93 protein-coding genes, 2 tRNA genes, 1 other RNA gene and 1 pseudogene are annotated in these 115,343 nt (G+C 72.3%); 42 read left to right on the top strand and 55 right to left on the bottom strand.

Annotation, left to right across the window (positions count from 1 at the left end; genetic code table 11):
- Positions 1–18: 18 nt before the first annotated feature.
- Positions 19–339, bottom strand: a complete 321-nt coding sequence (locus tag ACIGQF_RS18325) for a DUF3618 domain-containing protein (protein ID WP_399711168.1) — start codon at positions 337–339, stop codon at positions 19–21.
- 280 nt (positions 340–619) lie between these two features.
- On the opposite strand from ACIGQF_RS18325, the gene bcp reads away from it, so the two are divergent.
- From bcp to ACIGQF_RS18305, 4 genes are all read left to right on the top strand, one after another.
- Positions 620–1,087 carry a thioredoxin-dependent thiol peroxidase gene (gene bcp / locus ACIGQF_RS18320; RefSeq protein ID WP_361562686.1) on the top strand — a complete coding sequence of 156 codons (468 nt, stop codon included), beginning with the start codon at positions 620–622 and terminating at the stop codon, positions 1,085–1,087.
- Between the two features lie 390 nt (positions 1,088–1,477).
- On the top strand, positions 1,478–2,977 hold the full coding sequence (locus ACIGQF_RS18315; RefSeq protein WP_399711665.1) for an MFS transporter: 1,500 nt from the start codon (positions 1,478–1,480) through the stop codon (positions 2,975–2,977).
- Between the two features lie 18 nt (positions 2,978–2,995).
- The gene (locus ACIGQF_RS18310) at positions 2,996–4,021 is read left to right on the top strand and encodes an HNH endonuclease (protein WP_399711166.1); all 1,026 of its coding nucleotides are present in this window, start codon (positions 2,996–2,998) and stop codon (positions 4,019–4,021) included.
- A 56-nt stretch (positions 4,022–4,077) separates the two neighbouring features.
- Positions 4,078–4,160, top strand: a tRNA-Leu gene (locus ACIGQF_RS18305).
- A gap of 79 nt (positions 4,161–4,239) precedes the next feature.
- Here ACIGQF_RS18305 and ACIGQF_RS18300 read toward each other — a convergent pair.
- The 5 genes from ACIGQF_RS18300 to ACIGQF_RS18280 form a co-directional block, all read right to left on the bottom strand.
- Positions 4,240–4,848 (bottom strand): XTP/dITP diphosphatase, encoded by a 609-nt coding sequence (locus tag ACIGQF_RS18300; protein WP_399711164.1) that lies wholly within the window; start codon positions 4,846–4,848, stop codon positions 4,240–4,242.
- 94 nt (positions 4,849–4,942) lie between these two features.
- Positions 4,943–5,392 (bottom strand): hypothetical protein, encoded by a 450-nt coding sequence (locus tag ACIGQF_RS18295; protein ID WP_399711162.1) that lies wholly within the window; start codon positions 5,390–5,392, stop codon positions 4,943–4,945.
- 92 nt (positions 5,393–5,484) lie between these two features.
- Positions 5,485–5,652 (bottom strand): SCO1431 family membrane protein, encoded by a 168-nt coding sequence (locus ACIGQF_RS18290; protein ID WP_399711160.1) that lies wholly within the window; start codon positions 5,650–5,652, stop codon positions 5,485–5,487.
- A gap of 287 nt (positions 5,653–5,939) precedes the next feature.
- Positions 5,940–6,671: a ribonuclease PH gene (gene rph, locus ACIGQF_RS18285; RefSeq protein WP_361562676.1), complete on the bottom strand. Its 732-nt coding sequence runs from the start codon at positions 6,669–6,671 to the stop codon at positions 5,940–5,942.
- Between the two features lie 88 nt (positions 6,672–6,759).
- Positions 6,760–6,993, bottom strand: coding sequence for a glucose PTS transporter subunit EIIB (locus tag ACIGQF_RS18280; protein ID WP_030250235.1), 234 nt, complete (start codon positions 6,991–6,993; stop codon positions 6,760–6,762).
- Positions 6,994–7,220: 227 nt separating this feature from the next.
- Here ACIGQF_RS18280 and ACIGQF_RS18275 point away from each other — a divergent pair, with 227 nt between their 5' ends.
- From ACIGQF_RS18275 to ACIGQF_RS18255, 5 genes are all read left to right on the top strand, one after another.
- Positions 7,221–8,531: a PTS transporter subunit EIIC gene (locus ACIGQF_RS18275; RefSeq protein WP_399711157.1), complete on the top strand. Its 1,311-nt coding sequence runs from the start codon at positions 7,221–7,223 to the stop codon at positions 8,529–8,531.
- A gap of 232 nt (positions 8,532–8,763) precedes the next feature.
- The gene (locus ACIGQF_RS18270) at positions 8,764–10,029 is read left to right on the top strand and encodes a PTS transporter subunit EIIC (RefSeq protein ID WP_399711155.1); all 1,266 of its coding nucleotides are present in this window, start codon (positions 8,764–8,766) and stop codon (positions 10,027–10,029) included.
- A gap of 255 nt (positions 10,030–10,284) precedes the next feature.
- Complete coding sequence (locus ACIGQF_RS18265) at positions 10,285–10,494, top strand: hypothetical protein (RefSeq protein ID WP_399711153.1); 210 nt, start codon at positions 10,285–10,287, stop codon at positions 10,492–10,494.
- Positions 10,495–10,562: 68 nt separating this feature from the next.
- Positions 10,563–12,698, top strand: a complete 2,136-nt coding sequence (locus ACIGQF_RS18260) for a peptidase domain-containing ABC transporter (RefSeq protein WP_399711151.1) — start codon at positions 10,563–10,565, stop codon at positions 12,696–12,698.
- The gene (locus ACIGQF_RS18255) at positions 12,695–13,984 is read left to right on the top strand and encodes a glycosyltransferase (protein WP_399711148.1); all 1,290 of its coding nucleotides are present in this window, start codon (positions 12,695–12,697) and stop codon (positions 13,982–13,984) included. Before ACIGQF_RS18260 ends, ACIGQF_RS18255 begins: the two co-directional genes overlap by 4 nt.
- Here ACIGQF_RS18255 and ACIGQF_RS18250 read toward each other — a convergent pair.
- Positions 13,981–14,733 (bottom strand): MBL fold metallo-hydrolase, encoded by a 753-nt coding sequence (locus ACIGQF_RS18250; RefSeq protein WP_399711147.1) that lies wholly within the window; start codon positions 14,731–14,733, stop codon positions 13,981–13,983. The two genes, ACIGQF_RS18255 and ACIGQF_RS18250, sit on opposite strands and share 4 nt — an antisense overlap.
- 309 nt (positions 14,734–15,042) lie before the next feature.
- On the opposite strand from ACIGQF_RS18250, the gene ACIGQF_RS18245 reads away from it, so the two are divergent.
- Complete coding sequence (locus ACIGQF_RS18245) at positions 15,043–15,615, top strand: type II toxin-antitoxin system PemK/MazF family toxin (protein ID WP_399711145.1); 573 nt, start codon at positions 15,043–15,045, stop codon at positions 15,613–15,615.
- 97 nt (positions 15,616–15,712) lie between these two features.
- Here ACIGQF_RS18245 and ACIGQF_RS18240 read toward each other — a convergent pair whose 3' ends face one another.
- The 7 genes from ACIGQF_RS18240 to clpS form a co-directional block, all read right to left on the bottom strand.
- Positions 15,713–16,663, bottom strand: a complete 951-nt coding sequence (locus ACIGQF_RS18240; protein WP_361562667.1) for a cysteine synthase — start codon at positions 16,661–16,663, stop codon at positions 15,713–15,715.
- The gene (locus tag ACIGQF_RS18235; RefSeq protein ID WP_399711142.1) at positions 16,663–16,995 is read right to left on the bottom strand and encodes a MoaD/ThiS family protein; all 333 of its coding nucleotides are present in this window, start codon (positions 16,993–16,995) and stop codon (positions 16,663–16,665) included. The genes ACIGQF_RS18240 and ACIGQF_RS18235 overlap by 1 nt, the downstream gene beginning before the upstream one ends.
- A 174-nt stretch (positions 16,996–17,169) precedes the next feature.
- Entirely contained in the window at positions 17,170–17,283 is a 114-nt protein-coding gene (locus tag ACIGQF_RS18230; RefSeq protein ID WP_361562663.1) for a putative leader peptide, read from the bottom strand.
- Between the two features lie 156 nt (positions 17,284–17,439).
- The gene (locus tag ACIGQF_RS18225) at positions 17,440–17,874 is read right to left on the bottom strand and encodes a Mov34/MPN/PAD-1 family protein (protein ID WP_399711139.1); all 435 of its coding nucleotides are present in this window, start codon (positions 17,872–17,874) and stop codon (positions 17,440–17,442) included.
- A gap of 94 nt (positions 17,875–17,968) precedes the next feature.
- Positions 17,969–19,420 carry an amino acid permease gene (locus ACIGQF_RS18220; protein WP_399711137.1) on the bottom strand — a complete coding sequence of 484 codons (1,452 nt, stop codon included), beginning with the start codon at positions 19,418–19,420 and terminating at the stop codon, positions 17,969–17,971.
- Between the two features lie 334 nt (positions 19,421–19,754).
- Complete coding sequence (locus ACIGQF_RS18215) at positions 19,755–20,354, bottom strand: DUF2017 domain-containing protein (RefSeq protein ID WP_399711135.1); 600 nt, start codon at positions 20,352–20,354, stop codon at positions 19,755–19,757.
- A complete protein-coding gene (gene clpS / locus ACIGQF_RS18210) occupies positions 20,354–20,665 on the bottom strand; it encodes an ATP-dependent Clp protease adapter ClpS (RefSeq protein WP_361562657.1) in 312 nt (103 codons plus the stop codon). Before clpS ends, ACIGQF_RS18215 begins: the two co-directional genes overlap by 1 nt.
- Before the next feature lie 165 nt (positions 20,666–20,830).
- Here clpS and ACIGQF_RS18205 point away from each other — a divergent pair, with 165 nt between their 5' ends.
- Both ACIGQF_RS18205 and ACIGQF_RS18200 read left to right on the top strand, forming a co-directional pair.
- Positions 20,831–22,159: a nicotinate phosphoribosyltransferase gene (locus ACIGQF_RS18205; protein WP_399711132.1), complete on the top strand. Its 1,329-nt coding sequence runs from the start codon at positions 20,831–20,833 to the stop codon at positions 22,157–22,159.
- A gap of 251 nt (positions 22,160–22,410) precedes the next feature.
- Positions 22,411–23,007 carry an isochorismatase family protein gene (locus tag ACIGQF_RS18200; protein ID WP_399711130.1) on the top strand — a complete coding sequence of 199 codons (597 nt, stop codon included), beginning with the start codon at positions 22,411–22,413 and terminating at the stop codon, positions 23,005–23,007.
- A 20-nt stretch (positions 23,008–23,027) separates the two neighbouring features.
- Here the strand turns inward: ACIGQF_RS18200 and ACIGQF_RS18195 are convergent, their stop codons facing one another.
- Positions 23,028–23,363: a hypothetical protein gene (locus ACIGQF_RS18195; protein ID WP_361562652.1), complete on the bottom strand. Its 336-nt coding sequence runs from the start codon at positions 23,361–23,363 to the stop codon at positions 23,028–23,030.
- Positions 23,364–23,555: 192 nt separating this feature from the next.
- Positions 23,556–25,949, bottom strand: a complete 2,394-nt coding sequence (locus tag ACIGQF_RS18190; RefSeq protein WP_399711127.1) for an immune inhibitor A domain-containing protein — start codon at positions 25,947–25,949, stop codon at positions 23,556–23,558.
- 334 nt (positions 25,950–26,283) lie between these two features.
- On the opposite strand from ACIGQF_RS18190, the gene ACIGQF_RS18185 reads away from it, so the two are divergent.
- On the top strand, positions 26,284–26,574 hold the full coding sequence (locus ACIGQF_RS18185; RefSeq protein WP_361562649.1) for a hypothetical protein: 291 nt from the start codon (positions 26,284–26,286) through the stop codon (positions 26,572–26,574).
- A gap of 13 nt (positions 26,575–26,587) precedes the next feature.
- On the opposite strand, the gene ACIGQF_RS18180 is transcribed toward ACIGQF_RS18185, so the two are convergent.
- Entirely contained in the window at positions 26,588–27,325 is a 738-nt protein-coding gene (locus tag ACIGQF_RS18180; RefSeq protein WP_399711125.1) for an RDD family protein, read from the bottom strand.
- 202 nt (positions 27,326–27,527) lie between these two features.
- Complete coding sequence (locus tag ACIGQF_RS18175) at positions 27,528–29,144, bottom strand: RDD family protein (RefSeq protein ID WP_399711122.1); 1,617 nt, start codon at positions 29,142–29,144, stop codon at positions 27,528–27,530.
- 249 nt (positions 29,145–29,393) lie between these two features.
- On the opposite strand from ACIGQF_RS18175, the gene ACIGQF_RS18170 reads away from it, so the two are divergent.
- Positions 29,394–29,870 (top strand): SsgA family sporulation/cell division regulator, encoded by a 477-nt coding sequence (locus tag ACIGQF_RS18170; RefSeq protein ID WP_399711120.1) that lies wholly within the window; start codon positions 29,394–29,396, stop codon positions 29,868–29,870.
- 62 nt (positions 29,871–29,932) lie between these two features.
- Positions 29,933–30,280 carry a tetratricopeptide repeat protein gene (locus ACIGQF_RS18165; protein ID WP_399711118.1) on the top strand — a complete coding sequence of 116 codons (348 nt, stop codon included), beginning with the start codon at positions 29,933–29,935 and terminating at the stop codon, positions 30,278–30,280.
- Positions 30,281–30,539: 259 nt separating this feature from the next.
- Here the strand turns inward: ACIGQF_RS18165 and ACIGQF_RS18160 are convergent, their stop codons facing one another.
- The 4 genes from ACIGQF_RS18160 to hppD form a co-directional block, all read right to left on the bottom strand.
- A complete protein-coding gene (locus ACIGQF_RS18160) occupies positions 30,540–31,985 on the bottom strand; it encodes a dihydrolipoyl dehydrogenase family protein (RefSeq protein WP_399711116.1) in 1,446 nt (481 codons plus the stop codon).
- 96 nt (positions 31,986–32,081) lie between these two features.
- Positions 32,082–32,369, bottom strand: coding sequence for a ribosomal protein L7/L12 (locus ACIGQF_RS18155; RefSeq protein ID WP_399711114.1), 288 nt, complete (start codon positions 32,367–32,369; stop codon positions 32,082–32,084).
- A gap of 49 nt (positions 32,370–32,418) precedes the next feature.
- On the bottom strand, positions 32,419–33,783 hold the full coding sequence (locus tag ACIGQF_RS18150) for an FAD-binding oxidoreductase (protein WP_399711112.1): 1,365 nt from the start codon (positions 33,781–33,783) through the stop codon (positions 32,419–32,421).
- Between the two features lie 110 nt (positions 33,784–33,893).
- The gene (gene hppD, locus ACIGQF_RS18145) at positions 33,894–35,039 is read right to left on the bottom strand and encodes a 4-hydroxyphenylpyruvate dioxygenase (RefSeq protein ID WP_399711110.1); all 1,146 of its coding nucleotides are present in this window, start codon (positions 35,037–35,039) and stop codon (positions 33,894–33,896) included.
- A gap of 134 nt (positions 35,040–35,173) precedes the next feature.
- Here hppD and ACIGQF_RS18140 point away from each other — a divergent pair, with 134 nt between their 5' ends.
- Genes ACIGQF_RS18140 through ACIGQF_RS18120 form a run of 5 tightly spaced genes read left to right on the top strand, consistent with a single transcriptional unit; the run spans position 35,174 to position 39,408 of the window.
- Positions 35,174–35,641 carry an Lrp/AsnC family transcriptional regulator gene (locus ACIGQF_RS18140; protein ID WP_030614406.1) on the top strand — a complete coding sequence of 156 codons (468 nt, stop codon included), beginning with the start codon at positions 35,174–35,176 and terminating at the stop codon, positions 35,639–35,641.
- A gap of 15 nt (positions 35,642–35,656) precedes the next feature.
- Positions 35,657–36,304, top strand: a complete 648-nt coding sequence (locus tag ACIGQF_RS18135; RefSeq protein WP_361562639.1) for an ABC transporter permease — start codon at positions 35,657–35,659, stop codon at positions 36,302–36,304.
- Positions 36,297–37,538, top strand: a complete 1,242-nt coding sequence (locus tag ACIGQF_RS18130) for an ABC transporter ATP-binding protein (RefSeq protein ID WP_399711108.1) — start codon at positions 36,297–36,299, stop codon at positions 37,536–37,538. Before ACIGQF_RS18135 ends, ACIGQF_RS18130 begins: the two co-directional genes overlap by 8 nt.
- Positions 37,535–38,407 carry an ABC transporter permease gene (locus tag ACIGQF_RS18125; RefSeq protein WP_399711105.1) on the top strand — a complete coding sequence of 291 codons (873 nt, stop codon included), beginning with the start codon at positions 37,535–37,537 and terminating at the stop codon, positions 38,405–38,407. The genes ACIGQF_RS18130 and ACIGQF_RS18125 overlap by 4 nt, the downstream gene beginning before the upstream one ends.
- The gene (locus ACIGQF_RS18120; protein WP_399711103.1) at positions 38,407–39,408 is read left to right on the top strand and encodes a glycine betaine ABC transporter substrate-binding protein; all 1,002 of its coding nucleotides are present in this window, start codon (positions 38,407–38,409) and stop codon (positions 39,406–39,408) included. The genes ACIGQF_RS18125 and ACIGQF_RS18120 overlap by 1 nt, the downstream gene beginning before the upstream one ends.
- A 66-nt stretch (positions 39,409–39,474) precedes the next feature.
- On the opposite strand, the gene ACIGQF_RS18115 is transcribed toward ACIGQF_RS18120, so the two are convergent.
- The 4 genes from ACIGQF_RS18115 to ACIGQF_RS18100 form a co-directional block, all read right to left on the bottom strand.
- Positions 39,475–40,254, bottom strand: a complete 780-nt coding sequence (locus ACIGQF_RS18115; protein ID WP_399711101.1) for a PDZ domain-containing protein — start codon at positions 40,252–40,254, stop codon at positions 39,475–39,477.
- Positions 40,255–40,367: 113 nt separating this feature from the next.
- Positions 40,368–41,009 carry a helix-turn-helix domain-containing protein gene (locus ACIGQF_RS18110; RefSeq protein ID WP_361562631.1) on the bottom strand — a complete coding sequence of 214 codons (642 nt, stop codon included), beginning with the start codon at positions 41,007–41,009 and terminating at the stop codon, positions 40,368–40,370.
- Positions 41,010–41,319: 310 nt separating this feature from the next.
- Positions 41,320–43,095, bottom strand: a complete 1,776-nt coding sequence (locus ACIGQF_RS18105) for a DEAD/DEAH box helicase (protein ID WP_399711662.1) — start codon at positions 43,093–43,095, stop codon at positions 41,320–41,322.
- Between the two features lie 125 nt (positions 43,096–43,220).
- On the bottom strand, positions 43,221–44,756 hold the full coding sequence (locus tag ACIGQF_RS18100; RefSeq protein WP_399711098.1) for an MFS transporter: 1,536 nt from the start codon (positions 44,754–44,756) through the stop codon (positions 43,221–43,223).
- A 183-nt stretch (positions 44,757–44,939) separates the two neighbouring features.
- Here ACIGQF_RS18100 and ACIGQF_RS18095 point away from each other — a divergent pair, with 183 nt between their 5' ends.
- The 3 genes from ACIGQF_RS18095 (at position 44,940) to ACIGQF_RS18085 (ending at position 46,378) form a co-directional block, all read left to right on the top strand.
- Positions 44,940–45,839: an alpha/beta fold hydrolase gene (locus tag ACIGQF_RS18095; RefSeq protein ID WP_399711096.1), complete on the top strand. Its 900-nt coding sequence runs from the start codon at positions 44,940–44,942 to the stop codon at positions 45,837–45,839.
- A gap of 110 nt (positions 45,840–45,949) precedes the next feature.
- A tRNA-Cys gene (locus ACIGQF_RS18090) sits at positions 45,950–46,021 on the top strand.
- A 162-nt stretch (positions 46,022–46,183) separates the two neighbouring features.
- On the top strand, positions 46,184–46,378 hold the full coding sequence (locus tag ACIGQF_RS18085; protein ID WP_399711094.1) for a hypothetical protein: 195 nt from the start codon (positions 46,184–46,186) through the stop codon (positions 46,376–46,378).
- Between the two features lie 42 nt (positions 46,379–46,420).
- On the opposite strand, the gene ACIGQF_RS18080 is transcribed toward ACIGQF_RS18085, so the two are convergent.
- The 3 genes from ACIGQF_RS18080 to ACIGQF_RS18070 form a co-directional block, all read right to left on the bottom strand.
- Positions 46,421–48,754, bottom strand: a complete 2,334-nt coding sequence (locus ACIGQF_RS18080) for a xanthine dehydrogenase family protein molybdopterin-binding subunit (RefSeq protein ID WP_399711092.1) — start codon at positions 48,752–48,754, stop codon at positions 46,421–46,423.
- Entirely contained in the window at positions 48,751–52,557 is a 3,807-nt protein-coding gene (locus tag ACIGQF_RS18075) for a (2Fe-2S)-binding protein (protein WP_399711090.1), read from the bottom strand. The genes ACIGQF_RS18080 and ACIGQF_RS18075 overlap by 4 nt, the downstream gene beginning before the upstream one ends.
- Before the next feature lie 91 nt (positions 52,558–52,648).
- Positions 52,649–53,545 carry an FAD binding domain-containing protein gene (locus ACIGQF_RS18070; protein ID WP_399711088.1) on the bottom strand — a complete coding sequence of 299 codons (897 nt, stop codon included), beginning with the start codon at positions 53,543–53,545 and terminating at the stop codon, positions 52,649–52,651.
- Positions 53,546–54,344: 799 nt separating this feature from the next.
- On the opposite strand from ACIGQF_RS18070, the gene ACIGQF_RS18065 reads away from it, so the two are divergent.
- The gene (locus tag ACIGQF_RS18065) at positions 54,345–54,797 is read left to right on the top strand and encodes an SSI family serine proteinase inhibitor (RefSeq protein ID WP_399711086.1); all 453 of its coding nucleotides are present in this window, start codon (positions 54,345–54,347) and stop codon (positions 54,795–54,797) included.
- Positions 54,798–54,882: 85 nt separating this feature from the next.
- Here the strand turns inward: ACIGQF_RS18065 and ACIGQF_RS18060 are convergent, their stop codons facing one another.
- A complete protein-coding gene (locus ACIGQF_RS18060) occupies positions 54,883–55,176 on the bottom strand; it encodes a DUF3039 domain-containing protein (protein ID WP_361562617.1) in 294 nt (97 codons plus the stop codon).
- A 100-nt stretch (positions 55,177–55,276) separates the two neighbouring features.
- Positions 55,277–55,882, bottom strand: coding sequence for a YqgE/AlgH family protein (locus ACIGQF_RS18055; RefSeq protein WP_399711083.1), 606 nt, complete (start codon positions 55,880–55,882; stop codon positions 55,277–55,279).
- A gap of 264 nt (positions 55,883–56,146) precedes the next feature.
- On the opposite strand from ACIGQF_RS18055, the gene murA reads away from it, so the two are divergent.
- A complete protein-coding gene (gene murA / locus ACIGQF_RS18050) occupies positions 56,147–57,484 on the top strand; it encodes a UDP-N-acetylglucosamine 1-carboxyvinyltransferase (protein ID WP_399711081.1) in 1,338 nt (445 codons plus the stop codon).
- A gap of 386 nt (positions 57,485–57,870) precedes the next feature.
- Here the strand turns inward: murA and ACIGQF_RS18045 are convergent, their stop codons facing one another.
- Positions 57,871–58,152 (bottom strand): HU family DNA-binding protein, encoded by a 282-nt coding sequence (locus tag ACIGQF_RS18045; protein WP_103834809.1) that lies wholly within the window; start codon positions 58,150–58,152, stop codon positions 57,871–57,873.
- A gap of 341 nt (positions 58,153–58,493) precedes the next feature.
- Positions 58,494–59,927 (bottom strand): NAD-dependent malic enzyme, encoded by a 1,434-nt coding sequence (locus tag ACIGQF_RS18040; protein WP_399711079.1) that lies wholly within the window; start codon positions 59,925–59,927, stop codon positions 58,494–58,496.
- A 269-nt stretch (positions 59,928–60,196) separates the two neighbouring features.
- Here ACIGQF_RS18040 and ACIGQF_RS18035 point away from each other — a divergent pair, with 269 nt between their 5' ends.
- Positions 60,197–60,403, top strand: coding sequence for a cold-shock protein (locus ACIGQF_RS18035; RefSeq protein ID WP_030250355.1), 207 nt, complete (start codon positions 60,197–60,199; stop codon positions 60,401–60,403).
- A gap of 244 nt (positions 60,404–60,647) precedes the next feature.
- Here the strand turns inward: ACIGQF_RS18035 and ACIGQF_RS18030 are convergent, their stop codons facing one another.
- The 7 genes from ACIGQF_RS18030 to ACIGQF_RS18000 form a co-directional block, all read right to left on the bottom strand.
- Complete coding sequence (locus ACIGQF_RS18030) at positions 60,648–63,071, bottom strand: HelD family protein (RefSeq protein ID WP_399711076.1); 2,424 nt, start codon at positions 63,069–63,071, stop codon at positions 60,648–60,650.
- 89 nt (positions 63,072–63,160) lie between these two features.
- Complete coding sequence (locus ACIGQF_RS18025; RefSeq protein ID WP_399711074.1) at positions 63,161–63,919, bottom strand: zf-HC2 domain-containing protein; 759 nt, start codon at positions 63,917–63,919, stop codon at positions 63,161–63,163.
- Positions 63,916–64,455, bottom strand: a complete 540-nt coding sequence (locus ACIGQF_RS18020) for a sigma-70 family RNA polymerase sigma factor (RefSeq protein ID WP_361562603.1) — start codon at positions 64,453–64,455, stop codon at positions 63,916–63,918. Before ACIGQF_RS18020 ends, ACIGQF_RS18025 begins: the two co-directional genes overlap by 4 nt.
- Before the next feature lie 147 nt (positions 64,456–64,602).
- Positions 64,603–65,193 (bottom strand): CGNR zinc finger domain-containing protein, encoded by a 591-nt coding sequence (locus tag ACIGQF_RS18015; protein ID WP_399711072.1) that lies wholly within the window; start codon positions 65,191–65,193, stop codon positions 64,603–64,605.
- Between the two features lie 114 nt (positions 65,194–65,307).
- Positions 65,308–66,501: a uroporphyrinogen-III synthase gene (locus tag ACIGQF_RS18010; protein WP_399711070.1), complete on the bottom strand. Its 1,194-nt coding sequence runs from the start codon at positions 66,499–66,501 to the stop codon at positions 65,308–65,310.
- Between the two features lie 212 nt (positions 66,502–66,713).
- Entirely contained in the window at positions 66,714–68,075 is a 1,362-nt protein-coding gene (locus tag ACIGQF_RS18005; RefSeq protein WP_399711068.1) for a nitrate/nitrite transporter, read from the bottom strand.
- A 138-nt stretch (positions 68,076–68,213) separates the two neighbouring features.
- Positions 68,214–69,182, bottom strand: a complete 969-nt coding sequence (locus ACIGQF_RS18000) for a LysR family transcriptional regulator (RefSeq protein WP_399711066.1) — start codon at positions 69,180–69,182, stop codon at positions 68,214–68,216.
- A gap of 128 nt (positions 69,183–69,310) precedes the next feature.
- On the opposite strand from ACIGQF_RS18000, the gene ACIGQF_RS17995 reads away from it, so the two are divergent.
- Together ACIGQF_RS17995 and ACIGQF_RS17990 are read left to right on the top strand one after the other, a co-directional pair.
- Positions 69,311–70,615, top strand: coding sequence for an MFS transporter (locus ACIGQF_RS17995; RefSeq protein WP_399711064.1), 1,305 nt, complete (start codon positions 69,311–69,313; stop codon positions 70,613–70,615).
- Between the two features lie 133 nt (positions 70,616–70,748).
- Positions 70,749–71,927, top strand: coding sequence for an epoxide hydrolase family protein (locus ACIGQF_RS17990; RefSeq protein WP_399711062.1), 1,179 nt, complete (start codon positions 70,749–70,751; stop codon positions 71,925–71,927).
- 28 nt (positions 71,928–71,955) lie between these two features.
- On the opposite strand, the gene ACIGQF_RS17985 is transcribed toward ACIGQF_RS17990, so the two are convergent.
- The 6 genes from ACIGQF_RS17985 to ftsE form a co-directional block, all read right to left on the bottom strand.
- Positions 71,956–72,927, bottom strand: coding sequence for an alpha/beta hydrolase family esterase (locus tag ACIGQF_RS17985; protein ID WP_399711060.1), 972 nt, complete (start codon positions 72,925–72,927; stop codon positions 71,956–71,958).
- A 173-nt stretch (positions 72,928–73,100) separates the two neighbouring features.
- Positions 73,101–73,471: a transfer-messenger RNA gene (gene ssrA, locus ACIGQF_RS17980) on the bottom strand.
- A 145-nt stretch (positions 73,472–73,616) separates the two neighbouring features.
- Entirely contained in the window at positions 73,617–74,132 is a 516-nt protein-coding gene (smpB, locus tag ACIGQF_RS17975; protein WP_030250378.1) for an SsrA-binding protein SmpB, read from the bottom strand.
- A gap of 18 nt (positions 74,133–74,150) precedes the next feature.
- The gene (locus tag ACIGQF_RS17970) at positions 74,151–75,374 is read right to left on the bottom strand and encodes a S41 family peptidase (protein ID WP_399711057.1); all 1,224 of its coding nucleotides are present in this window, start codon (positions 75,372–75,374) and stop codon (positions 74,151–74,153) included.
- 67 nt (positions 75,375–75,441) lie between these two features.
- Positions 75,442–76,353, bottom strand: a complete 912-nt coding sequence (gene ftsX, locus ACIGQF_RS17965; protein WP_399711055.1) for a permease-like cell division protein FtsX — start codon at positions 76,351–76,353, stop codon at positions 75,442–75,444.
- 32 nt (positions 76,354–76,385) lie between these two features.
- Entirely contained in the window at positions 76,386–77,075 is a 690-nt protein-coding gene (gene ftsE / locus ACIGQF_RS17960) for a cell division ATP-binding protein FtsE (protein WP_361562588.1), read from the bottom strand.
- A 306-nt stretch (positions 77,076–77,381) separates the two neighbouring features.
- Here ftsE and ACIGQF_RS17955 point away from each other — a divergent pair, with 306 nt between their 5' ends.
- A complete protein-coding gene (locus tag ACIGQF_RS17955) occupies positions 77,382–77,582 on the top strand; it encodes a hypothetical protein (RefSeq protein WP_399711052.1) in 201 nt (66 codons plus the stop codon).
- Between the two features lie 99 nt (positions 77,583–77,681).
- Here the strand turns inward: ACIGQF_RS17955 and ACIGQF_RS17950 are convergent, their stop codons facing one another.
- From ACIGQF_RS17950 to ACIGQF_RS17935, 4 genes are all read right to left on the bottom strand, one after another.
- Positions 77,682–78,557 carry a hypothetical protein gene (locus ACIGQF_RS17950; protein ID WP_399711050.1) on the bottom strand — a complete coding sequence of 292 codons (876 nt, stop codon included), beginning with the start codon at positions 78,555–78,557 and terminating at the stop codon, positions 77,682–77,684.
- Between the two features lie 310 nt (positions 78,558–78,867).
- Complete coding sequence (gene prfB / locus ACIGQF_RS17945) at positions 78,868–79,980, bottom strand: peptide chain release factor 2 (protein WP_399711048.1); 1,113 nt, start codon at positions 79,978–79,980, stop codon at positions 78,868–78,870.
- A gap of 163 nt (positions 79,981–80,143) precedes the next feature.
- Complete coding sequence (locus ACIGQF_RS17940) at positions 80,144–81,403, bottom strand: serine/threonine-protein kinase (RefSeq protein WP_399711046.1); 1,260 nt, start codon at positions 81,401–81,403, stop codon at positions 80,144–80,146.
- Between the two features lie 249 nt (positions 81,404–81,652).
- The gene (locus ACIGQF_RS17935) at positions 81,653–83,371 is read right to left on the bottom strand and encodes a serine/threonine-protein kinase (RefSeq protein ID WP_399711044.1); all 1,719 of its coding nucleotides are present in this window, start codon (positions 83,369–83,371) and stop codon (positions 81,653–81,655) included.
- Positions 83,372–83,910: 539 nt separating this feature from the next.
- Here ACIGQF_RS17935 and ACIGQF_RS17930 point away from each other — a divergent pair.
- The 6 genes from ACIGQF_RS17930 (at position 83,911) to ACIGQF_RS17905 (ending at position 95,166) form a co-directional block, all read left to right on the top strand.
- On the top strand, positions 83,911–88,017 hold the full coding sequence (locus ACIGQF_RS17930; RefSeq protein ID WP_399711042.1) for an FHA domain-containing protein: 4,107 nt from the start codon (positions 83,911–83,913) through the stop codon (positions 88,015–88,017).
- A 161-nt stretch (positions 88,018–88,178) separates the two neighbouring features.
- On the top strand, positions 88,179–89,519 hold the full coding sequence (locus ACIGQF_RS17925; RefSeq protein WP_399711040.1) for an ABC transporter substrate-binding protein: 1,341 nt from the start codon (positions 88,179–88,181) through the stop codon (positions 89,517–89,519).
- A gap of 4 nt (positions 89,520–89,523) precedes the next feature.
- Complete coding sequence (locus ACIGQF_RS17920; RefSeq protein ID WP_399711037.1) at positions 89,524–90,873, top strand: carbohydrate ABC transporter permease; 1,350 nt, start codon at positions 89,524–89,526, stop codon at positions 90,871–90,873.
- Complete coding sequence (locus ACIGQF_RS17915) at positions 90,870–91,754, top strand: carbohydrate ABC transporter permease (protein WP_399711035.1); 885 nt, start codon at positions 90,870–90,872, stop codon at positions 91,752–91,754. Before ACIGQF_RS17920 ends, ACIGQF_RS17915 begins: the two co-directional genes overlap by 4 nt.
- A 152-nt stretch (positions 91,755–91,906) precedes the next feature.
- Complete coding sequence (locus ACIGQF_RS17910; protein ID WP_399711033.1) at positions 91,907–94,249, top strand: CDP-glycerol glycerophosphotransferase family protein; 2,343 nt, start codon at positions 91,907–91,909, stop codon at positions 94,247–94,249.
- The gene (locus ACIGQF_RS17905; RefSeq protein ID WP_399711031.1) at positions 94,246–95,166 is read left to right on the top strand and encodes a class I SAM-dependent methyltransferase; all 921 of its coding nucleotides are present in this window, start codon (positions 94,246–94,248) and stop codon (positions 95,164–95,166) included. Before ACIGQF_RS17910 ends, ACIGQF_RS17905 begins: the two co-directional genes overlap by 4 nt.
- 64 nt (positions 95,167–95,230) lie before the next feature.
- Here the strand turns inward: ACIGQF_RS17905 and ACIGQF_RS17900 are convergent, their stop codons facing one another.
- Positions 95,231–97,477, bottom strand: a complete 2,247-nt coding sequence (locus ACIGQF_RS17900) for a CDP-glycerol glycerophosphotransferase family protein (protein WP_399711029.1) — start codon at positions 97,475–97,477, stop codon at positions 95,231–95,233.
- Positions 97,478–97,647: 170 nt separating this feature from the next.
- Between ACIGQF_RS17900 and ACIGQF_RS17895 the strand changes: the two genes are divergently transcribed.
- Positions 97,648–101,205, top strand: a complete 3,558-nt coding sequence (locus ACIGQF_RS17895) for a CDP-glycerol glycerophosphotransferase family protein (RefSeq protein WP_399711026.1) — start codon at positions 97,648–97,650, stop codon at positions 101,203–101,205.
- 67 nt (positions 101,206–101,272) lie between these two features.
- On the opposite strand, the gene ACIGQF_RS17890 is transcribed toward ACIGQF_RS17895, so the two are convergent.
- The 3 genes from ACIGQF_RS17890 to ACIGQF_RS17880 form a co-directional block, all read right to left on the bottom strand.
- A complete protein-coding gene (locus tag ACIGQF_RS17890; protein ID WP_399711024.1) occupies positions 101,273–102,274 on the bottom strand; it encodes a class I SAM-dependent methyltransferase in 1,002 nt (333 codons plus the stop codon).
- Positions 102,275–102,389: 115 nt separating this feature from the next.
- Entirely contained in the window at positions 102,390–103,985 is a 1,596-nt protein-coding gene (locus ACIGQF_RS17885; protein WP_399711022.1) for a glycosyltransferase family 39 protein, read from the bottom strand.
- Positions 103,982–105,808 carry a stealth family protein gene (locus tag ACIGQF_RS17880; RefSeq protein WP_399711660.1) on the bottom strand — a complete coding sequence of 609 codons (1,827 nt, stop codon included), beginning with the start codon at positions 105,806–105,808 and terminating at the stop codon, positions 103,982–103,984. The genes ACIGQF_RS17885 and ACIGQF_RS17880 overlap by 4 nt, the downstream gene beginning before the upstream one ends.
- A gap of 252 nt (positions 105,809–106,060) precedes the next feature.
- Between ACIGQF_RS17880 and ACIGQF_RS17875 the strand changes: the two genes are divergently transcribed.
- The 4 genes from ACIGQF_RS17875 (at position 106,061) to ACIGQF_RS17860 (ending at position 113,389) form a co-directional block, all read left to right on the top strand.
- Positions 106,061–107,077 carry a hypothetical protein gene (locus ACIGQF_RS17875; protein ID WP_399711020.1) on the top strand — a complete coding sequence of 339 codons (1,017 nt, stop codon included), beginning with the start codon at positions 106,061–106,063 and terminating at the stop codon, positions 107,075–107,077.
- Positions 107,074–109,917, top strand: coding sequence for a stealth conserved region 3 domain-containing protein (locus tag ACIGQF_RS17870; RefSeq protein WP_399711018.1), 2,844 nt, complete (start codon positions 107,074–107,076; stop codon positions 109,915–109,917). Before ACIGQF_RS17875 ends, ACIGQF_RS17870 begins: the two co-directional genes overlap by 4 nt.
- Positions 109,914–110,900 (top strand): UDP-glucose 4-epimerase GalE, encoded by a 987-nt coding sequence (gene galE, locus ACIGQF_RS17865; RefSeq protein WP_399711016.1) that lies wholly within the window; start codon positions 109,914–109,916, stop codon positions 110,898–110,900. The genes ACIGQF_RS17870 and galE overlap by 4 nt, the downstream gene beginning before the upstream one ends.
- A 134-nt stretch (positions 110,901–111,034) precedes the next feature.
- Complete coding sequence (locus ACIGQF_RS17860; protein ID WP_399711014.1) at positions 111,035–113,389, top strand: CDP-glycerol glycerophosphotransferase family protein; 2,355 nt, start codon at positions 111,035–111,037, stop codon at positions 113,387–113,389.
- 83 nt (positions 113,390–113,472) lie between these two features.
- On the opposite strand, the gene ACIGQF_RS17855 is transcribed toward ACIGQF_RS17860, so the two are convergent.
- Positions 113,473–114,132 (bottom strand): TetR/AcrR family transcriptional regulator, encoded by a 660-nt coding sequence (locus tag ACIGQF_RS17855; protein WP_399711012.1) that lies wholly within the window; start codon positions 114,130–114,132, stop codon positions 113,473–113,475.
- Positions 114,133–114,288: 156 nt separating this feature from the next.
- On the opposite strand from ACIGQF_RS17855, the gene ACIGQF_RS17850 reads away from it, so the two are divergent.
- Positions 114,289–115,200: an ABC transporter permease gene (locus ACIGQF_RS17850; protein WP_399711010.1), complete on the top strand. Its 912-nt coding sequence runs from the start codon at positions 114,289–114,291 to the stop codon at positions 115,198–115,200.
- Positions 115,106–115,343, top strand: a pseudogene (locus tag ACIGQF_RS17845) (hypothetical protein); the annotation flags it as partial. The gene ACIGQF_RS17850 and the pseudogene ACIGQF_RS17845, both read left to right, overlap by 95 nt.

Here is a 115,343-nt window from a genome sequence, read left to right as displayed (position 1 = left end):
GACGGCGCCACGACGGCCCTACGACCGGCGCTTGCGCGCACCCACCGCCAGCAGCCCCACCAGGCCGACCGCCACCAGCGCGACCGGAACGATCCGCTCCATGCGCGGCGCGCCGTCCTCCGACACCAGCTGCGAGCGGACGTCGGAGACCGCCCGGTTGGCGAGCACGTACGCCCGCCCGGCCGTACGGTCCACGGCCGCAGCCGCCTTCGCCTTCGCGTCGCCGACGATCGTCTTGGGGTGCAGCCGCACGCCGATCTCGTCGAGCGTCACGGCGAGCTCCTGCCGCCGGCGGACGATGTCCGCCTCGATCTGCGCAGGGGTCCTGGCATCCGACACCGCGCTGCCTCCGTCGTCTCGGCCGGTGAATACAGATCCTCAATGATTCCTGATGGACAGTCTGTCAGCTCACCCACCGAACCGCCCCACGGCACCCCCGATCAACGCGCCCACGCGGCGTACAAAGAGGCGAACCGGCCGAGGGCATGAGGGGCTGTCGGCGGACCTCAGTAACCTCAAGACAGCACAAGCGACCACCGAGGTCGGCACGGTCACCGGCCCACTTCGGCACCGTCACCGACCCACCCTTACGGTCACCGAACCACTCCTGAGGAGAGCCATGAGCGAGCGACTGCAGCCCGGCGACACCGCCCCCGCCTTCACCCTCCCCGACGCGGACGGCAAGCAGGTCTCGCTCGCCGACCACAAGGGCCGCAAGGTCATCGTGTACTTCTACCCCGCGGCCCTGACCCCCGGCTGCACCAAGCAGGCCTGCGACTTCACCGACAACCTCGACTTCCTGGCCGGCCACGGCTACGACGTCATCGGCATCTCCCCCGACAAGCCCGAGAAGCTCGCGAAGTTCCGCGAGAAGGAGGAGCTGAAGGTCACCCTCCTCGGCGACCCCGACAAGAGCGTCCTGGAGGCGTACGGCGCCTTCGGCGAGAAGAAGCTCTACGGCAAGGTCGTCACCGGCGTCATCCGCTCCACCGTCATCATCGACGAGGAGGGCAAGGTCGAGCGCGCCCTCTACAACGTCAAGGCCACCGGCCACGTCGCCAAGATCATCAAGGACCTGGGGCTGTAACCCCCGCAGCGCCCATCCGGCCCCCGAGGCCCGGCACGCGGCACGGCCTCCCCCGAACGGCCTCCCTCCGGCCCCTCGTCCCGGCGGGAGGCCGTTCGGCCCCGCGGCCGGGCACGGCGGCCCGGCATCGCGGCCCGGCGGCCGCCCGCTTCCCCCTCCCCCGGCCTCCACACCCCCACCCGTTCGACCGGCACAACCACCTCACACACGCCCTAAACGGCCCACACCGAGTGACGAATATCGCGTTCTGCCGCCAAAGTGGTTTGACCGGCTCCGTAACCGCGCAGACGCCCCTTTCGAAGCGAGCCCACCGCGCAGCGCGCGGACCGACCGACCGAGAGGACCGCACTCGTGACGACCGGCAGCACCGATGCCACGTCCGGGACCGACATGGACCCCGAGGCGGTCCGGCGCCACCGCATGCTCTTCCGCGCCATCGCCCGCCGCAAGAACCCCAAGCTCCGCCGCACCGACATCACGATCACCGACGAACGGGTCGTGAAGCGCGCCGTGAAGGCCGCCGCCGTCGGTAACGCGATGGAGTGGTTCGACTTCGGCATCTACAGCTACCTCGCCGTCACGATCGGCCACGTCTTCTTCCCCAGCGGCAGCGACACCGCGAGCCTGCTGTCCTCGTTCGCGACGTTCGCGGTGGCCTTCCTCGTACGGCCCATCGGCGGCGCGTACTTCGGCCCGCTCGGCGACCGCATCGGCCGCAAGAAGGTCCTCGCGCTCACCATGATCATGATGGCCGTGGGCACCTTCTGCATCGGCCTGATCCCGTCGTACGCCACCATCGGCTTCTGGGCACCGGTACTGCTCATCCTCTTCCGCCTGGTCCAGGGCTTCTCCACCGGCGGTGAGTACGGCGGCGCCTCGACCTTCATCGCCGAGTACGCCCCCGACAAGAAGCGCGGCTTCTTCGGCAGCTTCCTGGAGATGGGCACCCTCGCCGGCTACACCGGCGCCGCGGGCCTCGTCCTGATCCTCAACACCTTCCTCGGCTCCGACGCCATGGAGAGCTGGGGCTGGCGCCTGCCCTTCCTCGTCGCGGGCCCGCTCGGCCTCGTCGGTCTCTACCTGCGGATGAAGCTCGACGAGACCCCCGCCTTCCAGAAGCTGGAAGCCAGCCAGACGCACTCCGCGACGGGCTCGGCCACCGAGGAGGAGGCGGAGTTCTCCCACCTCTCCGAGAACCAGCCCAAGCGGAAGATCGGCGAGATCTTCTCCCAGCAGTGGCCCGCCCTCATCCTCTGCATCTGCCTGGTCGGCGCGTACAACATCACCGACTACATGCTGCTGTCGTACATGCCGACGTACCTGACCGACACGCTCCACTACAAGGAGTCGCACGGCCTGCTGGTGCTGCTCGGCACCATGATCGTCCTGATGCTGGTCATCAACTTCGTCGGCCGCCTCAACGACCGCTTCGGCCGCAAGCCGCTGCTCATGGCCGGCATGCTCGGCTTCTTCGTCCTCTCCGTCCCCTCCTTCCTGCTGGTCAGGGACGGCAGCCTGCTGTTCGTCATCATCGGCATGCTGCTGATGGGCTTCTCCCTGGTCTGCCTCCTCGGCACGATGTCGGCGGCCCTCCCGGCCCTCTTCCCGACCAACGTCCGGTACGGCTCCCTCTCCATCGGCTACAACCTCTCCACCTCGCTCTTCGGTGGCACGACCCCCCTGGTCATCGAGGCCCTGATGGCGGGCTTCAACGGCAACCAGATGATCCCGGCGTACTACGCCATGGGTGCGGCCCTGGTCGGCGTCATCGCCGTCCTCTGCATGAAGGAAACCGCCCAGCAGCCCCTCGAAGGCTCCCCGCCCTCGGTAGCCACCCACGAGGAGGCCGTCGAAATGGTCAGCTCCCAGAGCCCGGATCCGCGCTTCTGAGATACCGCGCTCCCTGAAATGCCCCGGCCTCCTCGGCCGGGGCATTTTTCGCCTCCTCCGACAACTCTCCGTAACCGGATGCCCTGTTCGTCGTCAACCCATTCGAGAAAGGAACAACCGGCCGCCGCTACGAAGTCGACGGCCGCCGAACGGGGGAACTCCATGCCACCCAGCCCGTACACCCACGCCCGCCTTTCCGGGGCCGTGGCCGCCTCGACGAGCATGTGCGAGGTCCTCCGCCACCTTGGCCTCGACGTAGTCGGCGGCCATCACCCCCACATCAGCCGCCGCACACGGGCGTTGGGGATCGATACGTCGCACTTCGGAAACGAGTCCGGCGCGGATGCACGGCAACGACGTACGCGGCAGGACCTGCCGAGGAAGCAGGACCCCGCCCACGCAAGCCGTGTCCCGGCGCGGCGGCTGAGGCACTGCCGCTGGAGGTCGATCACATCAACAGCGACTGGCGCGGCAACCGCCCGGAGAACCTGCGCTTCCCGTGCCCGAACTGCCACTCCACCACCGACACCAACCGGGTCCGGAACAAGAGCCGCCGGGCCACGGGCCGCAAGGGCTCGGCATGAGCGGCGGAATCAAGTGCACCCGAGAGCGGCTGACCGGAGCGGCCGAGTCCTGCGCAGACTCGACATACCCAACAGCGCTACCACCCGGAGGTTGCTCCACCGCTGGATCTCCGAAGGCGTCCTCGATACGTCGCACTTCCTCGGGCAAGCTCATCAGCGAGGCAAGCCAGGACCGACGCCCGTGAGGTCTGCCGAGGACATCCTCATGAAGCACGACGGTCGACGGCGCACGCAGTCGGCGATGCTTCGCCGGGCTCTGCGGCAGATCGGGGTGGCGGAACTGTGCGTCCGGTGCGGCACGTCTCCCTCGTGGCACGGACGCCCCATGACGCTGGAAGTCGACCACATCAGCGGCGACCGGAGCGACGACCGGGCCGAGAATCTGCGGCTGCTCTGCCCCAACTGCCATGCGATCACCAGTACCTGGTGCAGGGGAGGTGCTCGGCGCCGAACCGCATAGTGACCCAGGTAGTGACATCACTGTCAGCCGCCAGCCGGTACCATGGCTGGCGGCCAGCGGCCGTGATGGAACTGGAATACATGCTGGTTTTAGGTACCAGTGGGTAATACCCATGTGGGTTCGAATCCCACCGGCCGCACTGCTCGTTGACCATGGTTTCAAAGGCCCGGCTCGCGCACCCCGCGAGCCGGGCCTTCGGCATTGCTGCGCGGCGGCGCTCAGCCCAGCAGTTCCCGGACCACTGGGGCCAGCGCGCGGAATGCCTTGCCTCGGTGGCTGATGGCGTTTTTTTCGGCTGCTGTGAGTTCGGCGCAGGTGCGGGTGTCGCCTTCGACCTGGAGGATCGGGTCGTAGCCGAAGCCGCCGTTGCCCGCGGGGGCGTGGCGGAGGGTGCCCTCCAGCTTGCCCTCGACGACGCGTTCGGTGCCGTCCGGGAGGGCGAGGGCCGCGGCGCAGGCGAAGTGGGCCGCGCGGTGTTCGTCGGCGATGTCGGAGAGCTGGGCGAGGAGCAGGTCGAGGTTGGCCCGGTCGTCGCCGTGCCGGCCGGCCCAGCGGGCGGAGAAGATGCCGGGGGCGCCGTTCAGTACGTCCACGCAGAGGCCGGAGTCGTCGGCGACGGCGGGGTGGCCGGTGGCCTGGGCGAGGGCGTGGGCCTTCAGCAGGGCGTTCTCGGCGAAGGTGACGCCGGTTTCCTTGACGTCGGGGACGTCCGGGTACGCGTCGGCGCCGACCAGCTCGATGTCGAGGTCGGCCTCGGTGAGGATGGCGCGGAGTTCGGTGATCTTGCCGGCGTTACGGGTCGCGAGGATCAGGCGCTGGTGCTTCATGGTGAGCGATTATCCCGGTGCGTCGCACTCGACCGGCCCGGCGGGGCGGGCCGCCCTGCCCCGCCCTGCCCCGCCCCGCGTGTCACGCGGCCCGTCAGCCCGGAGTGCAGATCTTGGTGAGTTCCGAGGCGGCGGATTCGATGGGGGTGGTGTCGGGGGTCTTGCCCTGGTCGAGGGACTGCTGTGCGTCCTTGACGCCGCGGGAGAGGTCGTCGACGGCCTTGCCGATGTCGGCGTTGTCGCTCTTGTCGCCGAGCTCGTCGAGGTTCTTGTCGATCTTGTCGAGGGCCTGCTGCGCCTCCGCCGGGTTGTCGGCGCCGTTGGAGAAGGCCTGCTGGAGCTCGTCGACGTTCTTGCCGACGGCGGTGGCGGTCTGCGCGCAGTCCATGGCCGTCTCCACCGCTCCGCACCCGGTCAGCACGGGGACGGCGAGGGCGATGGCCGCCACGGCGGAGGCGGCGGTCACGGCCGTACGACGGGCGGGCCGCACGGCGGCGCCCGATCCGGGGGAACGGCGACGGCGGGCGAAGCGGTACGCGGACATGGGCGGGGCCCTCCCTAAGCAATGAACAGGTAAAGGAAGGAACGCCTGGCGCGCGCTTTTGGTTGCCGACGTCGCCGGTATGCGGCGGAAGGTCAGGTAAGTCCGGTGATGAGGCCGGTCTGGGTCAGGAACATGGCCAGGACGACCACGAGTGTCCAGCCGAGGAGGTGCTCCATCCACGGCGAGTCGTCCTTGGGTCCCCCGGTGCGGGCGGCGGGCGCGTCGAGGGCGGCGGCGCTGGCGGCGGCTTCAGCAGGCATGACGGTGATGTTCCTCGTCGTCGGGTGCTGGGGAGATGCGCCCCGCCCGCACGAGCCGCAGGAGTCCGTACGGGCCCTGATGGCCGCACGAGCCCGCATGAGCCGTACGAGGCGTACGAGCAACCGCACGAAACGTGCCGTACGGGAAGCGGAGGGCGCGCTTCCCACAGTGCGCCCGTACCGCAGCCATTCCTAGAGATACAGCTCCCACGAGGGGAACGTCACAGATCACCGAATGCCGGACAGCCCGCGTCCCGCACCGGTGTCCCGCGCCGGTACGCCGCAGGTCACAGCGTCCGTTCCAGCGCCTCCCGCTGCGCCTTGTCCAGGTCGGCGCAGCCCGCGACGGCGAGGTCGAGGAGGGCGTTGAGCTCGTCGCGGGCGAAGGGCTCGGCCTCGGCGGTGCCCTGGACCTCGACGAAGCGGCCGTCGCCGGTGCAGACGACGTTCATGTCGGTCTCGGCGCGGACGTCCTCCTCGTAGCAGAGGTCGAGGAGCGGCTTGCCGTCGACGATGCCGACGGAGACGGCGGAGACCGTGCCGGTCAGCGGCTTGCGGCCGGCCTTGATGAGCTTCTTGCCCTGGGCCCAGGCGACGGCGTCGGCGAGGGCGACGTACGCGCCGGTGATGGCGGCGGTGCGGGTGCCGCCGTCGGCCTGGAGGACGTCGCAGTCCAGGACGATGGTGTTCTCGCCGAGCGCCTTGTAGTCGATCACGGCGCGCAGCGAGCGGCCGATGAGGCGGGAGATCTCGTGGGTGCGGCCGCCGATCTTGCCGCGGACGGATTCGCGGTCGCCGCGGGTGTTGGTGGAGCGGGGCAGCATGGAGTATTCGGCGGTGACCCAGCCCTCGCCGCTGCCCTTGCGCCAGCGGGGCACGCCTTCGGTGACGGAGGCGGTGCAGAAGACCTTGGTGTCGCCGAAGGAGATGAGGACGGAGCCCTCGGCGTGCTTGCTCCATCCGCGTTCGATGGTGACGGGGCGGAGCTGTTCGGGGGTGCGGCCGTCGATGCGAGACATGGGGACGACCCTATCGGGAATGCCGAAGGCCCCGTTCCGGTGCGTACGCGCGCACGAAAGGGGCCTCGGTGGGAGCCGGGGGCTCAGCTCACATCATGTCTTCGATGTCGGCCGCGATGGGGTCGGCGTCGGTGCCGATGACGACCTGGATGGCGGTGCCCATCTTCACGACGCCGTGCGCGCCGGCGGCCTTGAGGGCGGCCTCGTCGACGAGGGACGGGTCGACGACCTCGGTGCGGAGGCGGGTGATGCAGCCTTCGACCTCTTCGATGTTGTCGAGGCCACCGAGCCCGGCGACGATCTTCTCAGCCTTGCTGGCCATGTCCACTCCTGCTTGTCTCGGCCGTCGGCGATGGTGCCGAAGGATTCCACACGGTAACGCACGTTCAGCCCTGTTGGACGGGCGTATGTCCGCTGCCTGGCGAATGATGGCGACCACCCGGTGGTGCGTCCGGGAGGTCCCGGCAGCGCCACTACGAATGGTCTACACCACCAGTATGCGGCAAGCACGAGTCGGCCGTCGCGGGGCCGACGGCCGGGAGGATGCGGATGAGTTCGGACGCGGCGGCGCCGAGGAAGAAGAAGTGGGGCGGCGGGCTGTTCCAGGGCCTGCAGAAGATGGGGCGCAGCCTCCAGCTGCCGATCGCGGTGCTGCCGGCGGCGGGCATCCTGAACCGGCTCGGCCAGCCCGATGTCTTCGGCGCCGAGGGGCTGGGCTGGGACGACGTGGCGAAGGTGTTCGCGGGCGCGGGCAGCGCGCTGCTGGACTCCTCGCTCGGGCTGCCGATGCTGTTCTGCGTCGGTGTCGCGATCGGCATGGCGAAGAAGGCGGACGGGTCGACGGCGCTGGCGGCGGTCGCGGGGTTCCTCGTGTACTTCTTCGTGCTGCACCAGTTCCCGGAGGACTGCGCGGGCGGCACGACGTTCGTGAGCGGCGGTCCGCTGGGCGGCGCGTGCGTGGCGAAGGACGGGACGGGAGCGCCGGCGTCGTACCAGAACCCGGGCGTCTTCGGCGGCATCGTGATCGGGCTGCTGTCGGCGTGGTTCTGGCAGCGGTACCACCGTACGAAGCTGGTGGACTGGCTGGGCTTCTTCAACGGGCGGCGGCTGGTGCCGATCATCATGTCGTTCGTGGCGCTGGCCTTCGCGGTGATCTGCCTGTTCGTGTGGCCGCCGATCGGCGACGCGCTGACGAGTTTCAGCAAGTGGATGGTGGACCTGGGGTCGACGGGCTCCGGAATCTTCGGCGTGGCGAACCGGGCGCTGCTGGTCGTGGGCCTGCACCAGTTCCTCAACGTGTTTCTCTGGTTCCAGTTCGGCGACTACACCAAGCCGGACGGCACGCAGGTGCATGGCGATATCAACCGCTTCCTCGCCGGCGACCCCACTGCGGGCCAGTTCACAACCGGGTTCTTCCCGATCATGATGTTCGCGCTGCCTGCCGCCTGTCTCGCGATCACCCACTGCGCCCGCCCGGAACGCCGCAAGGTCGTCGGCGGAATGATGCTCTCGGTCGGACTGACATCGTTCGTCACCGGTATCACCGAGCCGATCGAGTACTCCTTCCTGTTCATCGCGCCGGCGCTGTACGCAATTCACGCAGTGCTGACCGGTGTATCCATGGCCGTGAGCTGGGCACTGGGCGTGAAGGACGGCTTCAGCTTCTCGGCGGGCCTGATCGACTACGTCATCAACTGGGGGTTGGCGACCAAGCCCTGGATGATCATTCCGATCGGGCTGTGCTTCGCGGTGGTGTACTACGTACTGTTCCGCATCGTGATCACCAAGTTTGACCTGCCGACTCCGGGGCGCGAGCCCGAGGAATTGGAAGAGGAGATGGACAGGGAGAACGTGAAGTAGGGCGACACCCTGCTCGGTCTCCGGACGCTGCGGTTGAACGGCTTTGAGAACCCTTACGTCACTATTACCTGCTCACCCTTCGCAGCAGGTTCCTCAGGGCGCCCCCACCGTGCTACAACAGGTCTACACCAGTCAAAGTGGTGTAGACCACGCGGCCTCCCCTGGCTGCGCCCCCGGAGACGCCGCCCCCTTCCTTCCGACAAGGCGGCGCCTTTGCTCACTGGAGGAAGTTGTGTCCACGGCCACCGCCGCCCCCGCGGCCGACAAGAAGAAGGGCCCCGGCGTGATGGCTGTCCTGCAGCGCATCGGCCGAAGCCTCATGCTGCCGGTCGCCGTACTGCCTGCAGCCGCCCTGCTTGTCCGCCTCGGCAACGATGACATGCTGGGCCGGGAGTCCTTCCCGACCGTCATCACCAAGATCGCCAGCTACATGGCCGCCGGCGGCGGCGCGATCCTCGACAACATGCCCCTGCTGTTCGCCGTGGGCATCGCTATCGGCTACGCCAAGAAGTCGGATGGCTCCACGGCCCTGGCCGCGGTGACCGGCTACCTCGTATTTCAGAAGGTTCTCGCCACTTTCACCGACAAGAACCTTCCCAAGGTCGCCTCGGTCGTCGACGGAAAGATCGTCATGAATGAGGCGCCGGTCAACGCCGGCGTACTCGGCGGCGTGGTGATGGGCCTCGTCGTGGCGCTGCTCTACCAGCGCTTCTATCGCACCAAGCTGCCCGACTGGGCGGGCTTCTTCGGTGGCCGCCGCCTCGTCCCGATCCTGTCGGCCTTCGCGGGCCTCGTCATAGGCATCGTCTTCGGTCTCATCTGGCCGGTACTCGGCACGGGACTGCACAACTTCAGTGAATGGCTCGTCGGTTCGGGCGCCGTGGGCGCCGGCATCTACGGCGTCGCCAACCGCGCCCTGATTCCCGTCGGCATGCACCACCTGCTGAACTCCTTCCCCTGGCTCCAGGCAGGCGAGTACGAGGGCAAGCACGGCGACATCGCGCGCTTCCTCGCCGGCGACCCGACCGCCGGGCAGTTCATGACCGGCTTCTTTCCGATCATGATGTTTGCACTGCCCGCCGCCTGCCTCGCGATCACCCACTGCGCCCGCCCGGAGCGTCGCAAGGTCGTCGGCGGCATGATGCTCTCGCTGGCGCTCACCGCGTTCGTCACCGGCGTGACCGAGCCGATCGAGTTCACCTTCATGTTCATCGCGCCGGTGCTGTACGGCATCCACGCGGTCCTCACCGGCGTCTCCATGGGGCTGGCCTGGGCCCTGGGCATGAAGGACGGATTCGGCTTCTCAGCCGGTGCCGTCGACTTCGGGCTCAATCTGGGCATCGCGACGAACCCGTGGGGCCTCGCCCTGATGGGCCTGTGCTTCGCAGCCCTTTACTACGTGGTCTTCCGATTCGCCATCACCAAGTTCAACCTCCCCACGCCGGGCCGCGAGTCCGACGAGGAGCTGAAGGAACTGCAGAAGGCCGAAGCCAAGTAGTCCGGCGGCCACTGGCTGCCGCTCCTCAGGGTTCCCCGTCCATTGCGGACGGGGAACCCTTTTTCCTGCTCCGACCAACCACCCGTCTCACACTCGGAGTTGAGAAAAAGGTTGACCGGTTGCGATGCACATCATCCCCCGCAGGCCAATTCACCCTTGATCAACAGCACATCCGGAAGTTAAGTTGATGACCGACCGCGACCGATCTCGATCGGTCTTCTGTAAAGTTCAAAAATCAATCAAAGGGGGATTCGCGTGAGCCTTTCCGAACTGCGTGACATGGAGTTCACCGCACTCACGACCGAAGAGGCCGCTGCCGCTTCCGGCGAGGGCAAGAAGAAGCCGACGCGCCTGCAGTGCTCCGCATGGTATGCACAGTCGCTCAACCCGGCCGCCTGCGGCGGATCGATGACCGACTGGTACAAGCTGTGGAAGAACATGGGCTGCGACAAGCTCTACGGCTGAGGCCACATCAAGGCGTGTGCCCTCCTGTCAGGGAGGGCACACGCCCTTTTCTACACAGGAGTTCTTCGGTGAAGTGGCAGAAATTCCACACTTCGCAGGAAGGCGAGAGTGATTGCGGCCCCGCTTGTGCGCGCATCATTCTCCGCAGGCACGGCATGCTCATCGACAGCGCCGTCCTGCGGGAGTCCGTCGGTCTCGGGGAAAACGGGTCCAGCCTGCTCAGCCTCAAGGAAACCCTGGCCGGCTACGGCGTCGACTCCGAGCCGCTCAGGCTGAGCACGGACGAGCTCAGCCAGGCCGTCCGCCTGGCAGGCCCGGCGATCCTTCTCATCGACGACGAAGGCTACCGGCACTTCGTCGTGGCCCATGCGGTCACACCGCAGGGCGAGTTCGCGGTCAGCGACCCTCTCTTCTCCAGGGTCCGCAGGGTGCCGGCCGACGAGCTGGCCCGGACCTTCCACGGTGAGGCCCTGGTCACGGAGCGCCCCCCCGACGGAAGGCTGACCCTACGCACCCGCGCCAATGCCCTTCACGCGCCGCGCCTGCTGTGGGACGCGCTGCGGGAGAACCGCCGCGCCCTGGTACTCATTCTCCTCGCCACCGTCGCCGTCTCGCTACTTGCCCTGGCCATCAGTCTCTTCGTGCAGGTGGCGGTGGATGAGACCGTACAAAGCGGCAGCGTCGGTTCCCTGACCGCTCTCTCCGGTGGATTCATCGTCTTGGCCCTGGCCACCGCCGGGCTTCAATATGGCCGTGGGCGCACGGTGGTGACTCTCAGCCAACTCCTGCAACGGCGGCTCTCGAACCGTTACACGGAGAAGCTGCTGAACCTGTCCCCCGCCTTTTTCCGTTCCCGAAGAACCGGCGACCTGGTCAGTCGGCTCGACGATGTACAGGAAATACAGGGGCTGGTCACCACCACCAGCATCGGAGCCGCCATCGATCTATTCGTGGTACTGACGGTCGGCATATACCTGCTCGCGACGAACGTCGTCCTCTTCCTCTTCCTCATACCGCCGGTCATCTTCAACATCCTCAGTTCCTACCTGCTTTTCCCCGCGATCCGGGAAACCGCGGAGGAAGCCCTACAACGCGACGCCACGCTGAAGTCGGAAGCCGTCAATGTATTGCAGGGGCACGCGGAGCTGGTCTCCTACGGACGGCGTGACTTCGCCCGGCAACGACTCTCCGCGCTTCTGGACCGGCGCATCGAATCGGAAAAGCGACTGGGCCGCTTGGAGAACCTGAACAGCGTCATCAAGGTCGCGAATCAGGCAGTCTTCACCGTGGTGGTCACCTGGATCGCCCTGATATACGTACACCGGAACGAACTCAGTATCGGCCAGGTCTTCTCGTATCTCACCATGGCTGGGTATTTTCTCACCTCCATGGAATCCATCGCCTCCCTGCAGATCACTCTGCAGCGCACTTCGGCAGCGCTCGGCCGCTATCGGGACATCGCACTGCAGAAGGACGACCCCAGCCTTCAGCTGAGCCGGCAGGAGGTCCAGGTTCCAGCCAACCCCTTCGACATCGAGATCCGCTCGCTGCGCGTGATCCACCCGGCGGCCCCGCGCCCCACTCTCGACGCCCTGAACCTCAGTGTCCCCACCGGACATCGGGTCCTGGTCCAGGGCGGCAACGGATCAGGGAAAAGCACTCTGCTCACGTCCCTTGCCGGGCTCAGCCACGGATACGAGGGGAGCATGACGCTGGGTGGAGCGGAAATCCGGCTCATGGACGAGGCGACCCTGCGTCGGCACATCCTCTACGTTCCCGAAACCCCCACCGTCCTCGCCGCGTCCGTACGCGAGAACCTCACTCTCGGTGTGGACTACCCGGAGGAGCAGATCCGGGAAGCATGCCGCACCGCCCGCTTCCTCGAGATCGCCGATGCGTTCCCCGACGGTCTTGACCACGTTCTGCGCGAGGGCGGCACAGGGCTGTCCCGAGGGCAGCTCCAGCGGCTCTCGCTGGCACGCGCCCTGCTCCTCTCGCCATGTGTCTACCTCTTCGACGAGAGTTTCAGCGGGATCGACCGGGCGACCTTCGAGTCGATCTGGGCCGACCTGACCGCCCTCGGCGCAACCAAGCTGGTCGTCTCCCACGGAAGTGTTTCCGGAGTGGGTTTCGACGCCTCCTTCTCGCTGGACGAGGGTCACGCGTCACCTCGCCAGGGCACCCTGCAGAAAGTTTCCGTATGAACCTCACCGAGCTGCTGACTCATGCCGGCACTGCCCCCACCGCGCCGCTCCTGGAAGACCTGACGCTGGTCAGCGCTGTGAGCCCCGAACTCACCACGATTCCGCTGGCTGCCGGAAGCATGGGCGAACTGGTCGACGGCTACGCCCGGGCGGCGGAGCCCCTCATCACCGCTGCCGTGCTCACTCGCGACGAGGGCGAGCTCATTGACTCGTGCCTGTCTGCTCTCTCGCAGGACGCCGACCGCGTCCTGCTGATCGATTCGGGTTCGACGGACGACACAGTGCGCCGCGCCTCGCAAGCCCACCGTGACCTCCGGTCGGTCCACGAGCCATGGGCCGACGACTTCGCTCACCACCGGAATCTGGCGCTGCGCGAGATCGCGGACGGCTGGGTGATGTACGTGGACGCCGACGAAGTCCTGTCCGAGGAGCACGCGGGGCGGCTCCGCAAGGTGCTTCGGGCACTGGACCACGTCCTGCCGGAGGCCGACTTCATCGTCTGCCCCGCCATCGTGGACACGAACGGCACTGCTTACACCGAAAACCGCCGCATCCTGCGCGCGACGACATCCTTCTCCTTCAGAGGACGGGTTCACGAGCGCCCCTATGACTCCTCGGGCAACACTCCGCCGCGCGTCTACGTGTCGGTGCGCGTGGACCATTCCGGCTACACGCCGGAGGAGATCGCCCGCAAGCAGAAACCGCGACGCAACGGCCGGTTGCTCGCGCTGGCCCGCCAGGAAGAACCCGCCAACCCCAAGTGGATCTACCACGAGATCCGCGACACTCTGGACCGGACGACGGCCACCCCGGAACTGCTCAGGCACCGATTCGCCGAGCTGTCCGGAGCCCTGGAAGCAATGCCCAGCGACGCGCCGGACTACGTGAGCGAACGTCGCTTCGACTGCTGGGTCCTGCTGTGCGAACTGGCACTGGGATTCGGCGGCGCCGAGGAAATTCTGCACTGGACCGACCGTCTGGACGCCGTCGGCGGGCGCGTCGAGGCGATGTACTTCCGCAGCGTCATGGAGACGAGCCGACTCCTGGCCCGCCTGTCCGGCTTGGCTGAGCAGATGGGCGAGGCCGAGAAGTGGGAGACGCCCGACAACCGTTTCCTCCTTGCCCGCCTGTTCGAGGTTCAAGCCACAGCCGCACTGGCCAGCGGCCGCTACGACCTGGCCGGCACCGCGTACCACAAGGCAGCGGACCGCGGAGCCGGCCAGGGCCTGGAAGACGATTTCAGCCAGCTGCGAGGGCTTCTGGCTCGCCTCGCGCCGCCTTCCTAGATCTCGTACACCGCCCCCGCCTTCGCGACCTCGACCGGGCCGTTGAAGACGTCCTGGGCGTCGCGGAGGCTGATGCCGGGGTCGGTCCACGGAGGGATGTGGGTGAGGACCAGGCGGCCGACGCGGGCGCGGGCCGCGTGTTCGCCGGCCTCGCGGCCGTTCAGGTGCAGGTCGGGGATGTCCTCCTTGCCGTGCGTGAAAGAGGCCTCGCACAGGAAGAAGTCGGCGTCCTCGGCCAGCGTGTGCAGGGAATCGCAGACGCCGGTGTCGCCGGAGTACGTGAGCGACCGGCCGTCGTGCTCGATGCGGAAGCCGTACGCCTCCACGGGGTGGCTGACCTTCTCCGTACGGATCGTGAAGGGGCCGACGGTGAAGGTGCCCGGGGTGAGCGTGCGGAAGTCGAAGACCTCGCTCATGGCGCGGTCGGTGGGCAGGTCGGCGTGGGCGGCGGTGAGGCGCCGCTCGGTGCCGGCCGGGCCGTAGACCGGCATCGGGGCGCACCGGCCGCCGTCGGGGCGGTAGTAACGCACCACGAAGTACCCGCAGAGGTCGATGCAGTGGTCGGCGTGCAGGTGGGAGAGGAGTACCGCGTCGAGGTCGTAGAGACCGCAGTGGCGCTGCAGCTCGCCGAGGGCACCGTTGCCCATGTCGATGAGCAGCCTGAAGCCGTCGGCCTCCAGGAGGTAGCTCGAACAGGCCGATTCCGTCGAAGGGAACGACCCCGAGCATCCGACGACAGTGAGCTTCATAGGGGCGTGAACCTCCGTGGGCGGGGGGCGGTGCGGCGGGTCCATGCGGCGGGGCTCGGTCCGTGCTCGGCCGGTCCGTACCAGTCGTTGCAGTGCCCACGAGGGTAAGGCGCGAAAGGGCCGGTGGCTCCTCCAGCGGGGCGAGCTGTGGGCGGAATCACCAGTCCGGGTGGGCCTTTGTGCCGGGAGGGACGAGGGCCGGTATGTACGGTCACCTGGCGGGAGGATCTTCCGCCGGGCGGCGGCCGGCAGGCCGTGGTGTACCCGGCGGGCGGCGCGGGGCGTGTCGCGGCGAGCGAGGAGGCGGGCGTGGACACCTCATGGTGGCCGGCGGTGCTGGCCGTGGTCGTGCTGGCGCTGGTGGCGGCGGTGGTCGACGGGCTGGCCCGTTCGGGCCGGGGCCCGAAGCGACGGCGGCCGGGGCGCGGCCCGGCGCAGGGCGGCCGGCACGGTACCGGGCCCGGCTCGCGGCGCCCGGGTGACCGGCCGGTCCGTGCCCGTCCCGGCAAGGGCCTCGGCGGGGTGCCGGAGCCGGGCGAGATCTGGTGGGCGATGGTGCCGTTCGAGGACTCGGTGGAGAAAGGGGCCACGCGCAGCGTGTCGGGCAGGGTGGTGGCGGGCGACGGGCGGGCAAAGGACCGGCCGTGTCTGGTGCTGGCCGTACGCGGCGGGTCTGCGCTGGTCGCGAAGATCACTACGCGGTACCACGCCGAGCGGCCCGGCGTGATCGCGCTGCCGCCCGGCACGGTGGGCGACGCGCGGAACAGGCCGAGCTATCTGGAGACGGACGAGCTGCGGGAGGTGGCGGTGACCGGCTTCCGGCGCCGCGCGGGCACCGCCGATCCGCAGCTGTGGGAACGGGTCCGGCACCTGGCCCGGTAGGCACCCGGCAGGACCCCGGCCCGAGAGTCGCCCGGAACACGCGAAGGCGCCCGGCCGGGTGGGCCGGGCGCCTTCGGGAAGCGGTGTCAGAGCGGGGTCACGCCCACAGCTGACCGTGCAGCGTCTCGATGGCCGCTTCGGTGCTCTCGGCGGTGTAGACGCCGGTGGAGAGGTACTTCCAGCCGCCGTCCGCGACGACGAACACCACGTCGGCGTTCTCGCCCGCCTTGACGGCCTTCTTCGCCACGCCGATGGCGGCGTGCAGGGCGGCACCGGTGGAGATGCCCGCGAAGATGCCCTCCTCGGCGAGGAGTTCGCGGGTGCGGCGCACCGCGTCCTGGGAGCCGACGGAGAAGCGGGTGGTCAGCACGGACTCGTCGTAGAGCTCCGGGATGAAGCCCTCGTCGAGGTTGCGCAGGCCGTAGACCACGTCGTCGTAGCGCGGCTCGGCGGCCACGATGTTGACGCCGGGTACGTGCTCACGCAGGTAGCGGCCGACGCCCATGAGGGTGCCGGTGGTGCCCAGGCCCGCCACGAAGTGCGTGACGGAGGGCAGGTCGGCGAGGATCTCGGGGCCGGTGGTGGCGTAGTGCGCGCCCGCGTTGTCCGGGTTGCCGTACTGGTACAGCATCACCCAGTCGGGGTGCTCGGCCGAGAGCTCCTTGGCGACCCGTACGGCGGTGTTGGAGCCGCCCGCGGCGGGGCTGGAGATGATCTCCGCGCCCCACATTGCGAGCAGCTCGCGGCGCTCCTGGGAGGTGTTCTCCGGCATGACGCACACGATGCGGTAGCCCTTGAGCTTGGCCGCCATGGCGAGCGAGATGCCGGTGTTGCCGCTGGTGGGCTCCAGGATCGTGCAGCCGGGGGTGAGCCGGCCGTCCTTCTCCGCCTGCTCGATCATGTGCAGCGCGGGACGGTCCTTGACGGAGCCGGTGGGGTTGCGGTCCTCCAGCTTGGCCCAGATCCGTACGTCGTCGGAGGGCGACAGCCGCGGCAGGCGCACCAGGGGGGTGTTGCCGACCGCGGCGAGCGGGCTGTCGTACCGCATCAGCGGGAGCCACCCGCCCGTCGCCCGGCCACCGCCCCTGCAGGGCGGGGCTCCGCCCCGGCACCCCCTGCTACCGCCGGAAGGATCGTCACGCTGTCGCCGTCGGCGACCTTCGTGGTGATGCCGTCGAGGAAGCGGACGTCCTCGTCGTTCAGGTAGACGTTGACGAAGCGGCGCAGCTGCCCGCCGTCGACCAGGCGCTCCTTGATGCCGGCGTGCCGGGTCTCCAGGTCGTCGAAGAGCTCGCCGAGGGTGTCGCCGCTGCCCTCCACGGCCTTCTGGCCGTCGGTGTGGGTGCGCAGGATGGTCGGGATTCGGACCTCGATGGCCATGAGGATGCTCCTGGTTTCGGCTGGCTGGGGCGCTTCCCGGAGGGGCCGGAGAGCGAGTCTGGAATGCGCCGCTGCGGCGCGTCGGGCGAGGCGTCCTGGGACGCGGGCGGGGCGTACGTGCGGAGCCCGCCGACCGTCTCGGCCGGCTGCCTGCGTCCGGGCAGGCGGAACCGGTCAGCCGGCTGCGCGGCGCGGACAGATCGCGCTGGCGAGGCGGCACAGGTCGACGTGCAGCCGCGCCACGAGCAGCAAGCCCGGCGTCTTTTCGCTCACGTCGTGGTCAACCATGCGGTCATCGTATCGATTCCCGGTCCGGCTTTTGGAACCCGGTCTCGGGATGCGGACGGACGGTGCACACCATGTGGGATGCGCCCATTCGGGGCGCCCCGGCGGACCCTGCGCCGCCGGGGCCGGACCCGTGCGGGAGGTGACGGGCGTCACGCGTCACTTGTACGCGTCGACGACCTCGACCTCCTCCTCGGTGATCACGCCTTCCACGATCCGGTAGGAGCGGAACTGGAACGGGCCGGCGTCGTCGGTGTCCGCGGTGGAGACGAGGACGTAGTGCGCGTTCGGCTCGTTCGCGTACGAGACGTCCGTGCGGGACGGGTAGGCCTCGGTGGCGGTGTGCGAGTGGTAGATGACGACGGGCTCCTCGTCCCGGTCGTCCAGCTCGCGGTAGAGCTTGAGCAGGTCGGTGGAGTCGAATTCGTAGAACGTGGGCGACCGCGCCGCGTTCAGCATCGGGACGAACCGCTCGGGACGGCCGTCCGCGGGCGCCGGCGTCGGGCCCGCCAGGACGCCGCACGCCTCGTCGGGATGGTCCTTGCGGGCGTGCTCGACGATCTGGTCGTAGAGGGCCCGGGTGATGGTCAGCATGGGCCCAAGAATAAGCATCGGGCCCGTACGTACCATTCTCTGATACGTACGGGCCCGGATGCTGGACACGGAGGCCGGACCGGCCCCGCGGGGCTCAGCCCTTCTTCGAGGTGTCGACGGGGCTCTTGGCCGCGAAGACGTTGGGGTCCCGGCGCTTGATGACCAGGTAGCCGACGCCCATGATCGCGGCCCAGATCGGCGCCGCGTAGAGCGAGATCCGGGTGTCCGGGTCGATGCCCATCATCACGATGACCATGGCGATGAAGGCCAGCGCGAAGATCGAGGTGTACGGGGCGCCAGGGGCCTTGAACTCCGACTGCGGCAGCTCGCCGCGCTTGGCCTTGGCCCGGTAGCGCAGCTGCGAGAGCAGGATGACGATCCAGGCCCACATGCCGGAGATGGTGGCGAAGGAGACCACGTAGTTGAAGGCCTCGCCCGGCCACTGGTAGTTGATCCAGACGCCGACCAGCATCATCGCGACCGAGACGCCGGTGCCGGTGGTCGGCAGGCCGTTCTTGCTGAGCCGGTCGAAGATCTTCGGTCCCTGGCCGTTGCGGGACAGGTCACGCAGCATGCGGCCGGTGGAGTACATGCCCGAGTTGGCCGAGGACAGCGCCGCGGTGAGCACGACGAAGTTCACGATGCCGGCGCCGGCCGGGAGGCCGATCTTGGCGAAGGCCGCGACGAAGGGGCTCACGCCCGGCTCGAAGACGGTCCAGCTGACGACCGACAGGATGATGATCAGCGCGCCGATGTAGAAGAGGCCGATCCGCCACGGCACGGTGTTGATGGCCTTGGGAAGGACCTTCTTCGGGTCGGTGGCCTCGCCGGCGGTGACGCCGACCAGCTCGACCGCGAGGAAGGCGAACATCACGATCTGGAGGGTCATCAGCGTGCCGCCGATGCCCTTGGGGAAGAACCCGCCCTCGGACCACAGGAGACTGAAGGAGGCGGTGTCGCCGGCGTCGGAGAAGCCGAGCGTGATCACGCCCAGGCCGATCAGGATCATGCCGATGATGGCGGTGACCTTGACCATGGAGAACCAGAACTCCAGCTCACCGAAGATCTTCACGGAGATCAGGTTGATGCCGAAGAGCGCGACGGTGAAGACCAAAGCGGCAAGCCACTGCGGGATGCCGTCGCTCCAGTACTGGACGTACGTCGCGGCCGCGGTGACCTCGGTGATGCCGGTGACGACCCAGAAGAGCCAGTACGTCCAACCGGTCACGAAACCCATGAAGGGGCCGAGGAACTCGCGGGCGTACTCGGAGAAGGAGCCCGAGACGGGGCGGTACATGAGGAGCTCGCCCAGGGCCCGCATGATGAAGAAGATGACGAGTCCGACGATGGCGTAGGCGAGGATGATGCTCGGCCCGGCCTTCGAGATCGCCTTGCCCGCCCCGAGGAACAGGCCTGTTCCGATGGCGCCACCAATGGCGATCATCTGGATCTGCCGGTTTCCCAGTCCGCGCTGATAGCCCTCTTCGGGGGCAGATCCCGCGGCGTCGGTGACGCCGTGCTGATTGTCGACCTGCGCTGAGGTCATGTGTGGTGCGCCTTTCTCCATTCCGACCCGGTCTGTCCGGATCGGGTCCCGATCCCCCCGGATGGAGTCCTGCACGCCGACGGTCGGCCGGCGAAGCGCTCCCGCGGCGACAGGGGTGGCGTCACCGGCGGCAGGTCGAGAGTTTTTACCACGACCACTGAGGATGTACTACCGGGACACCGCAGGGCACAACAGAGAAAGTAGGACAAAATTCAAAAGGCGCAGGATGGCCGGGCTCCGCAGTAATGCGATCGTTATCCGGATTTGAGCATCCGCTGAGCGAACGGCTCTCCGTACGTAATCGGACGTGCCGGACCGGTGACGAAGCCGCCGGTCAGGGCATCAGCGTCTCGATCAGGGTCTCCTGCAGCCCGCCCAGCCAGAGGTACGCCATCGCCATCGGCTTGCGCGGGTCGTCGTCCGGCAGGCCGATCAGCCCGCTGCCGTCGTCCTCGTCCGAGACCTCCAGACGGGTGCCGATCGCCAGCCGGAGATCGTTCAGCGCACCGAGCCACTGCTGGGACTCGTCGGGCTTCAGCCGCAGCACGGCGCCCTCGGCCTTCTTGTCTCCCTCCGCGGACAGCGCGTCCAGGGAGCGGACGACCGCCAGGGCGTCCTCGCGCTTGCGGGTCCGCAGGTCGTTCTCGGTGTAGCGGCGGAACTCCGCCGAGGCGGCGCGCGCGTCGTCGTCCGGTACGCGGTCGGGGCCGCCGTACGCGTCGGGGAAGAGCCGGGCCAGCGCCGGGTCGGACGGCGGCTCGCTGGGGCCCTCGGCGAAGAGCGCGTCCAGCGGGTCGGCACCCTCGGCGGGCTCGTCGCCGGGGCCCACCAGTTCCATCAGCTGGACGGCCAGGCTGCGCAGGATGGAGATCTCGACCTCGTCGAAGGCGGCCGCCGCTCCCCCGCCGGGCAGGGCTTCGAAGTGGCCGGCCATCAGCGGTCCTGCGTGAGAGTCGCCCAGAGGCCGTAGCCGTGCATCGCCTGCACGTCGCGCTCCATTTCTTCGCGGGTCCCGCTGGACACGATCGCGCGGCCCTTCCGGTGGACGTCGAGCATGAGCTTGCGCGCCTTCTCCTTGGAGTACCCGAAGTACGCCTGGAACACGTAGGTCACGTAACTCATGAGGTTGACGGGGTCATTGTGAACGACGGTCACCCAGGGCACGTCGGGTTCCGTCACCTCGAAAGGTGCTTCGGTCGTTTCGGGACGTTCGATCTCCGTCGGTGCGACACTCACGGGTTCCATGCTGCCACCCGGGAGGGGCGCACGCACAAACGACCCGGGGAAATCGTCAATGTGACGAGTATGCGAGGTAGCATCGACGTATGACTGCATCTCCCGGGGGGTGCCCCCCGGGCCCCCAGCCGGTTCGGTGTGGTCTTGGGACGTCGAATTGCGAGGTAAGCGGAAGTGAACGTTGCCGATCTGGGGTTGCCGGTGGCCGTGCCGTCGACTGCGCTCTTCACCGACCAGTACGAACTCACCATGCTGCAGGCCGCGCTGCGGTCCGGGACCGCCGACCGCCGCTCGGTCTTCGAGGTCTTCACCCGGCGGCTGCCCGAGGGCCGCCGCTACGGCGTCGTGGCCGGCACGGGCCGGGTGCTGGACGCCGTGGAGAACTTCCGCTTCGATGCGACCATCCTGGACTTCCTCGCCGACCGCGGCATCCTCGACGACGAGACCCGCCGATGGCTCGCCGGCTTCCGCTTCCGCGGCGACATCTGGGGCTACCCCGAGGGCGAGGTCTACTTCCCCGGCTCGCCGATCCTGCGCGTCGAGGGCACCTTCGCCGAGGCCGTGCTGCTGGAGACGGTGATCCTCTCGATCCTCAACCACGACTCCGCGGTGGCCGCCGCCGCGTCCCGGATGTCGGTCGCGGCCGGCGGACGCCCGCTGATCGAGATGGGCGCCCGGCGCACCCACGAGCTGGCCGCGGTGGCCGCCTCCCGGGCCGCGTACGTGGGCGGCTTCCACACCACCTCCGACCTCGCGGCCGGCTTCCGGTACAACATCCCGACGGCCGGTACCAGCGCCCACTCCTTCACTCTGCTGCACGACAGCGAGCGGGACGCGTTCACCGCACAGGTCGACAGCCTGGGTGCAGGAACGACTCTGCTGGTGGACACGTACGACGTCGCCGAGGCGGTCCGCACCGCCGTCGAGGTGGCCGGGCCCGGCCTGGGCGCCGTCCGCATCGACTCCGGCGACCTGCTGCTCCTCGCCCACCGGGTGCGCGAGCAGCTGGACGAGCTGGGCGCCACGGACACCCGGATCGTGGTCACCAGCGACCTGGACGAGTACGCCATCGCCTCGCTGGCCGCGGCCCCCGTGGACGCGTACGGCGTCGGCACCCAGCTGGTCACCGGCAGCGGGCACCCCACCTGCTCGATGGTCTACAAACTGGTCGCGCGCGCCGACAGCGACGGCGCCGACGCGCCGCTGCGGCCGGTCGCGAAGAAGTCCATGGGCGGCAAGGCCTCGCAGGGGGGCCGCAAGTGGTCCGCGCGGCGCCGGGACGAGCACGGCGTGGCGGAGGCCGAGGTCGTCGGCACCGGGCCGGTCCCCGCCGAGCTGGCCGACCGGCAGCTCCAGGTGCCGCTGGTGCGCGGCGGCGAGGTGATCGCCCGCGAGCCGCTGGACGTCGCGCGCGACCGGCACCTCGCGGCCCTCGCCGGCCTGCCGATGTCGGCGATGCAGCTGTCGCGCGGTGAGGCCGTGCTGCCGACGGAGTATGTCTGAGGCAGCCTTCCCGGGTACCTCGGTACACAGGATCCCGGGAACCGGCCGACCGGCGGCCGGGGCGCGGCGGGGCGCATCGCTGCCCCGCTCTGCGCCTCTGGCCTGCCGGTGTGTCGCGAACCGCCGTACAGCGCCCACTCCCGGAACCTCGGGTCAGTGGCTACCCTCGGTCACATCGGCGTGTGCCGTAGCCCCCACAATTTCCACAGCCGCCACCCCGTCCCCCCATTTCCCATCCGGAAGGCCGCACCATGCACCGGGCATTGATCGTCGTGGACGTACAGAACGACTTCTGTGAGGGCGGCAGCCTCGCGGTGGCCGGCGGCTCGGACATCGCCGCAGCCATCACGGATCTGGTGGGCGAGGCCGCGGGCGGCGGCTACCAGTACGTGGTGGCCACCCGCGACCACCACATCGACCCCGGGGACCACTTCTCCACCCGGCCGGACTACGAGCACAGCTGGCCGGTGCACTGCGTCGCCGGGACCGAGGGCAGCGGCTTCCACCCCAATTTCGCGCCGGCCATCGTTTCGGGCGCGATCGACGCGGTCTTCTCCAAGGGCGAGTACGCCGCGGCGTACAGCGGCTTCGAGGGGGTGGACGAGAACGGCACCTCGACGGCGGACTGGCTGCGCGCGCACGACGTGACCGAGGTCGACGTGGTCGGCATCGCCACGGACCACTGCGTGCGGGCCACGGCGCTGGACGCCGTACGCGAGGGGTTCCGGACCAGGGTCCTGCTGGACCTGACGGCCGGGGTGGCCCCGCACACGACGGAGGCGGCGGTGGCCGAGCTGCGCGAGGCCGGCGCCGAGCTGACCGGCAAGCCGGTGGTCAGCGGGGGCTGAGGAGCGCCCTCCGGGGCGCGTCAGCGGGGGCCGAGCGGCTCCGGGACGGCCGGGCGCAGCAGTGCCCGTATCGGGTGCCAGGACTCCGTGTCGTCCTCCGGCGCGGCGCGCCAGACCAGGCCGTCGGGGTGGTGCAGGACGGCCGTGACCTCGTCCGGTGTGGGCGGCTCGGTGTTGCCGCGGAGGTAGACGGCGCGCAGGCCGAGGTTGCGCAGCCTGGTCAGGGCGCGCGGGCGGTTCGCGGCGTGGACGAGGACGCGTACGCGGTGGCCGCTGCCGCCCGGTCTGGGCAGCGAGAGGGCCACCACCACGCTTCCTCCGGGAAGCCTGGTGAAGCCGGATCCGGTCAGGGTCATATGTCCCCCGTGCATGGTCGGTGCAGCGGTCGGTGCATGGTCGTGCGGCCGGCGCAGGCCGGGTCGGGGCATGCGTCGGGATCCCCTCGTGAGACTGCGTGTCAGCAAGAGGGCCACAGGAGGCATCTAAACGCGATCGGCCGCCGCCCGCTAGGGGGTGGCGGCCGATACGTCTGTGACCTGCGGCTTTACTTACTTCTTCGCCGCGCGCCCGACCTCGACGATCACCGTGGAGCCGTCCTTGGCCTCCTTGGAGATCTTGATCCGGGTGTTGGTGTCAGGAACGATCACACCACCGGTCGGGTTCATCTTGTCGTAGTAGACCCCGTAACGGTCGTCGAAGAGGGTGACGCCCTTCTGCGACGGGATCCGCACCGCCTTGCCGTCCTTGTGCAGCGTGATCGCGTCGGTGCGGGCCGCGGTGAAGGTCGAGTCGTAGGTCTGGAAGCGGTTGCGCATGATCTTGCCGTCCGCCCACTTCGTGGCCTTCGGGTGCGCGTCGACGGGGAGGATCTGGCCGGCGCCCGGGTGCTCACCGACGTTGTTGTCCGTCTGCGAGGTGTCCCACAGCCAGATCAGCACGCCGTTCTGGAAGGGGAAGTGCTCGACCCAGTTCGGCCGGGTGGAGGCGAAGCCGAAGTTGTACGGGCCGGTCTTCAGGGTCTTGTCGTACGAGACGTACTGGCGGTTCTCGGCGAGGTAGTACTGCGGGTAGTCCTTGGTGAAGGACTCGCCGATGCGCGAGAAGCCCTTGGCGGTCCAGCCCGCGTCGTCGCCCTCGGCGCCGTCGGTGAAGAGCGGCGTGCCGTCGGCCACGATGCTCAGCGCGTCGGCCGCGAAGCCCTTCTGGGCCACGCCGCCGTCGGTCTGGTAGCGGAACCGCAGGTCGACCTTCTTGCCCGCATACGCGTCCAGCGGGTAGACGAGGTCCTGGTAGGCCTCGACGGTGCCGGTCAGCGCGGGCTTGTCACCGGCGTCGCGCGGGATGGCCCGGCCGTTCGCGGTGCCGTCCAGCGGGGTCCAGTTGGCGCCGCCGTCCGTGGAGACCTCGGCGTACAGGTAGTCGTACTCCGCCTCGATGTCCCACCAGCCCTTGAGGTTCAGGGCCGCCTTGGTCCTGCCGGTGAGGTCGACGGACCGGGTGAGGGTGTTCTTCAGGTCGTCACCCATGCCGCTCCACCACTGCTTGGCGCCCTCGGCAGGCTTCACGACCGAGGTGGTGACGGCCTTCTTCGGCAGCTCGACGACGAGCGCCTGCTTGTGCTTGGTGTTGTACTCGGCGACGCCCAGCTTGTGCCAGGACTTCGTCGCGGCGCGCGCGGTGTCGTAGTTGAGCCAGCCCAGCTGGAGCTTGTCCCAGGCGCTCATGTCGCCGGGCAGGTCGCCGATGGAGTCCTTGCCCTCGCCGAGCCAGGAGCCGGAGGACATCAGGGACCAGAAGTCGACGGAGGACTCGCCGGTGCCGCCGGTGTCGTACTCGTCCGGCAGGCCCAGGTCATGGCCGTACTCGTGCGCGAAGACGCCGAGGCCGCCGTTCTCCGGCTGCATGGTGTAGTCGCCGACCCAGATGCCGGTGGAGCCGATCTGCGTGCCGCCGGCACGGTTCTCGCCGGGGCCGGTGCGGCCGGCGTCGGTGCCGTAGGCGTACCAGCGGTGCGCCCAGATCGCGTCGGTGCCCTGCGCCCCGCCGCCGGCGGACTCGTCCTCACCGGCGTGCACGATCTGGAAGTGGTCGATGTAGCCGTCCGGCTCGTTGAAGTTGCCGTCGCCGTCGTAGTCGTAGCGGTCCCACTGGTCGTACTGCGCCAGGTCCGCCTTGATCTGCGCGTCGGTGCGGCCGGCCGCCTTCTGGTCCTTCGCCCACCGGTTCACGCCGTCGCGGATCAGGTCCCAGGCGTTTGAGCAGTTGGTCTGGCCGCAGTAGTTGGACCCGTAACGGGCCTCGTTCCAGTCGACCTTGACCCAGTCGGAGACCTCGCCCTGGACCGAGTAGCGGCCCGAGGACTGCTTCTCGTAGTACTTCGCCAGGGACTCCTTCTTCTTGTCGTGCGAGAAGTAGAGGTCCTGGTAGTGCTGCTGGTTGAAGTCCTTCTGCCAGTCCGTGCTGTTGTCCGTCGCACGGTCCGGCTCGGATATCGTGTTGTGCGCGGGGCCTGCGTCGCCGCCGTACTTCTTCACCGGCGGCTTGGGGCCGTCGCCGTCCGGGTCGTACATGGTCGTGTCGTCGACCTTGTCGCCGAACTCCACCAGGATCGTGAAGATCTTGTCGGTCTTCTCCCGGGCCAGTTCGACGTACTTGCCCTTGTCCAGCTTCACGACCTTCGAGCCGCCGCGCTTCGTCGCCTCGGCGTCGCCGGATATGACCTGGCGGAGGGCCTCTTCGCGCTGCGCCGCCTGCCGCTCGCTGAACGGGCCCTTCAGGTCGTGCTCCACCGTCCGTTCCGCGGGCGCCGGGTCGTTCGGCGCGCTCCCCGCCGCGCCGCGGCCGTCGGCCTGCGCGGCCCCGGACGCGAAAACGGCCGCCCCGATCGCGGCGGTTGCCGTGGCCAGGGCGGCCGATCTGAACAGCAATCTCTGGGATCTCACGTGCGCTGTCCTCCCCTAGAACGAACGGTCGTTGGAGGCATTTGACCGGAACGCCGGGGGAAAAGACAGACCTTGATTTGAGCACGTCAGCGAAGTACGTTACTCGGCTTGCCACGTACGGGTATCGGACGCTCAGCGCCCTCCGGGGCGCCCCAACGGGCGCGTCGTCCGGGGGTGTTGACCGGAGACATGAATCGGTGCGCCCCCTGTGCACCGGACCCGTGGGTCAACTCACGCTTACCGGACGTTCCGCTCGGGCAGTAAGGACCGTAGAGTCTTTTGACGGCGCGCCAAGTCGACTCACACCCCTGATGCTTCCGAGGACGGACCCGCCATGCCTCGACCGACTGCCGCACAGCTCGCCTACGGTTCGGCCACCGTCGTGCTCTCCACCCTCGCCATGCTGCTGCTCTCGCAGACCAGGACGGGCATCGGGGCCGCGGTCATCGCCATCGCCGGGCTCGGGCTCGGGCTCCTCGTCGCGGTCACGGCACCGCTGCCGCGCTCGGTGCGGGCCCGCCGGACGCGCGCCGCCGCCCCACAGGTGCGGCCCGAAGGCTTCGTGGGACGGCGTACGTCGCCGACCCGGCCTGCGGAGGCACGGGTCGGCGAACACTCCCGGTAGGACGCGAGGGCGGTCAGCCGGTGGAGACCACCACCGTGCGGGCCGCCTTGTCGTGCAGGCACTGCTGGTACGGCTTGTCCCAGGTGCACCACAGGACGTTGAGCAGCCAGAAGATCGTGCCGCAGCAGGGAATGATCTCGGGCAGGGTGTAGACGGCGGCCCGTACCCAGCCCGCCCGGGGCGTGGGGATCGCCCCGTTCTCCAGCATCGCCACCCTGATCTTCATGGCCATCTTCCCGACGGTCTGGCCGCGGGTGGTGAGCATGACGCCCTCGTAGACCAGGTAGGCCAGCATCGTGACGCCGGAGACCAGCGTCTGCTTGCCGCTGTCGCCGGCACTCGTCGCGGTGTAGTCCACCCCGCCCACGAGGAACCACATGATCAGGCCGACCGGCACCCCGATGATGATGGCGTCGATGATCCGCGCCACCAGCCGCCGGCCGCGGCCCGCGAGCGGCGGCATCCCGGCGAGCGGATCGGGGGCGCCGTAGGGATCGCCACCGCCGTAGGGGGCACCGCCGTACGGGCCGCCACCGGGCGGGCCACCGTAGGGACCGCCTCCGGGCGGAGGGCCGTAGGGACCGCCTCCGGGCGGAGGGCCGCCACCGCCGTACGGGCCGCCCGCTGCGGGGCCCTGGGGCGCGCCGCCGTACGGGTCGCCGCCCGGCTCCTGCGGGTGCTGCGGCTTCTTGAGGAACGGGTCGTCTTCCGGCGGCTCGCCGGATCCGGGCCTCGGCTGGTCGGTACTCATGGCCCGAGTCGACCGCGTACCACCGGGCGCCGCATCCGGCGTGCGCCGTTCGGGGGAAGTGCGACGCGCCCGAGAGGTGCGCGCAGCGTGCGCGGGCGTGTTGCGGCACTCCGGGGCGCGCATGCACGCCCCGGCTCACGCACCGGCCCGTGGCCACCCCGGAAGAGGCCGGGCCTCGCAAGGGATCAGCCCTCGGAAAGGGTCAGCCCTCGGCCACGAACGTCCGGGCCGTCTTGTCGTGCCAGCACTGCCGCCAGGGGCGGTCGACCAGGCACCACAGGGCGTTGACCACGCCGATGGCCAGCACGCCGAGCACGCCGTACACCAGCCAGCGCTTGATCGCCGAGGCGAGCTCCGGGGTGTCGTGCGCCTCGATGTCCAGCACCCGCAGGCCGCAGAGCTTCTTGCCCAGCGTGTGCCCCCACTTGGCGGTGGGCAGCGCCTCGTAGAGCAGGCCGACGACCAGCAGCACGGCGATCACGATGGCGAGGTAGCCACCGGTGGTGCCGTCGAGGAGGTAGACGGTGGTCTGCACGCCGGACTGCTTGGCCGCCTCGACCTTGGCGTCGATGTGGTCGGCCGCCATGCCCCACAGCGGTACGGCGACCCCGGCGAGCAGCGCGCCCAGCACAACCGTGTCGATCAGCCGGGCGGCGACCCGGCGGCCGAGCGGGGCGGGCCGCCCCTCCTGCGCGGACTGTGCGAAGGGGTTGTCGGCCGGCGGCTTCCAGGGGATGACGCTCTCGGGCGCGCCCGACTGCTGCGGGGCCGACGGGCCGGACTGCGGGGCAGCCGCGGGGCCCGACTGCTGGGGGTAGCCGTATCCGCTCTGCTGCGACGCGGCGGGGCCGGCCTGCGGGTAGCCGTAGCCGCTCTGCTGCTGCGGGCCCGGCGCCGCGGGGCCGGCCTGCTGCGGGTAGCCGTAACCGCCCTGGCCGGGGACGGCGGGGGTGCTCTGCGGGGGGTAGCCGTAGGCGGGCGCCGACGGCTGGGACTGCTGTGCGGCCGGAGGCTGCGCGGCGGGGGCCTGCGCGGCCGGGGAGCCGGTCGCGGGGCGGGCGTCGCCGCGGTCCAGCCGGATCGCCATCGTGCCGTCGGCCCGGCCCGTGCCCCGGGCCGCCGCTGCCGGCTGCTCCCCCGCGGTGCCGCCGGGGCGCAGGGCGCGGAAGGCCATGGTGCCCTCGGCCGGGACGGCGGGCTGCGCGGCCTCGACGGCCGGCGGCTCGCCGGTGGCGGGCGCGGCGTCCGTACGCTCGCCCTGCGCGGCGGGGGCGGCATCGGAACCTTCCTGCGCTCCTGCCGGGGCGCCGTCGCCCCACGGCTGCGCCTCACCGGGCGCGCCCGGTGCCGCGCCCTCGCGCTGCGGCGGGACCGAGCCCCAGGAGACCCGGCGGTCCTGCTCGCCGCCGAAGCCGCTCTGGTGGGCGGAGTCGGCCTGCCACGAGGCGCCCGATCCGGGGCTGTTGCCGTGCAGCCGGCGCGGGTCGTCCCAGTCGGCGGACGCCCCGTCCACCTCGCCGCGCTCACGCACCACGAGGGCGTCGCCCTCGGCCTCGCCGTCGACCTGCCCGGAGTCCTCCTCCTCGTCGAAGAAGACCGGGCCGGTCTCCTCGGCGGCGGGGGACTGGGCGGCGGACGGCGCGGTGGCGGCGCCGGGCGGCGGGGACGGCATCGCCTCGCCCTCGGCGGGCGCCGGCCGGCTGGTGCCGGGCACCCACGAGGCGCCGTTCCAGTACCGGATGTAGCCGGGGATGGACGGATCCGGGTAGTAGCCGGGGGCGGGGCTGTCGCCGGCGGATCCTGACAAAGGCGCGCTCATGTCCAAAATCCCGTATCTGTGCTCGGCCTGCTGGGGCGGGGTGGGGCTAGTGCAGTCTGCCGCAACGCAGCGTCCACATCTATCAGACGGGGGGTGGTCGTCGGGTATGTCCCGGGTCCTGACCCCTCGGAAGAGGGGTGCGAAAAAAGTTGTACGAAGTCGCGTAATGGTCCGGGAGTCACTGCCTCTATCCCTGTGCGGGCGGTTGTTCACGGGGTGCCCGCACCGGAACGTAGAGAGGCGTGACTCATGCACACCGTGGTGGAACGAGAGCTGGAACTGGGTCTGGTGCTGTCGCCGGAGCGCAGCGTCGCGGTGCCCGCCCGGCTCACCTACCGGACCGACGACCCCTACGCCGTACACGTCGCCTTCCACATCGGATCCGACGCCCCCGTCAACTGGACGTTCGCCCGCGAGTTGCTGGTGGAGGGGGTGTTCCGGCCGTGCGGGCACGGTGACGTGCGGGTGTGGCCGACCAAGGTCGAGGGGCGCAGCCTGGTCTGCATGGCGCTGAGCTCCCCGGACGGGGACGCGCTGCTGGAGGCGCCGGCCACCGCGGTGTCGGCGTGGCTGGAGCGCACGCTGCGGCTGGTGCCGCCGGGCACCGAGGAGGAGCACCTGGGGATCGACAAAGGGCTGAGGGAGCTGCTGGCGCCGGCCGCGCGCGACGATCTGTGGCTGCTGGACACCTGGCCGTCGGACGAGTCGCCGGAGAGCGGCGCCTAGGGCGGACGGCACCCCGCCGACCTTGGTGGAATGTTCAACCATCTCGGGGTGTTGCCGAGACCATGACCGAGACGTACTACACGCACGGCTCCCCCGCCGAGCGCTGGGACCGTGCGGGGCTCTTCTTCGACGCCAAGGACTACACCACCGCGGCACACATCCTCGAAGGCCTCGTCGCCGAGGTACCCGAGCAGGTCGCGCCGCGGCTGCTGCTGGCCCGCGCCTACTACCACTCCGCGCAGCTCTGGCGCGCGGAGACGGAGCTGCGCGCGGTCCTGGAGCGGGACCCGGTCGAGAGCTACGCCCGGCTGATGCTGGGCCGTACTCTCCAGCGCCAGGGGCGGCCCGACGAGGCCGCCCCCCATCTGCGGCTGGCCGCCGTCATGACCGGCGACCCGGAACTCGACTGAGCCGCGGGGCCACCCGGCCCCGCACGGCCGCGCCCCGGCAGGGACGCGCCGGTCAGGACGCGAGGGCGGCGAGCACCACCGGCGCCAGGAGGATCACCGCGGTCTCCCGGCGCCAGACCCGCCCGAGCAGTCGCAGGTCGGGCAGTGAACCGCCCCGCTACCGACCGCTGTTTCCGTGGTCGCCGGAGTCCCCGGAATCCCCGCTGTCGTCGCTCATACGCCCAGCCCATGGGGGCCGTACGGCAGGCCGGTCGGCGGCTCAGCCCCGGTAGGTCTCCAGCAGCCGCAGCCACACCTCGCTGATCGTCGGGTACGCGGGCACGGCGTGCCACAGGCGGGACAGCGGCACCTCACCGGCCACGGCGACGGTCGCCGAATGGAGCAGCTCGCCGACGCCCGGGCCGACGAACGTCACGCCGAGCAGCACCTCGCGGTCCAGGTCGACGACCATCCGGGCGCGGCCGCGGTAGCCGTCGGCGTACAGGCTCGCGCCCGCCACGCCGCCCAGGTCGACGTCGACGCTGCGGACGCGGTGCCCCGCGCGTCCGGCCTCCTCCGCGGTCAGCCCGACCGAGGCCGCCTCCGGGTCGGTGAAGACGACCTGCGGGACGGCGGCGGTGTCGGCGGTCGCGGCGTGCGCGCCCCAGCGGCCGGTGTCCGGGCCGGGTGTGCCCTGGGCGCGGGCCGCGATGGCGGCGCCCGCGATCCGGGCCTGGTACTTGCCCTGGTGAGTCAGGAGCGCCCGGTGGTTGACGTCGCCGACCGCGTACAGCCAGTCCCCGTCGACGCCCGTGACCCGGCAGCTGTCGTCCACGTCCAGCCAGCTGCCCGGCTCCAGGCCCACGGTCTCCAGTCCCAGGTCGTCGGTGCGCGGCGCGCGTCCGGTGGCGAAGAGCACCTCGTCGGCCTCGATCCGCTCACCGCCGCCCAGGGTGAGGGTGACGGGGCCGTCCGGGTCCGGGCGGTGCGCCTTCTCGACGGAGGTGTGCCAGCGGAGGTCGGCGCCGGCCTCGCCCAGCGCTTCGGCGACCAGCTCGCCGGCGAACGGCTCCATCCGGGCCAGCAGCGACCCGCCCCGTACGAGCATCGTGACCCGGGAGCCGAGCGCCTGGAAGGCGGTCGCCATCTCCACGGCGACCACGCCGCCGCCGACCACCGCGAGCCGCCCCGGCACCTTCTGCGCGCTGGTCGCCTCCCGGCTGGTCCAGGGCTTGGCCGTGTCCAGGCCCGGCAGGCCGGGGAGCGCCGCCCGGCTGCCCGTGCAGACCGCGACGGCGTGCCGGGCGATCAGCTCGGTGCCGCCGTCGACGATCACCCGCTTGGGCCCCGCCAGCCGGCCCTTGCCGCGTACGAGGTCGATGCCGGCCGAGTCCAGCCACTCGACCTGGCCGTCGTCCTTCCAGTGCGAGGTGAAGGCGTCGCGGTGGGCGAACACGGCGCGGGCGTCGAGCGGTCCGCCCGCGGCCTCGGGCACCCCGGGGACCCGGCGGGCGTCAGCGCGCGCGGTGACCGGGCGCAACAGCGCCTTGGACGGCATGCAGGCCCAGTACGAGCACTCCCCGCCGACCAGTTCGCTCTCCACGATCACGGCGCTCAGCCCGAGTGCGTGCGCGCGGTCGGCGACGTTCTCGCCGACCGGGCCCGCGCCCAGCACCACGACGTCGTACTCCCTGCTCTTCGCTGCGGGCTCTGCGGTGGGTGCCATCGGCGCTCTCGCTCCCTGCGTCCGGCTGATCCGGCGGTGGACGGTCGTCGCGCCCATCCTCCGCCCGTGAGCGCGCCATGGCCAGGCGAGCGCCGGTCAGCGTATGCGCGCCTCGACCGCCTCCTTGGCCTCCACCAGGCCGGCCCCCGTCAGCTGCCGGTACCGCTTGATCGCCTCGACCTTGCGGTCGCGGCGGAGCAGATCGTCGATCTCGGCCAGCTCGGGGCGGTCGTCCACGATGCCGTGGTGCGCGAGGAGGAGGTCCAGGCGGTGCTCGGTCTCCCGCAGGCGGCGCTCCAGCCGCTTGGCGCGCATGTCGGAGAAGGAGTTGACCAGCAGGAGGAGGGCGAGGACCAGCGCCACCCACGTCAGTACGTCATTCATGTCTGGACTGTACGTCCCGGCACTGACACCGGGCCCCGGCGCGGGCCGGTCAGAAGACCTTTCCCGGGTTCAGCAGGCCGTGCGGGTCGAAGACCTGCTTGATGCCCTGGTGCATCTCCAGGGAGACCGGGCCCAGTTCGCGTGCCAGCCACTCCTTCTTCAGTATGCCGACGCCGTGTTCGCCGGTGATCGTGCCGCCCAGCTCCAGGCCGAGGCCCATGATCTCGTCGAAGGACTCGCGGGCGCGCCGGGACTCGTCGGGGTCGGCGGCGTCGAAGCAGACGGTGGGGTGGGTGTTGCCGTCGCCCGCGTGCGCGCACACGCCGATGGTGAGGTCGTACTTCTCGGCGATGGCGGCGCAGCCGTTGAGCAGGTCGGCGAGCTTGGAGCGGGGTACGCACACGTCGTCGATCATCGTGGCCGTCTTCACCGCTTCGAGGGCGGTGAGGGTGAGCCGGCGGGCCTGCAGCAGCAGGTCCGACTCGGCGGCGGTCTCGGCGGGGACGACCTCGGTGGCGCCCGCCGCCTCGCAGATGGCGCCGACGGCGGCCAGTTCGGCGGACGGGTCCGGGCTGTCGAAGGCGGCGAGCAGCAGCGCCTCGGTGGAGTCCGGGAGGCCCATGTTGGCCATGGCGTTGACCGCGCGGATGCTCGTACGGTCCATCAGCTCCAGCAGCGAGGGGGCGTGGCCACGGGCCATGATCTCGCAGACGGCCGCGCACGCGGCGTCCGTGGAGGGGAACTCCGCTGCCAGCGCGAGCTGCTGCGGCGGCTCGGGCCGCAGTCCGAGGACGGCGCGCACGACGATGCCGAGGCTGCCCTCGGAGCCGACGAAGAGCCGGGTGAGGTCGTAGCCGGCGACGCCCTTGGCGGTGCGCCGGCCGGTCTGCAGCAGCCGGCCGTCGGCGAGCACCACGTCCAGGCCGAGCACGTACTCGGCGGTGACGCCGTACTTCACGCAGCACAGGCCGCCGGACGCGGTGCCGATGTTGCCGCCGATGGAGCACATCTCCCAGCTGGAGGGGTCCGGCGGGTAGTACAGGCCGTGCTCGTTCACGGCCCGGGAGAGGGTGGCGTTGATGACGCCGGGCTCGACGACCGCGATCCGGTCGACGGGGTTGATCTCCAGGATGCGGTCCATCTTGGTGAGCGAGAGGACGATGCAGCCGTCGGAGGCGTTGGCGGCGCCCGAAAGGCCGGTGCGGGAGCCCTGCGGTACGACGGGGACGCGCAGCTCGGTGGCGGTGCGCATGACGTGCTGGACCTGCTCGACGGTGCGCGGCAGGACGACGACGGCAGGGGTGCCGGCTTCGCAGAAGCTGGCCATGTCGTTGGCGTAGGAACCGGTGACGTCGGGATCGGTGAGGACCGCCTCTTCGGGAAGTCCGGCGCGCAGCTGTGCGATGAGATCCATGGCGTCAGCCTTGCATCTATCTTGCATACACGGAAGATTGTGGAAGTGACTTTCCGCCGTGCGACACGTTCCGCCGGGCCCGGGCGGAACACCCGGGCCCGGCTGGGCGGTTACAGATTCCCGCGCTTCTCCTGTTCGCGCTCGATCGCCTCGAAGAGGGCCTTGAAGTTGCCCTTTCCGAAGCCGAGCGAGCCGTGCCGCTCGATCATCTCGAAGAAGACGGTCGGGCGGTCCTGGGCCGGCTTGGTGAAGATCTGCAGCAGGTAGCCGTCCTCGTCGCGGTCGACGAGGATCTTCAGCTCGCGCAGCGTCTCCACCGGGACCCGGGTCTCGCCCGCCCAGTCGCCGAGCGTGTCGTAGTACGAGTCGGGGGTGTCCAGGAACTCCACGCCGGCCGCGCGCATCGAGCGCACCGTGGCGACGATGTCGTTGGTGGCGAGCGCGATGTGCTGGACGCCGGCGCCGCCGTAGAACTCCAGGTACTCGTCGATCTGCGACTTCTTCTTCGCGATCGCGGGCTCGTTGATCGGGAACTTCACCTTGCGGGTGCCGTCCGCGACGACCTTGGACATCAGCGCGGAGTACTCGGTGGCGATGTCGTCACCGACGAACTCCTTCATGTTCGTGAAGCCCATGACCTTGTTGTAGAAGGCCACCCACTCGTTCATCTTCCCGAGCTCGACGTTGCCGACGCAGTGGTCGATCGCCTGGAAGAACCGTTTCGCCGGGGGCTCGACGATGGGGTCGGCCGCGACGAAGCCCGGCAGGTACGGGCCGTCGTAACCGGACCGCTCGACCAGGGTGTGCCGGGTCTTGCCGTACGTCGCGATGACCGCGCGCACGACCGTGCCGTGCTCGTCCTTGGCCTCGTACGGCTCCTCGATGCCGCGCGCGCCGTGCTCGACCGCGTAGGCGTACGCGGCGCGGGCGTCGGGGACCTCGATGGCCAGGTCGATCACGCCGTCACCGTGCTCGGCCACGTGGTCGGCGAGGAAGCGGCCCCACTCGGTCGACGGCTTGATGACGGAGGTGAAGACGAAGCGGGCACCGCCGGACTCCAGCACGTAGGAGGCGGTCTCCCGGCTGCCGTTCTCCGGACCCGCATAGGCGACCCGCTTCATGCCGAAGGCGGTGGCGTAGTAGTGCGCGGCCTGCTTGGCGTTGCCGACGGCGAAGACGACGGCGTCCATCCCCTTCACCGGGAAGGGGTCCGCCTGCGCTGCCGTACCGGGTGAATGATCGATGGTCTCAGTCATGGCGGCAGGCTCTCTCCGAACCACAAGGTGCGCAACAGTTTGCGTTTCGACTGGACAACATGGCCAGCGACTCGCGGGTATCGTCGGGCGATCTGTACATCATGACCACCGTCAGACCCATGGAGAGGCGGCACATGGCGATCGACCGGCTGGACGGGCGGCTCATCGAACTGCTCGCGGCGGAACCGCGTATCGGCGTGCTGGAGGCGTCCCGCCGGCTGGGCGTGGCGCGCGGCACGGTGCAGGCGCGACTGGACCGCCTTCAGTCGAATGGAGTGATCCGGGGATTCGGCCCCGACGTGGATCCGGCGGCGCTCGGATATCCGGTGACCGCTTTCGCCACGCTTGAGATCAAACAGGGCCAAGGCGCCGACGTTCGTAATCATTTGGCAACCGTCCCTGAGGTGCTTGAGCTGCATACAACGACGGGACATGGGGACATGCTCTGCAGATTGGTTGCACGTTCCAACGCCGATCTGCAACGTGTCATCGACCGGGTTGTCGGCTTTGATGGCATCATGCGGGCTTCGACTGCGATTGTCATGGAGAATCCGGTCCGCCTGCGCATCATCCCCCTGGTGCAACAGGCGTCGGGGGACTGAACGAGGAGACCCCGAGTGAGCTTCTGGGAGTACGTCGCAGGCCGGCACACCCAGCTGCTGATCGACACGTATCAGCACGCCAGTGCGGTGTTTCAGTGCATGGTTCTCGCCACCCTCATCGGGGTGCTCGTCGGCGTCCTCACCTATCGCAGCGAGTGGATGGGCAACCTCGCCACCACCGCGACGGCCACGATCCTGACCGTCCCCTCGCTGGCCATGATCGGCCTGCTCATCCCCATCGTCGGCCTGGGCGTCGCGCCGACGGTCGTCGCCCTCACGCTCTACGGGCTGCTGCCGATCGTCCGGAACGCCGTCGTCGGCCTGCGCGGGGTGGACCCCACGCTGGTCGACGCGGCGAAGGGCATCGGGATGTCCCGGGTCGCCCGGCTGCTCAAGGTCGAACTGCCGCTCGCCTGGCCGCCGATCCTGACCGGCATCCGGGTCGCCACCCAGATGCTCATGGGCATCGCCGCGATCGCCGCGTTCGCCTCGGGCCCCGGCCTGGGCAACGAGATCTTCCGCGGCATCGCCTCCCTGGGCAGCGCCAACGCGCTGAACCAGGTCCTCGCGGGGACCCTCGGCATCGTGATCCTCGCGCTCCTCTTCGACGCCGCGTACGTACTCATCGGACGCCTGACCATCCCCAGGGGGATCCGTGCCTGAGCAGACCACCACGGGCGCCGCCATTCAGCTGGAGAACCTCACCAAGCGCTACTCGAGCGGCGCGGTCCCGGCGGTGGACAACGTCACCATGGACATCAAGGCCGGCGAAATCGTGATCCTCGTCGGGCCGTCCGGGTGCGGCAAGTCCACCACCCTGAAGATGATCAACCGGCTGATCGAGCCCACCTCGGGCCGCATCAGGATCGGCGACGAGGACGTCACCGACATGGACCCGGTCCGGCTGCGCCGCAAGGTCGGGTACGCGATCCAGTCCTCCGGACTCTTCCCGCACATGACGGTGGCCCAGAACATCGCCCTGGTGCCGAAGATGACCGGCTGGTCCCGGACGAAGATCAAGAGCCGGGTCGAGGAGATGCTGGACCTGGTCGGCCTGGACCCGCGCGAGTTCCACGACCGCTACCCCCGCCAGCTCTCCGGCGGCCAGCAGCAGCGCGTCGGCGTGGCCCGCGCGCTCGCCGCCGACCCCCCGGTACTCCTGATGGACGAACCGTTCGGCGCGGTCGACCCGATCACCCGCGACCACCTCCAGGACGAGCTGATCCGGCTCCAGCACGAGCTGCACAAGACGATCGTCTTCGTCACCCACGACTTCGACGAGGCCATCAAGCTCGGCGACCGCATCGCCGTCCTGCGCGAACGCTCGCACATCGCCCAGTTCGACACCCCCGAGGCCATCCTCACCAACCCCACCGACGACTTCGTCTCCGGCTTCGTCGGCGCGGGCGCCGCCCTGAAGCGCCTGAACCTCACGCGCGTCCGCGACGTGGAGGTCGTCGACTTCCCCACCGCCACCATCGAGGACCCGCTGCAGTCCATCTTCGACAAGCTGCGCGAGGGCGCCAACAAGGAACTGCTGCTGCTGGACCGGCACAACCGGCCGTACAAGTGGCTGCGCCGCGGCGACGTCACCCTCGCCAAGGGCTCGCTCGCCCGGGCCGGCACGCTCGTGCACGACACGGTCACCCGGGACGCCACCCTGCGGGACGCGCTGGAGGCCGTGCTCACCGACAACGCCGGCCGCGTCGCGGTCACCGGGCGGCGCGGCGAGTACACCGGCGTCGTCGACGTGGAGACGCTGATGAACAACGTGCACGAGCTGCTGGAGGCGGACCGGATGGACGCCATCGAGCACCGGCACGAGCTGGAGGAGCAGCGCCACCAGCAGACCCGCCGGGAGCAGGAGGGCACCGACGCCCACGGGGCCTCGGCATGAGCCCGCGCGAGGAGAACCGGCGGGACGGCCGGCCGCCGGGCGAGCACGAGGTCATGGGGCTGGCCTTCCGCGACGAGGTGCGCGGCGGCGAACGCGAGGAGGAGCCGCCGGCTCCGCCGGCGCGCCCGCCGCGCCGGATCACCTGGCAGAAGGCCACCTTCCTGCCGTGCGTGCTGATCGTGGCGCTGCTCACCACCTGGCTGTGGTTCCGCGGCGCGCACCTGGACTCGATCGCGCACCAGGCGGTCGACGACGGCAAGGTGTGGATGGCGTTGCGCCAGCACATCTACCTCACCGCGGTCTCCACCTTCTTCGTACTGATCATCGCGATCCCGCTGGGCATCGCGCTGACCCGGGCGAAGCTGCGGAAGGCGACCCCGGCGGCGGTGGCGCTGGCCAACCTCGGCCAGGCCATCCCGGCCCTGGGTCTGCTGGTGCTGCTGGTCATCTGGCTCGGCGTGGGCCCCAGGGCCGCGATCATCGGCATGATCATCTACGCCGTGCTGCCGGTACTCGCCAACACCATCGCCGGACTCCAGGCCATCGACCCCACCCTCACCGAGGCGGCCCGCGGCGTCGGCATGTCACCGATGGGCGTGCTCACCAAGGTCGAGCTGCCGCTGGCGGTACCGCTGATCCTGGCCGGCGTGCGCAACGCACTGGTCCTGAACGTCGGCACCGCCACCCTCGCCACGTTCGGCGGCGGCGGGGGTCTGGGCGACCTGATCTCGGCCGGGATCGTCACCCAGCGCATGCCGGTCCTGATCCTGGGTTCCGTACTGACCGTGGCGCTCGCCCTGCTGGTCGACTGGCTGGCATCGCTCGCCGAACTGCTGCTGCGGCCGCGCGGCCTGGAGGGGACGTCCTGATGGGGAACCGGCGTACGCACCGGACCACCGCACTCGCGGCGGCCGGCACCCTGCTCGCGGCGCTCGCGCTCGGCGGCTGCGGCCTGGTCAGCGGCAGCCCGATGACAGACGAGGTCAAGCCCGGCAAGGACGCTGGCTATGAGGGGCAGCCGCTGAAGGGCGCGCAGCTGACCGTGACGTCCAAGGAGTTCACCGAGCAGATCGTGCTCGGCCAGATCATGGGCCTGGCCCTGAAGGCGGCCGGCGCCACGGTCGTGGACAAGACCAACATCCAGGGCTCGATCGGCGCCCGCGAGGCGGTGACCTCCGGCACGGCCGACGGCAGTTACGAGTACACCGGCACGAGCTGGATCACCTACCTCGGGAACACCGAGCCCATCCCCGACGAGCGCAAGCAGTGGGAGGCGGTGAAGGCCGCCGACAAGAAGAAGAACCTGGTCTGGCTCCCGTACTCGGAGCTGAACAACACCTACGCGCTGGCGCTGCTGCCGTCCGACCAGAAGAAGTACGGTGTCTCGAACCTCTCGGACCTGGCCGGGCTGCTGAAGAAGAACCCGGACGCGGTCACCCTGTGCGTGGAGAACGAGTTCGCCACCCGCAACGACGGCCTGCCCGGCATGGTGAAGAAGTACGGCCTGAAGATCCCGTCGGCGAACATCAAGCGGATGTCGGCCGGCGTGATCTACACCCAGGTCAAGAAGGGCGGCACCTGCACCTTCGGCGAGGTCTACACGACCGACGGGCGCATCCAGGCGATGGGCCTGAAGACGCTCACGGACGACAAGCACTTCTTCCCGAACTACAACGCGGCGCCGCAGATGTACGCGCCGACGATGAAGAAGTACCCGGCCATCGCCGACGTGCTCGCGCCGATCACCAAGGCGCTGAACAACAAGGTGGCGCAGGAGCTGAACGGCAAGGTCGACGTGGACGGCGAGGACCCGCACGAGGTCGCCAAGGACTGGCTGGTGTCGGAGGGATTCATCAAGGCGAAGGACTGAGCGGCCGCCCGTGGTGGGTGGCGGGGTGCCCGGCCGGTCCGGCACGGCCGGGCCGCCGACCGCCGGTCAGCAGCCGGGCACCTTGCCGCCGGAGTTCAGGGCCTTGAGCGTGTCCACCGTGCCGGAGAGCGTGGTGACGGGGATCAGCCGCATGTCGTCGGGGAGGTTGGCGCGGGCGTCGGAGCACTCGTCCTTCGGCACCAGGAAGTACTTCGCGCCCTCGCGGTGCGCGGCCTGCGTCTTGAGCGCCACGCCACCGACCGGGCCGACCTTCCCGTCGGTGGTGATCGTGCCGGTGCCGGCGATGGAGCGGCCGCCGGTCAGGTCGTGGCCCGCGCCGTCCCCGTCGATGGTGTCGATGATGCCGAGCGTGAAGAGCAGTCCGGCGCTCGGGCCGCCGACGTCCGCCAGCTTCAGGTCCACCCGCACGTCCTTCGGGGAGCGGTGCAGGTAGCGCAGGGCCGCGCCGACCGCCGCGTCCTGCGACTCCTTCATCTGGGCCGCGTTGTGCTTCGCCACCTCTTCGGTGTTGTCCCCGACCGGGTACACCGTGTCGCGCGGCATCACGGCCTCGTCCCGCCGGAACCAGGCCTTCAGCACCTCCGGCAGATGCGCGGAGACCTGCGGCCCGGTGGCCACGATGGCCGTCATCCGCAGCTCGCCGCTGGTCTTGCGGGCCTTGGCACCGTGGACGGTGATGACCGGTTCGCCCTTGTGCTCGCCGAGGACGTTCGCGGCCGGTCCCGGATAGGCGATCGAGAACGGCAGCGGCACAAAGGCGGCAACGGCGAGGAGCGCGATGACGAGGGCGGAGCAGACCGCCAGGGTGCGGGCGCGAGAAGACACCCCGCCACCCTAGATGACCTCCGTACCGAAGATCCCACCGCGGCGCGGTACACGGCCGCGAGAGGGCCCCGTACGTACGGACGGGACGTACGGGACGTACGGCGTTCCGTACGTCAGCGCAGCGCCTCCGCGACCTCCTTGGCCGCCGCGACCACCCGGGCGCCGACCCGCTCGGGCACGGTGTCGGCGAGCAGCACCACGCCGACGCTGCCCTCGATGCCGCTCACCCCGAGCAGCGGTGCGGCAGCGCCGCTCGCCCCGGCCTCCAGCTCGCCGTGGGTCAGCGCGAGCCCGTCGCCCTCCGTCTGTCCCTGGCGGGCCTGCAGGATGGCGCGGCCGGCGGCCCCGCGGTCCAGCGGGTGCCGGAACCCGGCCCGGTAGGCGACGTGATAGTCCGTCCAGGTCGGTTCGACGACGGCGACGGCCAGCGCTTCGGTGCCGTCGACGAGAGTGAGGTGGGCGGTGGCGCCGAGGTCCTCGGCCAGCGAGCGCAGCGCGGGCAGCGCCGCTTCGCGCACCAAGGGGTGCACCTGCCGGCCAAGGCGCAGCACGCCCAGGCCGACCCTGGCCCGGCCGCCGATGTCCCGGCGGACCAGCGCGTGCTGCTCCAGGGTGGCCAGCAGACGGTAGACCACGGTCCGGTTCACTCCGAGCTTGTGGGAGAGCTCGGTGACGGTGAGGCCGTGGTCGGTGTCGGCGAGCAGCTTGAGGACCCGCAGTCCTCGGTCGAGCGTCTGGGAGGTCTCCGCGGTCACGACGCCTCCTCCTCGGGTGAGTGGCGGCTCTGGCTCTACGGGGAGGTCGCCCTGCCGGTCCCACGGCAGCGCTGACGAGGCCGCCGGTTCTGGCACCGGCTGCGCTCCGCGGCGGCGCTGCCACGGGGCGTGTTCGTGACGGGGACAGTAGCGATCCGGTCCGGTCAGCGGAAGAGTCCGTCCAGAATCCGGTCGTAGCTGCCCGCTCTATCCCCATTGATCCTGGCGTGACGGCACTCGGTGCCGGTAAAAGAAGGAGGGCGGCCCCGCTCGGGGACCGCCCTTCACACCCGCGTACGCGCGGCGCGGCTCAGCGCATCCGCGTGGCCCACTCCTGGACCTTCTTGATCCGCTCCCGGATCTGCCCGGCGGTGGCCTCCGCGCTCGGCGGCCCGCCGCACACCCGGCGCAGCTCGTTGTGGATCACCCCGTGCGGCTTGCCGCTCTGGTGGACGTACGCGCCGACCAGCGTGTTCAGCTGCTTCCGCAGCTCCAGCAGTTCCTTGTGCGTGACCACGGGGCGCCGCTCGGCGGGCAGCTCCAGCAGATCGGCCTCCTCGGCCGGCCGCTTCTTGCTGTGCGCGATCTGCCGGGCCTGCCGCTTCTGGAGCAGCATCTGCACCTGGTCCGGCTCCAGCAGGCCGGGGATGCCGAGGTAATCCTGCTCCTCCTCGCTGCCCGCGTGCGCCTGCATGCCGAACTCGGCGCTGTTGTACAGCACCCGGTCGAAGACCGCGTCGGACTCCAGCGCCTCGAAGGAGAACTGCTCCTGCTCGCCGGTGTCCTCGTCCTGCTCCTTGTTCGCCTCGTCCATCTCCTTCTCGGACTCGGCGTACGGGTCTTCCTCGCTGTCCTTCTTCGGCTTGTCGAGCACGTGGTCGCGCTCGACCTCCATCTCGTTGGCGAAGCCGAGCAGCATGGGGACGGTGGGGAGGAAGACGGACGCCGTCTCGCCACGCCGCCGGGACCGCACGAAACGGCCCACGGCCTGCGCGAAGAACAGCGGCGTCGAGATCGTCGTGGCGTACACGCCGACCGCCAGCCGCGGCACGTCGACGCCCTCCGACACCATCCGGACCGCGACCATCCAGCGGTCCTCGGAGTGCGAGAAGTCGTCGATGCGCTGCGAGGCGCCGGTGTCGTCGGAGAGGACGAGCGTCGCCTTGTTCCCCGTTATCTCCCGGATCAGCTTGGCGTACGCGCGCGCCTGCTCCTGGTCGGAGGCGATGACCAGCGCACCGGCGTCCGGGATGGACTTCCTGACCTCGGTCAGCCGCTGGTCCGCGGCGCGCAGCACGTTCGGCATCCACTCGCCGCGCGGGTCCAGCGCGGTACGCCAGGCCTGCGAGACGGCATCCTTCGTCATCGGCTCGCCCAGCCGCGCCGCGATCTCGTCACCGGCCTTGGTCCGCCAGCGCATGTTGCCGCTGTAGGACATGAAGATCACGGGCCGGACGACGCCGTCGGCCAGCGCGTTGCCGTAGCCGTACGTGTAATCCGCGGAGCTGCGCCGGATCCCGTCGTTCCCCTCCTCGTACGTGACGAAGGGGATCGGGTTGGTGTCCGACCGGAAGGGCGTACCGGTCAGCGCGAGCCGCCGGGTGGCCGGCTCGAAGGCCTCCTGGCACGCCTCGCCCCACGACCTGGAGTCACCGGCGTGGTGGATCTCGTCGAGGATGACCAGCGTCTTGCGCTGCTCGACGCGGTTGCGGTGCAGCATCGGCCGGACGCCCACACCCGCGTACGTCACGGCGACGCCGTGGTACTCGCGGCTCAGCGGCCCCGCGCTGTACTCCGGGTCCAGCTTGATGCCCAGCCGGGCTGCCGCCTCCGCCCACTGCTTCTTGAGGTGCTCGGTGGGCGCGACCACGGTGACCTGCTGCACGACGTGGTGGTGCAGCAGCCACGAAGCGAGGGTGAGGGCGAAGGTCGTCTTTCCCGCGCCCGGGGTCGCGACCGCGAGGAAGTCCCGCGGCTGGGTCTCGATGTACTTGTCCATCGCACCCTGCTGCCAGGCGCGCAGCTTGTTCGCGGTACCCCAGGGGGCCCGTCCCGGGAAGGCCGGGGACAGGTGCTGGTTGTTCATGGCGCTGGTGGTAGTACTCACGGTCTCCGTCGGCTGGCTCGGCGATCGGCAACCGCGTCAGGGTACCCGGGTCGCCTCGCCCGCCGGATGATTCAGGCCGGGCGGCGGAGCGGGTGCGACTCAGCTCACATTCCCGGTCCGGGTGCGGGCCCGGCCGCCGGTCCGGTCGCCGGTTCCACTTCCGGCGCGGGCCGCAGCCGGGTCGCCACGTACGCGCCCACCAGCGCGACCAGGGACATCGTGGCGAAGACGGCGGCAAAGGCGGCCGGGTGCGCGACGGTGGAAGCACCGGTGTGCGTGCCGGGGTGAGCCGTGGTGACCGCGCCCCCGCCAAAGGCGACGAACAGGATTCCGGCCACACCGACGAAGACGATGTTGCCCAGCGCGTCGGAGACCTGGAGGGAGGCGGAGTTGCGGCCCGCGTCCTCGGGGCGCGACAGCTTCAGCAGCAGCACGCTGCCGCTGGAGATGGTCAGCCCCATGCCGAACCCGGCGATGACCCAGGAGAACGCCACGACGGCGGCCGGCACCGCCTCGATCAGCGCCAGCGGCAACAGGGCGACGGCCAGGGCCATCAGGAGCATGCCGAGGCCCATCAGCCGCTCACGGTACGGCTCCAGGCGCGGGCGGCTCTGCGTGTACGAGCCGAGCGCCCAGGTCAGGCCGCCGCCGGTGAGCGAGAGCCCGGCCAGCGTCGGGCTCAGCCCGCGCTGGGTGACCAGCATCAGCGGCACGAAGCTCTCCGCGGCGAGCAGCGCGCCCGCCGCGAGCCCGCGGATCAGCACCACGGACGGCAGCCCGCGCGCCGCCCGGAAGGTCCCCCGGGGCAGCAGCCGCAGCACCGCGGGCACGAGCAGCGCCAGCCCCGCGGCGGCGGGCAGCAGCGCGACCGGACGCAGGTCCTGCCCCGCGTACTGGAGCAGCCCGGCACCGGCGGCCACGGCGAGCGCGAGGAGGATGCGCCGGCGGTCCAGCGTCGCCGCGCCGTCCGCCGTACGGGGCAGCTTGCGCAGCGCCGGGAGCATGACGGCGAGCGGCAGCAGCACCAGCACCGGTATGGAGAGGAAGACCCACCGCCAGCCCAGGTGCTCGGTGACCGTCCCCGAGACGACCGGCCCGACGATCACCGGCAGCACCCAGGCCGCCGAGAAGGACGCGAGGACGGCGGGCCGCAGCCGCTCCGGGTACGCGCGGCTCACGACCACGTACAGCGCGACGATCACCAGCCCGCCGCCGAGCCCCTGTACCGCGCGCCCCGCGACGAACGTCCACATCGTCGGCGCGGCACCCGCCAGCACCAGCCCGCCGCCGAAGGTGAAGATCCCGCTGAACAGCGGCGCGAGCGGCCCGTTCCGGTCGCACCAGGCGCCCGACAGCGCCATCGAGAACAGGCTCGCCGTGAAGTACGCGGAGAACGCGAACGCGTACAGCTCGATCCCGTCCAGCGCCCGCGCCGCCACCGGCATCGCGGTGTTCACCGCACTCGCCTCGAAGGCGATGAGCGACACGACGGAGATGATCCCGAGGGTGAGGGCACGGTGAGCACGGCCGAGCACGCCGCCTTCGGCGGGCTCGGGGAACGGTACGGATACGGGTACGGCCCCGGGGGCCGGGGCATCGGGGACGGCGACGTCACTGTCGCGCGGGTCAGCGGCGGTCATCCCGCCAAGGTAAGTGCCACAGCCGCAATACGCCCCTGTCGTTCGCCCGAATTCCGCTCCGCCGCTGGACCTACGACGCGCGGGCCGTCACCCGGCCGGTGCCCCGGTCGCCACCCGGTCGCCGCCCAGCCACCGCACCGGACGTCGCACCGGTCCGCCCACCCGATCCGGCACACTTCCCCCATGTCCCGCTCGCGCTCGTACCAGTACCGCTCCTACGACGGCACCGAACTGCACTACCGCGTGCTCGGCCCGGACGAGGCCGACTCCGGGCTCCCTCCGCTGGTCTGCCTGGCCGGCGGCCCCGCCCGGGACGCCGCCTACCTCGGCGACCTGGGCGGGCTCGACGCGGACCGCCGGCTGATCCTCCCGGACAGCCGCGGCACCGGCGCCTCACCGGCCGCCGAGGACCCGGCCACGTATGCCTTCCCCCGCCTCGCCGAGGACCTGGAGGCGCTCCGCGCCCACCTCGGCCTGGAACGCTTCGCCCTCCTCGCGCACAGCGCCGCGGCCGCCACCGCGCAGGCGTACGCGGCCGGCCACCCGGACCGGCTGAGCCGTCTGATCCTGGTCGCCCCCGGCTCCCGCCTCCAGGGCGAACTCCCCGACGACGCCCGGGAGATCTTCGAGTCCCGCGCCCACGAGGAGTGGTGGCCCGACGCCTCCGTGGCCGTCCAGCGGCTCTCGGAGACCGGCGACATGGACGAGGTACGGGACCTCCTCCGCCGCGCCGCCCCCCTGGCGTACGGCCACTGGGACGAGCCCCAGCGCGCCCACGCCGCGGCCGAGGGCGACCAGCTCAACCCCGTGCCCCGCGCCGGCTTCTGGCAGGCCGTCGACGAGACCGCGCGCGCGGCCCTGCTGGCCGCCCTCCGCGACGTGACCTGCCCGGTCCTGGTCGTCACCGGCGACCGCGACGCCCTCTCCGGCATGCGCGCCGGCGAACTGGTCGCCGCATCCTTCCCGCACGCACAGCTGCGCCCCCTCCACCTGGTCGGCCACTACCCCTGGGTCGACGACCCGGACCGCTTCCGCCCCCTGGTCGAAACCTTCCTCCGCACAGCCGAGGCCCCCCTCCCCTAGCCCCTTCATGAACGCGGTGTTGCCCCGCGTGACAACCCCATGGCAGCCGCCCCGTTTCCCTGGCCCCCTCCCCCGCCCCGGCCTACTGTCGATCTCACGCACCAACCCCCGGCCGTGTGCCCGAGTGGTTCAGGGACTCGCCTGCAAAGCGAGTTACGCGGGTTCGATTCCCGCCACGGCCTCTGACGCCTTGACCAGGCAGAACGAAAGGGCGGCGCCCCCAACGGGCGCCGCCCTTTCGTGTGTCCCTGCTCCGGGGGGATTGCGGGCGGGCGGACATGAAGGGCGGCGGAGCGCGGTACTCAGTGGCTGGACGCGATGTTGTCGCTCGTGAGGAGTGTGTGATGGGTGAGACGTACGGGCCCGGTGGGTCCAGTGCTGATGCTGTGGACGGGGTCGACAAGGACGAGCTGGAGAAGGCGGACAAGGACCGGCGGGAGGCCGAGGTCGCCCAGGAGGCCACCGGGGAGGAGCCGCAGCGGCCCGGGGCCGGGGAGCCGGCGCCGGGCCGCGAGGAGGGCGGTGACGGGGCCGGATAGCCCCGTTCCCGCGTCTTCCAGGGTGGTCCTTGTGCCTGCGGGTTACGCCAGGGGCGTGAGGGCCGCGGCCTGGGGGCGGATGGGGAGGCGGCCTATGGGGCGGCCGGTGGCGGCGCGGACGGCCGAGGCCACCGCCGCCGGGGCCGCCACGACCGGGGCAGCGGAGACCGGCTTGGCGCCGAACGGGGCCACCACGTCGCGCTCCTCGATGAGCTTGACGATGCGGATGTCCGGGGCGTCGAGGGAGGTCGGCAGCGGGTAGCCGGTCAGGTCCGGGTGGCGGACCAGGCCGCGGGTCGTGCGGAGGTTCTCCATCAGGGCGGCACCCAGGCCCTGCGTGACGCCCGCCTCGATGCGCGCGCGCAGCTGGGCGGGGTTCAGTACCCGGCCGACGTCCTGCGCGACGGACAGCTCGACGACGCGGATCGTGCCCAGCTCGATGTCGACGTCGGCGACGCAGCGGATCGCGCAGAAGGCGAGGCCCACGAAGGCGTCGCCCTGGCCGGTGTCGTCCAGCGGCTCGGTGGGGTGCGGGCGGCACTGCGCCGTGGCCCACAGCTCCTTGCCGTCCAGCGCCTCGGCGACGGTGGTGCTGAGCACGCCGTCGTACGAGGTGATCTTTCCGTCGGCGATCTGGAGGAGTTCGGTGGACATGCCGAACTTGTGGGCGAGGGGCTGGAGGAGCTGCGTACGAACCATCTTGGCCGCGCGCTCGACCGCTCCCCCCGAGACCCAGGTGTGGCGGCTGTGGCAGGCGCCGCCGGCCGGCGGCTGGTCGGTGTCGACGGCGGCGACGTGCACCTCTTCGACCCCGAGCGTCTCCTGGACGATCTGGCGGGCCAGCGTGGAGAAACCGGAGCCGGTCTCGACGGCGGCGCAGATGACCGTCGCCACCGAGCCGTTGACCTTGACCGTGGCCGTGGAGACCTCGTCCGCGCCCTCGGCGCCCAGCATGTGCACCATGCCGATGCCGTACCCGACGCCGCGGCGCACGGCGGACGGGTCGCTCGCGCCCTCCGGCCCGCCCGGCAGCAGCCACTCCTCCTGAGGCGCGTCCTTCGGCAGGTCCGGGAGCGGGGCGTCCCGCACGGCCTGCAGCAGCTCGGCGACCGGCGCCGGGCAGGTGACGGTCTGGGAGGTCGGCAGGATGTCGCCGGTGGCCATGGCGTTGCGCAGCCGCAGCTCGGCCGGGTCCAGGCCCAGCTTCGCCGCCAGCTTGTCCATCTGGCCCTCGTACGCGGCGCACACCTGCATCGCGCCCTCGCCGCGCAGATGCCCGGCGGGCGGGTTGTTCGTACGGACCGCCCAGCCCTCCACGAAGGCGTGCGGGACGACGTACGGGCCGCAGGCGAAGGAGACGGCGGCGGCGAGCGCGTCGGCCGAGGTGTCGGCGTACGCGCCCGCGTCCATCAGGATCTGCGCCTCGACCTTCACCAGCTTGCCGTCGGAGTCGGCGTGGTGGCGGTACCGGAGGATGGTCGGGTGCCGGTGGGCGTGCGAGAGGAAGGACTCCTCGCGGGTCGCGGCCAGCTTGACCGGGCACCCCGTGCGCAGCGCGAGCATGCCGAGCGGCAGCTGAATGCCGGGGTCCTCGCGGTCGGCGGTCGCGCCGGGCACGCCGGTCACCACGATCTTGACCTTGTCCTGCGGCAGCCCGAAGCAGGCGGCGGCGAGGTCGCGGTCGGTGTGCGGGTCGGTGGCGGCGGTGTAGATCTCCACCCCGCCGTCGGGGCGGGGCACCGCGAGCCCGGCCTCGGCCCCGATGGGTGCCGGGTCCTGGCGGCCGATGCGGTACAGCCCCTCGACGACCACCTCGCCGGCCGCCTCGGGGTCACCGAAGCGCAGCGGGATGTGCCGCACGAGGTTGCCGTCCGGGTGCAACGGCTCGGCCTCGAAGGCCAGCTGAGGGTCGGTGACCGGCTCCAGCACCTCGTACTCGACCGCGATCGCGGCGGCCGCGAGCCGGGCGGTGTCGGGGTGGTCGGCGGCGATCGCGGCGATCGGCTCGCCGTGGTGGCGCACCTCGTCCTTGGCGAAGACGGGCCGATCGGGCGTGCCGCGCCCGTGCCCGGCGTCCCCGGGGACGTCCTCGTGCGTGACGACGGCCCGTACGCCCGGCATCTCGGCGGCGTGCTTGGTGTCGATCGAGAGGATGCGGGCGCGGGGGTGCGGGGAGCGCAGGACCGCGGCCCAGAGCAGGCCCTCGGCCCACAGGTCGGCCGCGTACGGAAAGATGCCCTGGGTCTTGGCGGGGGCGTCGGCCGACGGCAGCGAGACGCCCAGACCGTGCGGCGGCGGCTCCGCCTCGGTGGCCTGGTCGGTGCCGGGCGCGGCCGTGACGGTGACGGCGCCGGCGCCCTCGTTCGTGCCGGTCATGCGAGGCCTCCCGATTGCGGGTCGGCCCCCGGGCCCTGGGTGTTCGGGTCGTGGGGGTGGTGGGGACGGCGGTGCGATGCGGGGTCGGGGTGCGGGTCGAGACCCGGGTCCAGGTCCTCGACCGGCGCGTCCTGGCCCCCGAGGGCGTCGCGACCGTACGAGTCGTGCCCGGCGAGGGCGTCGTGCCCGTAGGAGTCGTGTCCGGCGAGGGCGTCCCGGCCGTAGGAGTCGTGCGTGGCGTACGGGTCGCCGTTGTACGCGGGACCGGCCCCGGCGTACGGATCGGCGCTGCCGTACGGGTCGCCGGTGAATCCGGGCGTGGCGTACTGGTCGGCCGTGGGCACGCCTTCGGGGTACGTGCCGTCGGCGTACCCGCCCTCGGGGTAGCCCCCTTCGGGGTAACCGTCGGCGTACGTCCCTTCGGGGTACGTGCCGTCGGGATACGTCCCGTCGGCGGCATAGGTGCCGGCCTGGTCGGTGTACGGAGACGGGCCGTCGAGAGTGCCCTCTGGGCCGTGCGGCTGCAGGCCTTCGGGAGTGGCGAAGCCCCGGCCGTCCGAGGCGTCGTGGAGCGCTTCGGTGCCGGTGCCGTGCGCGTGACCGTGGTCGTGGCCCTGCGCGTGGCCGTGGTCGTAGGGCTGGCCCTCCCCGTAGGAAGCGGCGTCGGCCGCGGCGTCGCCATACGGCTGCTCCGGGTACGCCGCCTCCGGGTTCGGCTCCTCGGCGTACCCCTGCGCGGCGTACCCCGGGTCGGCGTACTGCTCCTCGGCGTACTGCTCCCCGTTGTACGCGCCGGGGTCGGCCGGGCCCGCCTGGTGCGGGATACGGGCGGCCGGCTCCTGATGGTCCGGGGCCTGTTCCGGTGCCCGGCCCTGGCCGTGCCCCTGGTCCTGCGGATGGGCGTGCTCCTCGTCGTGCGCCTCGGAGGCGGCCCGGGCCGCCTCGGCACGGCCCTGGGCGACCTCCTGCACCGCGTCCAGGACGCCGCGGTAGCCGGAGCAGCGGCAGAGGTTGCCGCACAGCGCCTGGCGGGCCTGCAGCTCGGTGGGGGCGTGGTTGCCCTCCAGCAGGTCGTGCACGGTCATCGCCATGCCCGGGATGCAGAAGCCGCACTGGACGGCGCCGGAAGCGGCCAGTGCGCGCTGCACGTCGGACGGGGTGCCGTCCTTGGCCAGGCCCTCGACCGTACGGACCTCGCTGCCCGCCGTGGTCGCGGCGGGCACCAGGCAGGACGCCACGAGACGGCCGTCGACCTGTACGGAGCAGGCGCCGCACTCGCCCTGGGAGCAGCCGTCCTTGGCGCCCGCGAGGCCGAGCCGCTCGCGCAGCACGTAGAGCAGGGACTCGCCGATCCAGGCGTCCGTGACCGGGCGGTCGATGCCGTTCACGGCCAGGACGTAGGAGGCACGGGGGTGCTCCAGGTCGGCGTGCGGGGAGGGGTCCACGGGAGGCGCTGCGGTCGTCGCCTCTCCGGGAGCCGCGGGGTGCGCCTCTTCGGGAGCGGCGGGCGCCGCTTCGGGAGCGGCGGGCGCCTCTGTCGGGGCGGCCACCGCGGAAGAGACGGCGTGCGCCTCCTCGGGGGCCTCGGAGGCCTCGGGCGTACGCGAGGCGTGGTCGTCCCGGTCGCCCTGGTCGCCCTGGGGGCCGTCCTGAGAGGTGGCGTCCGTGGCGGCGCCCGCATCGGCCTCGGCGTCGGCCTCGGGGCCGGGGGCGGACTCGGCCTCGGCCTCGGGGCCGGCTTCGGTTTCGGGTGCCGCCTCGGCCGCGGCAGGTTCCGCCGGGGAGCCGGCCTCTGCGGACGGCGCCGACGCCTCCGCCATCTCCGCCATCTCCGGTGCGTCGGCCGCGGCAGCGTCCGGCGCCCGGACCTCGGGGGCCGCCTCCTGCTCCGGTGCCTCGCCGGACGCCTCGGACGGCTCGACTGCCGCCGCTGCGTCGGAAGCCGCCGGCTCCTCGGAGGCAGTGGTCCCGGCCGCGAGCGCCTCGGGAGCGACCTCCTCGGCCGCTTCAGGGGCCACAGCCTCGGGGGCAACCGCCTCAGGGGCGACCGCCTCGGGTGAGGTCGGCTCCTCGGGCGCGTGGGGCTCCGCAGCGGGAGCCGCTCCCCCGGCAGGGGCTGTGCCCTCCGCAGGAGCCGTGCCCTCGGCGGGCCCCGATCCCTCCGGGGCGGCAGCCGCGTCCTCGGGGGCAGCGACCGCGGCACCCGAAGGAGCCTCGGCCTGAGCGCCCTCGGGCTCTGCGGCAACGGTCTCCTCAGGGCGCGTCCCGGCGTCGGCCTCGGGGGCCGCGCCGTTGGCATGCGCGTCGGCATGCGCGGCGTCGGCCGCAGCCGTCACGCTGTCCCGCGCAGGCTCCGCACGGCCGTCCTCCGCGGGCGCGGCCCCCGGCTCCGCCGGTGCGGGCTCGGCCTCCGCCGGTGCGGGCTCGGCCTCCGCGGGCGCGGACTCGGCCAGCGGCTTCGGGGTCGTCCGGCGGCCCGAGACCAGGGCGTCCGCGAGGGCGATGCCGTCCGCCATGCCGCCACCGGGCGTGCCGAACAGGCTCTGGTACGAGGGGGGTTGGGTGTACTGCCCGGGGCTCGGCCACTGCTCGCCCTGCACCGGCGGCACACCGTGCGGCGTCGGCGCGTGACCGGCGTGACCCTGCGCGGCGTGCGTGTCACCGGGGAGCGGCCACTGCACGGCGGCACCGGGCGCCCCCGGTGCGTCGCTCGCCCCGTAGGCGCCCTGCTGCATCGCGTTCTGTGCCGCGGGGTGCGGCCCCACGTGGTACGGGCCGACGTGCTGCGGTGCGGCGGGCTGCGGCAGCCCCGCCTCGCCCGCGCGCCCGGCCCCGTTGCCGTTGCCGTCGCCGTCCCGGCCCTGGCCGTCGGCCGCCGCGTCCGGTCCGGCAGCCGTGTCCGGTCCGGGCGCCGCCGGGTCCGCCGGGGCGCCGAGGCCCGAGAAGTCCCAGTGTCCGGTGGGCTGCGGGGTGCCGGGCATGGTGGACCGGCGGGCCGGGTCGGCCTCCTGGACCGGGTAGCCGCCGTGCGGGCCCTGGCGGTCGTCGACCAGGTACTCGCCGGACTCCTCCAGCACCTCGTCACCGGCGGCGGGCACCGCCCACTGGCCGGCGCCCGCGCCGAACGTCCCGTCCGCGCCCGGCTGCCCCTTCGCGCCCGCGACCGGCCACTCCACCGTGTCCGGCCCGTCGGCGTCATGGGTGCCGTCGCCGGGCCCCGAGGCGCCGTGCTGCTCCCCGTCGCCGGGCACGCCGGCCGGGGCCCCGCCGCCGTACGACATGGCCGCCGGGGCGTCCGCCGCCGGGTCCACGAAGGGCATGGTCCACTGGCCGGTCGCCGCGGGGTCCGTGCTCGCGCCGCCCGCCGGGGACACGTACGGCGAGGCCGCCGCGTCACCGGTGCCCGTGGCCGCGCCGTCGCCCGCCGCCGGGAAGTGGTCCGGGGGGATGTAGCCGTGCCCGGGGGCCGCGAGCGGGTCCGCGCCATAGCCGTAGGCGGGCGCGCCGGCCTCGCCCTCGTGGCCCGCGCCCGGTACGCCGTATGCGCCGTGCGCCTCGCCGGCACCGGCCGCGCCCTGTGCGCCCGCCGTGCCGTGCGCCCCGTAGATGGCCGCGCCGTACGCGCCGGAGGCGTAGCCGCCGGCACCGTGCGCGCCCGCGCCGTACGCCCCGTTCAGCCCGTAGGCCTCCAGGTCGTCGGGCAGCTGGACGAAGGCCGTGGCCTCCTGGTCGTACTCGCCCTGCGGCAGCGGCTCCCAGCCCTGTCCGTGCTGGGGCTGACGCGGGGTGTCCCCGTCACTCATGCGCCGGCCTCGCTTCGCTCGGCTCGCTCGGCGGGCACGCATGCGCCGTGCGCGGTTCGCTGCCCGTTGTCGGTCCGCTCGCTGCGCTCACTCACGAGAGCGCCCTCCCAAGTGCTCGGCGCGCCAGTGCTGACACCGTACGGCGCAGGTGCAGGGCGGCGGGCGGCAGGGTGGCCGCCTCGGTACCGTCCTCCGGCGGCGCGGGATCCGGGATGCACGCGGCGGCCACGTAGTCGCCGAAGGCGGTCAGCGCTTCGGGGGCCAGGCCGCGGTCGTTGTCCCAGTCGATGAGGGAGGCCACCCACTGCTCGGCCTCCAGCGGGCGCAGCGGCATCATCGCGACCGCCCCGACCGCACATCGAACGCCCCGGCGCGCGGGATCGAGGACCAGCGCGACGGATGCGGCCGCGCGCCCCGGGCCCGTCCGTCCCGTGGCCTTCAGGAAGGTCTGCGGCGCGTGCAGCAGCGGTACGCGCACAAAGCCGACGATCTCGCCCGGGCGCAGCATCTCCATGCCGGCGAGCAGGTGGCTGACCGGGACCTCGCGGCGGGCGCCGCCGGGTCCCGCGATGATCACGGTGGCTTCGAGGGCGGCGAGGACCGGCAGGGTGTCGCCGGTCGGCGCGGCCGTGACGATGTTGCCGCCGAGCGTCCCGGCGTTGCGGATCTGCGGCGGTCCGGCGGCGCGTGCCGCCGCGGCCAGGCCGGGGATCAGGGCCGCGAAGTCGGGGCGCCCCATGCGGGCGAGAGTGAGTCCGGCGCCGAGCAGCGCGTGGCCGTCCTGGTACTGCCAGCCGCGGATCTCGCTGATCCGGTTCAGGCCGACGAGCGCCGCCGGGCGCAGCAGCCCGGCGTTGACGGCCGCCATCAGATCGGTGCCACCGGCCACAGGCACGGCGGCGGGCATGGCGGCCAGCGCCGCCACGGCCTCGTCGAGCGAGACCGGCAACGTCACGGAATGCGACGCCTGCGGTGCGTGCGTGGTCAACCCAGCTGCCCCTTCCCCGGTGTCCCGGCTGTGCTGTTCCGCCTCGCCGTACGGTACGTGCTCACGGCCCGGACGTGGCAACTCTGGCACATCTTCGCAGGCCCGCGACGCGAGGGTCCATGAAGGCAGGATCCGTCACCGACCGGCGCGAAGTTCCTGGTTCGCCCCGCCCCGTCCTGGACCTCCGAAGAGAGCGTATTGCCACCTTTCTCAAGCACTGTGCGTTACGGCACGTACCGCACGCACCGCGCCCTCGACGCCACTTGACGTCGTACGGCGTCCCGTACGGGCGTTCCGCGCGGATGTTCGGCACACCGGTCGGCACACGGGGCCGGACCGCCCGCCCCCGCAGCGTGGGTACACGGTGCCAGGGGCCCGGCCTTGCCGCGTCCGCCTTTCGGGGTGGCTCACACGTTTGGGGGCGGTCCGTCGATCGGGCGTCCGAGCGGGCACCGGCGCTGCCCTGCGCGCCCACCCGCGGCCGTGACAGGCCGTCATCCACGCGTCCGGCCGGGCACTTGACCCCCTCAGCGATCGCCGCCCGGAAAAACCCGGCCCGCACATGACAAGAAGTCCCGGTGGCGCCCCGGGAAAGGCCCGGGAAAGGCACCGCTCCCCGTCTCCGGGCCGTAACTCCCCGCGGTGCGGCGCGGGTTGCCCGACAGCCTGCAGTGCGCGGAGCGGCCGGCCGACACGCCACCTGCGGCCCACAATCAGCCACGCGACACCACGGCGGGGCTATCCATGAGACGAGATGTCCTTCTCACCCAACTTTCAGCCGATCGTAAGGAATCCGCTCATGCGACAGAATCCGCCGGTGCGCAAGAGACGCCTCCGCGCCGCCCTGCTCGCCGTCGCCGCCCTCGGCCTGCTGCCGCTCACGGCCGCCACGGCACCGGCCGCCGCCGCTCCCACGCAAGCGGTGCCCCGCGAGGCGAGCATCGTCATCCACGCGGGCCAGGGCACCGGGGGCAGAGTGATCGCCCGGGCGACCCTGCGCTGCTTCCCCACCGGGGGCACCCATCCCCGCGCGCACGCGGCCTGCCGCGCGCTGGCGCCGGTGAACGGCGACTTCCAGCGGCTCCGGCCGCAGCCCCGGCCCTGCCCGAAGATCCACCGGCCGGTGACGGTCGCGGCGAAGAGCATCTGGCAGGGCAACGCCACATTCGTCGTCCGCGGCTACCCCAACCTGTGCGTCGCCGCGGCGGACAGCGCCGACGTCTTCGACCTCTCCCGGCGCACCGACGGCTGAGCCATCACCGGCGGACAGCACGGCGCCCGGCCCGCTCTCCTCGGAGGGAGCGGGCCGGGCGCCACCGTACGGAGCGGTCCGGGGCCTACTTCTTGCCGCCGTCCTTGCCGCCCTTGTCCTTGTCGCCACCGGCGCTCATGGACTCGTAGATCTCCTTGCACATGGGGCAGACCGGGTACTTCTTCGGGTCGCGGCCCGGGACCCAGACCTTGCCGCAGAGCGCGACGACGGGCGTACCGTCCATAGCGCTCGCCATGATCTTGTCCTTCTGGACGTAGTGGGCGAAGCGCTCGTGGTCACCGTCGCCGTTCGACACCTGTGGTGTCGGCTCCACGAGGGTGCCCGTACCTGCCCCGCGCTCGGGCTCAAGAGTGCTCATAACTGCCAAGGGTACTCACGCGCGCGCCGGACCGGGCGCCGCGGCCCGTACGAAGTTGAACGACCCGCCGGCCCGCCACCGCACCCCCGAGGGGGGCCGGTCAGTTCAGTGAAGGATCGTCCGGGTACGTCGCCACCATCGCCAGTTCGTTGCGCTGGCGGCGGAGCACGGCGCGCCAGAGGCGTTCGGGGGACGGCGAGGAGACGTCGCCGGGCTCGGACTCGACGACGTACCAGGCGCCCTCCGCCAGTTCTTCCTCCAGCTGCCCGGGGCCCCAGCCCGCGTAGCCCGCGAAGATCCGCAGGGAGCCGAGCTCGGCGGAGAGCAGTTCGGGCGGGGCCTCCAGGTCGACCAGGCCGATCGCGCCGTGCACACGGCGCCAGCCGAGGGGGCCGTCACCGTCGGTGTCGGCGCCCGTGGGGTCCCCGTCGCGCTCGCCCGCCTCGCCCGGGACCACCGCGACGCCGAGCGCGGAGTCCAGCGACACCGGGCCGCCCTGGAAGACCACGCCCGGCTCGCCTGCCAGCTCGGCCCAGGGCTGGAGGATGTCCGCCACACCGACCGGCGTGGGACGGTTCAGGACGACGCCGAGCGAGCCCTCCTCGTCGTGATCGAGGAGCAGCACCACGGCCCGGTCGAAGTTGGGGTCGGCGAGCGCCGGGGTCGCGACGAGCAGCCGACCGGTGAGCGAGGACACCTCGGTCATGGCGACATGATCCCGCACTTCGGGCCGGTGCGGGGAGCCATTGGGTGCACCCGTATGCCCGCACTCCGGAGCGGACGGGACGTACGGCGACCGACCCGGCGCTTCCAGGCCCTCTCTCACATCACGGTCCGTTCCGGCAGATAAACCGTACGTGTTGTGACAGAGCTATTACATGAACTGAGGCCGCTCGGCCCTACGGACTACCCCCGCACCGCCCTTACCATTTCAGCTTGCCCCCTGTCCGTCTCCAGGAACGCGAGATCCATGACCGACGACGTTTTGCTTGTCCACGGCGGCACCCCGCTGGAGGGCGAGATCAAGGTCCGCGGCGCGAAGAACCTCGTGCCCAAGGCCATGGTCGCCGCGCTGCTCGGCAGTGAGCCGAGCCGGCTGCGCAACGTGCCCGACATCCGTGACGTGCGCGTCGTGCGCGGCCTGCTGCAGCTGCACGGCGTGACCGTACGACCGGGCGACGAATCCGGGGAGCTGATCCTCGATCCGTCGCACGTGGAGAGCGCCAACGTCGCCGACATCGACGCGCACGCGGGCTCCTCGCGCATCCCGATCCTCTTCTGCGGCCCGCTGCTGCACCGCCTCGGCCACGCCTTCATCCCGGGCCTGGGCGGCTGTGACATCGGCGGCCGGCCGGTCGACTTCCACTTCGACGTGCTGCGCCAGTTCGGCGCGGTCATCGAGAAGCGGGCCGACGGCCAGTACCTGGAGGCCCCGCAGCGGCTGCGCGGTACGAAGATCCGGCTGCCGTACCCGTCCGTCGGCTCGACCGAGCAGGTGCTGCTGACCGCCGTCCTGGCGGAGGGCGTCACCGAGCTGTCGAACGCCGCGGTGGAGCCGGAGATCGAGGACCTGATCTGCGTCCTGCAGAAAATGGGCGCGATCATTTCGATGGACACGGACCGGACGATCCGGATCACCGGCGTCGACAAGCTCGGCGGGTACAACCACCGGGCGCTGCCGGACCGGCTGGAGGCCGCCTCCTGGGCGTCCGCCGCGCTGGCCACTGAGGGCCAGGTCTACGTACGTGGCGCCTCGCAGCGCGAAATGATGACCTTCCTGAACACCTACCGGAAGGTCGGCGGCGCCTTCGAGGTCGACGACGAGGGCATCCGCTTCTGGCACCCGGGCGGCTCGCTGAACGCCATCGCGCTGGAGACCGACGTGCACCCCGGTTTCCAGACCGACTGGCAGCAGCCCCTGGTGGTGGCGCTGACGCAGGCCTCGGGCCTGTCGATCGTCCACGAGACGGTGTACGAGTCCCGGCTCGGCTTCACCTCCGCGCTGAACCAGATGGGCGCGCACATCCAGCTCTACCGCGAGTGCCTGGGCGGCTCGGCCTGCCGCTTCGGCCAGCGCAACTTCCTGCACTCAGCGGTCGTCAGCGGCCCCACCAAGCTGCAGGGCGCCGACCTGGTCATCCCCGACCTGCGCGGCGGCTTCTCGTACCTGATCGCGGCGCTGGCGGCGCAGGGCACGTCCCGCGTCCACGGCATCGACCTGATCAACCGCGGCTACGAGAACTTCATGGACAAGCTGGTCTCCTTGGGCGCCAAGGTCGAACTGCCGAACGGCACCCTGAAGGGCTGAGACACCGCGGGCCCCTGCTGGGGGTCCGGGGGTCATCCCCCGGGCAAGCACAGCATGGACAAGCTGGTCTCCTTGGGCGCCAAGGTCGAACTGCCGAACGGCACCCTGAAGGGCTGAGACACCGCGGGCCCCTGCCGGCCCGGGGCCCGACGGCTCCGCGTCGGCGCGCGGCCCGCTGTGGCCGGGCCTGAGGCCCGTACCGGCGAAGGGCGGTCATCCGACACCGGGTGGCCGCCCTTCGGCGTTCTCGCGCCCGCTCAGGCGGGCTCAGGGCGGCGTACGCCGAGTACGTCCGCACATGCGAAAGGCAGCCATCCGGCACGGGATGGCTGCCTCTCCTGTGATGTCCCGTCCGTGCCCCGTCGTCCCGGGAGCACGGTGCCGGATCACTTGCCCTTGGCGGCTTCCTTGAGCTTGGAGCCCGCGGAGACCTTCACGCTGTAGCCGGCCGGGATCTGGATCGGGTCGCCGGTCTGCGGGTTGCGCGCGGTGCGAGCGGCACGGTGGGTGCGCTCGAAGGTGAGGAAGCCGGGGATGGTGACCTTCTCGTCGCCCTTGGCGACAACCTCACCGATCGTCTCGGCGAGCGCGGCCAGAACGGCGTCGGCGTCCTTGCGGGTCACCTCGGCACGGTCGGCCAGAGCGGCCACCAGCTCACTGCGGTTCATGTATTACTCCCGTGTTCTTCTTGCCAATGGGCGTGCCACGCGGCGGAGCCGCATATCAAGCACAGCGAAGCCGATGCTGCCAGGGCCCTCGGACAGTCCCCGGACCCGGGTCTGCCGTTCAGACCCTCGCGCCCGGTAACGCATCCTGCCCCCACCTGCGGCGGTAAAGCCAATCCGGCGCCCTGGAGGGTCACACGAAGAGCGCCATCGCCCCGAGAGGGTGACGCACCGGTGACGCTCCGCGTCATGCTCCGGGGCCCCGCCCATGGGCAGCGGCCAGTCATGCGCTGTCCGCCACCCTATGGGGGGCCTGAGGGCCGGGTGTCGTGCGACGCGCCGTATCAGGCGGTCGTGCCGCCCGTCACAGCGGCTCCGGCGGCCTGTGCGGCGTCCCGGACGGCCCCGGCGACCGCACCGGCGACCTTGTCGTTGAACACGCTGGGGATGATGTAGTTCGCGTTCAGCTCGTCCTCCAGCACGACGTCGGCGAGGGCGCGGGCCGCGGCCAGCATCATGTCCTCGTTGACCGTACGCGACTGCGCATCCAGCAGACCGCGGAAGACACCCGGGAAGACCAGCACGTTGTTGATCTGGTTCGGGAAGTCCGAGCGGCCGGTGGCCACGACGGCGGCGGTCTGCCGGGCCTCGCCCGGGTCGACCTCCGGGTCGGGGTTGGCGAGTGCGAACACGATCGCGCCCTCCGCCATCCGGGCCACGTCGTCGCCGTCCAGGACGTTGGGCGCCGAGACGCCGATGAAGACGTCGGCGCCGACCACGGCCTGCTTGAGGGTGCCGGTGACGCCCTCGGGGTTGGTGTTGTCGGCGATCCAGCGCAGCGCCGAGTCGGGGTCGGCGGAGACCAGGTCCTCGCGGCCCGCGTGCACCACGCCGTGGATGTCGGCGACGACCGCGTGCTTGACGCCGGCGTCCAGCAGCAGCTTGAGGATGGCCGTACCGGCAGCGCCCGCGCCGGACATGACGACGCGTACGTCCTCGATGCTCTTGCCGACCACGCGCAGCGCGTTGGTCAGGGCCGCGAGCACGACGATCGCGGTGCCGTGCTGGTCGTCGTGGAAGACCGGGATGTCCAGGGCCTCGCGCAGGCGTGCCTCGATCTCGAAGCAGCGGGGCGCGGAGATGTCCTCCAGGTTGATGCCCGCGAAGCCGGGGGCGATGGCCTTGACGATCTCCACGATGGCGTCGGAGTCCTGGGTGTCCAGGCAGATCGGCCAGGCGTCGATGCCGGCGAAGCGCTTGAAGAGGGCCGCCTTGCCCTCCATGACGGGCAGCGCGGCCTTGGGGCCGATGTTGCCCAGTCCGAGCACGGCGGAGCCGTCGGTGACCACCGCGACGCTGTTGCGCTTGATGGTGAGGCGGCGGGCGTCCTCGGGGTTGTCCGCGATGGCCTGGCAGACGCGGGCGACGCCGGGCGTGTAGACCATCGACAGGTCGTCACGGTTCCGGATGGGGTGCTTCGACGACATCTCGATCTTGCCGCCGAGGTGCATCAGGAACGTACGGTCGGAGACCTTGCCGAGCGATACGCCCTCGATCTCGCGCAGCTTCTGGACGATCTCGTCCGCGTGCGAGGTGGACGTCGCGGCGATGGTGACGTCGATCCGGAGTTTCTCGTGGCCGGAAGCGGTCACGTCGAGGCCGGTGACCGACCCGCCGGAGGACTCCACGGCCGTGGTGAGCTGGCTGACGGCGGTGCCGCTCGCGGGAACTTCCAGTCGCACCGTCATCGAATACGAGACGCTAGGCGCCGTTGCCATGGCCGACTTCCTCTGCTTTCGCTTGTTTCCCTATGCGCTGCCCCAGGAGCTCGGATGTCCTGCGCATCGTCCGATCGTCCCACCTACCAGCCGGTACACGGTAACCAGCCACAAGTTTCGGAATGACTCTTCCACCATACGAGAGCTAGTCAGCTCGGCGGAACCCCCCACTCCTTCGCCTGAAAAGCGGCCTTAATGGGGAGAAATTCCGTCGTAACGCCCTTAAGATCTGGCGCGCAGCACCCCAAAGGAACGCAAGGATGGGCGATATGGCTCAGGGCACCGTGAAGTGGTTCAACTCCGAGAAGGGTTACGGATTCATCGCACAGGAGGACGGCGGACCTGACGTCTTCGTCCACTACAGCTCGATCAGCGGCGACGGCTTCCGGAATCTGGAGGACACCCAGCGGGTGGAATTCGAGATCGCCCAGGGCCGCAAGGGCCCGCAAGCGGAACAGGTCCGTGTCATCGGCTGACCTTCCGGCCCACCGGTGACACGGACCTGTCCGTGACGCTGGAGAAGTTGAGGTGGCACCGACCCGCCATGCTCGCCTCGCGGCAAGTGGTCGCTCGAAGCGACTATGGTTGGGCCCGGGGGCTTGGATCGGGCCGGTGCCACCTACAGGCTAACACTGCGGCCGTCTCGGGCAATGTCCCCGAACACCCGAGTCCCGCAAGCGAATCCCGTAGCGGAACGCGCCGGAGCACGCCCCGGGTCCGTCAGTCGCGCAGCAGGTCCGGCACCCCGTCCGCGTCCGGCTCGTCACGGGCCCCGGAGACCACCGTCAGGCGCTGCGTCGCCCGGGTGAGCGCCACGTACAGCACCCGCAGCCCGGCCGGCGACTCGTCGGCGATCTCGGCGGGCGAGACCACCAACGTCGCGTCGTACTCCAGCCCCTTGGCCTCCAGCGAGCCCAGCGCGACCACACGGTCCCCCAGGCCCGCGAGCCAGCCGCGCGCCTCCTCCCTGCGGTCCATGGCCACGACCACACCGACCGTGCCGTCCACCTCGTCCAGCAGCCGGCGCGCCTCCTCCCGTACGGAGTCGCCCAGCCGGTCCCCGGCGACGGCGAACCGCGGCCGGAGGCCCGTGGAGCGCACCGCCTCCGGCGCGACCATGCCGGGCATGGCCAGCGCCAGGACACGGGCCGCCAGTTCGGCGACCTCGGCGGGGTTGCGGTAGTTCACGGTGAGGGTGAAGCGGCGGCGCGGGCGGGTGCCCAGCGCCTCGTCCCGTGCCTCGCCCGCCTCGTCCGGGTCCGACCAGGAGGACTGCGCCGGGTCGCCCACCACGGTCCACGTGGCGTGCCGGCCGCGGCGGCCGACCATCCGCCACTGCATGGGCGTCAGGTCCTGCGCCTCGTCGACGATGACGTGCGCGTAGTCCGTGCGCTCCTCCGCGAGCCGCTCCCGGCGGCTGCGCCCCGAGGAGTTACGGTCCGCAAACGTGGTCAGCTCCTCCAGTCCGGTGAGCTGGTCCAGCGGGTCGGCCTCGCGCTGCCGGGCGGGGCGGGCCGGGGCGCCCAGGATCAGCTGGAGCTCGTCCAGGAGCGCGACGTCGTGCACGGAGAGCGGGCCCAGGCCCTGCGCGTCCAGGCGGCCCAGCGAGCGGGCCAACCGCCGTACCTCGCGGTTCTGGAGCACCCGGCGGGACCAGCGGCCCAGCAGCTTCTCATCGGCCATGGCGGCGAGCACCCGGCGCGGCGTCAGCTCCGGCCACCAGGCGTCCAGGAAGTCGAGGAAGTCCTGCTCGGTGGTGATGTCCTCGTCGAACCCGGACCGTGCCTCGGCGGCCAGCTCCGGGTCGCTGTAGCGGCGGTCCCCGCCGGTCTTCGCCCAGAGCGCGTCGAGGATCAGCCGGCGGGCGCGCGGGCGCAGCAGGTTGACCGGCGCGGTGCCGCCGAGCGCGGCGGTCCGGATGCGGCGCAGTTCGGCGGCGTCCAGCTCGATCCGGGCCCCGAAGGCGACCACCCGGAGGCGGTCGGTGGGCACGGCCGGGGCCGCCTCCTCCTCGTCCGGGTCACCGAAGGCCAGCTGGCCGTCGGGCGCTGTGGCCGGGGCGGTGTCGGCGGCGAGCTCCAGGGCACCCCGGGCGGCCTTGCGCAGCACCTTCACCATGCGCGAGGAGCCCTTGACGCGGGCCACGGCCGGCGTGTCGTATGCGGTCGCTTCCGCGCCCTCCAAAAGCGAGCCGAGCGCCCGGATGGCGACCTGGCCCTCCTCGCCGAGCGAGGGCAGCACGCCCTCGGTGTACGCGACCAGCAGCGGGGTGGGCGAGACGATGAGGATGCCGCCCGCGTACCGGCGCCGGTCCTGGTAGAGCAGGTAGGCGGCGCGGTGCAGGGCGACCGCCGTCTTGCCCGTACCGGGGCCGCCCTCGACCTCGGTGACGGAGGCGGCGGGCGCCCGGATCACCATGTCCTGCTCGGCCTGGATGGAGGCGACGATGTCGCGCATGGTGTGGCTGCGGGCCCGGCCGAGGGCTGCCATCAGCGCGCCGTCGCCGACCGCCGGCAGTTCCTCGCCGGCCAGGGTGGCGGTGACCTCCGGGCGCATCAGGTCGTCCTCGACGCCGAGCACCTTGCGGCCCTTGGAACGGATGACGCGGCGGCGCACGACACGGCCCGGGGAGACCGGGGTGGCGCGGTAGAAGGGCGCGGCGGCGGGCGCCCGCCAGTCGATGACCAGCGGGCTGTAGTCGGCGTCCAGTACGCCGAGGCGTCCGATGTGCAGCGTCTCGGCGATCTCCGCGCGGTGGTCGGCGCCGATCGCGCCGTCGGCGGGCTCGACGGAGGTGTACGCGCCGTCCGGGCCCCGCTTGCCGTCCTTGCCCAGGAGCAGGTCGATGCGGCCGAAGAGGAAGTCCTCGTACTCGGAGTTGAGGCGGTGCAGGTGGACGCCGGCCTGGAAGACCTGCGCGTCGCGTTCGGCGAGCGCGCCGGGCGTGCCGACCTGACCGCGCTTGGCGGCGTCGTCCATCAGGAACTGTGCCTCGTGGATCTTCTCCTCCAGGCGCCGGTACACCCGGTCCAGATGCGTCTGCTCGCCCGCGATCTCGCGGTCGCGGACGGAGTCGCTGTCGGGTACGGAATCCGGCGCGTGCGTGGAGTTCTCCGGCGCGTGCGTGGCGTTCTGCGCGGCCACCCAGGCCCCCTTCTGCTGTGCGTAGGGCAGCCGTCAACCGTACGCGAAGCAGGTCGCGGGCGCACCTGTGCGACAGCGCGGGTGTCCGGTCAGACGTCGACGGCGGCCAGCCGCTCGCCCGCGAGGGTGCGGATTTCGAAGCGGTCGATGTCGGCGCGGCTCATGGCGGCGCCGCCGTTCGTGTAGAGCGGCTGCCGGCTCCACTTGGTGGTGCCGCCCTTGATGCCGTACCCGCCGTCCGGCACCGCCCAGGTGGTGACGGTCTGCTCGTCGCCGTCCTTGCCGACCGCGATGAGGGAGCAGGTCAGCGGGCCCTTGACGTTGCCGAGGCGGAGCGCGACGGAGGTCCCCCACGGGCGGTCGGCCATGGCCACGCCCGCGGCGACCTTGGTGTCCGGGTCGACCGCGGTGTGCTTGTCCCGGCCGCTGTCGTACATCTGCTCGGCCGGGCTCACGGCCTGCGGCGGGGGCTGCGGGGCTTCGCGGGTCACGGCCAGGGCGGCGAGCGGCCCGCCGACGATCAGTGCGACGGCCGCGGCCACGAAGGCGAGCCGCCGGCGCCCGCGCCGCCGGACGGCGGCGACCTCGGCCAGCAGGCCGCTCAGGACGCGCCGGGAGGGCTTCGGCACGAGCGTGGCCTCGGAGGGCGGGGTGCCCGTGCCGTCGTCGGCGAGCCCGGCCAGCAGCGGGGGCAGGCCGAGCAGGGCGTCCAGCTCGGCGGCGCAGCGGTCGCAGCCGGCCAGGTGTTCCTCGAAACGGGCGGCGTCGGCGGCGTCCAGCACGCCGAGCGCGTAGGCGCCGACGTCGGTGTGGTCCGCCGGCTCGGCGGGCGGGTGGGGCCGGTTCACGCCGTGACTCCTCGTTCTTCCAGGGAGAGCTTCAGGGAGCGCAGCGCGTAGAACACCCGGGACCGCACGGTCCCGGGCGGCACCCGCAGCACCTCCGCGGCCTCGTTGACCGTACGTCCCTTGAAGTACGTCTCGATCAGGGCCTCCCGGTGCGCCGGGCTCAGGTCGGCCAGCGCCTCGGAGATCGTCATCAGGCGCAGCGCGCGGTCGATCTCGTCGGCGGCGGGCAGCGTCTCCAGGGGGGCGGCATCTACCTCCTGCGGGCGCGCCTGGCGGCTGCGGTGTCCGTCGATCACGATGCGACGGGCCACGGTCACCAGCCAGGGGCGTACGGATCCGGTCGCGCGCTGCAGCTGGTCGGCGTTGCGCCAGGCGCGCAGCAGGGTTTCCTGGACCACGTCCTCGGCGCGGTGGCGGTCACCGGCCACCAGCCGCAGGACGAAGGCGAGGAGCGGTCCCGCGTGCTCCTCGTACAAGGCCCGCATGAGTTCTTCGTCGGGCGTCGTCCGGTCGGCCACGACGGCATCCTCGCGCAACGCCACTCCCCGGTCGATAGGACGGAACGGACTCCGTTCCGGGTGCGGGCCCCCGGCCTTCGGGAGCTCGCGGTGGAGTACGTACGCGGGCGTGCGGGTGTTCAGCCGGTGACCCGGGAGGCGCTCAGCCTGCGACGCGGTAAGCGCTCAGCCGGTGACGCGGGAGGCGGGGCCGAGGGCGCGGCGGCGGTGCCGGGCGACCCGCTCGCGGTTGCCGCACACCTCGCTGGAGCACCAGCGCCGCCGCCGGCCGCGCGAGGTGTCCAGGTAGATCCGCGAGCACGTCTCGCCCTCGCACTGGCGCAGCTGGCCGCGGGCCACCGCGTCGGTCAGCATGCCGACCGCGTCCCGGGCCACCGCGGCCATCAGCCCGGCGCAGTCCGGTGGGCGGGCGCAGCGGCGCTCCAGCGCGCCGTCCACGCCGCGTACGGCGCGTTCGGGCGGCGGCGGGGCCTCGGCGGTGGCATTGAGCAGCGCCAGGTCGCGGTCGGCGGCCCGGCCGCGGATCTCGTCGTGGACGATGCGCCGCAGCAGTTCGCGCAGCGCACGGAAGCGCGCGACCCAGCTGCCGTCGACGGCGTCGAGCGGCGCGCTGCGCGGTACGACGCCCGCGCCGACGAGCCAGGCTCTCAAGTGGTCGGGGCCGAGGAGCCGTTCGGTCGACGGATCGCCGGTCGTGGCCACCAGGTCAAGGCAGATCCGCCCGCAGTCGAACCGCAGGTCGTAAGGGGCCGCCATGTGCCTGTCACTCCTTCGGGGACAACGTCTCCCTCCAGAGTGCCCGGCCGGAAGCCTCGCCGGAACCCTCGGTACCGGCCTCACGGCGCCGGCCGGCCACACCGGGCCCCCGCGTCAACGCGGCTGCTCATCCGCGTACTTGGTCTCCGCGTGCGGGTCCAGGGAGAGCCGGTAGCCGCGCTTGACCACCGTCTGGATCAGCTTCGGGACGCCCAGCGCCGCCCGCAGCCGGGCCATCGCCGTCTCCACGGCGTGCTCGTCGCGGCCCGCGCCCGGCAGCGCGCGCAGCAGATCACCTCGGGAGACCACCCAGCCGGGCCGCCTGGCCAGCGCGCGCAGCAGCGACATCCCGGCGGGCGGCACGGGACGCAGCTCGCCGTCGATGAGCACCGCGTGCCCGCGGATCTCCAGCCGCCGCCCGGCGACCGGCAACGGCCGGACGCGGCCCGGGAGTTCGTGGCACAGCAGCTGGACGAGCGGGCCGAGCCGGAAGCGCTCGGGCTGGACGGTCGCGATGTCGTGGTTCTCCAGGGGCAGTGCGGTCACCGGGCCGACGCACGCGGCCAGGACGTCCTGCCGCAGCGCCGCCAGCACCTCGGCGTGCACGCCCCGCTCCTCGGCGCGGCGCAGCAGCGACGCGGCGGCCGGGGCGCTGGTGAAGGTCACCGCGTCGACGGTGCGGGCCAGCACCGCGTCCAGCAGCCGGTCGACGGGGCCGATGTCCTCCGGGGGCATCCAGCGGTAGACCGGCACGCCGACCACCTCGGCGCCCGCGGCGCGCAGCGACTCCACGAAGCCGGGCAGCGGCTCGCCGTGCAGCTGGAGCGCGATCCGGCTGCCGTCCACGCCCTCCTCCAGCAGCCGGTCCAGCACCTCGGCCATGGACTCCGAGGCGGGCGACCACTCCTCGGTGAGGCCGGCCGCGCGGATCGCGCCGCGCACCTTCGGGCCGCGGGCGAGCAGCCGTACGCCGCCCAGCCGCTCCAGCAGCGCGGTGCCCAGGCCCCAGCCCTCGGCGGCCTCCACCCAGCCGCGGAAGCCGATGGCGGTGGTGGCCACCACGATGTCCGGCGCGTCGTCGATGAGCTGCTTGGTGGCGGCCAGCAGCTCGGTGTCGTCGGTCAGCGGCACGATGCGCAGCGCGGGCGCGTGCACGACCTCGGCGCCGCGGCGCTCCAGGAGCGTGCCCAGCTCGGCGGCGCGGCGGGCCGCGGTCACCCCGACGGTGAAGCCGGCCAGTGGCTGTCCGCCGCTCCGCTCCTTGGGTCCGCTGTCGTCCGGTAGGTCGTTTCGCTGTCCGTCGTGCATGTGGCTCTCGTCCCGCTCCGCAGTGATGTGCGCCGGCTCAACGGCGGCCGGGCCCTGCCGTCCCCGGGCGTCCGTCCCGGGCGGTCCGGCGGACCTATCGGTCCCTGATGCTGCCAAGGGTCCGTGTCGGCCCGGGTTCACCGTTATTTCTCCAGTGTTACGCCCGGGCGGCCCCGGACGTTCCCGCCGGAGCCGTCACCGGGCGTGTCCGCTCACACCTCGGCGTACGCCGTGCGCTGCGGCTCCTCGGCCTGCGCGTCCGGCTCCGGCACGCTGGGCCGGAGGTATACGGCCCAGGTCACGGCGGCGCACAGCGCGTAGCACACGAGGAAGGACACGAAGGCGGGCGTGCCGGAGCCCCCGGTCGCGAACGCCTGCCGGAAGGCGAGGTTGATGCCCAGGCCGCCGAGCGCGCCGACGGCGCCGATCAGCCCCATGGCCGCGCCCGAGAGGCGCCGCCCGTAGGCCGCCGCCGCCTCGCCGGCCAGCCCGCGCGAGACCGCCTTGGCCTGGAAGATCGCCGGGATCATCTTGTACGTGGAGCCGTTGCCGAGGCCGGTGAGCACGAAGAGGGCGATGAAGCCGACGAGGAAGACCGGCAGCGACTCGCGTACCGAGGCGGCGATCACGACGCCCGTCGCGACGCCCATCGCGGCGAAGTTCCCCAGCGTGATCCGCGCGCCCCCGAAGCGGTCGGCGAGCTTTCCGCCGACGGGCCGGATCAGCGAGCCGAGCAGCGGTCCGATGAAGGTCAGCGAGGCCGCCTGCAGCGGGGTCTGCGCGAACTGGTTCTGCAGGACGAGCCCGAAGGCGAAGCTGTAGCCGATGAACGACCCGAAGGTGCCGATGTAGAGCAGCGACATTATCCAGGTGTGCGGATCGCGCGCCGCTTCCTTGGCCGCGCCGGTGTCATTGGTGACCGGCGCCAGGTTGTCCATGAACAGCGCCGCGCACAGGGCGGCGAGCACGATCAGCGGAAGGTAGACGCCCAGCACGAGGCGCGGGTGCGCGGCGCCCGCCGTACCGATGACCAGCAGGCCCAGCAGCTGGATGACGGGCACGCCGATGTTCCCGCCGCCCGCGTTCAGCCCCAGTGCCCAGCCCTTCTTGCGCAGCGGGAAGAAGGAGTTGATGTTGGTCATGGAGGAGGCGAAGTTGCCGCCGCCCACTCCGGTCAGCGCCGCGACCACCAGGAAGGTGGTGTACGAGGTGCCCGGCTCCATCACGAAGGCCGCGGCGACGGTCGGCACGAGGAGCAGCAATGCGCTCATGACCGTCCAGTTGCGTCCTCCGAAACGCGCCACCGCGAAGGTGTACGGCACCCGGAGCACCCCGCCGACCACCGTGGGGATCGCGACCAGGAAGAACTTCCCGGCCGGGTCGATGCCGTACTCGGGCCCCATGAAGAGCACCATCACCGACCACAGGCTCCACACGGAGAAGCCGATGTGCTCGGAGAGCACGGAGAACCAGAGGTTGCGGCGTGCGATCCGCTCACCCCCGTCCGCCCAGAACGCCGTGTCCTCGGGATCCCACTCCTCGATCCACCGCTTGCCCCTGCGTGCCACCGTCATCGCGCCTCCCGGCTCTCGAAGTCACCCGCTCCGACGCTAGGGACGGCGCGTTTCGCGGCGGTGCCGCCAGGTGTCACGGACGCAATATCGCGCTCACCCGGAACCGCGGAACGCGGTGAGTACCGCCGGCGCCGCGCTTCACCCTGCCATCAGCCGGGCGTCCTCGGTAGGGAGCCAGGCGCCTCGGGGGCGGGACAGCCAGCCGCCCTCCGTGCCCAGTTCGCGCGCCGCTGCCCGCAGCACGTCCAGGCCCGGGTGGCGCAGCCCCCGCCGCCAGACCACCGACACCGGGGACAGCGGCACGGGGTCCACGAGGGGCCGCAGCACCATCCCGGGCGCCTCGATGAACTCCACGCTGGCCAGCACGGACCAGCCGCGCTTCCGTATGACGCGGAGGAACTCGGCCGGGCCGTCGATCTCCGGGTACGGCGCCGCCGCCCGGATGCCGCGCCCTTCGAAGAGCCGCTCGGCCAGGGCGGTCCACTCCGCGGTGTGCGCGTTGCCCGCCCCCGTGTACAGCGTCTCCCCGGCGAGCGCGTCCACGGGCACCGCGGCGCGGGCTGCCAGCGGGTGCTCCGCCGGCAGCAGGACGGCCATCGGTTCGTACCGCACCGGATGGTGGGCGAGCCTGTTCCGCACCCCGCGCGGCAGCCCCGCGACCCGTCCGAAGGACACATCCAGGCCGCCCGCCAGCAGCCCTTCCGCCGCGCCGGTCAGGCCGCTGTGGAAGCGCGCGGCGAACTCCAGGTCGGGGGCCGCTGCACGGGCCCGCTCCAGCACCCGGTACGCGGTCCCCACCGGGGCGCCCACGTCGACCAGCAGCGGACGCGCGCGGTCGGCGCCGCCGGTGAACGCCGCGGACAGCTCGTCGTGCGCGGCGAGCACGCGCTGGGCGTACGGGAGCAGCCGCTCGCCCTCCGGGGTGAGCCGCACCTGACGGGTGGTGCGCAGGAACAGCACGGTGCCGAGATCGCGCTCCAGGCGGCGGATGTCCCGGCTGAGGGCTTGCTGGGCGACGTACAGGCGGGCGGCGGCACGGGTGAAGTGGAGCTCCTCGGCAGCGGCCATGAAGGCGCGCAGCAGTCGAGGCTCTATGTCGTGGGGCACGCACCCATGGTGACAAAGCCGGGCCTGCGTACCCCAGGGCTGGTGGGAACGGATCGACAACAGTGGGCGGTGAATGGGCGACGGGAAGGTGTTGGACGCCCCATGGGCGCCGGCCCGACCGTGGACGGGTGATCCTCTTCCTCGCCGCCCGCCCCGTGAGCGCACCGCCCGTTCCCGTACGCCCGCGCCGTGCCGCCGGCCGCACCCGCCGCCCGGCCGGCCGCGGCCCGCGCCTGCCGTTCCTCCGCCCGTACGCCCGGATCTTCGAGGTGCCCGGCGCCCGTGCCTTCACCGCGGCCAACCTCCTGGCCCGGCTCCCCATGGGCATGTTCAGCGTCAGCGCGGTACTCATGATCGCCGGCTCGCGCGGTTCGTACGCGCTGGCCGGGGCCGTGACCGCGGCCGGGCTCGCGGCGACGGCGGTCGTCGGCCCGTGGACGGCGCGGCTGGCCGACCGCCACGGACAGCGCCGGGTGGCGCCGCTCGCCGCCCTCCTCGCCGTCGCCGGCTCGCTGGCCCTCGTGCTGTGCGTACGGCTCGACGCGCCCGCCTGGGCGCTCTTCGCCTCCTACATGTGCACCGCGACCACGCCCAACACGGGCGGCATGTCGCGGGCCCGCTGGGCGCACCTCTTCCGCGACGATCCGCGTGCCCTGCACACCGCCCACTCCTTCGAGCAGGCGGCGGACGAGGTGTGCTTCATGCTGGGGCCGGTGCTCGCGGCCTTCCTGTGCACGACGCTGTTCCCGGAGGCGGGCACGCTCGTCGGGGCCGTGCTGCTGCTGACCGGGATGGTGCTGTTCGGCGCGCAGCGCCGTACGGAGCCGCCGCCCGCGCCCCGTACGGGGCGGGTCCGCTCCCCGCTGCGCCGCCGCTGCCTGCCCCCGCTCCTGCTGACCTTCCTGTGCACGGGCGCGGTCTTCGGCTCGCTGGAGGTCGTCACCATCGGGTTCGCCGACGGGCACGGCGTACGGGCGGCGGCGGGCGGCATCCTGGCATTGCAGGCGGCCGGATCGTGCGCCGCGGGCCTGCTGTACGGGCTGCTGCCGCCCGCGGACCGGCCCGCGGCACGCTTCGCCGGCTGCGTGGCGGCGATGGCCGCCCTGATGCTGCTGCCGCTCCTCGGGGCGGCGAGCGGCAGCCTCGCGGTGCTGGCGGCCGCCCTGCTGGTGGCCGGCATGGCGACCGCGCCGACGATGGTCACCGGCATGGGCCGGGTGCAGGCCTTGACCCCCGCGGGCCAGGTCAACGAGGGCCTGACGCTCGCCGTCACCGCCCTGCTGGCCGGCATCGCGGCCGGCTCGGCGGCGGGCGGCTGGGCCACGGACCACCTCGGGAGCGGCGGGACGGGGTACGCCGTACCGGCCGCCGCCGCGGCCCTGGCGGCGGCCGTGACGCTCACGGGGCGCCTCCGCGCGGCCCGGAGTGCGTGACGTGGGCCGCGGGGCCCATGCGGCTGCCCCGAGCACGTGACACGGGCCGCCGGGCCCCTCCGCGGCGACGCGCGACCGTGACGGACCCGCGTCGCGGTCCCGCCCTGTCCGCGGTGGCCTCTACGGTCGGCCCATGACCTCCGACCGACCGCACACAGAGACCGCTGCCGCCGTCACCCCGTTCCATATCGACACCCCTGACGCCGACCTCGCCGACCTGCGTGAACGACTCGCCCGGACCCGGTGGCCGGACGAGCTGCCGGGCGTCGGCTGGAGCCAGGGCGTGCCGCTGGCGTACCTCAAGGAGCTCGCCGCGTACTGGCGCGACGGCTACGACTGGCGGCGGCACGAGGCCGAGCTGAACAGCTTCCCGCAGTTCACCACCGCCCTCGACGGCACGACCGTGCACTTCCTCCACGTGCGCTCCGGCGCCCCGGACGCGCTCCCCCTCGTGCTGCTGCACGGCTGGCCGGGCTCCTTCGTGGAGTTCCTCGACCTGATCGGGCCGCTCACCGAGTCGGGGTACGACGTCGTCGTGCCGTCCCTGCCCGGCTACGCCTTCTCCGGGCCGCCGGCGAAGCCCGGCTGGGGCGTCCCGCGCATCGCCGCCGCCTTCGCCGAGCTGATGCGGCGACTGGGGTACGCGCGCTACGGGGTGCACGGCAGCGACTGGGGCGCGATGATCGCCCGCGAGTGGGGGCGGCAGCACCCGGAGGCGGTGGCCGCGGTCCATCTGACGCTGCTGCCGTCCGCGGTGGCGACCGCCGAGCCCACTGAAGAGGAGCGCGCGGGGCTTCTCGAAGCGCAGCTGGCGGAGGTGCACGCCTCTCTGGAGCAGCGCGCGCACGTCCAACGGGAGGAGAGGGGCTACGGCATCCTGCAGTCCACCCGTCCGCAGACCCTCGGGTACGCACTCACCGACTCCCCCGTGGGCCAGCTCGCCTGGATCACCGAGAAGTTCAAGGTGTGGACGGACTGCCGGGACACGCCGGAGGAGGCGGTCGACCGCGACCGCCTCCTGACGAACGTGATGCTCTACTGGCTCACCGGCACCGCCACGTCCTCGGCGCGCCTGTACTACGAGACGATGCACTCCGGGGCCGGCTGGGGCGGGAACACGGTGCCGTCCACCACCCCGACCGCCGTCGCGGTCCTCCCCGCCGATCTGGCCCGCCCGGTGCGCCATCTCGCGGACCGGTCGGACGCGGTGGTGCGGTGGACGGAGTACCCGCGCGGCGGCCACTTCCCCGGCCTGGAGGTGCCGGACCTGCTCCTGGACGACCTGCGGGAGTTCTTCGGCACGTTCCGGTGAGGCGGCACGTGTCAATGAGGTGCGGGGCTCAGCCGCCCAGGCCCCACCCCTTCCCCATCTCGTAGGCGGCGCAGAGGTTCACGTCGAGCATGTACGCGCCGGTCGTGCCGCACTGGGCGGGGCCGGTGCCGGGGTCCAGCGGCTGCCCGTGCCCCATGCCGGTGACCTCGTACGTCTCGGCGGCCACGGCGCCCGTCGCGTCCCGGTACACCGCGTGCGGGTAGCCGCCCACCGTGTCCTTGGCGTCCGCGGTCTGGTCGGCGCCGTGCACATTGGTCCACTGCTCGACGAGGTCGGCCATGTTCACCGGCTTCACCGTCGTGTCGGACGTGCCCTGGAAGACCGTGAGCCGGGGCCAGGGGCCGGTGTACCCGGGCCGGGCCGCCCGCACCCGGTCGCCCCACTGCGCGGGCGTCTGGGTGGCGCCGACGTACATGCACACGTACGGCGAGCCCGCCGCCTGCGCGCAGCCGTACGGGAGGCCGGCGACCACGCCGCCCGCCGTGTAGGTCTCCGGGTACGCGGCCATCATGACGGCGGTCATGCCGCCGCCGGCCGAGAGCCCGGTGACGTACGCCTTGGAGCCGCCCGCGTCGGCGAGCTGTTTGGCGGTCATCTGCTGGATGGAGGCCGCCTCGCCCTTGCCGCGTTCGATGTCGCCCGCCTGGAACCAGTTGAAGCAGGAGCTGAGGTTGTTGGCGCTCGTCTGGCCCGGGAACACCACGGAGAAGCCCCAGCGGTCGGCGAGTTCGGTCCAGCCGCTCTGCTTGCCGTAGGCGGTGGCGTTCTGCGTACAGCCGTGCAGCGCGACGACCACGGGGCGGCCGGCGGGCAGGCCCTCGGGGACGTAGCGGTACATCCGCAGCGCCCCGGGGTTGCTGCCGAAGCCGGTGACCTCCTCGATGGTGCCGGCGGCGGACGCGGCGGCAGTGCCCGCCCGCGCGGTGCCGGCGGGCAGGAACAGGGCGGCCAGCAGGGCCGCGAGAAGGGTGCTCAGCACACCTTTGATTGTCTTGTACATGCCCGAGGACGGTAGAAGCGGACGACGCGCCCCGGTATGGCGCCGGGCGCCACATCCGGCGCCCGCACCATGGGCCGGACATGACGAAGCCCCGCTGCCCGAGGCAGCGGGGCTTCGCCCACATGGGATGTCCGGAGGCCGGGGCCTCCGTTCGGTGGAGATGGCGGGAATCGAACCCGCGTCCAACGGTGCAGAATCAGGGCTTCTCCGTGTGCAGTCCGCTGCGATTTTCTCGGCCCCGGAGATCACGCGGACAAGTCTCCGACGGGCTCAGTCACTGTTTGATGTCTCCACAGAACCCCGTGACCGGGCTCAGTGGATAAGACCCCTAGCTGATGCCAGGATCCGGGTCGGGATCATCCCCGGGCTGACACTTCGCAGGTCGCTACTTAGGCAGCGAGGGCGAAGGAATCGCGCTTGGTGTTGGCGATTATTGGTTGCGACATATGGTTAACGAGATCATTGCCGCTTCCTCGACACGCTTCCCCTGCTTCGACATCCGCTGTCGAAACCGATCATCCCCATGTTGTGTTTTCAAAGCCGGACACTCCGTCCCGCGGAGCGCCCCGCACCCCGTGACTCCGAGGTACGTGTGCCATCGTACGGGAACAACGCGGCACCGTGCCAGCAATATTCCCCGGGGTCACCGAGAGGGCCCTTCCGGCAGGTCAGGCCCGCTGCCGCCGGCGCACCGCCGAGATCGCCCGGTCGGCCTCACGGCGGTCCTGCTGCTCGCGCAGGGTCTGCCGCTTGTCATACTCCTTCTTGCCCTTGGCCAGCGCGATCTCGACCTTCGCGCGGCCCTTCAGGAAGTACAGCTGGAGCGGCACGATCGTGTGGCCGGTCTCCTGGGACTTCGAGGCCAGCTTGTCGATCTCCTCGCGGTGCAGCAGCAGCTTGCGCTTGCGGCGCGCCGCGTGGTTCGTCCAGGTGCCCTGCGCGTACTCGGGGATGTGCACGTTGTGCAGCCACGCCTCGCCGCCGTCGATCTGGACGAAGCCGTCCACGAGCGAAGCCCTCCCCTGCCGCAGCGACTTCACCTCCGTGCCCGAGAGCACGAGGCCGCACTCGTAGGTGTCGATGATGAGGTAGTCGTGCCGCGCCTTCTTGTGCTGCGCAATCAGCTTGCGCCCGGCCTCCGCGGCCTGCCGCTTCGCCTTCGTCTTCGCGTTCGCCTTAGCCATAGTGCGGCCATTTTCGCACTACGACCCGCCTCCCAGGCCACTCATTACTGCTCTGGCCCGGCTCTCCGCACGGTCCTCGGCGGGAATGTCGGGGCGGATGCCCCGGCCGTCGACGCCATGGCCGGACGGCGTGCGGTAGTGGCCGACGGTCAGCTCGGCCACCGAGCCGTCCGCGAGCTTGCTGGGCATCTGGACCGAGCCCTTGCCGAAGGTCGACGAGCCGATCACCACCGCGCGGCCGCGGTCCTGCAGCGCCCCGGCCAGCAGCTCCCCCGCACTCATCGTGCCGCCGTCGACCAGCACGGCCACCGGCGACTTCGTGGCCCGGCCGCGGTCGGCGTACAGCGCGCGCTGGCTGCCCCGTACGTCGTACGTGGCGACCAGGCCGCCGTCGAGGAACGCGGCGGCCGCGGTGACCGCCTCCCCGACCAGGCCGCCGGTGTTGCCGCGCAGGTCCAGCAGGATGCCGCCGGGCGGCGCCGAGCGGACCGCCTCCCGGATCTCCTCGCCGGTGCCCTTGGCGAACGCCTCGACCTTGATCCGGGTCATGCCACCGGGCGCGGCGGGCCGCTCCACGGTGACGTTCGCCGTGCGCAGCCGGGCGCGGTGCAGCGTCACGGACCGGTCCTGGTCCGCGCGCCGGAGCCGCAGCTCCACGGGGGTGCCGGGGGCGGCCGCGCCGCCCGCGCGCTTCGAGGTGGTGCCGGCGTCCCCGCGCAGCCCGGCCACCACATCGGTGACGGGGCGGTGGCGGGTGGTGCGGCCGTCGACGGCGAGCAGGTCGTCACCGGGCGCGATGCCGGCCCGTGCGGCGGGGCTGTCGGGCCGGACCCGGGAGACCTGGACGCGGCCGTGGTCGCCCTGGCGCAGCCACAGGCCGACGCCGACGTACTCGCCGTCGAGCTCCCGCCGGAAGTCCTCGTACTCGCCCGCGGTGTAGACCGTGGACCAGCGGTCGCCGCTGCGGCTGACCACGTCGGCGGCGGCCTGGCTGCCGGACTTGCCGGCCTTGGCCGCCTCGGCCGCGGCCTCCTCGACGGCCTCGCGGTCCGCGGTGCCGTCCGCCGCGGCCCGACCGTCGGCGACGGTCCGTACCGGTATGTGCCGCTCGGCCCCTTCCCGGCCTTCGCCGGTCCAGGTACCGGCCGCTGCGCCGGTGCCGAGCACGCTCGCGACCACCAACGTCATGGCCGCCCCGCGGCGGATGCGGCGGGGCCGGACAAAGTGCAATCGGCCCGACATGCCGGTGAGTCTAGGCCAGAAAGAAGCGCCGTACGGGCAGTTGCCCGTACGGCGCTCTTGGCATAACTCACACCTTCAGATACTTGCGGAGCGCGAAAAACGCGGCGAGCGCCGGCATCAGAAGACCGATGAGCAGCACCAACGGGAGTACCGCCACCACGGAGTCCCAGCCGATGAAGTTGATCACCTGGATCTTCTCCGCCAGCCAGTTGTTCACGAGGATGAACTTGCCGCCGACGATCAGGACGCACGCGAACGCGGCGCCGATCAGGCCGGCGATGGCGGCCTCCAGGATGAACGGCATCTGGATGTAGAAGCTGGACGCGCCGACCAGCCGCATGATCCCGGTCTCCCGCCTGCGGCTGAACGCCGACACCCGCACGGTGTTGACGATCAGCAACAGCGCAACGACCAGCATCAGCCCCATCACGCACAGCGCGGCGATGTTCATGCCGTTGAGCAGGTTGAACAGCGGCTCGACGGTGTCCCGTTGGTCCTGGACCTCCTGGACGCCCGGCCGCTCGCTGAAGGCCGATTTGATGACCGCGAACTTGGTCGGGTCCTTCAGCTTGACCCGGAAGGACTCCGGCAGCTGGTCGGGCGTGACGAGGCCCGCCACGGGCGTGTCGCCGAACTGCTCCTTGTAGTGCTTGTACGCCTGGTCACTGGACTCGTAGCTCACCTTGTCGACGATCGGCAGCCGGTCCAGCTCGGCGCGGATGTCGTTCTTCTGCTGCGCCGTGGCCGCACCCTTGGCGCAGTTGGCGCCGGAGTCGGCGTCGTTCTTGTTGCAGAAGAAGATGGAGACGTTGACCTTGTCGTACCAGTAGCCCTTCATCGTGCTGACCTGGTCGCGCATCAGCAGCGAGGCGCCGAAGAGGCCGAGCGAGAGAGCCACGGAGACGATGACGGCGAAGGTCATCGTGAGGTTTCGGCGGAGACCGACGCCGATCTCCGACAGGACGAACTGGGCGCGCATGGCGTCCTTTCAGTGCTGGGGGCCGTACACGCTTAGTGCTGGTAGCCGTACACGCCGCGCGACTGGTCGCGTACGAGCCGGCCCTTTTCGAGTTCCATGACCCGCTTGCGCATCTGGTCGACGATCTGCTGGTCGTGGGTGGCCATGACCACCGTCGTACCGGTGCGGTTGATCCGGTCCAGCAGCTTCATGATGCCGACGGAGGTCTGCGGGTCGAGGTTGCCGGTCGGCTCGTCGGCGATCAGCAGCATCGGGCGGTTGACGAACGCCCGGGCGATCGCGACGCGCTGCTGCTCACCGCCGGACAGCTCGCCCGGCATCCGGTCCTCCTTGCCGCCGAGGCCGACCAGGTCGAGCACCTCGGGGACGGTCTTGCGGATCTGGCCGCGCGGCTTGCCGATGACCTCCAGGGCGAACGCGACGTTCTGCCCGACGGTCTTGTTCGGGAGCAGCCGGAAGTCCTGGAAGACGGTGCCGATCTGGCGCCGCATCTGCGGGACCTTCCAGTTGGACAGCTTCCCGAGGTCCTTGCCCAGTACGTGCACCGCGCCGTGGCTGGACCGCTCCTCACGCAGGAGCAACCGCAGGAAGGTGGACTTGCCGGAGCCGGAGGAGCCCACCAGGAAGACGAACTCGCCTCGTTCGATCTCGAGCGAGACGTCCCTGAGCGCGGGGCGGTTCTGCTTCGGGTAGGTCTTGGAGACGTTGTCGAATCGGATCACTGATGCACCACGGTCGACCTGGGTAGGGGCACGGTTTGCCGTGTTGCGGCTCCCGTCGGTGAGCGTGACCATACGCGAACCACGTGGCGCGGCGCAGTCGGCGTCCGGTCTTGGTGCGTTTATTCACGGCACCTACGGGGACAAAACGAGCACATTCCGGCTTCGGCCGACGGCTCCCGGGCGGCTTGAATACGCCGTGCGCTGGGAGGATTCCGGCAGGCGCGCCGATGTCCGGCCGAGCTGGCACAGTAGAAGAGGGAACCAACGCGCCGGCCCGCGCGTTGGAGCGGGTGAGAAGGAGGTCGCATGACGTACGACCGGCTGGTGTGCGCCAACTGCGCGGCCCCCGTGAACGAGGGCCGTTGCCCGGTGTGCCGGGCGAGCAGGCAGCGACTGCAGCAGCAAAGTGGCCTGACCGGGCTTTTCGCGCAGGTCACCCCGGCGGCGCTGGTCGCGCTGCTGGTGGCGCTGGTCGCGGTGGGCCTGCTGTGGGACCGGGTGGGCTGAGGCCCCGACTGATCTTGTGCAGGACGCACCAGGGCCCGGCGCGGAATCCGCGCCGGGCCCTCTGCTGTACTGCGTGTCGCGCTACGAAGCCGTACGGCTTCAGGCCGCGGCCGCGCCACCCTTGTTGATCAGGCGGGGCAGCATGCGGAAGCCGACGCCGCCGGCGATCATCGTCGCGGCACCGATGAGCAGGAACGTCGTACCGGACGAACCGGTTTCGGCCAGCTCGCCACCGGCCTGCTGCTGGCCACCCTGCGGGGTGTCCTGCGCCTGACCCGGCGTGTTGGCGATGTCCTCCTTGGAGTCGCCCGGCTGCTCGACCGGCGTCTGGCCACCGTTGTCGGGGCCGGGGCCGGTGTCGCCACCGTCGTCGGAGCCGCCGGCGTCGCCGCCGCCGACCTGGCCACCGTTGCCGTTGTCGCCGCCGTTGCCGCCGCCGACCTGGCCACCGTTGCCGTTGTCGCCGCCGTTGCCGCCGCCGACCTGACCGCCGTTGCCGTTGTCGCCGCCGTTGCCGCCGCCGACCTGGCCACCGTTGCCGTTGTCGCCGCCGTTACCGCCGCCGACCTGGCCACCGTTGTCCTGGCCGCCGTTGTCGTCGCCACCGATGACGCCGCCGTCGTCGTCGCCGCCGATGGCGCCGCCGTTGTCCTGGCCACCGTTGTCGTCGCCACCGATGGCACCGCCGTCGTCGTCGCCACCACCGATGGCGCCGCCGTTGTCCTCGCCGCCGTCGCCGCCGCCGATCAGACCACCGTCGGTGTCGCCGCCGGTGTCACCACCGTTGGTGCCGCCGTTGTCGCCACCGCCGATGATCCCACCGATGATGCCGCCGATGAGGCCGCCACCATCCTCCTGGGCCTGTGCGCCCGGCGTGGCAGCGGAAGCGGCGCCCGTCACGGTGAGCGAAGCGCCCACTGCGATCACGGCACCGGCCGCAACGCGCGCCACGCGCACTCGCGTCTTCTTCGTCATCTAGTGCTACCCCCAGTAGCTACATGTGTCATTGGGGCATCGCTGTGCGGGGCAACGGCCGATGCGGGACACGAGTCCGCTCCGTCTCTCGCAGGCGGTTACCTCAGATCCCCGTTTCACACGCGCCCCAGACATACGCATGCCGCGCTCTACCCTTCCCAGATCCCAACGGACCGTCAAGGTCAAATAAAGGCTCGATGACCGTATTGCGGTACTTTGATGGGCTCGGCGGCGTACGACTGTAACCAAATCACCACAACAAAAAAGCAACCGCCGCCTCGACGGCGACGGTTGCTCCGGGCGTTCCGGTCTAGCCCTGCTGCTCCTGCTGCTTGCGCCAGCGGATGCCGGCCTCCAGGAAGCCGTCGATGTCGCCGTCCAGCACGCTCTGCGGGTTGCCGACCTCGAACTCCGTCCGCAGGTCCTTGACCATCTGGTACGGGTGCAGGACGTACGAACGCATCTGGTTGCCCCAGGAATTGCCGCCGTCGCCCTTGAGCGCGTCCATCTTGGCCTGCTCCTCCTGGCGGCGCCGCTCCAGCAGCTTCGCCTGGAGGACGTTCATGGCGGTGGCCTTGTTCTGGATCTGCGAGCGCTCGTTCTGGCAGGAGACCACGATGCCGGTCGGGATGTGCGTCAGGCGGACCGCGGAGTCCGTGGTGTTGACGCCCTGGCCGCCGGGGCCGGAGGAGCGGTACACGTCGACCCGCAGGTCCGACTCGTCGATCTCGATGTGGTCGGTCTGCTCGACGACGGGCAGCACCTCGACGCCGGCGAACGACGTCTGGCGGCGGCCCTGGTTGTCGAACGGGGAGATCCGGACCAGGCGGTGCGTGCCCTGCTCGACGGAGAGCGTGCCGTAGGCGTACGGCACGTTGACGGCGAAGGTGGTCGACTTGATGCCGGCCTCTTCTGCGTACGAGGTCTCGTACAGCTCCGTCTTGTAGCCGTGCCGCTCGGCCCAGCGCAGGTACATGCGCTGCAGCTTCTCGGCGAAGTCGGCGGCGTCCACGCCACCCGCCTCGGCGCGGATGTTCACGACCGCCTCACGGGAGTCGTACTCGCCGGACAGGAGGGTGCGCACCTCCAGCTCGTCCACGGCCTTGCGGACCGCGGTCAGCTCGGACTCCGCCTCGGCCTGGGCGTCCTCGTCGCCCTCGTCCGCGGCCAGCTCGAACAGCACTTCGAGGTCGTCGACCCGACCGCGCAGCTCCTCGGCCTTGCGCAGCTGGCCCTGGAGGTAGGAGAGCCGACTGGTGACCTTCTGGGCGTTCTCCACGTCGTCCCAGAGGTCGGGGGCCGCTGCCTGCTCCTCGAGCGCAGCGATATCGGCCCTCATCCTGTCGAGGTCCAGGACGGCCTCGATCGACGCCATGGTCGAGGCGAGGGACTTCAGCTCTTCGGATACATCGACGACTGCCACGACTCCAGCCTAACGGCTGGGTGAGCCGGCGTGAGCCGTGGCCGTCCCCGGCCGTCCTCGCACGGCTCCGGGCGGGCCGGCCGGTGGCGGTCCGCGGCGCCGTCACGGTTGCTCGCGCGGTTCCCCGCGCCCCTGACGGGCGCCCCCACCGCGAGGCCGTGCGTTACGGCACGTCCGGGGAGGACTGCTGCGTACCGGGGCGGGCGTCGTCCGGGGCGTCGTCGCCCGAGGCGAGCCACGCGCCCAGGCCCGCGGCGACCACGAGGGCGCCCGCCGCGAGGCCCAGCCGGACCCGGCGCTTCCGTACCCGGTGACGGGCCGAGCCCGCCCGGCGCTCGCCCGCGGCGCGCGGCGTGCGGGCCGTGCCGTGCGCCCCGCCGGCCAGCTCGTCCGGGCCCGGCACCCGCATGCTCGTGTGCGTGTCCCTATTGGAGTCCGGAGCCGCGCCGTGGACCAGCGGCACCGCTCCGCGCACCCTGCCGCCCTCCTCGGGCGCCGGGTGGTACGGGCCGCCCTCCTCGCGGGCCGTCTCCGGCGCCGCGGCCGGCTCGTCGGCCTCCTCCTCGCTCTCCGGCTCGTCGATGTCCAGCGGCGGGATGCCCGCCAGCGACGGCTGGATCTCCCGCAGCCGGGCCGCCAGCTCAGGGGCGCGGAGCCGGGACGCAGGCGCCTTGGCCAGGCACTGGAGGAGCAGCTGCCACAGCTCGTCCGGGATGCCGGGCAGCGGAGCCACCCGCTCGGTGACGTGGCGGCGGAGCACCGCGCCGGGGTGTCCGCCCCCGAAGGGCGTGAAGCCGGCGAGCAGCTCGTACAGGACAGTCGCCAGCGCGTAGACGTCCACGGAGGCGCGGGGCGGGAGGCCCTCGATGATCTCGGGGGCGAGGTAGTCGGGGGTGCCGATGACCCGGGTGGAGCGGGTGCGGCGGGGCGAGTCGACCAGGCGCGCGATGCCGAAGTCGGTGAGCAGGGCGGGGTGCGCGCCGCCGGGGCCGAGCGGGCCCTCCATGTCCAGCAGGACGTTCTCGGGCTTCACATCGCGGTGCACGATGCGCGCGGCGTGCGCGGCGGCCAGGCCCTCGGCGACGTCCGCCACGATGGCGACCGCGGCCTCCGGGGCCAGCCGGCGCTGGGCGTCCAGGCGGGTCCGCAGGTCCGTGCCCCGGACCAGGTCCATCACCAGCGCGAGGTCGTTGCCGTCCACGACCAGGTCGCGGACGCCGACCACGTGCGGGTGGTCCAGGCTGAGCAGCGCGGCGCGCTCCTGCACGAAGCGGCCGACCAGCTCCTGGTCGGAGGCGAGGTCCTCGCGCAGCAGCTTGATGGCCACGGCCCCTTCGGGGCCCTCGCCCAGCCACACCGTGCCGGCGCTCCCACGACCGAGGATCTGGTGGGCGGTGTACCGGCTGCCGATCTTCCGTGCCAAGACTGCTCCGACGGGTCTTGTCCGACAGGTGACGGCCCGCGGCGCGGATGCGCGGGGCCGCGGCCCGGGGCGCGGGGGTGCGCGGGGCCGATGCTGGCGACAAAACTACGCGGGCCGCGGGGCTTTCGGCGCCCCGGACGCCGTCAACCGCCACTTCTCCGCCGGAAAATCTGCTGGGATGTCGACAAATCTATGACGTCCCCTTCCGGCGGAGCGGTGGCGGCGGACGGGTCCGCGTACGGGGGGCCGCTACTGGCCCACCGACTTCGAGGCGTCGCCGATCGTGGACACCCAGTCCGAGACGTCGGTCCACCACTGGCTGATCTGGTTCCAGAAGCTGCGGCCCTGGCCGATCCAGTCCTGGAGCGGGGTCAGCTCCCAGATGAGCCAGCAGCCGACCACGATCAGCACGATCATGATCAGGCAGCCCTTGAGGCAGCCCAGGCCCGGGATGTGCACCGGGTTGGCACTGCGCCGGCGCGGCTCGCGCTCGCGGCGGCGCGGCTCCGGAGCGGGCGGACGCGGCTCGTACCGCTGCGGCGGCGGCTCCTGCCTGCGCTGGCGCGGCTGCGGCTGCGGCGGCTGCTGGTACTGCGGCGGCGGCTGCTGCCCGTACTGCGGCTGCTGGTACTGCTGGGGCGGGGGCTGCGGGGGCCGGCGCTGGGGGCGGCGCCGCAGCGGGTCCTCGTCCGGGTTCAGGTACTGGACCTGGGTCTGCTCGTTCCGGTCCCGGGCGGCACGCAGCTGGTTCCCCCAGGGGTGGGGCTCCTCGGGCTGCTGCGGGTCGCCACCGGGCGGGCCCGGCGGTACGGGCGGCATCGCGCGGGTCGGGTCGCCGCTCCCCGGGGGACGCCCGGAGTCGGCGCCGAACCCGGCGGCAGCGGCGCCCGCCGCCGCACCGGCCGCGGCGGCGCCGGTGGTCGGCATGACGTTGGTCGCGGCGGCCGGGTCGTACGTACCACCCCCGGCGCCGCCGGAGGGCAGCACCTGGGTCGGGTCGGCGTCCCCGCTGCCGCCGCCGTCGGCGCCGGTGTCGGGCACGGGCGCGGGCGCCGGGTCGGGCGCGAGCAGGGCGGCGACGCCCAGCGCGGCCTCGGCCTCGGCGGGCGAGGCGTGCACGCCGATGCCGGCCGCGACCACGCGCAGGGCGCGGGCGAGGTTCTCGGCGCTGGGCCGCCCCTCCGGGCGCTTGCTCAGGCAGCGCTCTATGACGGTCCACAGCGGCTCGGGGACGTTGCCCGGACGCTGCGGGTCCTCGCTGAGGTGCCGGTGCAGCACTTCGAGGGCGGTCGAGCCGGCGAACGGCGGACGGCCCGTGACCAGCTCGTACAGCAGGATGCCCGCGCCGTAGATGTCCACGGCGGAGGTCTGCGGGCGGCCCTCGGCGGACTCCGGCGCGACGTACGCGGGGGTGCCGACGAACTCCTGGGTGCGGGTCAGCCCCGGGGAGTCCGCGAGCCGGGCGATGCCGAAGTCGGTCAGCATCGGGTGCATCTCGGCGGCGCCGTCGGCCCCCGCGAGCAGGACGTTGGCGGGCTTCAGGTCGCGGTGCACGACGCCGTCGGCGTGGCTGGCGGCCAGCGCGTCGGCGATCTGCGCGGTCAGCAGCGCGGCCGCGACCGGGCTGAACGGGCCGTTCCGGCGCAGGTACTGGTGCAGGTCCGGGCCGTCGACCAGGTCCATGACCAGCGCGAGCAGGTCACCCTCCACGACCAGGTCGCGGGTCCGGACGATGTTCGGGTGGGTGAGCCGCAGCAGGACGGAGCGCTCGCGCAGGAAACGCATCACCACGTCCGGGTCGTGCGCCAGCTCCTCTTTGAGCACCTTGATCGCGACCGTCTCGCCGGGCTGCCCGGCGACGGCGGCCTCCTCGCCCGCCGTCTCCCGCTGGCGAGCACGCCAGACGGTGCCCGTGGCGCCGCGTCCGAGCGGCTCCTCGAGCAGGTATTTGCTCCCTACCGGCCGCACGTCATGCGCTCCCTGGTCGTTACTGAGCAGCTGCCTGATCTGCGCTGTCTGTCGGGCTGTGGGGTCTGTGGGCCACTCCGGTGTACCGGGCGGGCCCTTCCGCCCCACCATAGTGCCGTGTTCCGCGGCCGCTGCCGGGCGGATCCCGTGGTCCGGGGCCGTTCCGTCCGGGTCGTCCGGTAAGGGACCCGGCGGGGCTCCTCGGAAAGACGCCGGTTCCGGACGGATGGTTGCCCTCTACCCCGGTCGCTGACCATTCAGTGGACGATCTTTGGCCGATCATGGGTCGCAAGCAGCCACTTTTGCACACATGCGTGACCGAACAAGATCACTGAAGGACAGTCGCCCCGCCTCTTGTCGGTGGCAGGTGCGAGGATGCTCTCCAGCACGGCAGCGGTGGGGTACGGGGGCACTGCGCCGCGGCGTGCGGCGTGCGCATGCACGCGGACTTGGACTTGTACGTGCCGACGTGTCCGGGCGCGGTGGGGGGAGGTGACGGTCCCCGCCGCATTGCCGGGCGGAAGGGACCGTTGACGGCGATGCAGATCCGGCTGACCGTCCTCGGGCCGCGCAGCGGCCACTCCACCCGTGCCTGCGACGTGCTCGTGACGGCCCCTGCCGGTACGGCGCTCTCGGCGGTGGCCAGCAGCCTCGCGGCAGCCGTCGCGGGGGCGGGCGCCGACGTCGGCGGGGCCGGCGCCGGCAGCGGCCCGGTCGTGCTCTACGCCGGCCAGGAGAGGCTCGACCTCCAGCGTGCCGCGCTCGGCGAGCCGCCGCTGATAGACGGCGCGGTCCTCTCCCTCCAGGGCCCCGGGCCCGCGCCGGCGCACGGCCTGCCCGCAGGCCCCGCCCGGCTGCGGGTCGTCTCCGGCCCGGACGCGGGCGGCGTGCATCTGCTGCACGGCGGCCAGATCCGCATCGGCCGCTCCGCGGACGCCGACGTGCCGCTGGACGACCCCGACGTCTCCCGGATGCACTGCGCGGTCACGGTGGCCCCCGACGGCGCGGTGACCGTGGCCGACCTCCGCTCCACGAACGGCACGGCGGTCGACGGCATCGAGATCGACGACCGCCCGGCGCCGCTGCCCCCCGGCGCGCTGCTCCGGATCGGCGAGTCCGCGCTGCGCCTCCAGCCGTCCCCCGCCTCCCCCGACCCCCTGCTCCCGGCCACCCCGGACGGCGAGGGCCGGCTGCGCGTCCACCCGGCGGACGGCGGCGCCCCCGGCGAGGAGCACCACCCGTCGCCCGGCGGCCCGTCCCCGTACGGCGCGGCGGGCTCCGCCCCCTCTTACGGCCCCCGGAGCGCGGCCACGTACGGCGCTTCGTACGGGGCTACGGACAGCACTTCCTACGGCAGCGAGCGCTTCGCCCCCGGGGCGGGCCCGGCGGCCGGTCCCGGAGCGGCGGCCGGCGGGCAGGAGCGCGGCGCCGGGAGCGGATGGCCGCGCGCGGAGGGCGTCGGGACGGGCCGGATCGACGCCGGCCCGGCACGCGCCACGGGCACGGGCGCCGGTCACGGCCCGGCGCAGGAGGTCCACGGCGCGGCGGGCCGGCACAGAGCGGAGGCCGCCGGGGCCGCCGCGGAGGGCGCGGACCCGGCGGACACGTACGGCGCCCGGCCCACCGCCGCGGCCCCGTACGGCGCGCAGCAGCCGGCGGCCGACGCCTACGGCACGGACGACCGGCGCGCCGCCGGCCCGTACGGCGGCGCTCCCGGGGCCGGGCCGTCCGCGGCCGGGGCGCCGGGTGGCGCGGAGTACACCGCCGGAGCACGCGCGGCGGAGGGGTACGCCCCCGAAGCGCGCGTCACGGGCCGCCAGGAGCCGGACCGGTACGCCTCGACAGCGCCCGATGAGCAGCACCGGCCCCGCGCGCGGCACGGCCATCCGTACGCCGCGCAGCAGGACGAGCCGGCCCGGCAGCAGCACGGCCACCCCCACGGCTCCCACCCCGGGCAGCCGGCAGCGGGCCCGTACGGCGGCGCGCACGACCACCCCGCCGACAGCGCCGGCACGCAGGCCCCCGCCTCGGGGCGGCGCGGCACGCCCGTGCGGGGCACCCCGGCCGCCGCCGTCGGGTTCGGCGCGGGCCAGGACACCCACGACGTACCGGAGCACGCGGGGCACGACGGCCTGGCCACGGGCGGGCCGTCCGCTCCCGATGCCCGGTCCGCGGCCACGCACGGCGGCCGGGACCAGCTGGTGGGCCCGTTCGCCGAGCCCGGCACCGATGCGGAGGCCGACGACGGCGCGTCCCCGTCCCGCAGGCCGACCCGCCGGGGCGGCCTGAGCGCGTGGGCGCGCAGGCTGGCCGGCGGCCGCGCCGCCGCGGAGTCCGGGGCCGATGAGGAAGCCGCCCCGGAGGCCGCGTACGGCTCCGTGGAGCAGGGCCCGGTCGCCGACGGCCCCGGGGCGCCCCCGGCGGAGGGCCGGGGGCCGGCCGCGCACGAACGCTGGCCGGACGCGGCCACCGTCCTGCTCACCGCCCTCGGCCCCGGTCCCCGCCTGTGGGAGCGGGACGCCGGGCATCCGGACGCGCTGGCCGTCCGGCTGGGCACCGCCGACCGCGCGGGCGGCCGGGCCGCCGTGCCGGTCACGGTCGCGCTGCGCTCGGCCGGTTCGCTGGGCCTGGCCGGGCCGCGTCCGCGCCTCGCCGGGCTGGCGCGGGCAGCGGTCGCCCAGTTCGCCGCGCTGCACGCGCCGGGCACGCTGGAGATCGTGCTGCTCGCCGCCGACCGGACGCGTACTACCGCGCAGCGCCTGGAGGAGTGGTCCTGGCTCGGCTGGCTGCCGCACGTCCGCCCGGCGCACGCCCAGGACTGCCGGCTGCTGCTGGCGTACGACAAGGACCAGGCCGCCGCGCGCACCACCGAGCTGGTGCGGCGGCTGGACGACGGGCCGCTCGGCCCCGGCTGGGCGAGCGCCGAACGGTCGGCGGTTGCCGCGGCGGCGGCCCGGCACCGCGGCCCGTACACCCTCGTGATCGCCGACGGCGACCCCGGCACGTCCGGGCTGCGGGAGACCGTCGCGCGGCTGGCGGCGGGCGGCCCGTCGGTCGGCGTCCATGTGCTCGCGCTGGCCGAGACGCCGTCGGCGTCGCCGGTGTATCCGCTGGCCGCGACGTACGAGGCGGCCCGAGCGGCGTCGCCCGCCTTCGGGGAGTGCGGGGCCGTCGCGGTGCTCAGCGGCGATGTGGCCACGGCGCTGCGCGTCGTGCAGCCCGGTGCCCCGCTGGCCCCGGCCGCCCCGGGTGCCGCGGTGACCGGCAGCATCGCCGTGAACGGCGTCCCGCAGAGCGTCGCCGGGCCGTACGGCGCGGGGACGAACGGCACGGTCGCGACCGTGGACGCGGTGTCCCTGCCCTGGGCCGAGCGGTTCGCGCGCGCCCTCGCGCCGCTGCGCGAGGCCGAGTCCGTGCGGACGGACCGCGGCGCGCGCAGCGCGGCGGTGCCGCTGCCCGACACCACCCGGCTGCTGGACGAAATGGGGCTCGCCCGGGCCACCCCCGCCTCCCTGATGGCCCGCTGGGCGGCAACGGCGGACAGCGAGGAGCCCTCGGCCCCCGCGGTGCTGGGCGCGGGCCCGCACGGCCCGGTGCACGCCGACCCGGCGGCCGACGGCTGCCACTTCCTGCTGGAGGGCGGTCCGGGTACGGGCAAGACCGAGCTGCTGCGCTCGATCGCCGCCTCGCTCGCCGCGGCCGACCGCCCGGACCGGCTCTCGCTGGTGCTGGTCGACGGCGCGGGCACGGAGCGCGGTGACGGCCTGCGGCTCTGTACGGACCTGCCGCACGTCACGGCGCACCTGGCGGCCTCGGACCCGGTGCTGATGCGGGAGTTCGCGCAGGCGCTCTCCTCGGAGCTGAAGCGGCGCGCGGAAATACTGGGCGGCACGGGCTTCGCGGAGTGGCGTGCGAAGCACCTCGCGGCGCCCCGGGTGATCGGCCCGCGCCGGTCCACGGAGGGCCGTACGGCGACGGCGGGCGGTGCGGCCTCCACAGCGCCCGCGCCGGCCGCCGGGTACGAGAGCGCCGCCGACCGGTCGGGGCTGCTCGACGCCCCGGCCACCAGCACGCTGCGGCTGCGCCCCCGGGAGCGGACGCAGGGCGCGCCGGCGGCCGAGGGCCAGGGGGCCGACGGGTTCGCCGCCGTACCGCCGATGACCCGGCTCTTCGTGGTCGTCGACGACTTCGACGCGCTGGTCGCCCCGGCGCTGGGCAGTACGGGCCGGCCGGCCGCCGGCTCCGTGGTGCGGGCGCTGGAGGCGGTCGCCCGGGACGGCGCCGCGCTCGGTGTCCATGTGATCGCCTCGACCGGCCATCCGGACCGTACGGCCGCGACCGCGACCGCCGAGCGGGCCGGACTCCGCGTGGAGCTGGGCACGGAGAGCGACCCGGCCGAGCCGCTGCCCGTCGGGCGCGGCCGGCTGTTCCGCGCGGCGGACAATTCGGCGACGCCCTTCCAGGCGGGCCGGGTGACGGGCCGGATACCCCGGACGTCCACCCTGCGGCCGACGGTCGTGCCCCTGGAATGGCAGCGGATGGGCGATCCGCCGGCCCGCCGGCCGCTGCGCGAGCTGGGCAACGGCCCGACCGACCTGGCCCTGCTGGCGAGCGCGCTCCAGAAGGCGGCGAAGTCCGTGCCGTAGCCCCAAGTGCAACCGTGCAACGAATGGGTCGCCGTACGGAAAAGCCGGGTTACCCGCCGTGGTAACGGCCCGGTCACGACGGTGCGTTGCAGTCGAACGCACTATTGCTCGGGCTTCCCGGCGCCGGTAGGACTGTCGCACGGCGAACGGGAGGGCGACGGATGCGTCACGCAACGCTTCGTACGGCAACGGCACTTGTCGCGGTGGGGGCTCTGGCACTGACCGGCTGCGGGGGCGGCAGCGGGGGCCGGAGCGAGGGCGAGGGCGGCAGCAACAGGGCGCCCACGGTCTCGCTGCCGAAGCTGAAGGGGCAGACGCTCCAGGTGACGGCCGTGTGGACCGGCCCCGAGCGGGAGAACTTCACCAAGGTCCTGGCCGAGTTCGAGAAGCGCACGGGCGCCAAGGTGGAGTTCGTGCCGAGCGGCGACGACATGGCCGGCTTCATCGGCTCCAAGGTCGCCGGCGGCGGCGCGCCGGACGTCGCGATGCTCCAGCAGGTCGGGGTGCTCCAGGAGTTCGCGAAGAAGGGCTGGATCAAGCCGCTCGGCCCGGCCGCGAAGAAGGAGCTGTCGGCGAACTTCTCCAAGGGCTGGCAGGACCTGGGGAGCGCCGGCGGCAAGAGCTACGGCGTGTACTTCAAGGCCAGCAACAAGTCGCTGGTCTGGTACAACACCCAGGCGTTCGAGAACGCGGGGGTGTCCGAACCGAAGGACTGGAAGGGCTTCCTGAAGACCGCCAGGACGCTCGCGGACTCCGGCGTCGAGCCGGTCTCGGTGGGCGGCGCGGACGGCTGGACCCTCACCGACTGGTTCGAGAACGTCTATCTCTCGCAGGCCGGCCCGGAGAAGTACGACCAGCTGGCCAGGCACGAGATCAAGTGGACCGACCCGTCGGTGAAGCAGGCGCTCACCACGCTCGGCTCGCTCTTCGGCGCCAAGGGCCTGCTCGCGGGCGGCAACGGGGGCGCGCTCCAGACGGCGTTCCCGCAGTCGGTGACGCAGACGTTCAAGGACGAGCCGAAGGCCGCGATGGTCTCCTCGGCCGACTTCGCCGCGGCCAACATCGGCCAGACCAAGGCGAAGGTCGGTACGGACGCCAAGGTCTTCCCGTTCCCGGCGGTCGGCAAGGAGTCCCCGGTGGTGACCGGCGGGGACGTGGCGGTGGCGCTGAAGGACAACAAGGCCTCGCAGGCGCTGCTGACGTTCCTGGCCTCCCCGGACGCGGCCCGGATCTGGGCCGCGCAGGGCGGGTTCGTCTCCGCCAACAAGAAGCTGGACCCGTCGGTGTATCCGAACGCGGTGTTCAAGGAGATCGGCAAGGCGCTGGTCGCGGCCGGTGACGATTTCCGCTTCGACATGTCCGACCAGGCCCCGGCGTCCTTCGGCGGCAAGCCGGGGCAGGGCGAGTGGAAGGCCCTGCAGGACTTCTTGAAGAATCCGAAGGACGTGGCGGGGACCCAGGCGCAGCTGGAGAAGGACGCCGCCAAGTCGTTCGGGAACTGACGCCATGGCCCCCCGAGGCACCGCGGCCGCCGCACCGGCTCCCGGCAAGGGCGCGCAGGCGTCCGGCAGGAGCGTGACGGGGACGCGCCCGTGGATCGCGGGCGCGTTCCTCCTCCCGGCGCTGCTGCTGCTCGGCGCGCTGGTGGTCTATCCGATCGGGTTCTCGGTCTGGCGCAGCTTCTTCGACGCGCCGGGCAGCGGCTTCGTGGGGCTGGACAACTACGGGGAGCTGTTCGCCGACGAACGGATCCGCACGGCGCTGAAGAACAACGTCATCTGGGTGGTGGTCGCGCCGACCGTGGCCACCGCGCTGGGCCTGATCTTCGCCGTGCTGACCGAGCGGGTGCGCTGGGGCACCGCGTTCAAGCTGATCGTCTTCATGCCGATGGCGATCTCCATGCTGGCGGCGGGCATCATCTTCCGGCTGGTGTACGAGCAGGACCCGGAGCGCGGGGTGGCCAACGCGGTCTGGGTGAGCGTGCACGACACGTTCGCCGAGCCCGCGCCGTACCCGGGCGCCAATCCGCGGCCCAACGCCGACCTCAAGCCCTCCGGCGGCGGTTCGTTCACCACAAAGGATCCGGCGAGGACCGGTACGGCGGTGGGCCTGCCGCTGGTGGCCGTACAGCCGGACGACGTCAAGGGCGCGCACCGGGCGGTACCGGCGACGCCGCGGCCCGGGCAGATCACCGGCACCGCCTGGCTGGACTTCACGCGCGGGGGCGGCGGCACGCCCGACAAGATCGACAAGCAGGAGAAGGCGCTGGCCGGCCTGAAGGTCGAGGCGGTCAAGGGCGGCGAGGTGGTGGCCACGGCGACCACCGCGGCGGACGGCACGTACGCGCTGCCCGCCCGCGCCGAGGGGGCGAAGCTGCGGCTGCCCGCCGCGAACTTCGCCGAGGCGTACAACGGCGTCGACTGGCTGGGTCCGACGCTGGTGACGCCCGCGATCATCGGCAGCTACGTATGGATGTGGGCGGGCTTCGCGATGGTGCTGATCGCGGCGGGCCTGGCGAGCGTGCCGCGGGAGCTGCTGGAGGCGGCCCGGGTGGACGGCGCGAACGAGTGGCAGGTGTTCCGGCGGGTGACGGTGCCGCTGCTGGCACCGGTCCTGGTGGTCGTGCTCGTCACGCTGATGATCAACGTGCTCAAGATCTTCGACCTCGTGTACATCATCGCGCCGGGCGCCAGCCAGGACGAGGCGAACGTGCTCGCCCTCCAGCTGTACCAGTCCTCCTTCGGCACGGACGTGAACCAGGGCATCGGCTCCGCGATCGCGGTGTTCCTGCTGCTCCTCGTCTCACCGGTGCTGATCGTCAATATCCGGCGTCTGCGGAAGGAGCGGCAGCGATGACGGCGGTGGCCGACGGGGCGGTACGCGCCCGGCAGTCCCTGGCCGCGCGGCTCGCGGCCCGTACCGGCGGCGGCGTGCTGCGGGTCTTCCTGCTCCTGGCCGGGCTGTTCTGGCTGATGCCGACGGTCGGGCTGCTGATCTCCTCGCTGCGCGACCCGGCGGACGTCGCGGAGAGCGGCTGGTGGGAGGTGTTCGTCAAACCCGCCCAGCTGACGCTCTCGGGGTACGGCAACCTGCTGGGCAACGCCAAGATCATGGACTCGCTGCTGACCACCGCGCTGATCACGGTGCCGGCGACGGTACTGGTGGTGGTCATCGGCTCACTGGCGGGCTACGCGTTCGCCTGGCTGGACTTCCCCGGGCGGGACGTCTGGTTCATGGTCGTGGTGGGACTGCTGGTGGTCCCGGTACAGGTCGCGCTGATCCCGGTGGCGAAGCTCTTCGGCGCGGTCGGGCTCTTCGAGACGACGGCCGGGGTGGTGCTGTTCCACACGGCCTTCGGCCTGCCGTTCGCGGTGTTCCTGCTGCGGAACTTCTTCGCCGAGATCCCGCGCGAGCTGCTGGAGGCGGCCCGGCTGGACGGCGCGGGCGAGCTGCGGCTGCTCACCCGGGTGGTGCTGCCGCTGGGCGGCCCGGCCATCGCGTCGCTGGGCATCTTCCAGTTCCTGTGGGTCTGGAACGACCTGCTGATCGCGCTGATCTTCGCGGACAGCGGCAACCCGCCGATCACCGTGGCGCTCCAGCAGGAGGTACGCCAATTCGGCAACAACATCGACGTGCTGGCGCCCGGCGCCTTCATCTCGATGATCATCCCGTTGGTGGTCTTCTTCGCCTTCCAGCGGCAGTTCGTGTCCGGCGTGATGGCGGGCGCGGTGAAGTAGCCCGGTTTCCGGGGCCGCGCTCACTCGTACGGGTGCGTCTCCTCAGCCACCCGGGCGCAACCGGCCGCCGCGCCGCATGCCGGCGCGGCGGGGCCGGGAACGATCGCTGACCGACAGCGCAGCCGGTCGCCGATCTATGGATGTGCCCTCTCTTGCCACGGTTCAGCGTCATCGTTCCCGCTTACCAGGTCCAGGCGTACCTGCCGGAATGCCTGGAATCCGTCCTCGGCCAGGACTGGACGGACTTCGAGCTGATCGCGGTGGACGACGGATCGCCGGACGGCTGCGGGGACCTCATCCGCGACGCGGCCCGCCGCGACGACCGGGTGCGGCCCGTGCACCTGCCGGCCAACACCGGGCTCGGCCCGGCCCGGAACGCCGGGATCGCCCGCGCCCGCGGCGACTACCTGCTCTTCCTGGACGGCGACGACACCCTCACGCCCGGCGCGCTGAGCGCCGTGGCCGCCCGGCTGGCCGCGACCGCCTCCCCGGACGTGCTGGTCTACGACTACGCCCGTACCTCCTGGTCCGGCACCGCCACCCGCAACCAGTACGCGCACCTCCTGGCGCAGCGCGGCCCGGAGGTCTTCCGGCTCGCCGACCGGCCCGGTCTGCTGCGGCTGCTGATGGTCGTGTGGAACAAGGTCTACCGCCGCGACTTCGTCCAGCGGCAGCGGCTCACCTTCCCGCCCGGCTACTACGAGGACACTCCCTGGACGTTCCCGGCGCTGGCGACCGCCGAGTCGATCGCCGTCCTGGACCGGGTCTGCGTGCACTACCGGCAGCGCCGCCGGGGCAGCATCCTGCGCACCACGGGCCGCGGCCACTTCGACATCTTCGACCAGTACGACCGGGTCTTCGCCTTCCTCGACTCCCGCCCGGAGCTGGCCCGTTGGCGGCCGCTCATGGCCCGCCGGATGACCGACCACCTCACGGCCGTCTACGCGGCGCCGGGGCGGCTGCCGCGCGACAGCCGGGCCGAGTTCTTCCGGCGGGCCGCCGCGCACTGCCGCCGGTACCGCTGCCCCGCTCCGGCCCGGGTGCCGGGCGGCCCGCCGCCGCGCCTGGGCGTCCGGGTCCGGCACAGCCTCGTACGGCTGGGCTGGCACCGTCCCTTCCGGCTGCTGGCCGGCGTGCAGCGGCTGCGCCGGGCCGTGGGCCGGCCCGCCCGGGGGCTGCTGCGGCAGGGCAGGCGGGCCGCGCTCGGGCTGCACTACCGCCTCCAGCGGGGGCTGCCGCTCCGGGCCGATCACGCGGTGTTCGCCGCGCACTGGCACCGCGAGTACGCCGGTGACCCCGCCGCCATCGAGGCGAAGCTGCGCGAGCTGCGGCCGCAGATGCGCACGGCGTGGGTGGCGGCGCCCGGGTACGAGGACACGGTGCCGCCGGGCGTCCGGTGGCTGCGGCCCGGGACCGCCGCCTATTGGACCGCGCTGGCCCGCTCGAAATACCTGGTCAACAACGTGAACTTCGACGCGCGGCTGATCAAGCGGCCCGGTCAGGTGGTGCTCCAGACGCACCGCGGCACGCCGCTGAAGCACATGGGCCTGGACCTCCAGGAACGGCCGGCCGCCGCCCGGGACACCGACTTCGCTCGGCTGCTGCGCGGCGTGGACAACTGGGACTACAGCCTCCCCGCCAACCGCCATGCCACGCTGACCTGGGAGCGGGTCTACCCCGCCGGGTACACCACGCTGGAGTACGGCCGGCCGCGCAACGACCGCTTCCAGCACGCGACCGCCCAGGACGTGCTCCGCATCCGCGCCGAGCTGGGCATCCCGCCGTCCGCCACCGCGATCCTGTACGCGCCGACCCACCGCGACTACCGGCGGTTCCGGCGGCCGGCGCTGGACCCGCGGCGACTGCTGCGGGAGCTCGGCCCCGGATTCGTGGTGCTGGTGCGGCCGCACTTCTCCTCGCTGGAGGGGCCGCCGTACGCCGCGGACGTGCCGTGGGGGCCGTCCGGGGACGGAGTGATCGACGTGAGCGGTCACCCGTGCGTGGAGGATCTCTGCCTCGCGTCGGACGCGCTGGTGACCGATTACTCCTCGCTGATGTTCGACTACGTGAACCTCGACCGGCCCGTGGTGGTCCTCACCGACGACTGGGAGGCGTACCGGGCGACCCGCGGCACCTATTTCGACCTGCTCCGGAACCCGCCGGGGCCGGTGGCACGCAGTGAGGACGAGCTCATCGAGATCTTTGCGAGTCCCGCATGGCGCGGTACCCGTTCGGCCGCTCTGCGGGCCACTTTCCGTTCACTTTTCTGCCCTTACGATGACGGCCACGCCGCGGAACGCGTGGTACGCCGTGTGTTTCTCGGGGACGAGGGAGCGCCTCCCGAAGCCGTGCCCCTCGACGAGCGACGGCCCGCGCCTCCTCCCGAGCGGGCCCGCCGTCTCGCGGTGCCGCAGCCGGTGCCCGGGCCCACAACAGCACACGCGTCGCATGTCGCCCTCGATTCCCCCGACCGTCTGGAGACGGACCGCACATGACTGCCCTCACCGCAGACCAGAGTGCCGAACAGCTCCCGCGCCCCCACCGGCTTTCCGACGTCAAGGGCTGGTTCTTCACCGCCGACCAGCTCATGTTCGACTGGTTCCTCGCCCGCCAGGCACGCCGCGAGGAACCGGGCGACCTGCTGGAACTCGGCGTGTACATGGGAAAGAGCGCCATCTTCATGGGCGACCGGCTGCGTGCCGGGGACCGCTTCACGGTCTGCGACCTGTTCGACTCCCCCGCAGAGGACGCCTCGAACTCCAAGGAGATGGCGAAGTCCTACGCCACCCTCACCCGCCGCGCCTTCGAGGCGAACTACCTCTCCTTCCACGACGAGCTGCCGCACATCGTGCAGGGCCTGTCCTCGGTGATCCGCGCGCACGTCGGGGACGACAGCTGCCGCTTCGCGCACATCGACGCCTCGCACCTGTACGAGCACGTGCACGGCGACATCCAGGCCGTGCGGGAGCTGCTGCGCCCGCACGGCGTGGTCGTGCTGGACGACTACCGCGCCGAGCACTGTCCGGGCGTGGCCGCGGCCACCTGGCAGGCGGTGACCACCGGCGGGCTGAAGCCGCTGTGCATCACCGGCACCAAGTTCTACGGCACCTGGGGCGACCCGGAGCCGGTGCGCACGGAACTGCTGGAGTGGCTCCGTGCGCGCTCGGACCTGTGGCACGAGGTGCAGCAGGTGGCCGGGCAGCCGCTGATCCGGCTCTCCGCGAAGGGGGCGGCCGAACCGGCGCATCCGGTGTCGCGCCACCGGGTGCGGCATTCGCCGCTTGCTGGAGGCCCGCATGCGGCGGGCCGCGGAGGGCGGCAGGGTCGGAGCACGCTGCGGCGCTTTGCGGTCAACGTGTTGCCGCCGGTGGTCACCAAGGCGATTGTCGCCGGCCGTCAGCGGACGCGCTGAGCTGCACCGGGCAGTTCCCCGGCCGCGGCACCGTCGTGGCCGGTCGCGCAGCTCCCCGCGCCCCTTACGGGGCGCGGACGCCTGTCGGCTCGTCCCCGCCGAGCGCCGTCTCGCACGGGGCCGGGGCGACCGTGCGGTCCGCGGGCGGTACGACGGGCAGCAGCTCGTCCTCGCCGAGGAAGACGCGGCGGACGACGCGCTCGGCGGCGAAGCCGTCGTCGTACGGGCAGAAGCGGTCCCGGAACGCGGCGCGCAGCTCCGCCGACCGCTCGTCCGCCCAGCGCCCGGAGCGGAAGACGTCGGCGACCTCGGCCTCGTCGCGGGCGACGTGGCCGGGGGTGTCGCCGGGCACGCCGGAGAGCAGGTCGAAGTAGACGCCGCGGGCGTGCCGGTAGGCCTCCCAGTCCGCCGCGTGCACGACGATCGGCCGGTCGAGGTTGGCGTAGTCGAACATCAGCGAGGAGAAGTCGCAGAGCAGGGCGTCGGAGGCCAGGGCCAGCTCCTCGACCGAGGGGTGCCGGGAGACGTCCAGGATGCGGCCGGCCTCCTCCAGCGCGGCGAGCCGGGAGTCGGCGCCGTAGAAGTAGTGCGTACGGACCAGCAGCTGGTGGCCCTCGCCCAGCGCTTCGGCCAGCCGCTCCAGGTCCAGCGGCGGGTTGAAGCCGCGCTCGTAGTCGCGGTGGGTGGGCGCGTAGAGGATCGCGGTGGCGTCCGGCGCGATGCCCAGCCCGGCCCGGATCCGGCGGACGTCCTCGGCGCCGGCGGTGAAGTAGGCGTCGTTGCGCGGGTAGCCGGTGGGCAGCGTCTCGTAGTCGCTGGGGTAGACGCGCTGCCACACCTCGGTGGAATGCGGGTTGGCGGAGAGGCAGTAGTCCCACTGGTCGGCGTGGTCGAGCAGACGCAGGAAGCTGACGCCGTGCGCGGCCGCCGGGTGGCGGCGCAGGTCCATGCCCATCTTCTTCAGTGGGGTGCCGTGGTGCGTCTGGACGTAGACCTGCTCGGGGCGCTTGTGGACCGCGGGCGGGAAGTTGGCGTTGTTGACGAGGTACTTGGCGCGGGCCATCACCTCCCAGTACCGGCGGGAGTTGACCGTCACGGCCTCCACGCCCGGCGGCACGTCGTCGCGGTGCTTGCGGTCCACCAGCCATACGCCCCTGAGGTGCGGCGCCAGCTCGCGGGCCCTGGCATGGATCGCCGCCGGGTTGCAGAGCACGCCGCGGTTCCAGTACGCCGCGTAGACCACGAGGTTCTCGTCGACGGGGCGGCGCAGCTGCAGGGCGTAGTAGCGGCGGTAGACGCTGCGTGCCGTGCTGTTCCTGCGGGCCCGCAGCTTCTTGACGGTGCGGTGCCGCAGCGTCCCGGCGCGCTGCCGGGAGCGGTAGACGGCGTAGGAGTTCAGGTGGGGCGGCAGTTCGGCGCCGGCCGGGCGGTGCCGGCGCAGGACGCGGCCCAGCTCGCGGAAGAAGTCGGGCCGGTCCACCGGGCGTACCCGGCCGTCGTCCTCCATGATCCGCAGCAGCCGTGCCACGGCGTGCGCGAAGAGGACGCCGCGCGCCGTCTCGGTGCCGCCGCCGAGCCCCGTCCCGGACAGCACGCGGAACAGCGCGTCGTACCGGTCGAGGACGGCGAAGTGATGGCGTCCGGGCACGGTGGAGGCGCTGCCCCTGCGGCGCTTGCGCCAGGTCACGCACACCCGGTCCAGGCAGGCGATCCGGGACGCCGCCAGCAGCGTCTGGAAGACCACCGGCACCTCGTCGTACGGGCCGTCGGCGAACGCGAAGCCGTGCGTCTCCCACAGGTCGCGGCGGACCGCGCGGTTCCAGGCGGCGGGCAGCACGGTCAGGCACGCGGGCACGTCCTCGGCGGTGAAGACGGTGTCGGCGTGCGCTTCGAGGAACTCCCGGTCGGCGCTGCCGTGCCGCTGCTCCCAGACATTGAGCCGGTCGTGGTCGAAGAGCAGCACGTCGGGGTCGCCGGCGGCGCGGAGCCGGGCATCGGCCGCGGCCAGCGCGCCGGGGGCGAGGAAGTCGTCGCCGTCGAGGAAGAGGAGGTACTCGCCGGTGGCGCGGCGGGCCCCGGCGTTGCGGGCCGGGCCGACCCCGCCGGGGCGCTCCAGGTGCACCGGCACCACCCGCGGGTCGCTCGCCGCGCAGGCGTCGATGATCTCCCCGTCGCCGCCGTCCGAGCAGTCGTCGACGGCGATCAGCTCCACTTCCTCGAAGGACTGCGTGAGCACGGAGTCCAGGCAGTGGCGCAGGAATCCCTGCACGCCGCGGGCCGGGACGATGACGCTGAAGCGGGGCATGGCCATCCAGGGGTCGGTACGCACGGTGCGCCGCCAGCGTAGTCAGATGATTACCCTCCGTCCGGTTCCTGTGCCGGGGCCGGTCACTCCAACAGCGCAGGAAATGTGACGGGTGGGGCCGCAGGGGGGTTGGACTGGTGTTCCGTGCGTCCCCTGAAAAAGGTGTGGTCTGCTCCATGGCTCCCCGGCTGACCGTCGTCGTCCCGATCTACAACGTCGAGGAGTACCTCCCAGAGTGCCTGCGGTCCGTGGCGGCCCAGACACTGCGCGACCTGGACGTGGTGATGGTCGACGACGGCTCCACCGACTCCGGGCCCGACCTCGCCCGGGAGTTCGCGGCGCGCGACCCGCGCTTCCGGCTGGTGTCGCAGCCGAACGGGGGGCTGGGCCACGCCCGCAACACCGGCGCCCGGCACGCCGATCCGCGCACCGGCTACCTCACCTTCATGGACAGCGACGACGTCCTGCCGCCGCGCGCCTACGAGGGCCTGGTGTCGCTGCTGGAGGAGTCCGGCTCGGACTTCGCGACCGGCAACGTCTGGCGGCTCACCTCCGAGGGCCGCAGCCAGGCGTGGCAGCACAAGACCATGACCCGCACGGTCCGCGGTACCCACATCAGCAAGGACCTCTCGCTGCTGGCCGACCGGGTGGCGTGGAACAAGGTCTTCCGGCGCACCTTCTGGGACCGCCACGAGCTGGCCTTCCCCGAGGGCGTGCTGTACGAGGACACCCCGCTGACCATCCCCGCGCACTTCCTCGCCGAGTCCGTCGACGTCCTCCACGAGCACGTGTACTACTGGCGCATCCGCGAGGGCTCGATCACCCGCCGCCGCACCGACGTGAAGGGCGTACGGGACCGGATCGCGGCCGTGGACGGGGTCAGCCGGTTCCTCGCCGACCCGCAGCGCACCCGCTGGACCCGGCACAAGCGGGACTACGACCGCTCCGTCCTCCTGGACGACCTGCAGTACTTCATCGACGCGCTGCCCATGGCGGGCGAGGAGTACCACCGGGTCTTCATGACCGGCGCCCGGGACTTCCTCAGCCGCATCGACCCCACGCTCCACGACGAACTCCCCGTCGAGCAGCGGGTGAAGTGGGCGCTGATCCGGGAGGGCCGCCTCGACGACCTGCTGCGGCTGCTGGAGTACCAGCAGCGCAACGCCGCCGGCTTCCACGTGGCCGGTCCGCCGCTGCGCAAGCGCGCGGTGCTCACGGTGGGCGGCGGCCGGCCGATCCCGCTGCCGCCCGCCGTCACCCGGCTCACCCCCCGGGACCTGCCGGTGCGGGCGCGGCTGCGGGAGGCGGTGTGGCGGGACGGCAAGCTGGTGCTGCGCGGCTACGCCTACATCCGCAACATCGCGGCGCCCGGCCGGCTGAGCTGCCTGAAGGCGGCGGTGCTGATGTCGGGCAGGCGCAAGGTCGTGCTGCCGGTGCGGTCCGTGGCCGCGCCGGACGCCACCCACAACTCCCGGCAGGAACAACACTGTTACGACTGGTCCGGCTTCGAGATCACGGTCGACCCCAAGCGGCTGGCCAAGGGCGGCGCCTTCACGCCCGGGCAGTGGAAGGTGGGCATCGCGGTCGCCGGGGCCGGGGTGGTGCGCCCGGCCGCGCTGCGCGCCCTGGACACCGGCTCCGGAGCCTCCCCGCTGCCGCACGAAGTGGCCGACGGGATGCGGATCGTGCCCTGGTACAAGGACGGGCGGCTGCATCTGTCCGTGGAGCGGACCGTACGGCGGCTGACGGGGCAGCGCGCGGCGGGCGACGGCACGGCCGAGCTGACCGTGCGGGACGACTCGGCGAACGCGCCGGTGGCGCTGCGGCTGACCCGCCGCGGTCCGGGCGAGCCGGTGGAGCGGCCGCTCACGAGGGACGACGTGACGCCCGAGGCCACCGGCCACCGGCTCACCCTGCGGATCGACCCGGCCGCACTGACCGTTCACGCGCCGGCCGCCGGCGAGCTGCCCGAAGGGCTCGGCGAGGAGACCGGCGCCACCTGGGACCCCGTACTGGTCTACGGGGACGGCAGGACGGCCCGGATCGCCGCCGATCCCACCGGCCCGGCCGGACGGCAGGTGGACAGCAGCGGCCGGGAGCTGGTGGTCACCGCCACCGCGGCCGGCAACCTGGTCCTGCACACGCGGGCCCCCGAGCCGTTCGCCGACCGGCTGGCGTGGCGGCCGGACGGGACGCTGGAGGTGGCCGGGGTGCTGCCCGGCGCGGCGGCCGGCCCCGCGCGGATCAGCGCCGTGCTGCGGCACAGCCGGTTCGCCACCGAGGCGGTCTTCGCCGCCGACCGGGACGGCGAGCGGTTCACCGCCGAGCTGCGGCCCGGCGCGGTGCCTTCGTGCGGCGGCGACCTGCCGCTCCGCGAGGGCCGCTGGTACCTCTTCCTGCGCACGGCGGAGCCCGGCACGGGCCACCACGACGGCGGGGACCTGCCCGTACGGCTGTGCCCCACGCTCTTCGCCGGACTCCCGGCGGCCTGCCCGGCGGCGCCCAAGCCGCTCACCGTGGACCGCCGCTTCCACGACCGGGTGTTCGTCGAGGCGGGCCCCGCCGTGCCGGACGCGGACCGCGGCCCGTACCGGCAGCGGCTGCTCCGCGAGGAGCACTACCCGCGGCGCCGCTCACGCGCGCTGCGCGACACCGTCCTCTTCAACAGCTTCGACGGGCGCTGCGGCGGTGACTCGCCGCGTGCGGTGCACGAGGAGCTGGCGCGCCGCGAACCGGCGGCCGAGCACCTGTGGGTGGTCCGGGACGCTCGCGCGAAGGCCCCGGCCGGCACCCGTCCGGTGCTGCGGGGCAGCGCGGAGTGGCACGAGGCGCTGGCCCGGAGCCGCCGCGTCGTCACCAACACCCACCTCCCGGAGTGGTTCGTCCGCCGCGCGGGGCAGCAGGTCCTGCAGACCTGGCACGGCACCCCGGTCAAGCGCATCGGCACCGATCTGGCCGGTACGCTCTGCGCCGACCTCGTCCACCTGTGGCCGCAGCCGCGCCGCGGCCACCAGTGGAGCGTGCTGCTCTCCCCCAACCCGCACAGCACGGCCCTGCTGGGGCGGGCGCTGGGCTACGAGGGCGAGATCCGGGAGACGGGACTGCCGCGCACCGACGTCCTGGTCCCCGGCGGCGTCTCCGGCGACCGCGACGAGCCGGCCCGTCGGGTGCGCGAGCGGCTGGGCATCCCCGACGGCAAGAAGGTGGTGCTGTACGCGCCGACGCAGCGCGACGACAAGGCGTACGACGCGGACCACTACCAGCTCCACCTGCCGCTGGACCTGGCCCACGCCGAACAGGCGCTCGGCGACGATCATGTCCTGCTGCTGCGCAGCCATCCGCTGGTGGCCGACCGGGTGTCGGCCCCGCCCGGCGGCTTCGTCCGGGACGTCAGCGACTTCCCCGACGCGATGGAGCTGCTGCTCGCCTCCGACGTGCTGGTGACGGACTACTCCTCGCTGGCGGTGGACTTCGCCAACACCGGGCGTCCGCTGCTGTTCCTGACGCCGGACCTGGCGCACTTCCGGGACACCGTGCGCGGCTTCACCTTCGACTTCGAGGCCCAGGCGCCGGGTCCGCTACTGTCGGACACCGAGGAGCTGGTGGCGGCCCTGCGCGACCTGGACGGGGTGGCCCGGCGCCACGCGGACGCCTACGCGCGGTTCCGTACGGCGTACTGCGCGCGGGACGACGGCGGCGCGGCGGCCCGCGCGGCGGACCTGCTGCTGGACTGAAGCCCTGAGTCCCTGGGGCCGGGGCGGCGGGCGCCGGCCTCGGCCCCGGCTGTTCGGCCCCGCCCCCTCAGCCCCGGTTCCGCAGCCGCCGGAGGCCCTTGACGACGAAGGGCGGCAGGAGCAGCAGCGCCGCACGCCGGGCGCGGGCCTTCGGACGGCGCCCGGCGGCGCGCCGCTGCGCCGCCTCGGCCTCCTGCGCGGCGGCGGTGGCCCGCGCGTCGGTGTCGGCGCGGCGGCGCCGGATCTCCTCGGCGGCGCGTTCCTCCGCTCGCAGCGTCTCGTAGTACCGCGACCGCGGGAGTTCGGGGGCCGCCAGGTCGTGGCCGCTGATCAGGCGCAGCACCCGGTGTCCCGCGATGGTCTGGACGTCGGCGTGGCAGTCGCCGCGGCCGACGATCTCCATGATCAGCGCCTGCTGCCGGGGCGCCGGGTCGCCCCAGGTTCCGTAGAACTTGCTGCGGCCGACGCAGATGGGCCGCAGCCCCTGGGTGAACAGCGCCTCCCATACGGCGGCGGAGACGCCCGGCGTGTGCTCCGCCCGGTAGTCGTCCAGCACGACCACTCCTTCGGGGGAGAGCACGCGGCGGGCGGCCGCGAGGTCCTCTCGTACGTGGTCGTACAGGTGCGAGGCGTCGATGTGCACGAAGCGGCAGCTGCCCGGGGCCACGTGCTCCGGGACCAGCGTGGTGGGGCCCTGGAGGACGGTGGGCAGCTCGTCGTGGAAGGCGAGGTAATTCGCTTCGAAGGCGCGGCGGGTGAGTGTCGCGTACGAGCGCCGCATTTCGCTGGCGTTGGCCTCGTCCCCGGGCGTGGAATCGAAGAGGTCGCAGACCGTGAATTCCTCCCCCGGATTCAGGTGGCGGCCCAGGAAGACGGCGCTCTTTCCCATGTATGCGCCCATTTCCAGCAGGTCGCCACGGACGCCGGTACGGGCCTGGTGGGTCAGCAGCCAGTCGAACAGCAGCTGGTCCTGGCCGAAGAACCAGCCCTCGACGTCCGCGAGCGTGCCGGGGCACGGCAGCGCCGCCCCGGCGGGCGCGGCGAGGGTCTCGGTGTGCAGTGGTGTCATGTCCGGCCTCTCGACGGGAAACGCGGTGCCGGACATTAGCGGCCGGGCGCCGCGGATTCGCGAATTGCCGGGCCTTCGGCGCGTAAGGGGAATTCCGGCCCGTCAGCGCCGCCCGTCAGGGCCGCCGTACGAAGAGCGCGGCATTGCCGCTGATTCCGTCGTGCCAGGAGCGCTGGACGCACACCTCGTGCAGCAGACGCCAGTTCGCCTGATACCACGCGCTGCGCCGGAACCACCGGGTGCGGTCCACCCCGTCCGCGATGACCAGCCAGACCCGGTCCGTGCGCAGCAGCCGGGCGCGGATCTCGCGCAGCGGGGCTTCCCGGCCGTACAGGGTGCCCGACGGGCCCGGCTCCTCCTGCAGGGTGAGGTCGGTGAGGCCCCGGAAGGCCCGCGGGTGGGCGAGCCGCACGCCGCGTTCGTAGCGCGGCAGGAAGAGGACGCCGTCGCCGGCGCGTGCCTCGCGGCGGACGAGGGCGGCCACCGCGGCGAGGTCGTCGGCCCGGCTCTCGGCGCGGCGCTCGTGCTGCTGCGCGGGCAGCTGCCCCAGGAACGCCGCGGCCGCGCAGACCGCGCCCGCCACCGTCAGCCGGCGCGGCGGAAAGCCCCTGCCGCGCCGCACGGTGACCCGGTCGGCCAGGCTCTCGGCCCCCACCGCCGCGGCCAGCGCCAGCCCCGGCACCGCGAAGAACAGATAGCGGTGGGTGAAGACCGGGAACTGCTGGGCGGCCGCGAAGAGGACGAGCGGCGGCACCACGGCCCACGGCACGGCCACGGCCGCCGCACCGAGCGGCCCGCGACGCGGCACGGGACACACCGCCGCGAGCAGGGTCAGGGCGAGCAGCACCGTGATCAGGACCGGGGAGGGGCCGGCCAGGGCGCTCAGCGCGTGCACCGCGTCGCGGGCCCCGGGCGCGGCAAGCCAGCCGATCTGGGCGCTCTGCCGCTGGGACACCGCCACGACCGGCGCGACGGCGGCGGCCACCGCGCAGCAGGCCGCCGCCCACCGCCATCGCGCGGCCCGCGGTACGCGCGCGGCCAGCAGGGTCACCGCATGCGCGGCAAGGAGCAGCGCGGCGAATTCGTGCAGCACGGCGGTGGCCGCCGTGGCGGCGGCGTACCCCGCCCAGTGGCGGGCCCGGCCGCCGCGCACCGCCGTGGTCAGCAGCAGCGTGGACAGCGCGGCACCGGCCGTGACCAGCGCGTACGAGCGGCCTTCCTGGGCGTAGTGGCTCACCGACGGCAGGGCGGCGAGAAGCAGACCGGCCCACAGGCCGACGCGGGGCGCGGCGAGCCGGCTGCCGAGCAGCGCCACGAGTCCGGCCGCCGCGGTCGCGCCGAGCACGGACGGCAGCCGCAGCACGGTCCCGTTGCTGAGCGGCAGCCCGAAGAGGCCGTGCACGAGGGCCCCGTAACCGTGCATCAGGGCGTAGTACAGGCCGTGCACCGCGTCGGCGGTGCCGAGCAGGTCCCACAGCTGCGGCAGCGGCCGGGCGGCGGCCTGCGCGGTGACCGCCTCGTCCCGCCACAGCGTGCCGCGGTCCAGGCCCCACAGCCCGAGCGCGAGCGTCACCGCGCACGGGACGAGCACGGCGACGGCCGTGGCGCGGCGCCGCCCGTCCGGGCCGGCGTGCGCGGACCCCGGGACGCGGCCGGGCACGGGGGCCGCCGGCCGTTCCTCCTCGGGGTCCGCGACGCTCGGTCCGCTCATTCGGGCTCGGGCAGCTCGTACGGGCTCGGCAGCGGGAAGTACGCCTCCAGGAACGGCCGGAGCAGCGCGAGCTGGTCCGCCAGGTCGGTCTCCTCCGACTGAGTGTCGTTGAGGCAGAAGACGTCCCGGTCGCGGTGGGCGAGCAGCCGGTCCAGCCGGTTGACGGCGTTCGGCCGGGAGAGGTCGAGGTAGGAGTAGGCGATGTCGGCGGGCAGCGCCCGGCCGGTGTGGAACGCGTAGTAGTGGTGCAGCGAGGACGGGATGGAGATGTCGTCGATGCTGCGGAAGCGGTGCGAGGCGGTCGCCCGGTGCTCGCTGCCGAACTCCCGCTCTATCTCGGCGAGCACGCTGCGCCGCAGGGCGTGCGGTACGTGCTTCATCTTCTGCACCGGGGTGGTGCCGAAGCGGGCCTCGATGAGCGCGCGGTTGTTCTTGCCCGCGACGGACACCGGGACGTCGTCGTCGCCGGGCGGCCCGAGCGGCACCAGCGCGGGCGAGGGGAAGTACTTCGTCAGCCCGTTGGCCAGGAAGAAGTCGTGCGGGGAGGCCTCCCGGCCGAGGAACACGTCGTCGTTGAAGTAGAGGAAGTGCTCCGAGAGGCCGTGTATGTGGTGCAGCTGGCTCTCGATGGCGTGCGAGTTGAACGTCGGCAGGTCGGCCGCTTCGGTGAATATCTCGCGGTGGCTGACGACCTTCACGCGCGGGTGCGCGGTGTTGAGCCAGACCGGCACCTGGTCGTCGGTGACGAGGTAGACGTCCCGCACCCAGGGCGCGTACATGTCCAGCGAGCGCAGCGAATAGCGCAGCTCGTCACGGTTGGCGTAGCGCGCCGCGTTGGCCGCCTCGTCGTGGTACGCCTGCCCGGTGAACCCGGCCCGGCGCTCCAGCCACGCCGGGTCGGCACCGTCCACCCAGGTGTAGACGACGTCGACGGGGAAGGTGATGTCGCCGGGCAGCGGCACGGTGAAGTCCCGGTAGGTGGCGACCTGCTCGGCCCGGCGGTCGCCGGAGCCGTTGGGGCAGGTGAAGAGCGCGGCGGGGACGCGGATCCGGGGCCCCTGGACCGGCACCCACTCGGTGACGGCGTTCCGCCGCGGGGCGACCAGCCGGTCCTCCTCGCGCGGCCAGAACTCCACGTCGCAGCCGTACGCCTCGTCCAGGACGAGCGAGCGCCCGGGGTCCGTACGGAACCAGGTGACCCGGAACAGCCCGGCGCGCCCGGCCCGCTGCCAGCCCCCGGAGTCGTAGCCGGGCACGGTGTGCCGGACCTCGCGCCCCGGCGCCAGCAGGGAGACGTAGCCGGGCAGCTCGCGGCACCGGGCGGCCAGCGCGGCGAGCGCGCGAGAGCCGTCCTCCGCCGCCACCGCGACCACGCCCCGGCCGCGCTCCTTGCCGCGTACGCAGAAGTGGTCGACGCCGGCCCGCTCCAGGGTCTCGGCGACCGTGACGAGGTTGTCGCGGCGGGCCCGGGCGGGCGAGAGGTCGTGCTGCACGAGGGCGATGCGCGGGTGTCCGGCGACCATGGCGACGGCCCGGCCGGGACCGGCGGCGAGGGCGCGGTGGGCGAGCGCCACGCCGCGGGTGCGCAGCCCTTCCAGATGTCTGGCCGTCGCCAACCAGCTGACCTGCTGTTTGATGCGGCGGCGCAGCTCCGGGGTGGAGCGGGTCGCGATGGCGCGCCGCAGGTGCTCCGGTACGGCCTTGCGGTAGACCGACACCAGGGTCGACGCCTCCGGATTGACCCGGCGCACCGTCCCGCCGGCGCGACCGGCACCCGGATGCCGTACGGGCCGGCGGCGTGGTTCGGCCGTCCGCTGTCCCATCTGTGCACTCACTCCGGTCTCCCCCTTTGTGTCACTCCCTGCGGTCCGGTCATTTACCCCTATGGGCGTTTGATGCAACTATGACGCCGTACGTCCCGGTACACATCCGCTGTGCGTTTGGTCCCTGTGGGCGCCCGCCCCTCATAGGGGAGAACTTTCCTCAAGGGATGACTCGTCAGCGGACGAGAAGGATGCCCCGCCATGTGACCGACGGGCGCCGACCGCGCCCATCCGAAGGGAGCGCCGGCCGCCATGCACCAGGTCCTGCTGTCCCGGGCGGTGAAAGCCGGCCGCCGTGCCCGCCGCGCGGCGGCCGGCGTGCGCCGCCGCGTCGGACGCGTCGACACCGTGCCGGTGCTCGCCGCCCGGCTGCGCCCACGGCCCGTCCTGCGCCCCGTCCACCTCTCCGTGCTGGGCGGCCGTACCCTGAACGTCGCGGTCCGTTACCCCCGCCGCGCCGACGGAATCAGCACCGCACTGCTCCATCTGGACCACCACGGCCACCGCCGGACCGCCCCGCTGACGCCCGAACCGCAGTCCGACGGCACCCTGCTGCTCACCGCGACGGCCGCGCTCCGTTTCGCCCCGCACGACGGGCCCGCGGAGCCCGGCGTCCTCACCCTCGGGCCCGGCGTCTGGCGGCTCTCCCTCGCCGTGACCGACGCGACCGGCCGGGAGACCCTGGCCGACCTCCGTGCGGCGCCGCCGCGCACCGTGGCCGGGCCGACCCTCCCGCACTCCCCCGACCCCGGCAGCGGTGCCCTCTTCCGCCCCGTGCGCTCCGCGGACGGCCACGCCCTGCTCAAGGTCGCCCGACCCGCCCCGCAGGCCGAACTGGTCGCGCTCGGCCTGCGCTGGGACCGCGTCACGGTGCGGGTCCGGCTGGTCGGGCCGCTGCCCCGGCACGCCGGCTGGACGGCCGAAGCGGTCCGCCAGGGCTCGGGGTCCACCGTGCTGCCCATGCCGCTGGAGCAGGGCGCGGGGCATCTCACCGCCGACCTCCCGCTGGCCGCGATGGCCGCCGACGGACACGTCCAGCACACCTGGGAGGTGCGGCTGCGGTCCGGGCGGACCCGGCTGAAGGTCGGCCGCCGGCTGACCGACGTACGCCACCCGAAGCGGGTCTTCCGTACGCCCTACCGCTCCATAGCGCTGGCGGACGGCCGGCTCCTGCGGGTACACGCCCAGCTCTCGGCGGCCGGGAACCTCACCGTCAGCTGCGCCGCGTACGCGGTACCCGCCCACCAGCCCTCGGAGGACCGGCCATGAGAATCACGTTCCTGCTGACCCTCGGCGACGAGATGGGCGGCACGGAGATGGCCGCGTACACCCAGGCGGCCCACCTCGCGCCGCGCCACGACGTGTCGGTGCTGAGCGTCTTCCGCACCCGCTCCGAGCCGTTCTTCCCCGCCGGCCGGGACATCCGCCGCCGCTACCTGGTCGACCGGACCGGACCGTACGAGCGGCCGGTGCGCCGCAGCGGCCTGGACGAGGCGGCCTGCCGCACCCTGGCCTCGCTCCCCAGCGAGCTGATCGAGCCCGCCTGGGAGCACACCTTCAACCGGCTCTCCGACGTCGAGCTGAGCGCCGCGCTCGCCGCCCTGGACACCGACGTGCTGGTCACCACCACGCCCGCGCTGATGGCCGCGGCCGCCGAGCTGGTGCAGGGCCCGGTGATCACGGTGCACCAGGAGCACCGCGCCTCCCAGCTGCGCGGCGTCAGCGGCGAGCCGCTGCTCCGGTACGCGCCGCGGATCGACGCGCTGGTCTCGCTGACCGAGCGGACCGCCGAGTGGTTCCGCGAGTCCCTCGGCCCGGCGGCGCCCGAGCTGCCCGTGATCCCGAACGCGGTGCCCGACGGCTACCGCCCGCGCTCCGACCTCGCGGGCCGCACGGTCGTGGTGGCCGCCCGGATGACCCCCGAGAAGCAGCTCGACCACGCCGTACGGGCCTTCGCGCAGGTCGCGGAGGACCATCCGGACTGGCGGCTGCGGATCTTCGGCGACGGCCCGCAGGAGGTCAAGCTGCGGCAGCTGGTCGAGGGCCTTGCACTGCACGACCGGGTCGAACTCCTCGGCCGGACACGGGAGATGACGGAGGAGTGGGCGAAGGCGAGCCTGTGCCTGCTGCCGTCGCGGAACGAGGCCTTCCCGCTGGTGCTGCTGGAGGTGTTCGCGGCCGGGGTGCCGGTCGTCGCGTACGACATCGTCACGGGGCCCGCCGAGATCGTCCGGCACGGCGTGGACGGCCTGCTCGTGCCGCCCGGCGACGTGGACGCGCTGGCCGCCGCGCTCAGCGAACTGATGGGGGATCAGGAGCGGCTGGAGGCGTACGGGAGCGCCGCGCGCGCCGGGGTGTACGAGCGCTTCTCCGGCGAGCTGGTCACCGGGGAGTGGGAGCGGCTGTTCGAGAAGCTGGTGGACCGCCGGGACGCGCCGGACCGGCTCGCGGCCCGCGCCGACCGCACCGCACTGCGCATCGCGGCGGGCGGCGGCCGGGCGTTCAGCGTGGCGGCCCCGCACGGCGGCCCGCTCGCGCCCTCCGCCGACGCGCAGAAGGCCCGCGAGGTGCTGCTGAAGGCCCAGGACCGCTCGGGCCGGCTGGTCCGCTCCGCCGGCCGGCTGGCGGAGCTGCGCGACGACCTCACCGCGCCGCAGGTCGCCGACCGCAACCTGGAGCTGGCCACGGACGCGCTGCGGGCCCACGGGATCGGCTATGTCCTGCTGCGGGACGAGGCGGTCGCGCACCGCGTCGCGGTGGCGGTCGAGGACCGGGAGCGGGCGCTGGCCGCGCTCGCCGAGGAGCTGCGCGGCGAGCCGGTCTACGGCGAACTGGTCTCGCCGCGCGGCCACGCCCCCGGCGCGCTGCTCGCCGAGCGGCTGGGCGAGGCCGGCGAGATCGCGGGGGTACGCGTCTTCAAGCCGGTGACCAGCGAGAGCCGCACGCTGCGGTACGGCCCGGCGTTCGGCTGCACCGTGGAGTTCTGGGCGCCGGACGAGGACGGCTGGCGCGAGGCCCCGCGCGGCACCACGCTGCTCGGGCCGCGCCTGCCGGACCTGGAGCCCACGGCCACCTGGCGGGTCGCGGGCCGGGACCACCCGGCACCCGCCGCCCTCGCCGACACCCTCATGTGGGACATCGACTTCCCCGTCGACGTCGTCTACACCTGGGTGGACGACGCCGACCCGGCCTGGCGGGAGCGGCGGGACGCGGCCCGGCACGCGGCCGGCCTGCCCACCGACCACGTGGACAGCGGCGACGCACGCTTCCGCAGCCGCGACGAACTGCGGCACTCGCTCCGCTCGCTGGCGATGTACGCGCCCTGGGTCCGCACCGTCCACCTCGTCACCGACGACCAGGTGCCCGACTGGCTGGACACCGCGCACCCCGGCCTGAAGGTGGTCGACCACCGCGAGCTGTTCGCCGACACCGCACAGCTGCCGACCTTCAACTCGCACGCCATCGAGAGCCAGCTGCACCGCATCGAGGGCCTGTCGGAGCAGTTCCTGTACTTCAACGACGACGTGTTCCTGGGCCGCCCGCTGCCGGCCTCGGCGTTCTTCCACAGCAACGGCACCGCCCGCTTCTTCCGCTCGCCCACGGCCGTGCCGCCCGGCGAGGTCACCGAGGACGACGAGGGCTACTTCGCCGCCGCCAAGAACAACCGGGCCCTGCTGAAGCGGGAGTTCGGCCGCGTCGCCACCCACAGCTTCCTGCACGCCCCGCACCCCCTGCGGCGCAGCGTCCTCGCGGAGATCGCCGACCGCTTCCCCGAGGAGGTGGCGGCGACCGCCGGCAGCCGCTTCCGGGCCCGTACGGATCTCTCCATCGCCTCGTCGCTGCACCACTACTACGGATATCTGACCGGCAGGTCGACGCCCGGGACCATTTCCTGCTCCTTCGTGAACGCCGGGCGCTACGACCACCACACTGTCCTCAGCCGCCTGCTGGCCACCCGCAGCCACTCCGTCTTCTGCATCGGGGACTCGGCGGAGGCGGAGGTGCCGGCCGCGGAGCAGGACCGGGTGGTGCGTGCCTTCCTCGGCGCGTACTTCCCCGTACCGTCGCCGTACGAGCGCGGCGGAGCCGAGGAGGAGGAGCGAGCATGACCTGGCTGATCACCGGTGGCGCGGGGTACATCGGGGCGCACGTGGTGCGCGCCATGACGGGCGCGGGCGAGCGCGCGGTGGTGCTGGACGACCTGTCCACCGGCGTGGCGGAGCGGGTGCCCGAGGGCGTCCCGCTCGTCGTCGGGTCGACGCTGGACCGGCCGCTGCTGGACCGCACGATCGCGGAGCACGAGGTCTCCGGGGTGGTGCACCTGGCGGCGAAGAAGCAGGTCGCCGAGTCGGTGGAGCTGCCCCTGCTGTACTACCGGGAGAACGTGCACGGGCTCCAGACACTGCTGGAGGCGGTGGCGGCGGGCGGCGTCGGACGCTTCGTCCTCTCCTCCTCGGCCGCCGTCTACGGCATGCCCGACGTGGACCTGGTCACCGAGGACACCCCGTGCGTGCCGATGAGCCCGTACGGCGAGACCAAGCTGGCGGGCGAGTGGCTGACCCGGGCGGCGGGCCGGGCCCACGGCATCTCCACCGCCTGCCTGCGCTACTTCAACGTGGCGGGCGCGGCGGCCCCGGAGCTGGCCGACACCGGCGTCTTCAACATCGTCCCGATGGTCTTCGAGAAGCTCACCGAGGGCGCGGCACCGCGCATCTTCGGCGACGACTACGACACCCCCGACGGCACCTGCGTCCGCGACTACATCCACGTCGAGGACCTGGCCGACGCGCACCTGGCGGCAGCCCGCAGGCTCGGCGAGCGCGGCCCGGTCCGCGACCTGACGGTCAACATCGGCCGCGGCGAGGGCGTCTCCGTACGCGAGATGGTCGATCTGATCGCGGAGGTCACCGGCTACCGGGACCGCCCGGCCGAGGTCACCGCGCGGCGCCCCGGCGACCCGGCGCGGGTGGTGGCGGCCGCCGACCGGATCGCCGCCGAGCTGGGCTGGAAGGCCCGGCACGACGTGCGCGACATGGTCGCTTCGGCATGGGCGGGCTGGCTGCTGCGGCACCCGGAGGCGAAGCGCGACTGAACTTGGTCGTACTTTTAACGAACAAGCACACAACCAACTCCTCATCCCTTCCGTCTCACAGGTAGCGAAAAGGAACCGCATTTCGGGCGATTCCGCTTTCTGTGCCCGGTCCGATACGAGGAGTAGTTTCCGCAATGCCCGCACCCGGTGGCTCCGCCGCATCGCCTCGCTTCAGCATCGTCGTGCCGGTCTTCAAGGTGCAGGGCTACCTCCGCGCCTGCCTGGACTCGGTGCTGGCCCAGACGTACGCCGACTTCGAGGTCGTCGCGGTGGACGACCGCTCGCCCGACGGCTCGGGAGCGATCCTGGACGAGTATGCGGCCCGTGACCCGCGCGTCGTCCCGCTGCACCTCCCCGAGAACAAGGGCATCGGCAACGCCCGCAACGAGGGCGTGGCGCAGGCCCGCGGCGACTACCTCCTCTTCCTCGACAGCGACGACACGCTGCTGCCGGACGCGCTGGAGTCCATAGCCGCCCGGATCAAGGAGACCGAGGAACCGGACATCCTGGTCTACGACTACGCGCGCACCTTCTGGTGGGGCGAGGCCAAGCGCAACCGCGACGCCGAGGTGCTCGCCGCGCCCGGCCCCGAGGTCGGCACCATCGCCGACCGCCCCGACCTGCTGCGGCTGTTCACCGTCGTGTGGAACAAGGCCTACCGGCGCGACTTCTACCTCGCCGGCGGCTTCAGCTTCCCCGACGGCTTCTACGAGGACGCGGTCGTCGTCTACGAGTCGCTGTTCAGCGCCGAGCGCATCGCGCTGCTGGACCAGGTCTGCGTGCACTACCGCCAGCGCCGCCAGGGCAACGCGCTGCGCACCCCCAGCCGCGCGCACTTCGCCGCGTTCGCCACGTACGAGCGGCTGTTCGCGTTCATCGAGGAGCGGCCCGCGCTGCACCGCTGGCGCGCCTTCCTCTTCGAGCACATGATCGACCACTACCTCTTCATCCTGGCCCGCCCGGACCGCGTGCCCCAGGCCGCGCGCCCGGAGTTCTTCCGGCTGGCGGCCCAGCACTACCGCCGCTACCGGCCCGCGGACTTCGTCCGGCCCAAGGGCGTGATGGGCGTCCAGTACGACGCGCTCGCCCGCGGCTCCTACGCCGCGTTCGCCGCCCTGAAGCTGGCCGCCAGGGGCCGCAAGAAGGCGGCGGGCCGCCTGAAGAAGGCCAAGCACACCCTCGGCAAGCAGGCGTACGCGCGCTTCTACCAGCTCCAGCTGCGCCGCCCGCTGGACCCGCACCTCGCCGTCTACGCCGCGTACTGGAACCGCACCCCCGCCTGCAATCCGCTCGCGATCTACGAGAAGGCCAAGGAGCTGGCGCCGCAGGTCCACGGCGTGTGGGTGATCAAGCAGGGCATGGAGGAGACCCTCCCCGAGGGCGTCGACCACGTGATCGTGGGCTCGCCGCGCTACTGGGAGGTGATGGCCCGCGCCACGTACCTCGTCAACAACGTCAACTTCGCCGACGCGGTCGTGAAGCGCCCCGGACAGATCCACCTCCAGACCCACCACGGCACCCCGCTCAAGCGGATGGGCATCGACCAGCAGCAGTACCCGGCGGCCGCCAAGGGCATGTCCATGCGCAAGCTGCTGCAGCGCGCGGACCGCTGGGACTTCAGCGTCTCCTCGAACCAGCACACCACCGAGCAGTGGGAACGGGTCTACCCCTGCGCCTTCCAGTCGCTGGACACCGGCTACCCGCGCAACGACGTGTACTACCGGGCGACCGCCCAGGACGTGCTGGAGATCCGCGAGCGCCTCGGCATCGCGCCGGGCCGCACCGCCGTCCTGTACGCGCCGACCGTCCGCGACTACCAGAACGGCTACATCCCGCGGATGGACCTGGAGCGCGTCACCCGCGAACTGGGCCCGGACGTGGTGCTGCTGGTGCGCACCCACTACTTCTACGGCGAGAACGACCGGCTGGCCGAGCTCCAGGAGCAGGGCCTGCTGATCGACGTCTCGCGCCACCCGTCGGTCGAGGAGCTGTGCCTGGCCGCCGACGCGCTGGTCACGGACTACTCGTCGATCATGTTCGACTACGCCAACCTCGACCGCCCGATCATCACCTACGCGGACGACTGGGACGTGTACGTGAAGTCCCGCGGCGTCACCTTCGACCTGCTGTCCGGCGAGCCGGGCGACACCCCGGGCGTTGTCGCCACCAGCGAGGACGAGCTGATCGCCGCTTTCCGGGACGGCACCTGGAACGGCGCGGAGGCCGCGGCCCGCCGCGCCGCGTTCCGCGCCCGCTTCTGCCAGTGGGACGACGGCCACGCGGCGGAGCGCGTGGTCCGCCGGGTGTTCCTGGGCCAGGAGGAGACACCGGCCGTCCTGCCGCTCGACGAGCGCACGGTCGCACCGACACCGCGCGAGGCGGCGGCGATCGGCTCGGGCCTGACCACGCTGCCGGTGCAGACCGGCACGGTCGTCACCGACAACCCGGGCGCCGACGCCACCCCGTCGGACATGGGCCTGGCCGGCTGACAGCGCCCCGTCAGGGGCGCGGGGAACTGCGCGACCGTCCACAGACGGCCCGCAGTCGAAACCGCGCCCCTGCCGGCACGGCGCTACGCGCTCCGCGCACCGAGCGCCTTCGTCACGGCTGCGGCGAGTTCGTCCAGGTACCCGGCCGGAAGGTCACCGCGGAGGACCACCACCCGCCAGTACAGCGGCCCGGTGATCAGATCAAGGGCGAGACGTACGTCGACGCCCTCCGGCAGCTCGCCGCGCGAGACCGCCCGCCCCACCATCGCCCGCGTCATCGACTCCTGGGAGTCGTGCAACGCACTCCGCAGCGCCTCGGCGATCTCCGGGCTGCGCGCCGCCTCCGCCAGCAGGTCCGGGATGATCTGCGCCGCCATCGGATGGCGCAGCGCCCGGGACGCCACCTCCAGCAGCATCCGTACGTCACCGTGCAGCGTGCCGGTGTCGGGCACCGGCATGCCCTCGGCGGCCAGCGCGGTGACCACGTCCAGGACGAGGTGCAGCTTGGAGCGCCAGCGGCGGTACACAGCGGTCTTGCCGACCCCCGCGCGCCGCGCGATGCCCTCGATCGACATCCGGCCGAACCCGACGGCCGCCAGCTCCGCGAAGACCGCTGCCCGAATGGCGGCGGTCTTCTCCTCGCGCAGCACGGCGGCGCCGGCCGGCGCCCGGCGGGCCGACGGCGCAGGCCGGCCCGGCGGTACCTGGGGTGCCGCTTCGGTCGGTGCTGGGTCCTTTGCCATGGAGGGAGCATAGCGTCGCGACGGGACGGTTGCGTTTCGACGTACGCGCGCCCTACTCTCGGGTTGCGACGATACGGAGCCGTCTCGTCGTGAGTTCCTCAGCCTCGCGGTGCCACCAGCCTCGCAGCGCCCGCGTCCACGCACGAAAGCGGACTGATGTCTCAGACCCTCACGCGTCCGGTTCCCGCCGCCCCGCCGGACTCCGATCCGCGCGCCCTCGCCGAGCGGTACGGCCTCTCCGTCAGCGGCCGCCGCCCGTCGCTCCCCTCGTACGTCCGGCAGCTGTGGCACCGGCGCCACTTCATCTCGGCGTTCTCCAGCGCCAAGCTGACCGCCCAGTACAGCCAGGCCAAGCTGGGCCAGCTGTGGCAGGTCGTGACGCCGCTGCTGAACGCGCTGGTCTACTACCTGATCTTCGGCCTGCTCCTCGGGACGAACCGGGGCGTGGACGACTACATCCCCTTCCTGGTCACGGGCGTCTTCATCTTCACCTTCACCCAGAGCTCGGTGCTGGCGGGGACCCGGGCCATCTCCGGCAACCTCGGCCTGGTCCGCGCGCTGCACTTCCCGCGCGCCTGCCTGCCGATCTCGTTCTGCCTGATGCAGCTCAAGCAGCTGCTGTTCTCCATGGGCGTGCTGGTCGTCATCGTGCTGGCGTTCGGGATCGTGCCCGGCTGGTCGTGGCTGCTGGCGATCCCGGCACTGTGCCTGCAGTTCGTCTTCAACACCGGGCTGGCCATGATCATGGCCCGGCTGGGCAGCAAGACCCCGGACCTGGCGCAGCTGATGCCGTTCATCCTGCGGACGTGGATGTACGCGTCCGGCGTGATGTACAGCATCAGCCACGTGACCCAGGGCAAGGACATCCCCGGCTTCGTGCACTTCGTGCTGGACGTGAACCCGGCCGCGGTCTACATCGACCTGATGCGCTTCGCGCTCATCGACTCGTTCCACTCCGACAAGCTGCCGACCCATGTGTGGCCGCTGGCGCTGGGCTGGGCCGTCGTCATGGGCGTCGTGGGCTTTGTGTACTTCTGGAAGGCGGAGGAGCGGTACGGCCGTGGCTGAGCAGCAGAGCACCGATCTGGAGCAGCCGGCGGTGGAGGCCACCGCGGTGGCCGAGGAGCGCATTCCCACCGTCATCGCCGATGACCTGCACATCGTCTACCGCGTCTACGGCACGGGAGCGGGCCGGGGCAGCGCCACGGCGG

Origin of the sequence: Streptomyces sp. NPDC053560 (assembly GCF_044544605.1) — a bacterium.
Lineage (GTDB): Bacteria > Actinomycetota > Actinomycetes > Streptomycetales > Streptomycetaceae > Streptomyces.
The sequence above is the reverse complement of the archived record's forward strand: the minus strand, read 5'-3'. Positions and strand labels throughout refer to the sequence as shown.

Coding starts and splice junctions, on each gene's coding strand:
- bcp (WP_361562686.1), top strand. CDS start 620: ATGAGCGAGCGACTGCAGCCCGGCGACACCGCCCCCGCCTTCACCCTC.
- ACIGQF_RS18315 (WP_399711665.1), top strand. CDS start 1,478: ATGGACCCCGAGGCGGTCCGGCGCCACCGCATGCTCTTCCGCGCCATC.
- ACIGQF_RS18310 (WP_399711166.1), top strand. CDS start 2,996: ATGCCCCGGCCTCCTCGGCCGGGGCATTTTTCGCCTCCTCCGACAACT.
- ACIGQF_RS18300 (WP_399711164.1), bottom strand. CDS start 4,848: ATGAAGCACCAGCGCCTGATCCTCGCGACCCGTAACGCCGGCAAGATC.
- ACIGQF_RS18295 (WP_399711162.1), bottom strand. CDS start 5,392: ATGTCCGCGTACCGCTTCGCCCGCCGTCGCCGTTCCCCCGGATCGGGC.
- ACIGQF_RS18290 (WP_399711160.1), bottom strand. CDS start 5,652: ATGCCTGCTGAAGCCGCCGCCAGCGCCGCCGCCCTCGACGCGCCCGCC.
- rph (WP_361562676.1), bottom strand. CDS start 6,671: ATGTCTCGCATCGACGGCCGCACCCCCGAACAGCTCCGCCCCGTCACC.
- ACIGQF_RS18280 (WP_030250235.1), bottom strand. CDS start 6,993: ATGGCCAGCAAGGCTGAGAAGATCGTCGCCGGGCTCGGTGGCCTCGAC.
- ACIGQF_RS18275 (WP_399711157.1), top strand. CDS start 7,221: ATGAGTTCGGACGCGGCGGCGCCGAGGAAGAAGAAGTGGGGCGGCGGG.
- ACIGQF_RS18255 (WP_399711148.1), top strand. CDS start 12,695: ATGAACCTCACCGAGCTGCTGACTCATGCCGGCACTGCCCCCACCGCG.
- ACIGQF_RS18250 (WP_399711147.1), bottom strand. CDS start 14,733: ATGAAGCTCACTGTCGTCGGATGCTCGGGGTCGTTCCCTTCGACGGAA.
- ACIGQF_RS18240 (WP_361562667.1), bottom strand. CDS start 16,663: ATGCGGTACGACAGCCCGCTCGCCGCGGTCGGCAACACCCCCCTGGTG.
- ACIGQF_RS18235 (WP_399711142.1), bottom strand. CDS start 16,995: ATGGCCATCGAGGTCCGAATCCCGACCATCCTGCGCACCCACACCGAC.
- ACIGQF_RS18230 (WP_361562663.1), bottom strand. CDS start 17,283: ATGGTTGACCACGACGTGAGCGAAAAGACGCCGGGCTTGCTGCTCGTG.
- ACIGQF_RS18225 (WP_399711139.1), bottom strand. CDS start 17,874: ATGCTGACCATCACCCGGGCCCTCTACGACCAGATCGTCGAGCACGCC.
- ACIGQF_RS18220 (WP_399711137.1), bottom strand. CDS start 19,420: ATGACCTCAGCGCAGGTCGACAATCAGCACGGCGTCACCGACGCCGCG.
- ACIGQF_RS18215 (WP_399711135.1), bottom strand. CDS start 20,354: ATGGCCGGCCACTTCGAAGCCCTGCCCGGCGGGGGAGCGGCGGCCGCC.
- clpS (WP_361562657.1), bottom strand. CDS start 20,665: ATGGAACCCGTGAGTGTCGCACCGACGGAGATCGAACGTCCCGAAACG.
- ACIGQF_RS18200 (WP_399711130.1), top strand. CDS start 22,411: ATGCACCGGGCATTGATCGTCGTGGACGTACAGAACGACTTCTGTGAG.
- ACIGQF_RS18195 (WP_361562652.1), bottom strand. CDS start 23,363: ATGACCCTGACCGGATCCGGCTTCACCAGGCTTCCCGGAGGAAGCGTG.
- ACIGQF_RS18185 (WP_361562649.1), top strand. CDS start 26,284: ATGCCTCGACCGACTGCCGCACAGCTCGCCTACGGTTCGGCCACCGTC.
- ACIGQF_RS18180 (WP_399711125.1), bottom strand. CDS start 27,325: ATGAGTACCGACCAGCCGAGGCCCGGATCCGGCGAGCCGCCGGAAGAC.
- ACIGQF_RS18175 (WP_399711122.1), bottom strand. CDS start 29,144: ATGAGCGCGCCTTTGTCAGGATCCGCCGGCGACAGCCCCGCCCCCGGC.
- ACIGQF_RS18170 (WP_399711120.1), top strand. CDS start 29,394: ATGCACACCGTGGTGGAACGAGAGCTGGAACTGGGTCTGGTGCTGTCG.
- ACIGQF_RS18165 (WP_399711118.1), top strand. CDS start 29,933: ATGACCGAGACGTACTACACGCACGGCTCCCCCGCCGAGCGCTGGGAC.
- ACIGQF_RS18160 (WP_399711116.1), bottom strand. CDS start 31,985: ATGGCACCCACCGCAGAGCCCGCAGCGAAGAGCAGGGAGTACGACGTC.
- ACIGQF_RS18155 (WP_399711114.1), bottom strand. CDS start 32,369: ATGAATGACGTACTGACGTGGGTGGCGCTGGTCCTCGCCCTCCTCCTG.
- ACIGQF_RS18150 (WP_399711112.1), bottom strand. CDS start 33,783: ATGGATCTCATCGCACAGCTGCGCGCCGGACTTCCCGAAGAGGCGGTC.
- hppD (WP_399711110.1), bottom strand. CDS start 35,039: ATGACTGAGACCATCGATCATTCACCCGGTACGGCAGCGCAGGCGGAC.
- ACIGQF_RS18140 (WP_030614406.1), top strand. CDS start 35,174: ATGGCGATCGACCGGCTGGACGGGCGGCTCATCGAACTGCTCGCGGCG.
- ACIGQF_RS18125 (WP_399711105.1), top strand. CDS start 37,535: ATGAGCCCGCGCGAGGAGAACCGGCGGGACGGCCGGCCGCCGGGCGAG.
- ACIGQF_RS18120 (WP_399711103.1), top strand. CDS start 38,407: ATGGGGAACCGGCGTACGCACCGGACCACCGCACTCGCGGCGGCCGGC.
- ACIGQF_RS18105 (WP_399711662.1), bottom strand. CDS start 43,095: ATGAACAACCAGCACCTGTCCCCGGCCTTCCCGGGACGGGCCCCCTGG.
- ACIGQF_RS18100 (WP_399711098.1), bottom strand. CDS start 44,756: ATGACCGCCGCTGACCCGCGCGACAGTGACGTCGCCGTCCCCGATGCC.
- ACIGQF_RS18095 (WP_399711096.1), top strand. CDS start 44,940: ATGTCCCGCTCGCGCTCGTACCAGTACCGCTCCTACGACGGCACCGAA.
- ACIGQF_RS18085 (WP_399711094.1), top strand. CDS start 46,184: ATGGGTGAGACGTACGGGCCCGGTGGGTCCAGTGCTGATGCTGTGGAC.
- ACIGQF_RS18080 (WP_399711092.1), bottom strand. CDS start 48,754: ATGACCGGCACGAACGAGGGCGCCGGCGCCGTCACCGTCACGGCCGCG.
- ACIGQF_RS18075 (WP_399711090.1), bottom strand. CDS start 52,557: ATGAGTGACGGGGACACCCCGCGTCAGCCCCAGCACGGACAGGGCTGG.
- ACIGQF_RS18065 (WP_399711086.1), top strand. CDS start 54,345: ATGCGACAGAATCCGCCGGTGCGCAAGAGACGCCTCCGCGCCGCCCTG.
- ACIGQF_RS18060 (WP_361562617.1), bottom strand. CDS start 55,176: ATGAGCACTCTTGAGCCCGAGCGCGGGGCAGGTACGGGCACCCTCGTG.
- ACIGQF_RS18055 (WP_399711083.1), bottom strand. CDS start 55,882: ATGACCGAGGTGTCCTCGCTCACCGGTCGGCTGCTCGTCGCGACCCCG.
- murA (WP_399711081.1), top strand. CDS start 56,147: ATGACCGACGACGTTTTGCTTGTCCACGGCGGCACCCCGCTGGAGGGC.
- ACIGQF_RS18045 (WP_103834809.1), bottom strand. CDS start 58,152: ATGAACCGCAGTGAGCTGGTGGCCGCTCTGGCCGACCGTGCCGAGGTG.
- ACIGQF_RS18040 (WP_399711079.1), bottom strand. CDS start 59,927: ATGGCAACGGCGCCTAGCGTCTCGTATTCGATGACGGTGCGACTGGAA.
- ACIGQF_RS18035 (WP_030250355.1), top strand. CDS start 60,197: ATGGCTCAGGGCACCGTGAAGTGGTTCAACTCCGAGAAGGGTTACGGA.
- ACIGQF_RS18015 (WP_399711072.1), bottom strand. CDS start 65,193: ATGGCGGCCCCTTACGACCTGCGGTTCGACTGCGGGCGGATCTGCCTT.
- ACIGQF_RS18010 (WP_399711070.1), bottom strand. CDS start 66,501: ATGCACGACGGACAGCGAAACGACCTACCGGACGACAGCGGACCCAAG.
- ACIGQF_RS18005 (WP_399711068.1), bottom strand. CDS start 68,075: ATGACGGTGGCACGCAGGGGCAAGCGGTGGATCGAGGAGTGGGATCCC.
- ACIGQF_RS17990 (WP_399711062.1), top strand. CDS start 70,749: ATGACCTCCGACCGACCGCACACAGAGACCGCTGCCGCCGTCACCCCG.
- smpB (WP_030250378.1), bottom strand. CDS start 74,132: ATGGCTAAGGCGAACGCGAAGACGAAGGCGAAGCGGCAGGCCGCGGAG.
- ACIGQF_RS17970 (WP_399711057.1), bottom strand. CDS start 75,374: ATGTCGGGCCGATTGCACTTTGTCCGGCCCCGCCGCATCCGCCGCGGG.
- ftsX (WP_399711055.1), bottom strand. CDS start 76,353: ATGCGCGCCCAGTTCGTCCTGTCGGAGATCGGCGTCGGTCTCCGCCGA.
- ACIGQF_RS17955 (WP_399711052.1), top strand. CDS start 77,382: ATGACGTACGACCGGCTGGTGTGCGCCAACTGCGCGGCCCCCGTGAAC.
- ACIGQF_RS17950 (WP_399711050.1), bottom strand. CDS start 78,557: ATGACGAAGAAGACGCGAGTGCGCGTGGCGCGCGTTGCGGCCGGTGCC.
- ACIGQF_RS17930 (WP_399711042.1), top strand. CDS start 83,911: ATGCAGATCCGGCTGACCGTCCTCGGGCCGCGCAGCGGCCACTCCACC.
- ACIGQF_RS17925 (WP_399711040.1), top strand. CDS start 88,179: ATGCGTCACGCAACGCTTCGTACGGCAACGGCACTTGTCGCGGTGGGG.
- ACIGQF_RS17920 (WP_399711037.1), top strand. CDS start 89,524: ATGGCCCCCCGAGGCACCGCGGCCGCCGCACCGGCTCCCGGCAAGGGC.
- ACIGQF_RS17915 (WP_399711035.1), top strand. CDS start 90,870: ATGACGGCGGTGGCCGACGGGGCGGTACGCGCCCGGCAGTCCCTGGCC.
- ACIGQF_RS17905 (WP_399711031.1), top strand. CDS start 94,246: ATGACTGCCCTCACCGCAGACCAGAGTGCCGAACAGCTCCCGCGCCCC.
- ACIGQF_RS17900 (WP_399711029.1), bottom strand. CDS start 97,477: ATGGCCATGCCCCGCTTCAGCGTCATCGTCCCGGCCCGCGGCGTGCAG.
- ACIGQF_RS17895 (WP_399711026.1), top strand. CDS start 97,648: ATGGCTCCCCGGCTGACCGTCGTCGTCCCGATCTACAACGTCGAGGAG.
- ACIGQF_RS17890 (WP_399711024.1), bottom strand. CDS start 102,274: ATGACACCACTGCACACCGAGACCCTCGCCGCGCCCGCCGGGGCGGCG.
- ACIGQF_RS17885 (WP_399711022.1), bottom strand. CDS start 103,985: ATGAGCGGACCGAGCGTCGCGGACCCCGAGGAGGAACGGCCGGCGGCC.
- ACIGQF_RS17880 (WP_399711660.1), bottom strand. CDS start 105,808: ATGGGACAGCGGACGGCCGAACCACGCCGCCGGCCCGTACGGCATCCG.
- ACIGQF_RS17875 (WP_399711020.1), top strand. CDS start 106,061: ATGCACCAGGTCCTGCTGTCCCGGGCGGTGAAAGCCGGCCGCCGTGCC.
- ACIGQF_RS17870 (WP_399711018.1), top strand. CDS start 107,074: ATGAGAATCACGTTCCTGCTGACCCTCGGCGACGAGATGGGCGGCACG.
- galE (WP_399711016.1), top strand. CDS start 109,914: ATGACCTGGCTGATCACCGGTGGCGCGGGGTACATCGGGGCGCACGTG.
- ACIGQF_RS17860 (WP_399711014.1), top strand. CDS start 111,035: ATGCCCGCACCCGGTGGCTCCGCCGCATCGCCTCGCTTCAGCATCGTC.
- ACIGQF_RS17855 (WP_399711012.1), bottom strand. CDS start 114,132: ATGGCAAAGGACCCAGCACCGACCGAAGCGGCACCCCAGGTACCGCCG.
- ACIGQF_RS17850 (WP_399711010.1), top strand. CDS start 114,289: ATGTCTCAGACCCTCACGCGTCCGGTTCCCGCCGCCCCGCCGGACTCC.